This is a genomic window from Solitalea canadensis DSM 3403, from assembly GCF_000242635.2.
GTDB classification, from domain to species: domain Bacteria; phylum Bacteroidota; class Bacteroidia; order Sphingobacteriales; family Sphingobacteriaceae; genus Solitalea; species Solitalea canadensis.
Window position 1 is genome coordinate 1,153,430 of the sequence record NC_017770.1, and the last position, 115,343, is coordinate 1,268,772.

91 protein-coding genes (2 of these 91 running past the window's edge) are annotated in these 115,343 nt (G+C 37.7%); 63 read left to right on the forward strand and 28 right to left on the reverse strand.

Going from position 1 to position 115,343, the window contains the following annotated elements:
- Nucleotides 1-78 carry the final stretch of a glycoside hydrolase family 20 protein gene (locus tag SOLCA_RS04785; protein ID WP_014679317.1) on the forward strand. The gene continues 2,223 nt to the left of window position 1, outside the view, so 78 of the gene's 2,301 nt are visible here — the last part of the coding sequence; its start codon lies off the left edge, out of view; the stop codon is at nucleotides 76-78.
- A gap of 106 nt (nucleotides 79-184) precedes the next feature.
- On the opposite strand, the gene SOLCA_RS04790 is transcribed toward SOLCA_RS04785, so the two are convergent.
- Nucleotides 185-1,087 carry a LysR family transcriptional regulator gene (locus SOLCA_RS04790; protein ID WP_014679318.1) on the reverse strand — a complete coding sequence of 301 codons (903 nt, stop codon included), beginning with the start codon at nucleotides 1,085-1,087 and terminating at the stop codon, nucleotides 185-187.
- Nucleotides 1,088-1,158: 71 nt separating this feature from the next.
- Here SOLCA_RS04790 and SOLCA_RS04795 point away from each other — a divergent pair, with 71 nt between their 5' ends.
- From SOLCA_RS04795 to SOLCA_RS04810, 4 genes are all read left to right on the forward strand, one after another.
- Nucleotides 1,159-2,220 (forward strand): saccharopine dehydrogenase family protein, encoded by a 1,062-nt coding sequence (locus tag SOLCA_RS04795; protein WP_157604511.1) that lies wholly within the window; start codon nucleotides 1,159-1,161, stop codon nucleotides 2,218-2,220.
- 6 nt (nucleotides 2,221-2,226) lie between these two features.
- On the forward strand, nucleotides 2,227-3,132 hold the full coding sequence (locus tag SOLCA_RS04800; RefSeq protein WP_014679320.1) for a DUF1338 domain-containing protein: 906 nt from the start codon (nucleotides 2,227-2,229) through the stop codon (nucleotides 3,130-3,132).
- Nucleotides 3,133-3,143: 11 nt separating this feature from the next.
- Entirely contained in the window at nucleotides 3,144-4,670 is a 1,527-nt protein-coding gene (gene amaB / locus SOLCA_RS04805; protein WP_014679321.1) for an L-piperidine-6-carboxylate dehydrogenase, read from the forward strand.
- A 129-nt stretch (nucleotides 4,671-4,799) separates the two neighbouring features.
- A complete protein-coding gene (locus SOLCA_RS04810) occupies nucleotides 4,800-7,721 on the forward strand; it encodes an FAD-binding and (Fe-S)-binding domain-containing protein (protein ID WP_014679322.1) in 2,922 nt (973 codons plus the stop codon).
- 335 nt (nucleotides 7,722-8,056) lie between these two features.
- On the opposite strand, the gene SOLCA_RS04815 is transcribed toward SOLCA_RS04810, so the two are convergent.
- Nucleotides 8,057-8,650 carry an RNA polymerase sigma factor gene (locus SOLCA_RS04815; protein WP_014679323.1) on the reverse strand — a complete coding sequence of 198 codons (594 nt, stop codon included), beginning with the start codon at nucleotides 8,648-8,650 and terminating at the stop codon, nucleotides 8,057-8,059.
- 167 nt (nucleotides 8,651-8,817) lie between these two features.
- Here SOLCA_RS04815 and SOLCA_RS04820 point away from each other — a divergent pair, with 167 nt between their 5' ends.
- The 8 genes from SOLCA_RS04820 to SOLCA_RS04850 all read left to right on the forward strand — a co-directional run bounded on the left by SOLCA_RS04820 (nucleotide 8,818) and on the right by SOLCA_RS04850 (nucleotide 20,474).
- A complete protein-coding gene (locus tag SOLCA_RS04820) occupies nucleotides 8,818-9,966 on the forward strand; it encodes a FecR family protein (RefSeq protein ID WP_014679324.1) in 1,149 nt (382 codons plus the stop codon).
- Between the two features lie 234 nt (nucleotides 9,967-10,200).
- Nucleotides 10,201-12,336, forward strand: a complete 2,136-nt coding sequence (locus SOLCA_RS04825) for a carboxypeptidase-like regulatory domain-containing protein (protein WP_052308548.1) — start codon at nucleotides 10,201-10,203, stop codon at nucleotides 12,334-12,336.
- Nucleotides 12,288-13,433: a TonB-dependent receptor domain-containing protein gene (locus tag SOLCA_RS22135; protein WP_081479971.1), complete on the forward strand. Its 1,146-nt coding sequence runs from the start codon at nucleotides 12,288-12,290 to the stop codon at nucleotides 13,431-13,433. Before SOLCA_RS04825 ends, SOLCA_RS22135 begins: the two co-directional genes overlap by 49 nt.
- Before the next feature lie 9 nt (nucleotides 13,434-13,442).
- Nucleotides 13,443-14,957, forward strand: coding sequence for a RagB/SusD family nutrient uptake outer membrane protein (locus SOLCA_RS04830; protein WP_014679325.1), 1,515 nt, complete (start codon nucleotides 13,443-13,445; stop codon nucleotides 14,955-14,957).
- Between the two features lie 13 nt (nucleotides 14,958-14,970).
- Nucleotides 14,971-15,741 carry a DUF4843 domain-containing protein gene (locus tag SOLCA_RS04835; protein WP_157604512.1) on the forward strand — a complete coding sequence of 257 codons (771 nt, stop codon included), beginning with the start codon at nucleotides 14,971-14,973 and terminating at the stop codon, nucleotides 15,739-15,741.
- A 22-nt stretch (nucleotides 15,742-15,763) separates the two neighbouring features.
- Nucleotides 15,764-17,164: a PKD-like family lipoprotein gene (locus SOLCA_RS04840; protein ID WP_014679327.1), complete on the forward strand. Its 1,401-nt coding sequence runs from the start codon at nucleotides 15,764-15,766 to the stop codon at nucleotides 17,162-17,164.
- A 2-nt stretch (nucleotides 17,165-17,166) separates the two neighbouring features.
- Nucleotides 17,167-18,594 carry a TlpA family protein disulfide reductase gene (locus SOLCA_RS22140; RefSeq protein ID WP_014679328.1) on the forward strand — a complete coding sequence of 476 codons (1,428 nt, stop codon included), beginning with the start codon at nucleotides 17,167-17,169 and terminating at the stop codon, nucleotides 18,592-18,594.
- A 194-nt stretch (nucleotides 18,595-18,788) separates the two neighbouring features.
- On the forward strand, nucleotides 18,789-20,474 hold the full coding sequence (locus tag SOLCA_RS04850; RefSeq protein ID WP_042479330.1) for a trypsin-like peptidase domain-containing protein: 1,686 nt from the start codon (nucleotides 18,789-18,791) through the stop codon (nucleotides 20,472-20,474).
- 450 nt (nucleotides 20,475-20,924) lie between these two features.
- On the opposite strand, the gene SOLCA_RS04855 is transcribed toward SOLCA_RS04850, so the two are convergent.
- A complete protein-coding gene (locus tag SOLCA_RS04855; RefSeq protein ID WP_014679330.1) occupies nucleotides 20,925-22,559 on the reverse strand; it encodes an ABC-F family ATP-binding cassette domain-containing protein in 1,635 nt (544 codons plus the stop codon).
- A gap of 84 nt (nucleotides 22,560-22,643) precedes the next feature.
- Here SOLCA_RS04855 and SOLCA_RS23035 point away from each other — a divergent pair, with 84 nt between their 5' ends.
- The 3 genes from SOLCA_RS23035 to SOLCA_RS04865 all read left to right on the forward strand — a co-directional run bounded on the left by SOLCA_RS23035 (nucleotide 22,644) and on the right by SOLCA_RS04865 (nucleotide 24,662).
- Nucleotides 22,644-22,784, forward strand: a complete 141-nt coding sequence (locus SOLCA_RS23035; RefSeq protein ID WP_014679331.1) for a hypothetical protein — start codon at nucleotides 22,644-22,646, stop codon at nucleotides 22,782-22,784.
- Nucleotides 22,785-23,041: 257 nt separating this feature from the next.
- A complete protein-coding gene (locus SOLCA_RS04860) occupies nucleotides 23,042-23,782 on the forward strand; it encodes a hypothetical protein (RefSeq protein ID WP_014679332.1) in 741 nt (246 codons plus the stop codon).
- On the forward strand, nucleotides 23,769-24,662 hold the full coding sequence (locus SOLCA_RS04865; RefSeq protein WP_014679333.1) for a c-type cytochrome: 894 nt from the start codon (nucleotides 23,769-23,771) through the stop codon (nucleotides 24,660-24,662). The genes SOLCA_RS04860 and SOLCA_RS04865 overlap by 14 nt, the downstream gene beginning before the upstream one ends.
- Before the next feature lie 5 nt (nucleotides 24,663-24,667).
- Here SOLCA_RS04865 and SOLCA_RS04870 read toward each other — a convergent pair whose 3' ends face one another.
- A complete protein-coding gene (locus SOLCA_RS04870; protein WP_014679334.1) occupies nucleotides 24,668-25,690 on the reverse strand; it encodes an AraC family transcriptional regulator in 1,023 nt (340 codons plus the stop codon).
- A gap of 122 nt (nucleotides 25,691-25,812) precedes the next feature.
- Between SOLCA_RS04870 and SOLCA_RS23905 the strand changes: the two genes are divergently transcribed.
- Both SOLCA_RS23905 and SOLCA_RS23040 read left to right on the forward strand, forming a co-directional pair.
- Nucleotides 25,813-25,959 carry a HupE/UreJ family protein gene (locus SOLCA_RS23905; protein ID WP_081480024.1) on the forward strand — a complete coding sequence of 49 codons (147 nt, stop codon included), beginning with the start codon at nucleotides 25,813-25,815 and terminating at the stop codon, nucleotides 25,957-25,959.
- Between the two features lie 2 nt (nucleotides 25,960-25,961).
- Nucleotides 25,962-26,117, forward strand: a complete 156-nt coding sequence (locus SOLCA_RS23040; protein WP_157604513.1) for a hypothetical protein — start codon at nucleotides 25,962-25,964, stop codon at nucleotides 26,115-26,117.
- Between the two features lie 71 nt (nucleotides 26,118-26,188).
- On the opposite strand, the gene SOLCA_RS04875 is transcribed toward SOLCA_RS23040, so the two are convergent.
- The 5 genes from SOLCA_RS04875 to SOLCA_RS04895 all read right to left on the reverse strand — a co-directional run bounded on the left by SOLCA_RS04875 (nucleotide 26,189) and on the right by SOLCA_RS04895 (nucleotide 29,998).
- Nucleotides 26,189-26,767: a hypothetical protein gene (locus SOLCA_RS04875; protein ID WP_014679335.1), complete on the reverse strand. Its 579-nt coding sequence runs from the start codon at nucleotides 26,765-26,767 to the stop codon at nucleotides 26,189-26,191.
- On the reverse strand, nucleotides 26,764-27,312 hold the full coding sequence (locus tag SOLCA_RS04880) for an RNA polymerase sigma factor (RefSeq protein ID WP_014679336.1): 549 nt from the start codon (nucleotides 27,310-27,312) through the stop codon (nucleotides 26,764-26,766). The genes SOLCA_RS04875 and SOLCA_RS04880 overlap by 4 nt, the downstream gene beginning before the upstream one ends.
- A gap of 24 nt (nucleotides 27,313-27,336) precedes the next feature.
- Nucleotides 27,337-28,185: a hypothetical protein gene (locus tag SOLCA_RS04885; RefSeq protein WP_014679337.1), complete on the reverse strand. Its 849-nt coding sequence runs from the start codon at nucleotides 28,183-28,185 to the stop codon at nucleotides 27,337-27,339.
- 15 nt (nucleotides 28,186-28,200) lie between these two features.
- Nucleotides 28,201-28,941, reverse strand: a complete 741-nt coding sequence (locus SOLCA_RS04890; protein ID WP_042479332.1) for a hypothetical protein — start codon at nucleotides 28,939-28,941, stop codon at nucleotides 28,201-28,203.
- A gap of 148 nt (nucleotides 28,942-29,089) precedes the next feature.
- Nucleotides 29,090-29,998, reverse strand: coding sequence for a hypothetical protein (locus tag SOLCA_RS04895; protein ID WP_014679339.1), 909 nt, complete (start codon nucleotides 29,996-29,998; stop codon nucleotides 29,090-29,092).
- A 689-nt stretch (nucleotides 29,999-30,687) separates the two neighbouring features.
- Here SOLCA_RS04895 and SOLCA_RS04900 point away from each other — a divergent pair.
- Complete coding sequence (locus SOLCA_RS04900) at nucleotides 30,688-31,050, forward strand: JAB domain-containing protein (RefSeq protein ID WP_281048061.1); 363 nt, start codon at nucleotides 30,688-30,690, stop codon at nucleotides 31,048-31,050.
- Nucleotides 31,051-32,162: 1,112 nt separating this feature from the next.
- On the opposite strand, the gene SOLCA_RS04910 is transcribed toward SOLCA_RS04900, so the two are convergent.
- Nucleotides 32,163-32,696 (reverse strand): hypothetical protein, encoded by a 534-nt coding sequence (locus tag SOLCA_RS04910; protein ID WP_014679341.1) that lies wholly within the window; start codon nucleotides 32,694-32,696, stop codon nucleotides 32,163-32,165.
- 276 nt (nucleotides 32,697-32,972) lie between these two features.
- On the opposite strand from SOLCA_RS04910, the gene SOLCA_RS04915 reads away from it, so the two are divergent.
- The gene (locus tag SOLCA_RS04915; RefSeq protein WP_014679342.1) at nucleotides 32,973-33,752 is read left to right on the forward strand and encodes a nucleotidyl transferase AbiEii/AbiGii toxin family protein; all 780 of its coding nucleotides are present in this window, start codon (nucleotides 32,973-32,975) and stop codon (nucleotides 33,750-33,752) included.
- 81 nt (nucleotides 33,753-33,833) lie between these two features.
- Here SOLCA_RS04915 and SOLCA_RS04920 read toward each other — a convergent pair whose 3' ends face one another.
- The 3 genes from SOLCA_RS04920 to SOLCA_RS04930 all read right to left on the reverse strand — a co-directional run bounded on the left by SOLCA_RS04920 (nucleotide 33,834) and on the right by SOLCA_RS04930 (nucleotide 35,877).
- On the reverse strand, nucleotides 33,834-34,259 hold the full coding sequence (locus SOLCA_RS04920; RefSeq protein ID WP_014679343.1) for an SRPBCC family protein: 426 nt from the start codon (nucleotides 34,257-34,259) through the stop codon (nucleotides 33,834-33,836).
- A 121-nt stretch (nucleotides 34,260-34,380) separates the two neighbouring features.
- Nucleotides 34,381-34,971 carry a hypothetical protein gene (locus tag SOLCA_RS04925; RefSeq protein ID WP_014679344.1) on the reverse strand — a complete coding sequence of 197 codons (591 nt, stop codon included), beginning with the start codon at nucleotides 34,969-34,971 and terminating at the stop codon, nucleotides 34,381-34,383.
- Nucleotides 34,972-35,004: 33 nt separating this feature from the next.
- Entirely contained in the window at nucleotides 35,005-35,877 is an 873-nt protein-coding gene (locus SOLCA_RS04930) for a sugar phosphate isomerase/epimerase family protein (RefSeq protein ID WP_014679345.1), read from the reverse strand.
- 483 nt (nucleotides 35,878-36,360) lie between these two features.
- Here SOLCA_RS04930 and SOLCA_RS04935 point away from each other — a divergent pair, with 483 nt between their 5' ends.
- The 5 genes from SOLCA_RS04935 to SOLCA_RS04955 all read left to right on the forward strand — a co-directional run bounded on the left by SOLCA_RS04935 (nucleotide 36,361) and on the right by SOLCA_RS04955 (nucleotide 43,551).
- The gene (locus SOLCA_RS04935; protein WP_014679346.1) at nucleotides 36,361-36,924 is read left to right on the forward strand and encodes a hypothetical protein; all 564 of its coding nucleotides are present in this window, start codon (nucleotides 36,361-36,363) and stop codon (nucleotides 36,922-36,924) included.
- Between the two features lie 147 nt (nucleotides 36,925-37,071).
- Entirely contained in the window at nucleotides 37,072-37,347 is a 276-nt protein-coding gene (locus SOLCA_RS04940; RefSeq protein ID WP_014679347.1) for an ArsR/SmtB family transcription factor, read from the forward strand.
- A 204-nt stretch (nucleotides 37,348-37,551) separates the two neighbouring features.
- Complete coding sequence (locus SOLCA_RS04945) at nucleotides 37,552-38,628, forward strand: efflux RND transporter periplasmic adaptor subunit (RefSeq protein WP_014679348.1); 1,077 nt, start codon at nucleotides 37,552-37,554, stop codon at nucleotides 38,626-38,628.
- A 25-nt stretch (nucleotides 38,629-38,653) separates the two neighbouring features.
- Nucleotides 38,654-41,770, forward strand: a complete 3,117-nt coding sequence (locus SOLCA_RS04950) for an efflux RND transporter permease subunit (protein WP_014679349.1) — start codon at nucleotides 38,654-38,656, stop codon at nucleotides 41,768-41,770.
- A gap of 419 nt (nucleotides 41,771-42,189) precedes the next feature.
- Nucleotides 42,190-43,551 (forward strand): TolC family protein, encoded by a 1,362-nt coding sequence (locus tag SOLCA_RS04955; RefSeq protein ID WP_014679350.1) that lies wholly within the window; start codon nucleotides 42,190-42,192, stop codon nucleotides 43,549-43,551.
- A 147-nt stretch (nucleotides 43,552-43,698) separates the two neighbouring features.
- Here the strand turns inward: SOLCA_RS04955 and SOLCA_RS04960 are convergent, their stop codons facing one another.
- The gene (locus SOLCA_RS04960) at nucleotides 43,699-44,310 is read right to left on the reverse strand and encodes a MarR family winged helix-turn-helix transcriptional regulator (protein WP_014679351.1); all 612 of its coding nucleotides are present in this window, start codon (nucleotides 44,308-44,310) and stop codon (nucleotides 43,699-43,701) included.
- Nucleotides 44,311-44,406: 96 nt separating this feature from the next.
- Nucleotides 44,407-44,640: a hypothetical protein gene (locus tag SOLCA_RS04965; protein ID WP_014679352.1), complete on the reverse strand. Its 234-nt coding sequence runs from the start codon at nucleotides 44,638-44,640 to the stop codon at nucleotides 44,407-44,409.
- Between the two features lie 62 nt (nucleotides 44,641-44,702).
- Between SOLCA_RS04965 and SOLCA_RS04970 the strand changes: the two genes are divergently transcribed.
- The 19 genes from SOLCA_RS04970 (at nucleotide 44,703) to SOLCA_RS23910 (ending at nucleotide 63,720) form a co-directional block, all read left to right on the forward strand.
- Complete coding sequence (locus tag SOLCA_RS04970) at nucleotides 44,703-47,378, forward strand: RHS repeat domain-containing protein (protein ID WP_014679353.1); 2,676 nt, start codon at nucleotides 44,703-44,705, stop codon at nucleotides 47,376-47,378.
- Nucleotide 47,379: 1 nt separating this feature from the next.
- A complete protein-coding gene (locus SOLCA_RS04975; RefSeq protein WP_014679354.1) occupies nucleotides 47,380-47,904 on the forward strand; it encodes a hypothetical protein in 525 nt (174 codons plus the stop codon).
- Between the two features lie 539 nt (nucleotides 47,905-48,443).
- Nucleotides 48,444-49,058, forward strand: a complete 615-nt coding sequence (locus tag SOLCA_RS04980) for a hypothetical protein (RefSeq protein WP_014679355.1) — start codon at nucleotides 48,444-48,446, stop codon at nucleotides 49,056-49,058.
- Between the two features lie 63 nt (nucleotides 49,059-49,121).
- The gene (locus SOLCA_RS04985) at nucleotides 49,122-49,334 is read left to right on the forward strand and encodes a hypothetical protein (protein ID WP_014679356.1); all 213 of its coding nucleotides are present in this window, start codon (nucleotides 49,122-49,124) and stop codon (nucleotides 49,332-49,334) included.
- Between the two features lie 98 nt (nucleotides 49,335-49,432).
- A complete protein-coding gene (locus SOLCA_RS04990; RefSeq protein ID WP_014679357.1) occupies nucleotides 49,433-50,539 on the forward strand; it encodes an RHS repeat-associated core domain-containing protein in 1,107 nt (368 codons plus the stop codon).
- Between the two features lie 6 nt (nucleotides 50,540-50,545).
- Complete coding sequence (locus SOLCA_RS04995) at nucleotides 50,546-51,025, forward strand: hypothetical protein (RefSeq protein ID WP_014679358.1); 480 nt, start codon at nucleotides 50,546-50,548, stop codon at nucleotides 51,023-51,025.
- Between the two features lie 759 nt (nucleotides 51,026-51,784).
- Complete coding sequence (locus SOLCA_RS05000; protein ID WP_014679360.1) at nucleotides 51,785-52,414, forward strand: hypothetical protein; 630 nt, start codon at nucleotides 51,785-51,787, stop codon at nucleotides 52,412-52,414.
- 63 nt (nucleotides 52,415-52,477) lie between these two features.
- On the forward strand, nucleotides 52,478-52,690 hold the full coding sequence (locus tag SOLCA_RS05005; protein WP_014679361.1) for a hypothetical protein: 213 nt from the start codon (nucleotides 52,478-52,480) through the stop codon (nucleotides 52,688-52,690).
- A 98-nt stretch (nucleotides 52,691-52,788) separates the two neighbouring features.
- Nucleotides 52,789-53,787, forward strand: a complete 999-nt coding sequence (locus SOLCA_RS05010) for an RHS repeat domain-containing protein (protein ID WP_014679362.1) — start codon at nucleotides 52,789-52,791, stop codon at nucleotides 53,785-53,787.
- Nucleotides 53,788-53,796: 9 nt separating this feature from the next.
- The gene (locus tag SOLCA_RS05015; protein ID WP_157604514.1) at nucleotides 53,797-54,522 is read left to right on the forward strand and encodes a toxin-antitoxin system YwqK family antitoxin; all 726 of its coding nucleotides are present in this window, start codon (nucleotides 53,797-53,799) and stop codon (nucleotides 54,520-54,522) included.
- Between the two features lie 301 nt (nucleotides 54,523-54,823).
- Nucleotides 54,824-55,450 (forward strand): hypothetical protein, encoded by a 627-nt coding sequence (locus SOLCA_RS05020; protein ID WP_014679364.1) that lies wholly within the window; start codon nucleotides 54,824-54,826, stop codon nucleotides 55,448-55,450.
- 63 nt (nucleotides 55,451-55,513) lie between these two features.
- Entirely contained in the window at nucleotides 55,514-55,726 is a 213-nt protein-coding gene (locus SOLCA_RS05025) for a hypothetical protein (RefSeq protein ID WP_014679361.1), read from the forward strand.
- A gap of 98 nt (nucleotides 55,727-55,824) precedes the next feature.
- Nucleotides 55,825-56,901, forward strand: coding sequence for an RHS repeat-associated core domain-containing protein (locus tag SOLCA_RS05030; RefSeq protein ID WP_014679365.1), 1,077 nt, complete (start codon nucleotides 55,825-55,827; stop codon nucleotides 56,899-56,901).
- Nucleotides 56,902-56,906: 5 nt separating this feature from the next.
- Nucleotides 56,907-57,299, forward strand: a complete 393-nt coding sequence (locus SOLCA_RS05035) for a hypothetical protein (RefSeq protein WP_014679366.1) — start codon at nucleotides 56,907-56,909, stop codon at nucleotides 57,297-57,299.
- A 339-nt stretch (nucleotides 57,300-57,638) separates the two neighbouring features.
- Entirely contained in the window at nucleotides 57,639-58,268 is a 630-nt protein-coding gene (locus SOLCA_RS05040; RefSeq protein ID WP_014679367.1) for a hypothetical protein, read from the forward strand.
- 63 nt (nucleotides 58,269-58,331) lie between these two features.
- On the forward strand, nucleotides 58,332-59,309 hold the full coding sequence (locus tag SOLCA_RS23585) for a hypothetical protein (protein WP_014679368.1): 978 nt from the start codon (nucleotides 58,332-58,334) through the stop codon (nucleotides 59,307-59,309).
- Nucleotides 59,310-59,724: 415 nt separating this feature from the next.
- Nucleotides 59,725-60,222 carry a hypothetical protein gene (locus SOLCA_RS05050; RefSeq protein WP_014679369.1) on the forward strand — a complete coding sequence of 166 codons (498 nt, stop codon included), beginning with the start codon at nucleotides 59,725-59,727 and terminating at the stop codon, nucleotides 60,220-60,222.
- 177 nt (nucleotides 60,223-60,399) lie between these two features.
- Nucleotides 60,400-61,095, forward strand: a complete 696-nt coding sequence (locus SOLCA_RS05055; RefSeq protein WP_014679370.1) for a hypothetical protein — start codon at nucleotides 60,400-60,402, stop codon at nucleotides 61,093-61,095.
- 1,572 nt (nucleotides 61,096-62,667) lie between these two features.
- Complete coding sequence (locus SOLCA_RS23910; protein WP_407635814.1) at nucleotides 62,668-63,720, forward strand: OmpA family protein; 1,053 nt, start codon at nucleotides 62,668-62,670, stop codon at nucleotides 63,718-63,720.
- A gap of 95 nt (nucleotides 63,721-63,815) precedes the next feature.
- Here the strand turns inward: SOLCA_RS23910 and SOLCA_RS05065 are convergent, their stop codons facing one another.
- On the reverse strand, nucleotides 63,816-64,127 hold the full coding sequence (locus tag SOLCA_RS05065; protein WP_014679372.1) for an EthD family reductase: 312 nt from the start codon (nucleotides 64,125-64,127) through the stop codon (nucleotides 63,816-63,818).
- A gap of 1,161 nt (nucleotides 64,128-65,288) precedes the next feature.
- Between SOLCA_RS05065 and SOLCA_RS05070 the strand changes: the two genes are divergently transcribed.
- From SOLCA_RS05070 to SOLCA_RS05145, 17 genes are all read left to right on the forward strand, one after another.
- Nucleotides 65,289-68,384, forward strand: coding sequence for a SusC/RagA family TonB-linked outer membrane protein (locus SOLCA_RS05070; protein ID WP_014679373.1), 3,096 nt, complete (start codon nucleotides 65,289-65,291; stop codon nucleotides 68,382-68,384).
- Nucleotides 68,385-68,402: 18 nt separating this feature from the next.
- Nucleotides 68,403-69,932, forward strand: a complete 1,530-nt coding sequence (locus SOLCA_RS05075) for a SusD/RagB family nutrient-binding outer membrane lipoprotein (RefSeq protein WP_014679374.1) — start codon at nucleotides 68,403-68,405, stop codon at nucleotides 69,930-69,932.
- A gap of 400 nt (nucleotides 69,933-70,332) precedes the next feature.
- Nucleotides 70,333-71,538: an exo-beta-N-acetylmuramidase NamZ family protein gene (locus SOLCA_RS05080; RefSeq protein WP_042480733.1), complete on the forward strand. Its 1,206-nt coding sequence runs from the start codon at nucleotides 70,333-70,335 to the stop codon at nucleotides 71,536-71,538.
- A 121-nt stretch (nucleotides 71,539-71,659) separates the two neighbouring features.
- Nucleotides 71,660-74,704, forward strand: a complete 3,045-nt coding sequence (locus tag SOLCA_RS05085) for a SusC/RagA family TonB-linked outer membrane protein (RefSeq protein WP_014679376.1) — start codon at nucleotides 71,660-71,662, stop codon at nucleotides 74,702-74,704.
- A gap of 13 nt (nucleotides 74,705-74,717) precedes the next feature.
- On the forward strand, nucleotides 74,718-76,187 hold the full coding sequence (locus SOLCA_RS05090; RefSeq protein WP_014679377.1) for a SusD/RagB family nutrient-binding outer membrane lipoprotein: 1,470 nt from the start codon (nucleotides 74,718-74,720) through the stop codon (nucleotides 76,185-76,187).
- 10 nt (nucleotides 76,188-76,197) lie between these two features.
- Nucleotides 76,198-76,638 (forward strand): hypothetical protein, encoded by a 441-nt coding sequence (locus SOLCA_RS05095; protein WP_014679378.1) that lies wholly within the window; start codon nucleotides 76,198-76,200, stop codon nucleotides 76,636-76,638.
- Nucleotides 76,639-76,945: 307 nt separating this feature from the next.
- On the forward strand, nucleotides 76,946-77,860 hold the full coding sequence (locus SOLCA_RS05100; RefSeq protein WP_042480735.1) for a hypothetical protein: 915 nt from the start codon (nucleotides 76,946-76,948) through the stop codon (nucleotides 77,858-77,860).
- 470 nt (nucleotides 77,861-78,330) lie between these two features.
- Nucleotides 78,331-79,524, forward strand: a complete 1,194-nt coding sequence (locus tag SOLCA_RS05105; RefSeq protein ID WP_014679380.1) for an exo-beta-N-acetylmuramidase NamZ family protein — start codon at nucleotides 78,331-78,333, stop codon at nucleotides 79,522-79,524.
- Between the two features lie 122 nt (nucleotides 79,525-79,646).
- Complete coding sequence (locus tag SOLCA_RS05110) at nucleotides 79,647-82,946, forward strand: SusC/RagA family TonB-linked outer membrane protein (protein ID WP_014679381.1); 3,300 nt, start codon at nucleotides 79,647-79,649, stop codon at nucleotides 82,944-82,946.
- A gap of 13 nt (nucleotides 82,947-82,959) precedes the next feature.
- A complete protein-coding gene (locus SOLCA_RS05115; RefSeq protein ID WP_014679382.1) occupies nucleotides 82,960-84,675 on the forward strand; it encodes a RagB/SusD family nutrient uptake outer membrane protein in 1,716 nt (571 codons plus the stop codon).
- Nucleotides 84,676-84,856: 181 nt separating this feature from the next.
- The gene (locus tag SOLCA_RS05120) at nucleotides 84,857-86,662 is read left to right on the forward strand and encodes a glycoside hydrolase family 9 protein (protein ID WP_081479973.1); all 1,806 of its coding nucleotides are present in this window, start codon (nucleotides 84,857-84,859) and stop codon (nucleotides 86,660-86,662) included.
- 98 nt (nucleotides 86,663-86,760) lie between these two features.
- Nucleotides 86,761-87,357: a polysaccharide deacetylase family protein gene (locus SOLCA_RS23420; RefSeq protein WP_245536779.1), complete on the forward strand. Its 597-nt coding sequence runs from the start codon at nucleotides 86,761-86,763 to the stop codon at nucleotides 87,355-87,357.
- Nucleotides 87,358-87,563: 206 nt separating this feature from the next.
- The gene (locus SOLCA_RS05125; protein ID WP_014679383.1) at nucleotides 87,564-89,426 is read left to right on the forward strand and encodes an outer membrane protein assembly factor BamB family protein; all 1,863 of its coding nucleotides are present in this window, start codon (nucleotides 87,564-87,566) and stop codon (nucleotides 89,424-89,426) included.
- A gap of 21 nt (nucleotides 89,427-89,447) precedes the next feature.
- Entirely contained in the window at nucleotides 89,448-92,417 is a 2,970-nt protein-coding gene (locus tag SOLCA_RS05130; protein WP_014679384.1) for a glycoside hydrolase family 3 N-terminal domain-containing protein, read from the forward strand.
- Between the two features lie 65 nt (nucleotides 92,418-92,482).
- Nucleotides 92,483-93,286: an N-acetylmuramic acid 6-phosphate etherase gene (gene murQ / locus SOLCA_RS05135; protein WP_042479342.1), complete on the forward strand. Its 804-nt coding sequence runs from the start codon at nucleotides 92,483-92,485 to the stop codon at nucleotides 93,284-93,286.
- A gap of 36 nt (nucleotides 93,287-93,322) precedes the next feature.
- On the forward strand, nucleotides 93,323-94,837 hold the full coding sequence (locus SOLCA_RS05140) for a sodium:solute symporter (protein WP_014679386.1): 1,515 nt from the start codon (nucleotides 93,323-93,325) through the stop codon (nucleotides 94,835-94,837).
- 31 nt (nucleotides 94,838-94,868) lie between these two features.
- Nucleotides 94,869-97,724 (forward strand): FAD-binding and (Fe-S)-binding domain-containing protein, encoded by a 2,856-nt coding sequence (locus SOLCA_RS05145; protein ID WP_245536751.1) that lies wholly within the window; start codon nucleotides 94,869-94,871, stop codon nucleotides 97,722-97,724.
- A gap of 75 nt (nucleotides 97,725-97,799) precedes the next feature.
- Here SOLCA_RS05145 and SOLCA_RS05150 read toward each other — a convergent pair whose 3' ends face one another.
- Nucleotides 97,800-98,546, reverse strand: a complete 747-nt coding sequence (locus tag SOLCA_RS05150) for a DNA alkylation repair protein (RefSeq protein WP_217166172.1) — start codon at nucleotides 98,544-98,546, stop codon at nucleotides 97,800-97,802.
- A 231-nt stretch (nucleotides 98,547-98,777) separates the two neighbouring features.
- Nucleotides 98,778-99,521 (reverse strand): DeoR/GlpR family DNA-binding transcription regulator, encoded by a 744-nt coding sequence (locus SOLCA_RS05155; protein WP_014679389.1) that lies wholly within the window; start codon nucleotides 99,519-99,521, stop codon nucleotides 98,778-98,780.
- 224 nt (nucleotides 99,522-99,745) lie between these two features.
- Between SOLCA_RS05155 and aspA the strand changes: the two genes are divergently transcribed.
- On the forward strand, nucleotides 99,746-101,158 hold the full coding sequence (gene aspA / locus SOLCA_RS05160; RefSeq protein WP_014679390.1) for an aspartate ammonia-lyase: 1,413 nt from the start codon (nucleotides 99,746-99,748) through the stop codon (nucleotides 101,156-101,158).
- Between the two features lie 67 nt (nucleotides 101,159-101,225).
- On the forward strand, nucleotides 101,226-102,080 hold the full coding sequence (locus SOLCA_RS05165; RefSeq protein ID WP_042479345.1) for an OmpA family protein: 855 nt from the start codon (nucleotides 101,226-101,228) through the stop codon (nucleotides 102,078-102,080).
- A gap of 81 nt (nucleotides 102,081-102,161) precedes the next feature.
- On the opposite strand, the gene SOLCA_RS05170 is transcribed toward SOLCA_RS05165, so the two are convergent.
- From SOLCA_RS05170 to SOLCA_RS23725, 10 genes are all read right to left on the reverse strand, one after another.
- Nucleotides 102,162-103,514: an anaerobic C4-dicarboxylate transporter family protein gene (locus tag SOLCA_RS05170; RefSeq protein WP_014679392.1), complete on the reverse strand. Its 1,353-nt coding sequence runs from the start codon at nucleotides 103,512-103,514 to the stop codon at nucleotides 102,162-102,164.
- 28 nt (nucleotides 103,515-103,542) lie between these two features.
- A complete protein-coding gene (locus SOLCA_RS05175; protein ID WP_014679393.1) occupies nucleotides 103,543-104,601 on the reverse strand; it encodes a cyclic nucleotide-binding domain-containing protein in 1,059 nt (352 codons plus the stop codon).
- Nucleotides 104,602-104,960: 359 nt separating this feature from the next.
- A complete protein-coding gene (locus SOLCA_RS05180; protein WP_014679394.1) occupies nucleotides 104,961-107,048 on the reverse strand; it encodes an LTA synthase family protein in 2,088 nt (695 codons plus the stop codon).
- A 372-nt stretch (nucleotides 107,049-107,420) separates the two neighbouring features.
- Nucleotides 107,421-108,218 (reverse strand): phosphatase PAP2 family protein, encoded by a 798-nt coding sequence (locus SOLCA_RS05185; protein ID WP_014679395.1) that lies wholly within the window; start codon nucleotides 108,216-108,218, stop codon nucleotides 107,421-107,423.
- 19 nt (nucleotides 108,219-108,237) lie between these two features.
- Nucleotides 108,238-110,406 carry a TonB-dependent receptor plug domain-containing protein gene (locus SOLCA_RS05190; RefSeq protein ID WP_014679396.1) on the reverse strand — a complete coding sequence of 723 codons (2,169 nt, stop codon included), beginning with the start codon at nucleotides 110,404-110,406 and terminating at the stop codon, nucleotides 108,238-108,240.
- 80 nt (nucleotides 110,407-110,486) lie between these two features.
- Nucleotides 110,487-111,746, reverse strand: coding sequence for a sensor histidine kinase (locus SOLCA_RS05195; RefSeq protein WP_014679397.1), 1,260 nt, complete (start codon nucleotides 111,744-111,746; stop codon nucleotides 110,487-110,489).
- Nucleotides 111,746-112,420 carry a response regulator transcription factor gene (locus SOLCA_RS05200; protein ID WP_014679398.1) on the reverse strand — a complete coding sequence of 225 codons (675 nt, stop codon included), beginning with the start codon at nucleotides 112,418-112,420 and terminating at the stop codon, nucleotides 111,746-111,748. The genes SOLCA_RS05195 and SOLCA_RS05200 overlap by 1 nt, the downstream gene beginning before the upstream one ends.
- A gap of 257 nt (nucleotides 112,421-112,677) precedes the next feature.
- Complete coding sequence (locus tag SOLCA_RS05205) at nucleotides 112,678-113,730, reverse strand: ferredoxin--NADP reductase (RefSeq protein ID WP_014679399.1); 1,053 nt, start codon at nucleotides 113,728-113,730, stop codon at nucleotides 112,678-112,680.
- A 238-nt stretch (nucleotides 113,731-113,968) separates the two neighbouring features.
- On the reverse strand, nucleotides 113,969-115,201 hold the full coding sequence (locus tag SOLCA_RS05210) for a metallophosphoesterase (protein ID WP_014679400.1): 1,233 nt from the start codon (nucleotides 115,199-115,201) through the stop codon (nucleotides 113,969-113,971).
- Nucleotides 115,202-115,296: 95 nt separating this feature from the next.
- Nucleotides 115,297-115,343 carry the end of a hypothetical protein gene (locus tag SOLCA_RS23725; RefSeq protein ID WP_014679401.1) on the reverse strand. 88 nt of this gene lie beyond the right edge of the window, so the window shows 47 of its 135 coding nt (coding positions 89-135); its start codon lies off the right edge, out of view; it ends in the stop codon at nucleotides 115,297-115,299.

Genomic DNA, 115,343 nt, shown 5'->3' on the forward strand with positions numbered 1-115,343 from the left:
AATGGAGTATGTCCGCCAAATCATCCCGGAGCAGGCAAGCCTGCCTGGATTTTTGCCGATGAGCTGGTGGTGGAATAACCACTTAATGATTTTACTGCCGTTGGTTTAGCCAACGGCAGTAAATCCTTTCCTTCCTCTTCTTTCAGTTGCTAATTTCTCAAATTATCATATTCTATAGCTCCTGCTACTTTAGCTTATCATCCAACATTTCCAATAAGTAAGGCAATGCCGGATTGTTATTTCCCTTTTTCCAAACAGCATACAATTCCGTTTGTTGAGGCACATTGGTTAATTCGATAAATTTAATGTTTGGATTACCTCCTGTAGCAAGTGAGGTTGGAATGATCGAGAGTCCCATGCCATTTTCTACCAACCTGAAAATGGTTGGAGCGTGAATTGAACGATGCGCTATTTTGGGAGTAAAGCCCTGATCGGCACAAATGTTAATGATTTGCTGATAGTAAAGGTGGCTCTGATCATTCGGGAAAAGTATAAACGGTTCGTCTTTCAACTGTCCTACATGTTTAAACGTCTCCTTAGTTAAAGGATGACTATTAGGCAAAACCAATGAAAAGGTTTCTTTAAAAACACATTTAATCTGCAATTCAGGGGCAACATAATTAGAACGCATAAAGCCCAGGTCAATCGATTCATTTTGCAATGCAATTATCTGCTCACGGTTATTCAGTTCATCCAATTGAAATTTAATATTCGGACAATCTTTGTGAAATCGTTTTATAAGACCAGGCAGGATAGATTCCATGGCTGATGCAACGAAGCCAATGCCGATCTGCCCTGTATTACCGTCCTTCCATAACTTAAGTCGGGTAACCGCCGCATCAACTTTATTTATCACCTGAACCACATCGCTGTAAAATAAAACACCGGCATCTGTTAATGCCACCCTCTTATTTGTCCTGTCAAATAAGGACGTTTTTAAGATTTGCTCTAATTGTTTGATCTGCTGGCTTAGGGCTGATTGTGAAATAAACAGGATCTCTGATGCTTTCCTATAGTGTAACTCTTCGGCCAATACCTTAAAATAATTAAGATGACGCAGTTCTATTTGATTAGCTATACTTATCATTTATTAATAAATATGAATTGTTGCTAATGGCAAATCTAAAGATATTTGAGTTGTTATACTTAAAAAATACGATGATTAATAAAGTTCTCACCCTTGGTTTAGGGAAAGTAGGTACGTTAGTAGGTTCACTACTCAGCAAGCAGTTTGAGGTAACCGGCATGGATAAACAAGCTCCTCATTATCAGTACGATCTTCCCTTCAATGTTGTTTTGGGCGATGTTGCAGATATTCCTTTTATGGAAAAAACGATAAAAGAATATGATGCAGTTGTTTCGGCCCTTCCTTATTTTCTAAACAAGCCAATTGCAAAGATCGCCCATGATCTGGGAAAGCATTATTTTGATTTAACTGAAGATGTTGAAACCACTGAATATATCATGAGTCTGAGTGAAACCTCAACTGCTGTTCTGGCACCTCAATGCGGACTGGCACCGGGCATTATTGGTATTATCGGGGCACATCTTTCCAAAGACTTTGATAAACTCAGATCGATTGAAATGCGTGTAGGGGCATTGCCGCAATATCCAAACGGGGAGTTGGGGTATTCATTTACATGGTCAGCGGCAGGAGTAGTTAACGAATATATTAATGATGCAGAAGCCATTCATCATGGAAAGCGTAAGAAAGTGACTTCATTACAAGGTAAAGAATTGATCACCATCAACGGATCAACCTATGAAGCTTTTTATACTTCAGGCGGTTTGGGTACCATGTGCGAAACCTATGAAGGCCGGGTAGATAAGCTGGATTATAAGACCATCCGCTATCCCGGACATTGCGACCTGATGAACTTTCTGATCAATGAGCTGCATTTAAAAAATGACAAACAACATCTGGAAGATATGTTAAAGAGTGCCAAGCCACCGGTTAAGGAGGATGTTGTATTAGTATATGCAGTTGCAGAAGGATGGAAAAATAACGAGATGCACAGAAATGAATTCTGTAAGTCGTATACACCCATCGAGATTGATGGAAATGACTGGAGGGCTATTTCATGGACAACTGCAGCCAGTTTAGTGGCCGTGGTAGAAATGGTGGCAGCAGGTAAACTCCCGTCAAAAGGATTTATCAAACAGGAAGAAATTGCTTTTGATGCATTATTGAATACACAAACCGGTAGTTTATTTAATTAATCCGAAATGAAATTTAACAAAGACACAACTTTGGATATTTTTTTAAATATTCTCTTTGAACGCTATCGCGATAAAGTTCCGGCTGTAAATCAAATAACTAATGCTTTAACAGAACGTGGTGTTGTTAATTCACAGCAAGAAATTATCAACGATCATATTGCATTCCGCACTTTAGGTGTACCGCATTTGGGAATCAATTCATTTGAAAAGATTTTTCTATATCATGGTTATCAGAAAAGAGATAATTACTTTTTTGAAGGGAAGAAGCTGAATGCTTATTGGTATGCCCCTCCTTCAGCAGAATATCCAAGAATTTTTATGAGCGAACTGACTGTGGATAAACTTTCGGAAAATGCTCAAAATATTATTAAGAAATATACCCAGCATATTACTGCTGATCCGGTTGACTCACTTGATTTAGACAATGGACAGCAAATTGGTGAGTTTCTTCACCAGTCGTTATGGCAAGTTCCGACAAAAGAAGAATACTTAGCCCTGCTGGAAGAAAACGAATATGCAGCCTGGGTGATTTATAACCGTTATTACCTGAACCATTATACCATCAGTGTTCATGCTTTGAAAGAAGGTTATAATACGCTCGAGGATTTCAACTCGTTTATTGAAAGTTTGGGCATCAGGCTAAATGACGAGGGTGGAAAAATTAAGGTGAGTAAGGATGGTCTTTTGCGCCAAAGCAGTTCTGTGGCCGAAATGCATGAAGCTGTCTTTGCAGGCGGTGAAACCTTAAGCATTGCCAGCAGTTATGTAGAGTTTGCTGAGCGATTAGTATTGCCTGAGTTCAGGCATCTTACCGCGGAAGAGATTATGACCCAACACAGGAGAGAAGGGTTTGAGACCAGCAATGCAGATAAAATTTTTGAAAGTACTTACACCAGTCAAACACAATCTTGATTTTTTACTTCATGGACATTAATAACATATTAACTCAATTAGGGATTACCGAAAATAATCCGGGAACTTCTACCGGAACAGCATGGTTTGGATCAGGCTCGACAATTTGTTCTTCCTCACCAGTGGATGGAAAGCACATTGCATCTGTACAAACTACTTCAACTGAAGAATACGAAAAAGTACTGCAGACAGCTGAACAAGCATTTCAGTTCTGGCGCAATGTACCGGCTCCTAAAAGGGGCGAAGTCGTTCGTCAGCTAGGAGAGGCTTTAAGAGAAAAAAAAGAATGCCTTGGAGCCCTGGTCTCTTATGAAATGGGCAAAAGTCTGCAGGAAGGCTTGGGAGAGGTTCAGGAAATGATTGATATCTGCGACTTTGCCGTGGGATTGTCGCGACAATTATATGGTTTAACCATGCATTCAGAAAGACCGGGCCATCGAATGTATGAACAATGGCATCCGCTTGGTATTGTAGGGATCATCTCTGCCTTTAACTTTCCGGTTGCAGTATGGAGCTGGAATGCGGCTTTAGCATTGATTTGTGGTAATGTATGTCTTTGGAAGCCTTCTTCGAAAACGCCGCTTTGTGCGGTTGCCTGTCAGCATATTATTGCAGAAGTGTTAAAAGCAAATAATTTACCTGAAGGTATTAGTAGCCTTATCTCAGGAAATCCGGTTGGCAACCTGATCAATAACGATAAACGTATTCCACTGGTTTCCTTCACCGGTTCAACACGTATCGGTCGCGAAGTTTCCTCGGTTGTTGCCCGACGCTTTGGGAAAACCATCCTTGAACTGGGCGGCAATAATGCGATCATTATTTCCAAAGAAGCCGACCTTGACATGTCCATTATTGGTGCAGTGTTCGGTGCGGTAGGTACTGCCGGACAGCGTTGTACTTCAACTCGTCGTTTGATTATCCACGAGGATGTGTACGATAATTTTAAAGATAAGCTGGTAAAGGCTTATGCTCAGCTTCGGATTGGCAATCCATTGGATCAGCGCAATCATGTGGGTCCGTTGATTGACACGATGGCTGTTGATATGTATTTAAGCGCCATTGAAAAAGGAAAAACAGAAGGTGCGCGTTTTATTGTGGATGGCAGCGTCTTAAATGGTTCGGAGCATGCATCAGGTTGCTATGTGAAACCATGCATTGCCGAGGTAGAAAATCATTTTGAAATAGTACAGGAAGAAACCTTTGCACCAATCCTGTACCTGATTAAATATAAAACCTTAGATGAGGCTGTTCAATTGCAGAATGCTGTACCGCAAGGACTGTCATCGGCAATTATGACCTTGAATATGCGTGAAGCAGAACAATTCTTATCGGCCAACGGGTCAGATTGTGGCATAGCGAATGTGAACATCGGTACTTCCGGGGCTGAAATTGGTGGCGCTTTTGGTGGGGAGAAAGAAACCGGAGGTGGCAGGGAAAGCGGTTCTGATGCCTGGAAGGCTTATATGCGCAGACAAACTAATACCATCAATTACGGAACAACCCTTCCTTTAGCACAGGGAATAAAGTTTGACTTTTAACATTGCTGGAATAGCTTGTTAGATGCCAAAAATAAAGTAGAAAATTAGTTTTTTTGTACCAACCTTTTTCAGGTTTTGTCTTAGGGAGTCCTGACGACAAAACCTGAAATATTTTTGACTCACTGGTAAATGAAAGAAAGAATCAGACAATTAGCCGGACAATTGGATGGAGAATGCCATACTGATGAAGCGATGCGCATTATATACGCAACAGATGCTTCGGCTTATGCTGAAATGCCATTGGCGGTAACCACTCCCAGGTCTGTTGCAGATATTAAAAAACTGATTGCTTTCGCAACCGAAGAAGGTACTTCACTTATTCCGAGAACTGCCGGAACTTCTCTTGCAGGGCAGGTGGTTGGAAATGGAATTATTGTAGACGTATCTAAACACTTTAATCAAATTCTGGAACTGAATATTGAAGAGCAATGGGTGCGTGTGCAACCCGGAGTGGTAAGAGATGAGTTAAATCAATTCTTAAAACCGTACGGCCTTTTTTTCGGTCCTGAAACTTCTACAGCCAACCGGGCAATGATTGGGGGTATGGTGGGTAACAATTCCTGTGGATCAAATTCGGTAGTTTATGGTAGTACACGCGAACACACGCTGGAAATAAAAGCCATACTCAGTGATGAATCTGAAGTGGAGTTTAAAACATTGAATTTTGACGAGTTTATAGAAAAGTGCTCCGGATCAACTTTGGAGGCCAATATTTATAAATCCATTAGAAGCCAGTTAAGCAATTACGAAAATCAGGCTGAGATTCGGAAAGAGTTTCCGAAGAAAACTGTCGAAAGAAGAAATACAGGCTATGCGATTGATCTTTTACTGGAAACAGCACCTTTTACGATGGGAGCAGAAGATTTCAATTTCTGCAAACTGATTGCAGGCTCTGAAGGAACATTAGCCTTTATCACTGAAATAAAACTGAATCTGGTACCACTTCCTCCTAAAGAATCAGGATTGCTTTGCGTACATTTTCATTCTATTGACGAAGCACTACGGGCAAACCTGATTGCATTGAAGTATAAGCCCAGTGCCAGTGAACTGATCGATCATTATATTTTAGAATGTACTAAAGATAATAGAGAGCAAAAGCAAAACCGGTTTTTTGTTGAAGGTGACCCGGCAGCTATTTTGGTAATTGAATTTGCAAGAAGTACCAGGGAGGAAGTTGTCGCTATTACTGAACTGGTAAAGGCAGAAATGCTGGCAGAAGGATTGGGTTATCATTTCCCTGTATTGTTTGGTAAGGATACCCCTAAAATATGGTCGCTTCGAAAAGCAGGTTTGGGATTATTAAGTAATCTGCCTGGTGATGAAAAGGCGGTTCCGGTCATTGAAGACACTGCCGTTGATGTTAATGATCTGCCGGCATATATCCGTGACTTTAACGATATTCTTAAAAAACATGGATTGTATTCGGTGCATTATGCACATGCCGGGTCAGGTGAAATCCATTTGCGCCCGATCATTAATTTAAAAACCGTTGAAGGTAATCGTCTGTTCAGAGTAATTGCTGAAGAAATAGCCGCACTTGTTAAAAAGTACAATGGCTCATTAAGTGGAGAGCACGGTGATGGAAGATTGCGCGGTGAGTTTATTGAGCAAATGATAGGAAAGAAGAATTACCAATTGCTCAAAGAAGTTAAATATATATGGGATCCACGGAACATTTTTAATCCAGGCAAAATTGTGGATACACCACCAATGGATACTATGCTCAGGTATAAGCCAGGGCAACAGACGCCGGCATTTCAAACCTTTTTCCGCTATTATAACCAGGATGTATTGCAACATGTGGAGCAGTGTAACGGCTCTGGCGACTGTCGCAAGTCGCATCTGGCGGGAGGTACCATGTGTCCCTCGTACATGGCAACCCGCAATGAAAAGGATACCACCAGGGCGAGAGCTAATGTTTTAAGGACATTTCTTACCAATTCTGAACAACTCAACCGATTCGATCATAAGGAAATCAAGGAAGTGATGGATTTATGCTTGAGCTGTAAAGGTTGCAAATCTGAATGTCCATCAAATGTGGATATGGCTAAATTAAAAGCCGAATTTTTGCAGCATTATTATGATGCGAATGGCGTTCCTTTCAGGTCGCGACTAATTGCCAATTTTAGTAAAATAGCAAAATTAGGCGCATTAGTTCCCGCAGCTTACAATTTTTTTATGACTAATAAGGTGGTAAGCAAAGTTGTTAAAAAAGCGACCGGCTTCGCAATAGAACGATCGATGCCAACGCTCTATCATACTACCTTAAGAAGTTGGTTTAATAATCGATCTCATTCTGTTAGTGATCAAAATGCGGACAAGAAAAAGGTTTATTTTTTCTGCGATGAGTTTACCAATTATCAGGATACCGAAATAGGTATTAAAGCGATACTGTTGCTAGAGCGCTTAGGATTTGAGGTGATCATACCTAAACACGAAGAGAGTGGTAGGGCTCAGCTCTCCAAAGGTTTGTTGCGTGATGCCAGAAAAAACGCCCAACAAAATGTTAACCTGTTAAAGAATTTAATAACAGCTGATACACCTTTAGTCGGTGTTGAACCTTCAGCTATTCTCACTTTTCGTGATGAATATGTAGACTTGGTTGATGATGAGCAATTGGCAGACGCTAAAAAATTGGCGGCTAATGCTTATCTAATTGACGAATTCTTGGCTCAGCAAATTAAGAAAGGGAATATTCACAAAGAGCAGTTCACCAAAGAGAGCAAGCAGATTAAACTTCACGGTCATTGTCAGCAAAAGGCATGGTCGGCACTGTCAGCCACTCAGGAATTATTGTCTTTTCCGGAGCATTATCAGGTCGAAACCATCCCTTCGGGTTGTTGTGGTATGGCTGGGTCCTTTGGTTATGAAAAAGAACATTATGAAATTTCAATGCAGATTGGTGAACTGGTTTTATTGCCAACTATCAGAAATCAGCCTGATCATGTAATTATTGCTGCTCCCGGAACAAGTTGCAGGCATCAGATTAAAGACGGAACGGGTCGTAAAGCCTTACACCCGGTTGAAGTGTTGTATGATGCGCTTGTCTGATGGAATTGCTTTTTTGCTTTTTCTCTTAATAGGGTATGCTTAGCTATTGACAGTAGTTAGGAAAGGCAAAATCATACTCATAATTCATATCGCTCTAACAGACCCCTAACCCCTAAAGGAGGATTCATATCGCTTTTATATGCTAAGAGTAAGAACTTTATTTCAACAGTATGTTTCCCCTTTAGGGGTTAGGGTTATTTTTCTCTATGCTCTGTTTTTTTCTAAGCCTTTACTCTTAATAGTGGTGGCTTAGGCTCTGGTTCATGAAGCTCATAAGCGTATATAGATGACTTTATTCATTCAACCTGTTAAAAGGGTAGTAATACTAACGGATATTAATTATTGTTTAACAACCCTATTAAAAGAATTCCTGCAGAACCATATCTGTCGAGTCTGACTTTTAGTATCTTCAGAACATTACTGATTTGCTTCTTTACTGTTTTCTCAGATATACCTAGCTCATCTGCAATTTCTTTATGGCTGAGATGTTTTTTTCGGCTAAGTTCAAATACTTCTTTCATTCGGGGAGGTAATTGATCAATTTCATACTCAAGAGCGGCTTGCAAGTCTTTTTCATTCAGGTCCTCCTGGGTTCTGTTGCTGATTTCAGTAGCATATTTGACAATTGAGCTGTAATACTCATATCTGATCTTATCTTTTTCTATCAAGTTAAAAACCCTGTTTCTTACTCCTGTATATAAATACCCGGCTAAGTTGGCCTCTGGTTTTAAAGTCGATCTATTGTTCCACACAGAAATAAAAAGGTCTTGAATCAAATCTTTAGATTTTTCCTTATCTCTCAAAAGATGGTTTGCCTGATTGAATAATGGGAGAGAATAAAGGGTATAGATATTATTAAAAGCTTCTTCGTCACCTTCGTTTAAACGGCTGACAAGCTGATAATCTGTACAAGTTTTACTCTCTGACATGTTATGACCTTAATTATCGACGGCCTAATGTTAATAATTTTTTTTATTTAACTAAACTACTAATGATTGACTATTACAATAGTCATCATAGTTTATAAAAAAAATACATATAACAATACTCCCTTAGCCTCACTCAGCTGTATTGTTATTATATACGGCATTTTATTATGGATGTTAAACAAGTAGAAGAGATTGTCAATAGATATAACAGAGGTGAAGCATCGGCTGAAGAGGCCAGACTTTTGGAGCTTTGGTATGCACAAGCCTTGAAAACCCCATTGCAAGAGGAGGAAGAAATTGATTATGCAGAACTGAATCAGGAGATGTGGCGCAATATTCAGATGGCAACTAAACGAGATAAAATTCGATGGCTTTGGAAGAAAATTGCAATTGCTGCAACAATTGTCTGTTGTTTGGGTCTGGGTTGGCACTTTTTTAGAAATTCAGATTCTTCTTTAGGTCCGGAGAAGTCCGTTGAAGTGATTAATGCAGGTCAGAACAATGCTACATTGCTACTGACAAATGGAAAACGACTCGTGTTAAGGGATCTGAAAAACGAATCTGAGGTTCGGCTATCCGGAGCATCAATCACCAAAACTGCCGATGGAAAATTGATTTACAAATCAACTGGTCTGAACTCAGCTGAAACAGTGTCAATGAATACATTGATAACAGTTTATGGCGAACAATACCAGATTATTCTTCCTGACGGAACAAAGGTTTGGCTAAATGCTGCGTCTTCACTACACTTTCCATCGTATTTTTCGGGACCGAACCGTGAAGTTGTACTTGAAGGAGAGGCTTATTTCGAAGTACAAAAGGAAAAAGGAAAACCATTTATTGTACGTACGAAAAATCAGGAAATAAAAGTATTGGGTACACATTTTAATGTGAACTGTTATGAAGATGAATTATCAACAACCACTACCTTGTTAGAGGGCAAGGTCAGCATTTCTGCAAAGCTGGGTAGCCGGGAGGGTGGAAAGAGCATTGTTTTAGTTCCCGGTCAACAAAGTAAACTACAAAATGGAGATAATAGAATTGTAGTAGCAGCAACTGATCCCTCAGCTGCAATTGCCTGGAAAGAAGGTTTTTTTCAATTTGAAAACGATGATATAAAGACAGTAATGCGTCAACTCTCACGCTGGTACAATATCAGTGTAGCTTACACCGGAGAAATACCAGATGAAAGATTCAGCGGAAAGGTGTATCGCAACATGAGTCTGGATAAAGCTTTGGAAGTATTGAGTTTCTCTGCAATTCATTTTCAAATTGAGGGACGTAAAATAACTATCAACTATAATCAACCTAAATAGTAACCTAATCCAATTTATTATGACTGAAGAAATACCCTGAGACTTTTATTCTTATTGATAAGAACAACAGCAGTGCGGCAACACTGCTGTATAATCTGTGTGTTCAAACTTGAATGTTGAAACTATTTCCAAGTAAAATTTAAAACCCAGACAAATCAAATGTATGAAATAAAATTTAATAGAGGGGAAACTCATCTATTAGGGATTCTCTTGCCCTTTAAGTTTCTGAAAATAATGAAATTAACTGTTTTGATCATGCTTTGTTCGCTGTTGGTCAGCGCACGTGGCCTGAGCCAGATTACCATTAAACAAAAAAACGCATCCTTTCAAACTATTGTCCGTGAAATTGAGGCACAAACTGATTATGTTTTCTTCTACAAGAATGTATTTAGTGATGTTTCTATTACGGTAGATTTCAAGAATGTGTCAATTGAATATGCTCTGAAGACTTGTTTTGGGAATAAGCCGATTGAGTATAAAATTATTGACAAAACAGTGGTGATTACTGAACCAAAGGCATATAAAGGATCGAAAATAAACTCTTCCTTAATATCGCAGCTTAATGAAGTACGCGGAAAAGTGTCTGATGTGAAGGGAGAACCGTTGCCGGGTGTAAGTGTGAGTATTAAGGGGACTAAGAGGGGAACGGTTACGGATGAAAATGGGAACTATTCATTAAAGCTTCAAAGTGATGACAAAACACTAGTTTTTACCTTCATTGGTATGATGCCCAAAGAAGTAAATATTGGGCAGTCGGAGACAATTAATGTCACTATGGAAGAATCGGCTATTTCTACGAAAGAGGTGGTAGTGACGGGATTCCATACTAAGCGCCAATCTAGTTTTACTGGTTCAGCCATTACTATCACCGGTGAGCAGCTAAAAGCAATTTCGCCAACAAACCTGGTTCAGGCCTTGAGTATGTCAACCCCTGGATTGGCTATGGTGGAGGAGAAGACTGCTGGTTCAAATCCTAATCGCCTTCCTGAAATCCTCGTCAGAGGTGTAACCTCTTTCAGTAATGATAACCAAACAGTTAATCAGCCATTAATTGTTAGAGACGGTACTATTATTAGTATGCAAGATCTGTACGACATGAACATCAATGAGATTGCAACGGTTACCGTACTTAAAGATGCATCTGCAGCTGCACTTTATGGAGCAAGGGCAGCAAATGGAGTAATCATCATTGAACGAAATAAGATTACGGATGGTAAAATGAAAATTAACTATAACGTAACGAGTAGCATACAGTCTCCTGATTTTAGTGATTACAATATTCTTAATTCGGCTGATAAACTGGAATATGAACGATTAGCCGGTTTATATACCGGTACTGAAAATTCTTTACAGTATCAACTGGATTCGCTATACAACATTCGGTTTAAAGAGGTTAGCAGAGGGGTTAATACAGACTGGATGTCTAAACCAGCCAGGATTGGTTACTCATTAGATCAGTCTTTACGTCTTTCTGGGGGAGCGGGCAGTACCCGGTATGAATTAAATGGTCGTTATGGCTCGGTAGAAGGTGTAATGAAAGGTGATTTCAGGAAACGTTACGGATTAGGTTTTGTTTTGGAATATTACATGCCAAATGGATTAACTTTTTCCAATCGGGCAAGCTTCTCACAAGTAAACGCTAAGGCCTCTCCGTATGGAAGTTTCTCTACCTATACAGAAGTTAATCCTTATGACAGAGCTTATGACCAGTTTGGTGAATTAATCAAAACGCTTTCATGGGATCAGGAAAATCCACTTTATGAGGCGCAGCTGGGTTCTTTTAATAAAGATATGACCCAAGCTTTCAGTAATGATTTTGATGCGCGCTGGGCTTTGTCAAATCAATGGAGAGTTACGTCTCACTGGAATCTGACCCTTAACAATGGTAGCACTGAATTGTATAATTCACCGCTTTCGGGCGCTTTTAAAGATGAAATAGATCCGGCTAAAAGAGGGTTGATGTCCATCACTAATAATAAGGGTATTAATTATTCGGGAAACCTGGTGGTATCATATAATAAGTTATTTGGAAATGGAAGCTTAGTATCTGCGAATGTAGGAGCAAATTTGAATCATACAGATCTGAAGGGAGGATCCTTTAGAGGTATGGGCTTTTATTCGGATGCGCTGAGGTCTATCAACTTCGCATCCTCTTACCCAAGCGGAGAGAGACCCGGTGGTTATCAGGATTTGAGTGCTGATGTTGGAGGTTTCCTGAATTTGAACTATATGTATAAAAACCGCTTGACGGTGTTTACCAGGTTTCAGGTTCTTCAAAGTTTGGTGCCAATAACCGATATGGACATTTTTGGTCTACTGGCTTGGGATGGAATCTGCATAATGAAGAAATGTTCAAAAACAAACGGATAGATATTCTTAAACTTCGTGGAGGTATGGGGTATACCGGAAAGGTAAACTTCGCTTCTTATCAGGCTTTAACTACCTATCGCTACAGTAACGATTTGGATTATCTAAATGGAATTGGTGCAGTGCCCATCACTATCGGTAATCCGGATTTAAAGTGGGAGCGAACCATGAACTATAATGTGGGCCTCGATGTGAGTTTATTTAATCGCTGGTTTAATCTTACAGTAGATGTTTACAAGCGCAAAACAACAGACTTACTGATCGACAAAACCATTGCTCCTTCGGCAGGTGTAACTTCCGGAAAAGATAACCTTGGGGAAATGGAGAATAAGGGGATCGAGCTACACATGGATTCTTACCTGATCAGGAATAACAAATTTACCTGGCAGGGGGGATTGAATATTGCTCATAATAGCAATAAAATCCTGAAAATCAGTAGCGCTTTGCAAAGGCAGAATGATATAAATAATGCAGTATTATCTGTTGAGCCGTTGCCTCAGTTTCAGGAAGGTGAATCAACCACAGCACTGAAAGTTGTGCCTTCTGCAGGTATCGATCCTGCTACCGGAAAAGAGGTCTTTATTAAATTAAATGGCGATAGAACATTTGTATATGATCCGAATGATAAAATCGTAGTAGGTGATTTATTGCCAAAGGCATCAGGTACTTTTTATACAATTGCCAGTTATAAGAGAATTACAGCAGGCGCTTATTTCAACTTTAGCTTTGGTCAGTACATTTACAATACCACGCGCGCAACCAAGGTAGAAGGCTCTGATCCAAGGTTTAATGCAGATTATAGGGTCTTTAATGATCGCTGGAAAACCCCGGGTGATATAGTGCTTTATAGAAACATTGCTGACCAGTCTGTTCCTTATCAAACTTCACGTTTCGTTGAAAAAGAAAATACTGTTACACTTTCGAGGTTGAATATTTCCTATGAGTTGGACAGAAACTTTGTTAAAAGATTGGGCATGAGCAAAGTATCGCTTGGCCTAAGTGTTAACGACCTGTTCAGGGCCTCTACCGTAAGAATTGAGCGGGGAACATCCTACCTGTACAGCCGCGGAATGGATCTTAATCTTAATGTAATGTTTTAACCATTCACCATGAAACTATTATCAAAATATACCAACAGCTATAACTTTAAAAAGGGAAATGCTGAATTAAAAAGAAGCAGGAATTTGTTTGGGAAATGGAGTGCAATAGGTTTATTTCTATTGATTTTCACTACTTCATGCGAAAAGTTTCTGGATATACAACCCGAGGGCGAATTAACCAATGACCAGTTGCTAAAAGATGCAGGAGGTTTTGAAACGGCAATGTACGGTGTATATGCCTCTATGGGTAAAAATACATTGTACGGTCAAAATGTTTCACACAATATGCTGGAAGTACTGGGTCAGTATTTTGTATCTCCGGGTAACAGCTATGCTGAAAATTTGCTGAAATACAATTACAAGTTTGCAGCAGTGGAAAGTACTTTGTCAGGTGTTTGGTCGAACACATATAGTAACATCGCCAATGTTAACAATGTGCTCAAAAATCTGGAACGATTAGGTCCGAATAAGCTACAGTATTATAAGCTGTACAAAGGAGAAGCCTTGGGATTAAGAGCTTTCCTGCATTTCGACCTACTGAGGATGTACACGGAGAATATCCAGTTAAATGCCGCAGCTTCTGGTATCCCTTATTCTACAGATTTTAACTTAAAGGCTCCTGCTTTTATTCCTCTGGCAGACGTTTATACCAAGCTTATTAGCGATTTAACTACTGCAGAACAATTGCTAAGTGCTGATCAGCAATACATCACATTTCCTAAAACTAAAAACAATTATAATTACTTAAACGATAGGGAAATTCATTTTAACCTGTATGCTGTGCAAGCTACACTTGCCCGTGTTTACCTAACCAAAGGAGATATGGCTAATGCACTATTGTATGCAGAAAAAGTGATTAAATCCAATAAGTTTCAATTGCTTGATAAAACAGCTATTGCTAACGGAGTAATGAAGGGTGTTCTTTATCCCAAGGAAGTCATTTTTGGTTTGTACTCCACTAATTATTTTGCAACTGTAAGAGATCGGTTTTACCTGCAAACTACGTTTTCCGCATATGATAACAGATCAGATATCAGTACTATCTACAACAATGTACAAGGTGGGCATGATTTCCGTTGGGATGCTTTTTTTAAGACTCCCTCCACACAGTTAGAAAAATTAAGGTTTGTTAAGTTGATTGATCAGTATCAATTAATTGATCAAGAATATTTGCGCCCTGCCGGTCGGATTAAGGGAATCAATCTTATTCGTTTGCCAGAAATGTACTACATCGCGGCAGAAGCATTACTTACTACTGATCCTGAAAAAGCACGTGATTATTTCGATTTAATCTTAAAATCAAGAGGACTAATTGGACTAAAAGAACAGGTTCCGGCTGTTCCGTTAACTCTTGATTTGATTACTGCGGATCGTTTTAAAGAGTTTATCGGCGAGGGACAAACCTTCTTTAACATGAAGCGTCTGAATAGTCCTGTTTATACTACCGATAAGCAAACGATTCAAGCAAGTAATGCAATTTATGTTTTCCCAATACCTGTAGCAGAATATGATTATAGAAACTAAAATTAAGATGATCATGAAAAAGACTTTATTGCTTAAAATAACTTTGGCTGCATTAGCAGGAGGAATCTTGTTTAACTCTTGTGAAAAGGAAGAACAAGAGCTGTTTGATAAGGACTTCGTCGGAATTTACTTCCACATGGATAGTATTTATTATTCATTTGGTGTAACCCCACTTGATATACAATCTTACGATTTGAAAGTACCTGTTAGCATCATGGGCAAGCCTCAGCATGTCGATCGTATCTTTTCTGCAGAGGTAATTGCTGATAAAACTACGGCAGCAGCAGGTGAACATTACAGCCTGACCAATGAGTTTGTAGTTAAAAAGGATTCAATCTACGGCTACATCACTATGCGAATCAATAGAGTCAGGTTAGGGACGAATGATTATAAAGTTTGTTTTAAACTTCTTGAAAAGAACGGTTTTGTACCGGTTAATGAGCCTTATAAAACGGCAGTGGTGCATTTTAATAACAGGGTAGAAAAACCCAACTGGAAAGATTGGAATAACAAACCTACCTGGCCTACTAATCAACTTGGTAACTGGAACCCGCTTACCTACATTAAGTTTATTGAGCTGTTCAGAGCCATGGAGCAAAAAGCACCTGAAACATATGCAGTAATGGTTAAACTATATGGTAAAGATCTGGAACATGTTACGTATGGCTGGCCTTGGGATTATAACCAAACCATGATCAAATATACGTTGATTCCACTTTATCAGTATTTCGTAGAGCAGCACCCTGAGTTGGGCGTTGTTATTCCAAGGCCTTCTGGTTATTAACTGTTACCATAAACTAAAAGAAATGAAATATTTATCAAGATATTTACTAATAGCCCTCGTTGTTTTATCACAAATCTCCTGCGATAAAGACGATACCTTACAAGACACCAGAGCAATTTCTGAAATTGGAGTAGTGTTTAATGAAATTAAGGATCCGATTGTGAATATGGATAAAAACCAGGTTTTAACAATCGATCCGGTAATTACTCAAACCGAAAAGGATAAGGAGCTCACCTACGAATGGGAGGTTAATTACAAGGTTTTTTCTACAGAAAAGAAACTGGTTTACCCTTGTTCAAAAATAGGAACTTATACAATAAGGTTAAATGTGAGTAATGCAGATGGCAGTACTTTTAAAAGCTTTAAGTTAAATGTGAATTCGGCTTATGAAGAAGGTTTACTGGTTTTAACAGAAGATGAAAATGGAGAGGGGGATCTGGCGTTTATGCGTAAGTTTTCCCAAGCGGAAATAGCTGATGGAAAGGTGGAGAGCTTTGTAAACAATTGTTTTACCTTAAACAATCCCGGATTAAAATTGGGTAAAGCCCCTACCGATATTGCAAAACGATTACAGCAAGTTTATATTACAAGTAAGGGTGAAAAAAAAGTATACCTGATTAATAATAAAACTTTTGAGCTGGAAGCAACAGTTGCGGCACCTGATATACCTGAATTTAAACCTTTAAAAATAAATGTACCGGATAACTTAGGTCGTAGTGCTGTGGTATTATGTGAACAGGGTAAAATATACAATCTCGCTGTTTTGGAATTTCTCGTGTCTCCAGATACTAAGTATCCTACAAATGTAATAGAGAAAACAACCTTTGGATTTGACCTGAATGACACCTACCACTATTTCTGGGATAATACAACCTCTAAAATACACCAGGTGTCTGCTTACAGCAAAAGCGACTCTAAAACTGAGTTTCAAGGAAGAAACATGGTTCAATTCTTTTATGCCGATGCGCCTGTTTATGCTGATGCTGCATTCTATGTAATCAGTCACTCTTCTGAAAATCCTTCAATTTATAGCAAAACAGTATACAGCAAAAACTTATCGACTATTAAGGAAAAGACGGATTTAACTGGCGGTATTGCATCCGCATTAAACAGCAATTCTATTTTGGAGGTAAATACAGCCTATAAAAAGCTATTATACACTAATGGTAATAAAATATATAGCTGGTTTTATACAGGAACTGATTCACCTGTTACAGCTTTTATTACAGTTGATGAAGGAGTAATTACCGGAATGACCCAAAGTACAGATGGCAAGTTACTGTATGTTGGGCTTTACAATGCATCGGCATCAGGGTTAAAAGGCAGCATATATGTTTATAATATGGATACGGGAGCACTTATTGCCAAACATGTTGGGGTAATGGATAAACCGGTTAAGTTGTTTTACAAGAAAAAGGATTAGAAATGAAACTTTTATTAAAAATAGTTTTTGGAGTACTTATAGCAGGGATCATATTGGCCCCTGCTGCTTTCGCACAGCGTAAAGTATCTCCAACAGCCGTAACTATCTCTGGTAAAATTAACCTCGATGATAATTACGTAGCAATAATCAGCGATTTAAGAGGCAAAAATAAAGAAGCTATTGAGATTCCAATTAGTAAATCAGGTGTTTTTAGCTGGAAATCAACTATTAATTCCACCGGATTTGTCAGGGTCTCTTTTATCCCCAAATCAAAAAATCGGCAGTTGGCGGCGTTTTTTCCACTCTATGTAGCACAAGGAACTAAGTTGCAATTAAACCTGTCATATTCGGATTCTACTTATCTGTCATTACTACCTGGTAATCTGAGTGGTGAAAACACAGCATTAATCCAATACAGTAATTTCACTTCTCTGAAATTACGGGATATGTTTAAAAACAAACCATCATCTGTAAATGATATTAAAAGCAGCATTCTTCCTTATCTGGAGACTGCAGATAATTATATCGGGAAATTTGGGGTTAAAAACGAAATCGTTAAACAGTACTTGAATGCATGGGCATTGAATAATTATTTGAGCGGTCTGTACAGTTTACCTCATGGACTAAAGGTAAAAGACTTACCCGCAGATTACTATACTATTCCAAAATCTCCAGAAGTTGTTTACAACAATGATGTGGCAATGCTTTTAAACGAAACGTACATGAATGTTAACCAGTACATAAATACGGTGAAAAAGGATGCCCAAAGCAAAGATGCATTCGAGCAATTAAAGTTGAAGTTTAAAACTTTGAATGATTTGTTTACCAACAAGCAGCTTATGGCAAGGATTGTTACAGGTAATATAGAGGAGTTGGTACGAAAGTATACGGTTAGGGCAAATGGAAATTTCGAAGACGATCTGATTAAATACAAAGAGTTGGTTGCTTATGTTAACGATGAGGGTAAGCGTGCTGAATTGATCAAAGACTTTGAAAATTTAAAGTATACCATGAAAGGTGCAAAGTTACCTGATGTAGCATTTAAAACGGCAACGGGAAATACGGTAAAATTGCAAAGCTTTGAGGGAAAATACATTTATATCGATTTATGGGCCTCGTGGTGTAAACCTTGTGTAGCTGAGATTCCTGCCTTGCACCAGTTGGAAACGGATTATAAGGATAAAAATATTGTGTTTGTTAGTATTTCTTTAGATGCTGATAAGGATGATTGGAAAAGCAAGATGGCTGAACTAAAGTTGGAAGGCAATCAATTGGAACTTGGCGATTCGGCATATGATAAACTAATGAATGTAGCCGGAATTCCTCATTTTCTTCTTTATGATCCTACAGGTAAACTAATCATGTATAAGGCACCACGTCCTGGTACAAAAGAGATCAGGACAATGTTTGATCAGCTGTTGCAATTGTAATATACTGTGTGATAACCACGCATATCTTGATTACAAAAGATCAAACGGAGTTCCTGTATTGCTTTGTTCTAAGCAGATTTTAAAACTGCTTAGAACAAAGCTAATTGAAGCTTATGCTGAGTTGTTATTTATACTTACTAAGTGGTGTCAGGTTTTCTTCGTTAAATCAATTTTTAGTGAATTATCCTTTGAAAATGTTCTTCAAAAAAATATTCTCCTTTTGTTGTTGTCTGCTAATATATCTTCAGGGGTTTGGACAGGAAATTCGAAATGCTGAGCAAATTGAAAAACTGACCTCCCGTGTTGTAGAATCAACTCTTTCATCATGTGTACAAATTGCAGCTTATGATACAGTTAGAAAGAGAGCTTCAACCGCAGTGTTTAGCGGAGTGGTGGTTTCTGCTGAAGGGCATATTCTTACGGTTGCCCATACCACCAAGCCTAATCAGATTTATCAGATTCATTTCCCCAACGGAAAGAAGCATCTTGCTATAGGATTGGGCCGTATTTCCATAAGGAATGACAGTACTGACCTTGATTTGGCTATGATAAAACTAAATGGATTCGAATCCTGGAGCTTTACAAAAATGGGACAAAGTGCTGGCTTGAAGGCTAATCAACCTTGTGTAGGCATTTCATATCCTGGAACCTTTGAGAAAAACATGCCTAATATCCGCTTTGGAAGATTGACAAATCCTAAGAGTAAGGCTGGATACATAGAATCTACTTGTAAGATGGAGCCAGGAGATTCGGGTGGACCTCTTTTTAACCTAAATGGGGAAGTGATCGCAATTCATAGTTGGATTGCTAACGGAATAGATGAAAACTTTGAGATACCGGTAGATCTTTATAAGAAATATTGGTCTGCTTTAAATTCTGCCATTGACTATAAAGAGGTTCCTAAAGCGGATAATGCCACCGTTAGTCATTTGAGTAGTACGGTGAATACCCTATTGATTCCGATAACTGATGAACTAGCAAGCTTTCCTTATCACTTGAAAGGTAGTTCCGTTTTGGTTACTAGTAACATGGAAGGACATCCTCAAATGATACAAGGAACTGTTATCAGTTATAAATCAGACCAGAAACGCAGTATTTTTATAATCAGCAAGAACTCAATGGTAGCTGAAAATCCCGTTGTTCAGCAAAATGGAAAAATGTTCCCTGTCGATGTGATATGGAAGGATAGGGACAATGATTTGGTTTTGCTAAGACCATCAATTCGTTTAAAAAATGGCATTGAGCTTCAGAAACAATCATCATCAGTTGAATTAACACAAAAAGATCTTGGCAAAATTCTGGTTTCCTCCACTAGTCACGATAATAAGCGGGTAGGAGTATTAAGTTCCACATATATTGAAATGCCATTGCGTTTTAGCAGAGGCTATTTTGGAGCTAATGCAACTTTTATCAACAAAAAAATCGTAATTACTCAGCTAGCAAGCGGAAGTCCGGCAGCATCTGTGCTAAAACTTGATGACCAAGTGACTGATATCAACGGGGTGTCAATCGACCAGCCTATAGATTATGGATCTGAATTAATGAAATACTGTGCAGGAGACTCTATTACAGTTGATATAGTAAGGAGTGGGATACCTGCCCGATTTAAAATTTTCCTTCCGCCTTATCCGAGGCAAATTAAAGAAGCAAAACAGTTTGGAGAAGTACGTAGTTTCCGATCAGATGCCTTTAAAAAGGTTCTGGTATGGGATGCTGATGAGAAGGTTGAGGAATGTGGAGCTCCCGTGTTTGACACCAAAGGGGAATTTTATGGCATTAACATAGCCCGCCATAGCAGAACTTCAAGCATTATAATGCCCGTTAATTTTATCATCAAATTGCTTGAAAATGGTATACAAAACATAGAAAAACAAAACTGAGGAATTCTTGAAAGTCTGGTAGGTGGGAATGTGCTGTGTCAGAATAGTTTTTTTGAATCAACAAAATTGTTGTTTAGTTGGAGTAATGGCATAAACTGGGAATATGCCATCTCCTTGTTGAATTCAAGTAAGCAGAATAAGATCTTTTCTTTCATAACTTAAATCGGTAAGTGGCTGTCTCAAAAGAGGCAGCCCTTATTCTATTGCAGAACCCAATTAATTCATAAAATTTCTAATACTTTCCCGTAGTCGACCGCTCTAATATGGCTGCTGAAACAGGAAAAATAATACCACTGGTGTGAAATTCAAAGCAAGATGATGATAGCTTTTGGATTAGAAGAAGGGAATGTGCAGGGCAGGGTTGTGATTTTGGCCGGTCATTGACCACCATTTTTTGAAGTCCGAAGAGATGCAAGGCATAACTCTTCGGACAACTATTAAATATCTCTTTTAGTTTTGTTCGATTTCTTTTAAGCTATCCATTTTCTTGTAGGCTAAGAATCCTTTGATGTCTTCAAAGTGCTCGCGGACGCGTTTATTGCCAAATTCGAATACTTTGTTTACCAGCCCATCCAGGAAATCCCGGTCATGGGATACCAAAATCAGCGTTCCATCAAAATCCTTCAAAGCATCCTTGATAATGTCCTTAGTCTTCATGTCCAAATGGTTCGTCGGCTCATCCAGAATTAACACATTTACGGGTTCCAACAACAATTTAATCATGGCTAAACGCGTTCTCTCACCACCGGAAAGCACCTTAACTTTTTTTGTAGTATCATCACCACTAAACATAAAGGCACCCAAAAGGTCTTTGATCTTTATCGTCCCATCGGTTAACGGAATCTGGTCAATGGTTTCGAATACGGTTAAGTTTTCATCCAGCAAAGCAGCCTGATTTTGGGCGAAATACCCAATCTTGGCATTGTGTCCTACTTTTAATCCGCCTTCAACATCAATCTCACCCATAATGGCTTTGATCATTGTCGACTTACCCTCACCATTTTTGCCTACAAAAGCTACTTTTTCACCTCGTTCAATCACCATCGATGCTTTTTCAAACACGACATGATTATCATAGGCTTTGGTCAACTCTTCCACCATTACCGGATACTGACCAGAGCGAGGCGATGGAGGGAATTTCAATCGCAATGCCGAAGTGTCTACTTCATCGATCTCAATAATTTCTAGCTTTTCGAGCATCTTTACGCGCGATTGCACTTGTAAAGTTTTAGAATAAGTTCCCCTGAATCGGTCTATAAATTCCTGGTTATCTGCAATAAAACGTTGTTGTTCCTCATAAGCTTTCAATTGATGTACCCGACGTTCTGCACGCAACTGGAGGTAATGGCTGTATTTGGCTTTGTAATCATATATTCTGCCCATGGTAACCTCAATGGTACGATTGGTAATGTTATCTACAAAAGCACGATCGTGTGAGATCACCATAACGGCCTTTGCCGAGTTGATCAAAAAATCTTCTAACCATTGTATACTTTCTATATCCATGTGGTTAGTAGGCTCATCAAGCAAGATAAGATCAGGTTTCTTTAACAGAATTTTTGCTAATTCAATACGCATGCGCCATCCACCTGAAAACTCTGAGGTTTGGCGGGTAAAGTCCTTACGTTCGAAGCCTAAGCCTTTTAGCACCTTTTCTACCTCTGCATCATAATTAGTCTCTTCGATCGAATAAAATTTCTCGCTCACTTCCGACATGCGCTCGATCAGCTTCATATAATCATCACTATCGTAATCGGTACGAATAGTAAGCTGCTCATTCAACTCATCCAGTTCTTTTTTCATTTGGTTTACCTCTTCGAAAGCCTTCATCGTTTCTTCAAAAACGGTAACTTTATCCTGAGTAAGCAAATGCTGTGGCAAATAGGCTATTACCGCGTCTTTGGGACCGCTTACATTACCAGTTGTGGGTTTCGCCACATCTGCAATAATCTTTAGGATGGTCGACTTGCCTGCACCATTTTTACCCATAAGGGCAATCTTATCGTTCTCGTTTATCGAAAAGGTTACATCACTAAATAGGGTGGTTCCACCAAATGAAACGGATATGTTATTTACATTAATCACGCAATGAGGATTTTAAAATGAGCGGCAAAGATAAAAGAAAGACATGAAATTATGGAGAGAGAAATAAAAGGCTAACGAAAATATATGACTGAATCAGAGCTCGTTTTAGGAATTGGTATTCAAGCTGCACTGCCTCAACCCGATCAGAATTCTAAAGGGAAAGACATGGTGAAAAACCAAATTGTGAGAAGAAAGATATCCCAAATACAGTTCTCGATCATGTAGCCTTAAGTTATCATTTTCGTTCATTAAGCAAGTCATTAAAACCACTTTTTAAGTACCGCTAAAGGCTTCAGAACTAGATGCACACGGGTAGTTGGTGAGTTACATACGCTGTCAGGTGTTTCGCATGCATTACAAACGCAGGGGCGAAGCAAATCGCCTCTACTCATTCGGCTGCATGGCGCAAAATATCAGCTTTTTGTCGTCATCTGTTAACCGATTAAAACGCCGCTTTCTCCATTTTTGCTTAAAAAAAGACCATGAAAAATTTCTTTGAGTACCGCTTTGCAATTGGCGCAATTAGCATTGTAGCCGGGTTGCTTTCACTAGCCTGCCTGCTAGTTGGGGTGATGGCAGTAAACTATCATTTTGAAGCATTTTCCGATCCTGCGCTCACCATTATGTATGCAAACAATATGCAATTGGTAAAATGGTTCAATTTGCTTGATATGCTGGGTTATTACCTTTTGCTGCTGCCCTTGATATTCTATTTCCATCAGCAATACAGGTATAGAACACCGTGGTCTCCGCTAATCACCTTTTCGGGTTCAGCATATGTACTAACAGGCGCAATCGGAGCAGCTATTCTTGCAGCTGTTTGGCCCGGTTTATTAACTGATTACGCATCGGCTAACCCTGAAAACAAAATGATTATCAGCAACCTGTTCAAAGCTATTACAACCATGGTTACTATGGGCATGTGGAACATTCTAGAAGTTCTATTTGCAGCTGTATGGTGGATGGGTTTAGGTAAACTGATCTACAGCGAAAACAAGAGCTTGGGTGTACTAACGTTTATTGCCGGAATCAGTACTTTATCAGATGCATTGGGTAATATGTTTAACCTAACTATTCTATCCGAAGCAGGCATGAACCTATACCTGATACTTGGAATTATATGGCCAATCATCATTGGTATATTCCTCCTAAAAAAATCGATGAAACAACCTTCTGATTCTCTTCACCATTCTTTACAATATATTACTAATGAAACTGCTTAAGAAATTATTGAAGTGGTCAAAAATCACTGTTATCACTCTATTGCTAGTGCTTGCATTCGCCTATCTTGTCATCCATATACTGAGTCAACAACGGATTCAAAAGAAATATTCCTATACAGATGTAGCGATCAACATTCCCTCCGATTCTTTATCGATAGCAAAAGGAAAACATCTATATAAAATTAGAAGCTGCCAGGATTGTCATGGCGAAAAAGGAGAAGGCAGGCTGTTTATGGACAATAAAATGCTAATGCAACTTACGGCACCCAACTTAACCAAAGGCAATGGTGGAATTGTAGATTTTAAAACGGCCGACTGGCTGCGTGTGCTTAGGCATGGTGTAGACAAAAACGGCAGGTCATTATATATGATGCCATCTCATGAGGTCACCAACCTTACCAATGAGGATCTGGCTAACCTGATTGCTTATTGCAACCAACTGGAGCCTGTTGCCACTTCGCAGGAAAAACTTCATTCGATAGGTCCAATAGGACGGCTGTTAATGGTCATGAACCAGGTTACCGTACTACCTGCAGAAAAGATTGATCATAGTGCCACCCATACAGAAAAGCTGGAAGAAAAAACAGGTGTAGCTTATGGACAATATTTGTCTTCGGGCTGCCAGGGTTGTCATCGGCCCGACATGAAAGGAGGCGGCCCTTTGGCTCCGGGTTATCCACCTGTACCCGATATTACCGGTGATGGAAATGTAGGAAACTGGAACGAGCAGGCATTCATCGCTACCATTAGAAATGGGAAAACACCTGAGGGAAAAGAATTGAATAATAATTATATGCCCTGGAAATCAATTGGTCATTTTACCGACGAAGAGCTTAAATCTATTTTCATGTACTTGCAACAACTTTCGGATAAGCATTAATGCCATTAATTTAATGCTTTTCGATAAGCGTTAGGCGATGTGCCCGTCCATTCGCGAAAAGCCCTTTGAAAGGTGCTTGGTTCTGCATAACCCAGCTTATAGGAAATTTGAGCAATCGTAAGTTTTTCGCTGCGCAACAAGCTACACGCCAGCTCATGCTTAATGGTATCGCTCAATATCCTGAAGCTGGTGTTTTCTATTTTTAGTTTACGCTGCAATGTTCGGGGTGTTAAGCGCAGATGTGCTGCTATCTCTTCCAACTGTGGAAACGTATAATTAAAATGCTTAAGAATGCTTTGTCTCACCACGCCACTAAAGTCGCCCACACACCTTTCCTTATCCATCTCTTTTTCCAACAATGCTTTGAAAACCTCATTCAGCTCTTTGTTATAACCAATAACAGTTGTTTTCATATCCACCATGGAAAATACAATGCAATTGCATGATTCATTGAAGGTGGGCCGGCACTTGAAGAGCTGCTCATGTAAACTTGTATCACTGACCCTGGAATATCGGTACATCACCTTTTTCAATGAAAACAGCTTACCTGTTAAGAGATATAACACATGCAATGTTCCGGCATAGGCCATATCTACACTATGTCTTGCGGTTTCGGGCGATATATCGTTCCATACTTGCAAAGGCTCACAATAATAATACAGATCTTGGTCCTTCACTTCAATATAGAAGTTGTACAAGCGGGTAAAAGCAGCGGTGAACTGCTGCAGGCTTTCAAGAGCCATTAAAACATCTTTACTTGTCTGCATTAAATGACCCGTAATGCCCAGTACTACTGAAGTTGTTTTTCTTCCGATTTCTAGTCCCAGGTTCCTTTTTCCTGAAATGGTCAATGCCGCCTCCATAATAGCACAGTTTTGTTCCAGGGATAGCCTGTAGCCGGCATCCTCCAGTTCTTGGGGAGAAATTCCACCGGCCTGGCAAATGCTTTCGATCTGCGCATTGCTACAGTTGGTTCCTAAAACAATATTTCTGATAATGGGCATACTTACCCAAAAGTCTGTTGACATATAAAAAATAGTTGCACTGGAAACAATTTCCTCGTTGCCTTAACAAGAAGCCAGGTTCTAAGATAATCACTGCCTATGCAAATAACAACAAAGCCACCTTTTGCTATCGCTATTAGTCCGGTATAGGGCTACCGCAACAATCTATTCCGTTTGCTTTATTTCTTTTTAATGTTGGAGTTGAGATAGGCCAGCTGATTTTTGTCTTTGTCGTTTTATTGGTGATCCGTCAGCTAGTTAGAGTTGGCTATGATTTTTACTCATTCGTATGAAAATGAATCTCATAACAAGTGGAATGGTAGCAGGTATGAACGCTGCAATAATAGGCGACCTTCAGTACGAAATACATCACTTCATTAGTTCACTTTCAACTGGTCTTGTAAGAGTTCACAGAACCTGGAATACTGAAAGCCGGACGAATATTCTTTAATGTATTCTTCCCAAAGCAGTAAAGGGGTTACTCCGGTTCGACGGAGTTCCTGGTTAAAATATTCAATAACCTCAATTTTTCCGCTTTATACTGTCTTTTACAGAAGGAACCAGCTGATAATCCCCATCACTAATGCCTTTTACTCCCCTGGATTTCTTTTTTGTTGGAATGGTATCCGTTTGTGGTGCCGGTACTGCAGGAGCCTCCACTGCTTTTTGTGCTGGAGGTATTGTTTCAGTTTCTTTGGTTGAACTTTGTTCAGTCTCTTTCCGTTCATTTGTTTCAGAAACAACTACCGGCTTATGCTTTCTTATTTCGATTGGAGGCATAGTATGGTTTAACGTATCCTTGTTATTTTTTGCAGGTTGGTGATATTGAACTGGTACTGGTTTGTCTTTTAAGTTTCTTTCGCTCTCGAAGTTTTGTTTTGTGATAAATAAATAAGTAATAACAGCTACGGTAAATGTAAACAGGCTGCCTCCACCTATCCACCAGTTGGAATGATTTGTCCCCCCTGAACCAGAGTCAGTAGGCATCTCAATACTCAGCTGCTGCTCAATAGTAGCCCAGATGGAATTGGCCTGGTCGGGCACATCCATTTCCTGCAGCTTTTGAGCGATCAGTTGTTCATATGTGGTTGGGTGGTTCATGCAGTATTTACGTATGCTATGTTCTTTTGCAATGTTTTTCGGGCTTCGCTCAGGTGCCATTTACTCGTTCCTTCGCTTATGCCTAGGGCTTCGGCAATCTCTTTGTGCTTATAGCCTTCTACCGCATACAACACAAAAACGGCATGGGTGGCAGGGGGAAGCTTCTGGATCATAGTCATAATTTCATCCGCGTTTAGGCGGTCCAGTGCGGCATTATCAATAGCAGGTTCGGCTACGGTTTCGATCTCCACGTTATCCATGAACCTGTTTCTTGACTTAATATGATCCAGACCTTCGTTAATGACAATGCGCTTTACCCAGGAAAAGATCGTTCCTTTGCTTTCGTCGAACATGTGGATATATTTGAATATCCGTACAAAAGCATGACTGAGGATATCCGCAGCATCCATCTCATCCCTTGAATAGCGCATCGCCGTTGACATGGTAAATTTGTAGAGCATTCGGTAAAGCACTTCCTGGGCTCTCCGGTCGTTTTTCCGGCAGCCTTCCAAAATGAGCTTTATTTCTGCTTCCTGTTTTTGCACTATTGCGGTACTTAATCTTTTTGTTTAGTCAACATCTTCTGTAGATTCCAGTTTACGAAGAAGAATTGCTGAAGATACAGACGCAAGGATAAATTTGGTTTTTTTATCCATCTCATTATAAATCCATACGTTATTGTCGTACGTGTCAATAATGCCAACCACACCGTCATCTATCCGCAACTCATAACCCGCAGGCATCTTAACCGGCATGTTCACAGGTCTGCCTTTTTGAGTAGTCGCCTTTTGAGTACGAATGGTTCTAATGGCAATGGTTTCCTTTCCATTGGTGGCATAGCCATCTTCCTCTATATAAGGCAGGTCGAACAAATGCTTTGCGGTGTCTTTTTTTGCTTCGTAGTTGTTGTAAAGCACCACCTGCCATGGCTCATCATAATTCGGGATAAGAGGCAGGATGGCTGCGGAAAATGAGTACTGATAATTTTTCGTTGAAGAGATATCGGTTAACCATTTGATCTGCGTTTTGATATCCTGTTCTTCCGCACTTTTCCTTTCGATACAGAAGACCTGAGCTTCAAGTCCATCGACGTCATATAAGCTGTATTGATATTTGATAGTAGAGGTTGTGGTTTTATTGATATTGTCGATGTTGAAGACCTTTAACAGGCGATCTTCGGTACTAACATCTGACACACGGTCGTTTTTTTCCTGGGTTCTTACCCAGCCGTTTTTGATATTTGAAGTGGTATAATCCCCGAAGGCAAGCTTCTGATTAATGGTAAAGCCGTTTAATCCCTTTACATGCATTTCGGTGGCCTGACTGCTGAATTGCTCCGGAACACCCAGTTTAACCGTAGAACATGCAGTAAAGGCAAGAACCGGGATCAGAAGGATAGTATATAGTTTTATTTTCATTGTGTTTAATCTAATTTATTGATAAATGTCTTTTCTGATGGTAAGCAGGGATGCTGCTGCGGCAATTACATCTTTTATCTGATCGTCTAAATCTTCGTTGATCCAGAAGCGACGGTCTGCTTCTTTGAAACTTACCGCTGCCACTACCTGACTGTTATAGGTAAAGGCATAAACCATGTTGATACTGGCAAGTAAGCTGATGGGACTTTTATCACTTACAGGTTTATCGCGTAGCAATAATGTGGTTTTTACAAACGTGATCTCGTAGTTCCCTTGACGGATAATTCCTCTCTGATCCTCATCCTTGCTGCCGTTAAGGTTAGATGCCGCCATGCTCCATATATGAGTGGTGTCTGATGCCAGTTGGATGCGGGCATCCAGAAAATCTTTGTTCCGGGCGCCGAAGAATGTTGAATCTTGCCGGAGCAGCAATCGAAAGGTTTCATTTTTGCGGAGGATGGCACGACATTCGGTACTTGAAACAAGTTCGCCATTCTTTTCCATATCAAAGCGGAACACATCTTTCGCCCCCAGGTTGTCTTTTTTAACCAAGGGAATGTCGCCCACCATTAGAATATTCACCAGGGAAGGCGCTTTGTAATAGAAGAACGAACCCAGCGTACGGCGAATATGCTGCGATTTGTACTCGGCAAAGGTAAGGTTTCTTTTCAATGAATTGTCCTGACCAGTCATCCGGTAAGGCTGTAGCCGCATGTCGGCCGGCGGGATCTTATTCTGACCCAATGCTGCAGACACACAGCACATCCAGCATATTATAAAAATTCCATGTCTCATCTTACAATAAAGATGTCGTTTTTTTTTAATGTTTGTTATCACTTTTTCTGGTCTATTTGCTGCAATACCCTTTGATCCTTAAGAAAGGTTGGGTATTGCAGTGAAAAATTTAATATTCAAATGCTGCTTCCATCGCAGGTAGCTGTTTATCATAGGTGTACGATGTCCGTTTGCTGGTAGGATAACCGTGAACATCATATGTATAGCTATAGTGTTCAATCGGGTTGTAGCTGCTTAAGATTTCTTTTTTGCCAGGGTTATTTACAAAGAAGGTTAACGGCTGCAAAACGTAGTCGAAGCTCGCTGCATTCTTCGGAGATTTCTTCGTGTCAAAGTTAGAGAACTGCAATTCGGTAGAACGCACAAATGATTGGCTGCTTTCCACGTACCAGAAAAGGGTATAATGGGTTAAATTACCAGTGGCATCATATGTAAAGCTGGTTTTAGACCGTGGCATAACTGTGCCATTCAAAGCAACATTGTATTCGGCATATCCAGTCAACTGCTTTTTTGCGTTAAACTGAAATTGGTATTTCTTCAGTGGCCTGTTCAGCTTGTCAAAGCTTAACGCTTCGCTCCATACGTCGCCACTATAGGTATATTCAGTGCGGAAACCGTCTTTGCTGGTTACGCTGATCAATCTGCCACTGGCATCATACGCATAGGTGTATTCATCCCGTTTCACGATATCGGTTCCCTGTACGCTGTTGTATTGCCGGTTATACTTTACCAAATCACCTTGTGTATTGTATTCAAATTCCTTATAATCCATTGGCGCCCATTTTATTTTCCGGAGTTGTCCGGGAACGGAGGGTACTGAAGGATCTGGCGGTGGGGTAGTCGTACCGGGAGCAGAAGGCGTCTGTCCGGCAGGTGGAGTAGTAGTACCAGGAGCAGGCTGTTGTGTGATCGGGTCTTTCTCTAGAGCCACAGGAAGCTCGGTTTTTTCACATCCGGTTACGGAAAGAAACACTGTTGAAATGGCGAGAACGCCTAAAGTTTTAAAGGAGTTGTTCATTGTTCTTAATCTATTTTTACAGCAATACCCCATGTCGCGGAAGAAGGGTTGGGTAGAAATGAAAAAAAATTATAGACTAAATGTGAAAATGGAAAGAAAGAGAGGTTCAGGCTTGTATTGTACTTTGTTTTATATGCACGTACCCATTGATCGGAACTAAATAAGCACTCAAAATGTTGAAAGAAATTTAAGTTGTTTATTGAAATTACCCGGAATTCAAATTCCATCCGAATAGGATTGTCCGTTAAACAAAAAAAAACACCCTTGTAAATATTTGATTTACAAGGGTGTTTTTTTAATCCGTGGAGCTGGAGGGATTCGAACCCTCGTCCAAACATGGGACCTGATGCGCCTTCTACATGCTTAGTTGGTGTTTAATTTTCGATCGTAATCTGCCCGCCTACAGGCTAATTACAACTGCAAATAAAGCAAAGGTCTCTGACCGGGATTAAAGCATTAGCATTGAATCATGCATTTGAGATAACGATTTATATTTTTTACCCAGTCAGAAATCTTTTTTTACCGTATTTAATCCTAAATAACGTTTAACTGAATACCTAAAATAGCTGAGTCAGTCTGAAAAGCTCCACTTTATCCCAACAATTTTTCATTCAATAAAAATTCAATTCCCTTCAAATTGATATCTTTATCGCTATGAACATCAGACTTACCGAAGAACAGAAATCAGAATCCTTGAGCTATCGGATTCGGATTATAGTGTCACAGAGCAAATGATGGCGATAGGTAAGTTCTTAAAAATTCCGGTGATCGATCACCTTATTATTTCCGAAACCGACTATATGAGCTTTAAAGACAAAGGCTATTTAGATAAAATTGATGTGGATAACCGTTATGATCTTTCTTTTACCCAGGTTAAATTGTTACTAAGCCAGTTGAAGGAATCGGAAGATAAGAAAAAGGAAATGGCTGAAGAATCGGAGATAAAATTGAAAAATATTGCTCAAAACTTAATCAATCAAGGTTTAACGATTGACGCAATCATACAAGCCACAGGGCTATCAAAAGAACAGATAGAGAAGTTACAGAGATAAGCCAAGTTAAAGCACTAACCTTTATTTTCTTCAACAGACAATTATCGCCATAAAATACTGTTTTTACTTTCCTTTGCTGTAATCCAGTGAGATTGGTTGACCCTGCAGGAATGCTTGATAGCGATCCTCCTGTTCAAAGCGCAACTGAGGTAGAAAAAGAAGTTCCAAGGAATTCAATATGGCAAAACATGGTCTCAGTTTTATAGCTCGATATATGAAATGCAGAATTTCAATACTCCAACAACAAGTAATGTAGTTGAGGCACAATGGAGTCAGAAGATGAATGATATAGGAGTTACCAACGAGGGAGATCTATATAGTGGCAACTAATAACAGAATTATATTTACAATAAAAAGATAAACTTAATGTTGGGATTGTATTACAGAATTTGGGTAGATCTTATAAAGGGGGCAAAGTCAAGACCAGAGAATAGGAACAGTTGGGCTTTACAAAGCTTCGCTTTCATGTCAACAGCAATGGCATATAACTTTTCGTTAATCATGACAGTTATTCAGAAGCACATTGTTGGATATTATTTCTATGATGTTGAGTTTAACTTTCTCCCTGAATATATGGCAAACATTTTAACGTTCGTAGTGTCGTATGCTCTACCTTGTGTTTTATTGAATTACTTTCTAATATTTTATAATTACAGGTACAAGGAGTTACTGAAAAGATATCCTTCCAAAGAAGGCAAGCTTTTTCTTACCTACTTTTTGATATCAATGCTTCTACCTCTTGTTTTATTAATAGGGGGTATTATTCTTAATCGATTAGGACTAATTAGTTAATTCAAATGAACCCTGTTGCCAGGGCATATCTTATGTCTTGGCGCGGCGAGACTTAAGACTGCAAATAAAACCAAGGTCTTTCAGACCGACATAAAACATAACTACAAGCAAAATCATCCAGTTTTGCTGTATAACCTTAGAAGAAAAGTTTACTGCCAGTATTGACTTGATAAGGAATACTTATTATTTGATATGCCCTGATTAGCTTTAAGCCGTTATAGTTTTTTACTTTTATAAAGTTTAAAAAAGTCAGAAAGCGTAAAAACAGATATGTTTTTAATGGATTAAGACTTAACTAATTTTCAGATATAAAAATCAAACTATTTCCTCCATTTGATTTTATCCAACTCAAACATCTCATTCATCTCCTTGTAAAGCTCATCAACAAGATTCAGGTAATTATCTCCAAGCTCCTTCATTTTGGCTTCGTTCGTTTCATTAGCAAATTGAAGTGCGATTTGTGATTGTTCCCAGAAAATACGGTGAAACTTATCGGTGATGAGGTATTTGTTAACAGCTAAACTTTCAAAAACCTCTGTAAGCGGTACAATATCATTATTTACAATAAAGCCTTCCAGCTTGGTGCCATTCTTAACACGTTTAAGATTAGTTAGCACAATACCAATCTTTGTCTGTAGCTCACGGATCATGAGATAACGATCCATCAATATTTTTTCTTCAAAATTCGACCGTTTTTCAAGGTCAAGTTCGAACACTTTTTTATGCTTATCAAACTCATTTGAAATCGTTTTCTCCGTAATCAATTTAACCAGATAAATAAATATAGCTCCAATTACCAACAGAAAAACAATAGGCGGAGAGTACTTTGTTAACCAGGTAATGATGTCGTCCATAATGACCAGAAAAAACACTACACAATATAAGTTACTTCTATCAATTTTAGTAATAATTTAGTAAATTAAATTATTGAAAATGAGTTGATTGAGTTCTTTTGCATCCACCCTTTGCCATGAAATAAACTCATGAAAAATAGACTTCTTGTTTTTCTTCTGATTGCTTTTAATGTTATTGATTTTGGTGATGATAGCTGCATCCTTGGTACCTAATCATCATGTGATTCATACCAGGTTAAGAATAAGGAGGAAGCATTTCATGCACTTAGAGAGATTATGCAGGAAGTTGCGCTTGCTGGATTAAATAGGGCGGGCTTTTTCGAAAAAGCAGCATTTTACGGAGGCACTGCTCTGCGTATATTTTATGGTTTGAACAGGTTTTCTGAAGATCTGGATTTTTCATTATTAAAAGCTGAAGCTGATTTTTCATTGGATAAATACCTGGATGCAATAGTTACTGAGTTTGATGCATTAGGTATGCAGGTGTCAATTCGTGAAAAGGAGAAATCGGTGGTTACTAATATAGAGTCTGCTTTCTTAAAGTCGGAAACCCTGTGGAAAGAACTAATATTAGAGGGTATTACCCCTCAAAATAAAGTGAATGAAAGGGTTGCTATTAAAATTAAACTGGAAGTAGATACCAATCCGCCATCTGGCTTTGAGACTGAAGAAAGATTACTCTTAAAACCGTTTTCTTTTTATGTTAAGTGTTTTACTGCAGCTGATTTATTTGCCGGAAAAATGCATGCCTTACTGTTTCGTAAATGGAAGAATAGGGTAAAGGGAAGAGATTGGTATGATTTGGAATGGTATATAAGAAAAGGAATTCCGTTAAACCTTGATCACTTCTTGAAGAGAGCTATGGATAGTGGAGATTGGTCAAAGGATACAATAAGCGAGCAGGAGATCATGAATTTGCTTCAAGAAAAAATTAAAAGCGTTTCAGTAGAGCAGATAAAAGACGATATCGTTAGGTTTATACCCGATCCTTCAGTAGTAGCTATTTGGTCTACTCAGTATTTTATGGATTTAACTCGATTGATAAGATTCAAATAAGTTCCTATTCTGTAAAAAAAATAAGCAGATAATCGGAAATTATCCGATTATCTGCTTAAAAAATTACATTTTATTAAATTATTACTTCGATTCTGCGTATTTTTTGAAGTTATTCATAATTGCCTGCCAGCCCTGCTGCTGCAATTCTGCTGGGTTTTCCGACTCCGCTTCAAATGTTTCAATAACTTCTGTAGTGTTGCCTTGGCTTTCAAATTTAATGTCAACTTTCCGACCATCATCAATGGTATAAACAATGTGCTTATTCGTATCTAGCACATCATAAGTTCCGCCGAAATCGAAACCAAAACTGCCGTCTTTAGCTTCCATTCGTGCCGAAAATTTACCCCCTACATGTAAGTCGGCTTTGGCCCATGGCGACTGCCAGTCGTCTGACGCAAAATTCCATTTTGTAATGTGATCAGGTTGAGTCCAAAATTCCCAAACTTTTTCAACAGGAGCGTTTACAGTTGCTTTAACAGTGATCAATGTTTTTTCTGAGGTATTCATATTGTTTAGCTTTTTACGTTTACTTTTTTTGTTTGATTGATATAGTACAAACATACATCGGAAGCCTCATTTCAGGAATGGCTGAAACCGACAAATCAAAGGGCTATTTACGACAATCGTTTCAGGGGATCTTGATTTTGGGTACTTCAGCGGTTGCCAGCTGGTTAATGTAGGTAGTTCTGGCCGACTTTAGGCTGGTAAGGAACTCGGTGCTATTGCCATAACTTCTTTTACTCATGCCAAAAAGTTGAATCGCTTTCCCGTCGACCAATTTGTATCGATAAGCATTCCATTCAACAATATCATCCTGACTCATTAAGAAATCGAGAATCACCTCATTTTTCTCTATATTTTCAATAACGCTGTAATTGGCTACCGGATCAGTCCCTTTTCGTTGTTGAATTAATTCAATTTGCGAACTCACAGCTTGTTTAACTGTGATGTTTCCTTTAACGACTTCCAGCAAAAGCATTTCGGTATATTTTTCAGCTTTTTGCCCTTTCGGTAAATACTCCTGCTTGTAATAGCTATTGTTGGGATTGCTGCTCCACGACAATTGATAATTGATGCCTCCAATGGAAATGGTTTCTGCTGAAGAAAGATAGTTTTGTACAGTCGCTGGTTTAGCTGTTTGTTGTGCCATTAATTGCGTTGGATTAACTGCCAACACAAAGCCAAGAGGAATGGACAAGAGCGTTTTCAGATAGTTCATTTTCTTAGATTAGATCGTAAAGTAAATATAATCCTATTTTAGCAAAGTCGATTGAACATAATCAGCACTTTGCTTTATACTTTGAAAAGGATCAATTTTAAAATTCTCCTGCTCTACAAAGAAATGCTGCACGCCCGACCTGATTGCCTGATTAATAATCAGTTTAAAATCAATAGAACCACTTCCGATTTCAGTATTTAGGTTTGGAGTTACCTTATCCATGTCTTTCACATGTACCATTACAAAACGTTTCGGGTAGTCTTTAAATAATTGAACAGGGTCATGTCCTGCCCGGACAGCCCAATACAAGTCCAATTCAAAATAAACGTTGGAAGATGTGCTGGTTAAAAGTTCTTTATAGAGGTAAGTGCCATCAATGGTTGTGAATTCAAAATCATGGTTATGATAGGCAAGTTTCAACCCCGCGGACTCGCAAATCACCGCTGCTTTATTTATTTTATCTACAATTCGTTTAAAATCGTCAACTGTTTTTCTTTCCTTTTCTTGCAGGAAAGGAACTGTTACATACATTTGACCAACAATTGCAGCCGCTTCTGCCGCCCTTTTTAGTTCATCATAATTAGCTGCAGCAAACAAATGATCCATTCCGTAATGGCCGCTGGGTGATGTTAAGCCATTTGCCTTTAACAAAGTTTTAAACTCCTTAGGAGTTAATCCCCAAAAACCTTTTTCAGGGTCATAGCCATACGTTTCAACTTCTTTATAGCCCGAAATGGCCACTTTTTCAATAACACCCTTTACATCAGATGGTAAATAGTCCCTCAAACTGTAAAGTTGTAAGCCTGCATTTTTAGTTGTTTTGGCAAACAATGCGTTGGGCATCAGAGCAATTCCGGCGGCAGTAATGCCCGATTGAATTAGAAAGGTTTTTCTGGAAATTTTCACAGTGCTTTTTCTTATGGCTGCCAATATAAGGGTTATAAATAATTTCCAGAATTCTATGAAATGTAATTACAATAATCGCCTGGTTTAAATTTTGAATCGATAAAGCATAGCGAACGAATTTTGCAGAACCATTGAAATTAGGATATCAATAAAGAAAACAGGAATGAAAGTAGGGGAAGAAGGTGAAGATTTATATCGTAGTAGTTGCGAATTGTTAGGTAGTTAAATTATCAATGTAACATGTTTTAAGTGCTCTGAGAAGTGATTTTTAACTTCAAATCCTAAGTAGAAAAATACCAAGAAGTGGGTATTGTATACATTATTTTCAGCAATTATATTTAGTAATCTTAATAGCCCCTCTCTATTTTTCCCTGAATTGATTTTTGGTTGCACCATTAAAGATCCTGAATCCTTAAGCTATGGAGCACCGTTAGTATTAAATAGTTGAAATGCTATTAAATAACCTTTTATACTTTTTTAGATATGTCGCTTAATACGAAGAATTACCAGATCGGTTATATCAATGGCTATTTGCAAAGCCTGAATAATCTATATGATCTACGGTTTGGTTTTGATGGAGATTTTGGGGCAACAGAAGCTAGTTTTGCTCATCGTAAGGCTTCGACGAATCTATATAATGATGTGCTACGGATTTTAATAGAGAACCACACCCTTTCTTCCGCAAATAATACACTTATGGCACGAGCATGTGAGCGACTGCATCTTGTTCCGCTTAATAAAAGATATAATGAATTAATACCTTATGTTGAACCGTGGGTTCCCGGAGATGATTTTCTGACGATAGCACAACACCGAAAGGTAAATGACAACTGGAAACCTAGATTGCAAACTGTAGCGGAAGAGTTGTTCTTCACCATTTATCAATATGTATTGGGCGATACTGAAAAATATAATTATTGGTTGGTAGAAGCAGATGATCTGCTAAAACTCTATACTCCTTATTATTTATCGTCATTGTTGCTTGTTTTTGAAAGCAAAGAAGATGTTTTTGTATTAACATTTATCCAGCGAAATATTTATCCATGATGTAGAGACAAGGCATGCCTTGTCCCTACACCATGAATAAATTATCATGTTTAAACATCTAATTGTAAAGAATACGTCACATTCTGCTCATAAATTCTTAACCTAAGTATTTATCAATACATTTGCATTTATAAATATGTTAATGCTATGGACATAAAAAGAGTTGAAAGAATATCGAAGGCACTTAGTGATCCAAGTCGTATTAAAATTTTGCAATCGGTAAGCAAGAAGAAAACCTGTCTGTATTGTACCGAGATCGGTGACATTATTGACCTGGCTCAGCCTTCCATCTCACACCACCTTAAACAATTGGTTGATGCTGATTTGATTATTTCTGAAAAAGAGGGGAGAAGTGTAAAGTACCGCTTAAACAATGAAGTAATAGATGATTATACTAAATTTTTGACCGACCTGAAGGTCTAAAATTTTTTGCCCAAACGTATCGATAATTATAAATATATAAATATTTAAAAATATCTAACATTTCTTAAAACAATATCCATTTCCCAAAGTTATGTTGATTATAATTAGTTGAATAAGGCCTTTCGCTAATTATAAAAACAAAGCACAGTTAACAAAAAACGAACAATTACGCAATATTATATCGATACATTTAAATATATTAATATGAAAAACCAACGCTTTAACCCATACAGATCTATTGCAGCGATTGCATTAGTATCATTAGCCCTTGCATTGGTGGCTTCTGGATGCACATCAAAAGGAAACGCAAACACCATTAATAAAGCGGCTGTCAGTCAGCCGGGTACACCTGTAGATGCTCAGGTGTTAAGATCCGAAACATTAAATGATGAAATGGAAGTTTCGGGAACATTAATAGCCAAACAAAGTGTAAGCATAATGAGTGAGCTAAGCAGAAAGGTTACGGATGTTTACGCAAAGGAAGGTCAGTTCGTAAACGCAGGAACTATCTTATTCAAATTAGACGATGCCGATTTACGAGCTCAACTGGAGCAACTACAACAACAAGAGAAACTAGCTAAACTTAACGAACAACGCTTAAAAGATCTGATCAACCATCAGGCGGTAATGCAGCAAGATTACGATCAGGTGTTTACCAATTTAAAAGTACTGGAAGCGCAGATCAAGCAAATCAAAGTAACTATTGATAAAACAGCCATCAGAGCACCATTTAACGGCCGTATTGGTATTGTAAATATTTATCGTGGTGCATTGGTTTCGCCAGGAACAGCTTTAACAACCATTGAAGACAATAGTCAGGTTAAGGTCGATTTCTCCATTCCGGAAAAATACACCAGTACGGTAAACATTGGTGATGCAATTGGTTTCACCGTTGAATCAACAGCTAAACCTTACCAAGCAAAGGTTATTGCACGCGAGGCAAGTGTTGATAACACTACCCGAAGTTTATTGGTGAGAGCTGTAAGTGATAATCCCAATAAAGAATTATTACCCGGACAAAGTGCACGATTAAAAGTTCGTTTGAATTCTTCGGCCAATGCCATCATGATTCCTAATCAGGCACTTATTCCGTCATCGCAAGGCTATAGTGTATTTGTTTCGCAAGGCGGAAAAGCAATTATAAAACCGGTGGAAATCGGACAGCGTGATGCTTATTCGGTGCATATTACTAAAGGTTTGAAAGCCGGCGATACACTTATTGTAAGTAACATGTTGCGGTTAGCTCCAGGTTCACAAGTGCAATTAGTTTCTATTAAATGATCCCTAATTTATCTATCAAACTAACATGAGTTCAATATCAACACTGAGCATTTCCCGTCCGGTAATGGCGGGAGTAATGTCAGTTCTACTAATATTATTCGGTATTGTTGGGTACTCCTTTTTAGGAACCCGTGAATACCCTGTTACCGATTCGCCTATCGTTACGGTAACCACTGTTTATCCGGGAGCGAGTGCAGATATTATTGCTTCGCAGGTAACCAAACCATTGGAAGAAGCAATTGCTGAAGCAAATGGAATCCGAGCTATTTCATCGACTTCGCGTGAGCAGGTGAGTGTGATTACGGTGGAATTTAACCTGAATGCAGATTTAGAAGCTGCTGCGAATGATGTTCGCGATAAAGTTTCAAAATCGCGCCAGCAACTACCAACCGACATAGAGCCAACCATTGTTGAAAAAGCTGGTCCGGCCGACTTCCTGGTATTCCTAACGGTGCAGAGTAAAACGAAAAGTCTGGAAGATGTAACCGATTTTGTAAACATCAATATTAAAGAACGTTTACAATCGATTCCCGGCGTGCGTTTGGTCGATTCTTATGCAGGACGTAAACGTTCAATGCGTTTACGGATGGACCCGGTGAAAATGGCTGCTTATGGATTAACACCTTCAGATATTCAGAAAGCATTACAACGTGAGAATGTTGACTTACCAAGCGGTAGGATCGAAGGTCAAAATACCGAAGTTTCTTTACGTACCGAAGGTCGTTTGGTTAATGAAGATGATTTCAACAACATGATTCTGAGCCAAAAGGATGGTGCAATAGTTCGATTCAAAGACATTGGAACCGCTGTAATGTCGTCACAAAATGAGCGTACAGCAATGATCATCTACAATGGTAAAACTGCCGAATATGGGGTAGGTACCGGAGTAATGCCACAACGCGGTGCTAACTCTCTGGCCATTGTTGAAGAGTTTAAAAAACGATTTGAGGAAATTAAGAAAACCGCTCCTAAGGAATACGAAATTGCTCTAGGGAAGGACTTTACCGTTCCAGTTCGAAATTCACTTTCGGAAGTGGAAGAAACCCTGATACTTGCTTTTGTACTGGTATCAATCATCATCTTTATTTTCTTGCGCGACTGGAGAAGTACGATAATACCATTGGTGGCCATTCCGGTGTCTATTATTTCCGCGTTCTTCATTATGTACATCGCCGATTTTTCCATTAATGTGCTTACACTCCTGGGATTGGTGCTGGCTATTGGTTTGGTAGTGGACGATGCGATTGTGGTCCTTGAAAATATCTACAGTAAGGTAGAGAAGGGAATGCATCCGGTTGAAGCTGCAAAAAAAGGATCTACCGAAATTTACTTTGCAGTTATCTCTACTACCGTAACACTGGCCGCAGTTTTTCTACCGATTCTGTTCTTAGGGGGCATTACGGGAAGATTGTTTAAAGAGTTTGCCATTGTGGTAGCCGGCTCGGTATTGATTTCCGCATTTGTGGCCTTAACCTTATCGCCAATGATGAGCGCTTATTTATTGAAAGCGGGAACGGCTCATGGGTGGTTGTATCGTAAAACCGAACCTTGGTTTGAAGCGTTGAATAATGCTTATGCCCGCTCTTTAAATGCGTTCTTTAAAGTACGCTGGTTAGGTTTTGTGATCTTATTACTTTCTTTCGGTGTGGCTTACTGGTTGGCCCCAAAGCTTCCTTCAGAATTAGCTCCGCTTGAAGATCGTTCAATGATCGGATTAGCAGTTATTGCTCCGGAAGGAACTTCCTTTGAGAGTATGCAAGCCAGTATGAAGGAGATCGGAAATTACGTTAGTGATTCTGTTCCTGACTTAAATCGCGATCGCACTTATGCAGCTATTGCCGCAGGTAGTGGAAATCTGACTTTACCGGTTAATAGTAGTTTTCAATGGATTTTCCTGGAAGATCCTAAAGACCGAAAAAGTGGGTTAACCCAGGCGCAGATTTATCAAAAATTAGCTGCTGCTGCACCTCGATTCCGTAATGTGTTAGTAATCCCAATTCAGTTGCCAACGATCGGAGGTTATGGAAATAGCCAACCTGTACAATACGTAATTCAGGCACCTGGCTTAAAAGAATTAGTAGATGTGATGCCTAAACTGATGAACTCAGTTTACTCGAGCAACAAACTGATGTTCCCTGATCCCGACTTTAAAATTAACCGTCCGGAGATTAGTATTTCCATTGACAGACGTCGTGCCGCTCAGTTGGGTATATCGACTGAAGAAATCGGAAGAACATTACAACTGGCTTTAAGTGGTCGTCGTTATGGATATTTTATCTACAATGACCGTCAGTATGAGGTAATCGGACAATTGGACCGGAAAGAGCGTTCAGCGCCTTATGATTTGCGTTCGCTTAATTTAAAAGCACAATCGGGTGAGATGGTTTCGTTGGATAACCTGGTTACCTTGAAAGATGGAATCAGTCCACCTGCCATTTATCGTTTCAACCAAAATTATAGCGCGACTATTTCGGCAACACCTGCACCAGGTGTAAGCTTGGGAGAAGCAATTAAGGAGCTGGATAATATTACGGCCAAAGAATTACCGAAAGGTTTCAGTACAGCACTTGCCGGACAAAGCCGCGATTATGCCGAAAGCAGTTCAAGTTTGGTTTATGCATTCTTATTTGCCATTGTGCTAATCTATTTGGTGTTGGCTGCTCAATTTGAAAGTCTGATAGATCCATTTATCATTCTGCTGACAGTTCCAATGGCATTAACCGGAGCGTTGTTGAGTTTATATTTTACCGATCAGTCGATCAATATTTTCAGTCAGATTGGTATCATCATGCTCATTGGGTTGATCACCAAAAACGGTATCCTGATCGTTGAGTTTGCGAACCAAAGCAAGGAAGAAGGGGAGTCGGTTTTAGAAGCAGTAAAGACAGCAGCCGTGTCGAGGTTCAGACCAATTTTGATGACCACTTTGGCCATGATATTTGGTACCCTACCAATCGCCATGTCATTAGGAACCGCTTCAGGAAGCCGCCAGTCATTAGGTATTGTGGTAGTAGGAGGTTTGATCTTCGCCGGAGTTTTAACGCTTTATGTTATTCCTGCTATTTATTCCTATTTCTCAAGGGCACATAAAAAATCAATAATAACTGAACATGAACCTGCTGAATTGAAAGAGGCAGTGTGATGAGTTGAAAGAGTTTTTTCGAAAGGAACACACCCCTAACCCCTCTCAAGAGGGGAATTTTTCAACTACGTTGATAAGGGTTCCCCTCTTGAGACTATATAGGCTTAGAATTATGACAGTGTTTTGAATTCACGGATAAAAAATGTGCAAACTCCGCCTTGTACAGTTCGGCAAAGTTGAGTTAAGTTCTAGCATTAACAATGGAAGAACTGTACGCAGCGGCGGCGTTTTTTGCTTACTTTTTTTCGCTGCAGAAAAAAAGTAAGTCTCGCGGAAAGCGACTAAGCAAAATAGAGCATTGGCTAATGCTCAAAACGTAATATTTTGACGCTACTGTCAATAAAGTTATTATCCTGAGAGGGGCTAGGGGGTAAATTAATACAACAGCTAAAACTCCTTCAACATAAAAAATAAACAAAATGAACAAGATAAATACGGCGCATATAGTCGCCTGGATTATATTAATATTACTGGGACTCGCAACTACATTGGTAGAAGCACAGTCCTTGCCTAATCAATCACTAACTTTAAAAGACGTGATTGAATTGGCCAGAAGTCATAACCGAGATCTAAAAGTTGATTCACTATCCATCAGCAGATCGGAACAGCAAACGCGTATTGCTAAAAGTCAGTTTTTACCTACGATTGGCCTTGCCGGACAGTACCAACATTATTTTCAAAAACCGGTTTTCTTTGGCTTTGACGCTATATCACCCGATAAAATTAATTATGGACGAGTAGGAGGTGAGGATCAGATTGGTGCCCAGGCATTTTTATCACAGCCAATTTTTAACCCGAATGCATCGCCAGAGCTGAAACGCTCGAAATTGGTTGAAAAGCAAACCCAATTGCAGTATCGTGATCGGGAGGTAGATGTAGTTTCGGATGTTAAACAAGTGTATTTGAGGATTTTGGTGCTGGAAAAACGTTTACGCCTGCAAAACGAAAGTGTAGAACGTAATAAAAAAGCGCTGGAAGATTCGCGTTCATTATTGACACAGGGGAAAGCATTGTTGGTAGATACATTAAGGGCCTATACATCCATGAAAAACCTGGAACCGGATGTGTTACGTTTAACCTATGCCATTGAAGTTAGTAAACAACAATTAGGCGTTCTTACCGGACTTGATTCGTTAACGAGCAGTAACATCAACCTGAAAGATTCTTTAGTATACAGTCCGGCAGATGTAATCCCTACAGAAGTGGAATTATACAAAGCATCATTGACACAACGCGCTGACCTGCAGATTTTGGCATTGAATCGGGATGTTAGTCAGCAGCAAATTGATGTTGCAAAAGGAGCAAAATTGCCTTCACTTAATTTGGTGAGCCAGTATCAGTTACAATCCCAAGCAAATGACTTTAAATTCGGAAGTGCAAGCTGGCCTCCGGTATTCTTTGTTGGCGCGCAGGTTTCAATTCCATTATTTACCGGTTTTGCCAATACTTCCAGGGTAAAGCAAGCGCAGATCGAACAACGCCAGTCGCACGTGATTTACACCAACGCTCAGGCTCAACTTAAAACCGAAGTGAAAAGTGTACTGGCTTCATTGCTGGAGACATCCAAAAGGATCCAAACCCAGTTGAATGTTGAAAATACAGCAGAAACCAGTTATTCGATCACCAAATACCGCTATGAACGAGGCGTGGCATCTCGCTTAGAATTAGTGGATGCCGAATTGGCGCTGCGAACAGCCCAAATCAACTACCTGGAAGCGGTCTTTGAATATCAAACCGCCAAAATTGAACTCGACCGCACGCTCGGAAAAGTTGTGTATTAATATAAAATGTGTTGCAATTGTTTAAGGCTATTTCGGTTTTAATATCGGAATGGCCTTATTAGTTTTTTACTGCTGAAGTTTCGATGACAATGTGCACAGGTATTTCCATGCTGCATTTGATATGTGAAATATTTTCAATTAGTAGGTTCATTTTACTAGTTCATGCTCCGGACAATCCACCCGTAATTCTGAGGTTTCCAGCTTCGTATTTAGCAATGCACAAAAATGAGCCTCACCATTATAGTTGGTTTTATAATGACGACAACTCATACACATTCGTTGAATAGTAATAACACCAGTTTTATTAAGATGACTGATAATGTTCAGTAAGCTTAACAGCAGATTCTCCTTATCGTCGGGTAAAAGTTTGTTAACGGGAGTTTGTATTTCATTGGTAAACAAAGCCGTTTGTTCGGCAAGTTCTTTTCCCTTCGGAGTAAGGTGTATGATATAACTACGGGTATCATGTTGTTCATACTCTTTGCTGATCAATTCTTTCTGTTCCAGTGATTTGATGGAATCACTGATAGTCGCCTTAGTCATGTTAAACTCATGAGCCATGTAACTCACCTTTCTTTTTTCGTCACTGTGGTACAACAAAAATATCAGTACCTGTATTTGAATCGGACTCAGTGATAACTCCTTGCTTTCATTCCAAAGCAATACCCTGAAAGCTTGCGAAATTCTCTCAAGGGCAGCAACAATTTTGCTGTCGACCGTTAAGTTTTGGTGCGAAAGATCGAAGGGTGACTTATTCATTTTTACTATAGTTTTTCATTTCATAAATACAGTTTTTGTTTAATAAGTTCAACATAAAAAGCAACCGGCTTTAGCAACCGGTTGCAGCTAATTACTTCAGCTTTTTACATCAGCCATCGAAGCCCCAAAATTTATATGAAGCACATGGCCATTAGGAGTAAGCAGGGCAGGCACCGATTTTACACCCGCAAGCTCTGCTTCGGCAATTCTGCCTTTGTCTTCTCCTAAATGCACAATTTCTACATTGTTGGCACCAATCAGGTTAATAATGTCGTGCTCTGCACTAATACAAACCGGACATCCCGCATGATAAAAGACTGACTTGTTCATTTTTTAACTCATTAAGTAGTGAGCATTATCGCTGGAGTAAATATAGTTAGGAATCCTAATTAATGCAAAGAGATTTAATATTCTGCTATAACTTTTACAACCAACAGGGACAATTAGTAGCTACAATCGCTCCCGAAGGTGTGAAGCAACTCGTTGCTAATATGAATGCTTTTACTAGAAAGGAAGACATTCCTTTTAGTACATTTTATAATTATGATGCTCAGGGAAGGTTGATAAAAGTAAAAGTATGGGAAGGTGGAACGACAGAATATGCCTATCGTAAGGACGGCAGTATTCGCTTTTCGCAAAACTCTTTGCAGGTCGGAAAGAAAAGTCTCTCATATACCAATTATGATCAGTATGGCAGAGCGGTTGAATCAGGTGAATATGTATATGGCACTACGGGAACTAATTTTACTTCCGCTAAGACGTCATCTTCCATCTTAGAAAATATCGCAAATGATGGCGGTCTTGCTAATTTTTCAACCTTAAAAACGGATTGGGTCAGAACGGAATATGATGTCGCTTCAAAAAATGTAAATACAGTAGCTTCCGGATATGCTCAGGACTTCACTTATTGCGGAATTGTCTATACGCAAAATGCGAACAGTGAAACTTGGTACAGTTATGATGATCAGGGACAACTTATCTGGAAAGTACAGAATATTACAGGCTTGGGGGCAAAAACCATCGACTATACCTATGATTTTAATGGCAATGTGCTTCAGGTAGTTTATCAAAAGAATACACCTGCCGAACGCTTCTATCATCATTATGAATACGATTTGGATAAGCGTTTAAGTGCCGTGTATACGAGTAAAGATGGAATTAGCAAGACACTGGAAGCCAAATACTACTATTACTTACATGGCCCATTAAAACGAGTGGAACTAGCAGACAATTTACAAGGAATTGATTATACCTACACGCCACAAGGCTGGCTCAAAACAATCAATCACCCAAGTGGAGTTGATAGTTATGACCCGGGAAAAGATGGAATAGCAAATGGTTTTGCAAAAGATGTATTCGGGATGAGTATGGAATACTTCAGTGGAGATTATATCCGGTCAGGTAGTAATATAGCCAATGTAAGCCCGGGAGCTGGGTATACACCGTATTACAATGGAAATATTCAAGCTTTGACCTGGAGCAACAAGCAGACCACAGGTGGAACGGCAAGTGCGAGGATGTCCGCTTTTAAGTATGATGCTAAGTATCAACTAAATGAATCGGTACACGGAGTTCCAAATTATACTGTTGGTATTTTTGCAGGAACCAATGCCTATAAAGAAACGTTTACTTATCGGGATGCTCACGGAAATATCGGTTCACTTACACGAAACGATGGTTCAGGGAATGTATTGGATAACTTTAGTTACACCTATGGAATTAATAGCAACAGGTTAACAGCTGTACCAGGATATGCCAGTTATGAATACGATGCATTAGGCCAATTAACCCGACAAAATAAAAGTACGGCAAATGATATAAAAGTTAAGTATAATGTAACCGGAAAGGTAATTGGATTATATGATCAAAGTGATAATCTTAAAGTAAGTTATACTTATGATGAAAATGATCAACGGATACAAAAGATTGATAAAACAGGAACGACTGAGGTTATTAACTGGTATGTAAGTGATCCTGCTGGCGAAGCATTGGCTATTTATGAAAAGCAGGGTACAAGTGCAATAAACTTAACGGAACAGTCAATTTATGGGGTAGATCGGTTGGGAATCTACTTTGCTATGGGTAATGTAAAAAGGTATGAACTGAAAGATCATTTGGGAAATGTACGAGGTATATTGCTACGTAATAAGAATGGAAATAATGCCGATATTTACAGTTTCAAGGATTATTATGCCTTTGGTAGTAAAGCTCAAAGTGGAGGAACTGATGATTATCGTTATGATTACCAGGGACAGTATTCAGAAAAGGATAAAGAAACTGACTGGAATGCGTTTGATCTTCGAATGTATGATGCAAAAATTGGTCGTTGGTTAAGCTTTGATCCTAAAAATCAGTATTGGTCTCCATATGTGGGGATGGGGAATAATCCTATTAAAACTGCTGACCCAACTGGAGGTGAAGGTGAAAATGATTTCTATTTTAACCTACAAGGTGATTATCTTCGCATGAAAGAGAGATCATGGTTACACAATATGCTTTTTGGAGATAAAGGGTTTATTATTGATAATGAGAATAATGTAAAATCTTCATTTTCTTTTAATGATGCAATTGATCCGGCTAGATTCCTTAAAAAAGAGGGAGATTTTTTGAAAGGTGTTGATTTGTATTTTAGTAACAAAATGGAATCCAAACTTACGAAGATAATGTCAAGCAAGGGGGATCTTAAGATGAAGAATGCTAATATATATGATAAATATATGTTTGTCTATAACGAAAGCATGCAAGGTGGCCAATTTGATTTTGCAGGTAGTTTTGCTCCAGATAGATTAACTATTTTGGATGGCATAGCTTATAATAATTTTGATGCAGGTAACTATTTGTGGGGCTTTGCCATGGCTAAGATGAATGTGAGCGCTATATTAACTCATTGGGGATCAGAATATAATGGTTTTTGGAATGGTAAAATCCAAAATGTAAAAATGGGACAGTCTCCTCCAACAGGGTGGAAGAGAATCACGTGGAAAGGAGATTCAGCTGAAGATCAAAGGGCGATATTCAATGGTTATTTTGGTCGAAAAACGATGATGGATTTACGCTTAAATTATTAAAATGAGATTTTCTTTCAACCTGATTATATTAGTTTTTTTTCAGTATAGCTGTCAACAACCTAATTATGAGCGTAAATCTGAGATCGAGAAGATTATAAGTCAAAAAAATGATTATAAGTTGTTTTTTGGATATAGAATTAGTCAACGTGGGCCGAACTGTTATTGGTTGAGACCTAATGACTCTAATTATACTTATATAATTAATGAAAAAAATGGAGTTTATAGCTTCATTAAAGAAGACTATTATATACATGAGTCATATCCTATTAAACAGCCTTCTCCTAAATATTTAAGGATTGTTGATGCTTATAAGAAAAATCCTGCCTTATCATTATATGGCTATAATGATAATGGCGTTGAGATTTTGGAGCTAAACTTGGGAGAACTAAATTATGTTTATTATATTCCAGATATTTCAAAACTAAGCATAAAAAAAAGAATTTGGTTGAAGGATAAAACAAAGAAAATTAATGAGGATTTTTTTTACTATAAAAAGAAATCTGAATATAATGGTATTTGGCAATAATATCATCTAAGTTGTTTGAAGTCTATGGTGAAACCTTGAAATTCAAAATAAAACAGCAATCTCTAACAGGCAATAAGGCATTAAACTTAGTTTAGTGCTTCTTGTTTGTTAGAGACTTTTTACTATTTGCAATCCCTACCATGAAGCGTAATTCAAATAATCATTTACCTATTTTCCATCCAATAAAAATCCATTCCTCCAAATTTATATCTTTATTGCTATGAACGTCAGACTTATCGAAGAACAGAAAATCAAAATCCTCAATTCAGCCGATATTTTTAAAGTAATGCAACAGGCGTTGTTTGCGTGAACAAAAGAATGACCGGAACAAAGAACATGTCTTGCTTCATTATTGTTAATAGAGCTCATTTCACTGGGAACCATTAACCAAACATAGGTTGAACCTATTGAAGTGTTCAGTTTTGCAAAGTAGAAAGGAGCTGTTAATAATTATAATGGTACATAAGGGCTGTAAGAAAAGTTAATGGATAAGGAGAATAGTTAGGTAGCCTCAATTATAATAAAACAATTAAACATCTATGCGAAAACCAAATTACATCTATCTTCTAATTACACTCTTTTTTCTATTTACTAACTACAAAAACTCATTTGCTCAAAACGGAGAGTGGGTAAAAGGGCATTATTATACATGGAGCGGAGAGCGGGTTGCAGGCTTCCTTAAACATCGTTTTCAAGCACAGTTTGGCTCCGGTCCTGATAATAGCCTCCGTTTTATGGTCGATAGAGACGCTAAAAGAATAACCCTCACAACTAAAGACATAAAAAGCTTTGTTCTGCAAATCGAAAGAGGTAAAGTAGATAGTTTCATTGTCATAAAGAATTTCACTATAAATGTATTTGCGACCTATCGTGAGGATTTTGTCAAGGTAGTTGCAACGGGTCCTTTAAATTTATATATGCATTACAGCACAGTTTCGACAGGCTCCAAGTATGGGGCGACTACATCTCCTGTCAAAAAAGGGGAGTTGTTGACACTAATTAAAAATCAGTCAAACTTCAAAGAGGTAATGCCACCATTAGTTTCAGATGATACTGATCTTGTTGAAAAGATCACAAGTAAAGAGTTTAAATACAGAGACATAGAAGAAGTAATAAAGCTATATAACCAAAAACACTTTACATCTCTCAACTGATAATTATCACCGTAGAATATTATTTTTTTAATTTCTTTGCCGACATATTTTTTTGATTTACCAATGAAAAAAGGATTACTACTACACATTGCTTGCATGCTAATTGCAAGTGCAGGTTTTGCTCAGACAGCTACATCACTAACGGTTCAGGATACCAGAAACACTAATCCTCTTCCTGAAACTTTTCAGAAAACAGTCAGATATGACTTTAAAAGGACCGACGATATTGGAGTGCCAGGGGCACTGTCATATTCAGGATTAATGACATTAGCATAGTGGAGTGACGCGAGTGGTGGTAAAGTGCACCAAATGAATTTTAATGATAGAGGAGTTTACTATCGAGGAGGATATATGGGAGCTTCTACCTGGGAAGGATGGAACAGCCAATTTATGGGGCAGATCGATTGGGGACCTTCTTCGCTCAGGGTAGTGTAAGACGATATGAACTGAAAGATCACTTAGGAAATGTGCGAGGGCTCTTGTTACGTAGCAAAAATGGAATTAATGCTGATATTTACAGTTTCAAAGATTATTATGCCTTTGGTAGTAAAGCTCAAAGTGGCGGAACGGATGATTATCGCTATGATTATCAGGGGCAATATGCTGAAAAGGATAAGGAAACCGACTGGAATGCGTTTGATCTCCGTATGTACGATGCCAAAATAGGACGTTGGCTAAGTGTGGACCCTAAGGCTCAATATTGGTCACCGTATGTGGGGATGGGAAATAATCCTATTAGTGGGGTTGATCCTGATGGTGCATTTAAGTATTGGTTTGGTGCGTTTGTAAATTGGGTTGCAGGAGGATTTGAAGGGAGAATTGAAAAAAGTAATGAGGCGCGAAAAGGAGAGTGGTATATAGGCATTGATTACCCTATTGACGATAATGGAAACTATGGAGTACGGACTGTTCGTACTTTCGATTGGAATTTACCTAAAGTAACTATTCCAAATAAATATGGAGGGCTCAATGACTATCGGGCTTATCAGGCTTATCCATTTTATATTCCAGGTGAAACACGATTTGATAGGAGTTGTAGGTTATTTGCAGCTGCTCATAGAGAGGAGATGTTAGATTTTGGGGGCGGAGGTTATAATATGTTTGGGGGGTATGGAAAAGGTACGCAAATTGCGGAGGAACTTGTTGTTGCTTCTGGGGCTGGAGGGGAAACTCTTCCAATGGTAGTTGAAAGGATGATTATGAAAGGTGAAAAAATTGCTGATATTATCAATGAGGCAAAAGGATTAACTTGGACAACAGGAAATGAGTATGCTTTAGTAACTTTGCAGAATGGAGAAAGGGCATTAGTTAGTGGAGGGCCTGGTGGAATTAGTTTTAAAACGAATCAGATTATTAGATTATTCGGTCATACACATCCCACATCAGCAGGACCAAGTTCAGCTGATTTTGTGGCAGTTAAGTTATTAAATCAAAGCAAGCAATATGTGTTTCATGGAGGAAATATTACTCGAATTCCTTAAATAATTATGGCAATAAGTTTTATAGAACAATCTATATGTCCACTGTGTAGGGAAAAAATTTTGAGTTTGGAGGAGATGTATTCATTTCCTTCTTTCACACAAAATGCGAAAGATCCTCTATACATATTTAGCGATTCTTCAGTTCATTATAAATGTTTGTATAAACATGTTCATGGTAAAGAAGCATTACAGTTCGCAGAGGTTTTTTTTGTAAGAACAAAAATAGAAAATAGAAAATGTGTAGTAGATAATAAATTGATAACACGTTATGATGACTATCTTTTTATTGATCTATTGACTTCCGATAGTGATGAGGAGCTGTTTAACTTCAATTTTATTACTATTAATAAAAGAAATATTTCTAAATGGATAGATAGGAGTCGTTTTATTAAAGTAGCCAAGGAATTTAAGACAAACAATAAATGGCAAGACATTTCTTCCTTTAAGTTCTTAGACTTCTTAATTATTTTAATGACAGATATATAATCTCTATTTGTTGATTAAAGTCTTTTCTCTAGTCTTTGGTTGAGATCACTCTTTAGTTTGAAGTCTTCATAAGGAAGATTTCGGTGGCTAAATTATGTTTAATAGAAACATCTGGCATTTAGCCCCTTGTTATTGAAAATCTTAGCCTAGGTGAGACTTTCAACTGCAAGGGCGACAGAAGACTACCAATGAACCGATCATTAAAAAGTAAATCATCGGTTCATTTACTATTATTTTGGGATAGCTCTCATCGTTGGCTTTGTCTGGTTAATGGCATAATTCAATGATTTTACCAGAAGTTGTTGAAAGAGTTAAACATAGTTTCACTTTCAACTGCAATAAACACAGATCTCTAGCCGACAAAAAGCATTAAGCTTAGTTTAGTGCTTTTTGTCGGCTAGAGACTTTTTACTATTTGTCCTAACCTTGTAAGCGTAATTCAAATAACCATTTCACCTAATTTCATCCAATAAAAAATCCATTCCTCCAAATTGATATCTTTATCGCTATGAATGTCAGACTTACCGAAGAACAGAAAATCAAAATTCTCAATTCAGCCGATATTCTTAAAGTAATGCAACAGGTGTTGTTCGCGTGAACAAAAGAATGATCGGAACAAAGAACATTGGATAATATGTCATGCTTCAAATAACCAGCTATTGTTAATAGAGCTCATTTCTCTGGGAACCGTTAACCAAACATAGGTTGAACCAATGGAAATATTCAGTTTTGCATCCATATTAAAACAATTAAGCATCTATGCAAAAAACAAATTACATCTATCTTCTAATTACACTCTTTTTTCTATTTACTAACTACAAAAACTCATTTGGACAAAACGGAGAGTGGGTAAAAGGGCATTATTATACCTGGAGCGGAGAGCGGGTTGAAGGCTTCCTTAAACATCGTTTTCAGGCACAGTTTGGCTCCGGTCCTGATAATAGCCTGCGTTTTATGGCCGATAGAGATGCTAAAAGAATAACCCTCACAACTAAAGAAGTAAAAAGCTTTGTTTTGCAAATCGAAAGAGATAAAGTAGATAGTTTCATTGTCATCAAGAATTTTACTATAAATGTATTTGCGACCTATCGAGAGGATTTTGTGAAGGTAGTTGCCACGGGTCCTTTAAATTTATATATGCATTATAGCACCGTTTCGACAGGCTCCAAGTATGGGGCGACTACATCTCCTGTCAGCAATTGGTTGGTTCAAAAAGGGGAGTCGTTGACACTAATTAAAAATCAGTCAAACTTCAAAGAGGTAATGCCACAATTAGTTTCAGATGATACTGAACTTGTTGAAAAGATCACAAATAAAGAGTTTAAGTACAGAGACATAGAAGAAGTAATAAGGCTATATAACCAAAAACGCTTTACATCCCTCAACTGATAATTATCACCGTAGAATATTATTTTTTTAATTTCTTTGCCAACATATTTTTTTGATTTACCAATGAAAAAAGGATTACTATTACACTTTGTTTGCATGCTAATTGCAAGCACAGGTTTTGCTCAGACAGCTACATCATTAACAGTTCAGGATACCAGAAACACTAATCCTCTTCCTGAAACTTTTCAGAACACAGTCAGATATGACTTTAAAAGGACCGACGATATTGGAGTGCCAGGGGCATTGTCTTATTCAGGATTAATGACATTAGCATAGTGGAGTGACGCGAGTGGTGGTAAAGTGCACCAAATGAATTTTAATGATAGAGGAGTTTACTATCGAGGAGGATATATGGGAGCTTCTATCTGGGAAGGATGGAACAGCCAATTTATGGAGCTGATCGTTTGGGGACATTCTTCGTACAAGGTAGTGTAAGGCGGTACGAATTAAAAGACCATTTAGGCAATGTAAGAGCTGTATTGTTACGTAGCAAAAATGGAATTAATGCTGATATTTACAGTTTCAAAGATTATTATGCCTTTGGTAGTAAAGCTCAAAGTGGAGGAGCGGATGATTATCGTTATGACTATCAGGGCCAATTTGCTGAAAAGGATAAGGAAACCGACTGGAATGCCTTTGATCTTAGAATGTATGATGCCAAGATTGGCCGTTGGTTAAGCGTAGATCCTAAAAATCAATACTGGTCACCATATGTTGGTATGGGAAATAATCCTGTAAGTGGGATTGACCCTGATGGTGCATTTAAAACTTGGTTTGGAGCATTTAGGGCTTGGATTGGGGGAGGTTTTAAGGGGGAAATTCATAAAGCAAATGACGGAGAGCGAAAAGGAGAATATTATATTGGTACAGAGAATACTTCTGCAAGTCTTGGAGATTTTGGCAAAGGATATAGTATAGATTTCTCTTTTAAAAAGGATTATGGGGGTAACGTTTTTTCGATGACAGGAGCTAAAGGTGAAGAGAAAGAAAAATGGAATCCAAACTGTGATCCAAGAATAACTAATCTTGATGACGTAATGTTCGGAGTAAGTATGGTTAATTCCTTAGCTACAATGAAAAGGCCAATTCCATTTAAGCCTTTGGATTGGCAACGAACATCATTGTCATTGTTGCAATATATTAAGGTAAATAATGATTATTTAGGAGTTGTTAATAAAGGATTAAGTTATATTGATTTAGTAAAACCAAAGCTGAAACCAGATACTATTATTAAAACAAGAACAGTTCATAGGGATTATAAAACTTATATGATAAATATGTTTGGAGACACAATTAGTACATCAACTGGCTCTCAAATAATTGGCACAGTCCAAGATACAATTGTAAATGGAGTTAAAATTAATAAGAATTAAATGGTTAATATGAAGTTAAAATTGTTTTATTTCACTTTTGTAATTACCTTATTTGCTTGCAAGAACGAGAAGAATAAATCCAATAAAATGCTTTGTGAATACTATCCAAACGGAAATATAAAAGCACTTATGAAATACGATGAAGATAAAAAAGTTGGTTATGTTAATGATTACTATGAAGATGGACAAATAGAAGATAGTATTTCAATAGTAAACAATTTACCCAATGGATATTCATATAGATATAGAAGAGATGGGAAAATCGAAACTATACGTTTTATCCGTAATGATAGAAAGTACGCTTCTGTATTTCATTTTGACAAAAATCAAAAGGTTGATTATTATGGTTTTCATGGTTTGAAAGGCCAATTATTGTATGGAGTGGAATACGATAGCAGTATGAACGTTAAAAGTGAAATGGGTAAATTAGCTCCTGATTGTAATACGGTTGATACTGTATTTGCAAAAGGAACAAGTTTTTTGTTTCATATACTTATTCCAACCCCTCCTCACATGGCGATAAAACTTGAAGTGAAGAAAGTTGATATGCTGAATAATCAATTAACACTTGAATCACATACAGTGAAGGAAGGCAGTGGAGACATAATGCTAAAATTAGATAGTTTGGGATATTATAAATGGATTTTTGTTACTTACTTTAATGATACAGTTGGATATAAAAAGAATGATACTACATTTAGAACAACGATGACTTTTAATCCTAAAATCAGATAGTATATTTCACGTAGTTGTTTCTTTAGAACCATATGTTGTTTGAAGTCTTCAATTTAGACTTCAAACTCAAAATAAAACAGAGGTCCCTGATTGACAAAAAGCATACTCTTAGTTTAGTGCTTCTTGTTAGTCAGAGACTTTTTATCTATTTGTAATCTATGTAACATTTCGTAAAACACTTAAGACAACCTGTGGGATGAAAACATTCGATTATAAAAGCTACCAGCCTCACAATAGAGCAGATTGAAAAGTTCAAGAAAAAAGATAGTTAGCATTACTCATTTAAAGCAATTAAACATCTATGCAAAAATCAAATTACATCTATCTTCTAATTACACTCTTTTTTCTATTTACTAACTGTAAAAATGCATCTGCCCAAAATGGAGAGTGGGTTAAAGGGCATTATACTTGGAGCGGAGAGCGGGTTGAAGGCTTCCTTAAACATCGTTTTCAGGCACAGTTTGGCTCCGGTCCTGATAATAGCCTACGTTTTATGGTCGATAGAGACGCTAAAAGAATAACCCTCACAACTAAAGAAGTAAAAAGCTTTGTTCTGCAAATCGAAAGAGGTAAAGTAGATAGTTTCATTGTCATAAAGAATTTCACTATAAATGTATTTGCGACCTATCGTGAGGATTTTGTGAAGGTAGTTGCCACGGGTCCTTTAAATTTATATATGCATTACAGCACAGTTTCGACAGGCTCCAAGTATGGGGCGACTACATCTCCTGTCAGCAATTGGTTGGTTCAAAAAGGGGAGTCGTTGACACTAATTAAAAATCAGTCAAACTTCAAAGAGGTAATGCCACAATTAGTTTCAGATGATACTGAACTTGTTGAAAAGATCACAAATAAAGAGTTTAAGTACAGAGACATAGAAGAAGTAATAAGGCTATATAACCAAAAACGCTTTACATCCCTCAACTGATAATTATCACCGTAGAATATTATTTTTTTAATTTCTTTGCCAACATATTTTTTTGATTTACCAATGAAAAAAGGATTACTATTACACTTTGTTTGCATGCTAATTGCAAGCACAGGTTTTGCTCAGACAGCTACATCATTAACAGTTCAGGATACCAGAAACACTAATCCTCTTCCTGAAACTTTTCAGAACACAGTCAGATATGACTTTAAAAGGACCGACGATATTGGAGTGCCAGGGGCATTGTCTTATTCAGGATTAATGACATTAGCATAGTGGAGTGACGCGAGTGGTGGTAAAGTGCACCAAATGAATTTTAATGATAGAGGAGTTTACTATCGAGGAGGATATATGGGAGCTTCTACCTGGGAAGGATGGAACAGCCAATTTATGGAGCTGATCGTCTGGGGACATTCTTCGTACAAGGTAGTGTTAGAAGATATGAACTGAAAGATCATTTAGGGAATGTGCGAGGTCTCTTGTTACGTAACAAAAATGGAATTAATGCAGATATTTACAGTTTCAAAGATTATTATGCCTTTGGTAGTAAAGCTCAAAGTGGAGGAACTGATGATTATCGTTATGATTATCAGGGGCAGTATAGTGAGAAAGAAAAAGAGAATGGATTAGACTGGAACGCCTTTGATTTGCGTATGTATGATGCTAAGATTGGTCGGTGGTTAAGTGTGGATCCTAAAGGGCAATACTGGTCTCCTTATGTAGGAATGGGGAATAACCCCATGAATGGGGTTGATCCAGATGGAGGTTTCTGGCAAGAGCTTGGAAATTGGCTGTTTTCATCAGAACATTTATGGGTGTCCAACACAGGGTTGGAATATTATAGAAATAATCCTGGTTCTAGTTATGAGTGGGAAGGAGACCGATTAACGGGAATGGCTAGGTTATCAAGTATGGATTATACATTTCAAGATTATAAAACTTCTACTCTTCCAGGTGTCAATGTGGCTCTTTTTAAAGCGGTTCAAGATTATACATTTGCTGGGGTAGATGTATATTTTGATCTGGAATGGAAAGTGACTGGAGGCTTTAGATCTTCTATGCTTCTGAAAAATTTTGAAGGATTTGATGTCAACATGTTGTCAGTTGACTTAGCAAAATTCAGTTTTGTTGATAATAAGATGTCAGTAATTGGCATCGACGGATTTTTAGGTGGTTCAGTCGGATATGAGCTTGCTCATGCAGGTGCAACGGTGGGCATTGAAGCATCCTTTGTAGGTTCTAGAGACTTGGCAACAAATAAGGTTAAAATAGAAGAAGCGTTGATGAAAATAAATGGCGGGTATGCGGGCATTGGAATTGAAGGAGCAATTGATTTGGCGCAAAAAAGATTATCTGGAGCAATAGCTTACGGAGTAAAAGGGGGTACTGGCCTTGTTACAGAAATTACTCCTAAACTTGTAGTTAAACAACATACACCATTTCATTGGTAGATATTATGGAAAATTTAATTAAGCTAACAAAAGGGCCTTTGATTTTATGGAGTCGAGTGGCTCCTATTGTGTTAATATTCGTCGACTCATTTTTTTTACTACTTATTGGAATAGGTGCTGGCATAGGCTCATTTTTAATATTAATTCCAGTTGCGATTATAGTATATCATTTTTTTGTTCACAAGGGATTAAGACTATTTAAATTGGTTGATCTTTATATATCTAATGATAATAGCTTTTTCGTTACTAAAAATTTAAAAGAAGAATCTGTAACCATAACAAAAGATGAGATAGTTAAAGTAAAGATTAGAGCGGGAATTACTATTTTAGAGAAGTTAGATGGAACTAAAGTTTATTTTATGCTTACGTCCCAAGATGATGTATTTCTTTTTGAGTAATTTCTATAATGTGCAGATTATTTGAAATAGTTGTTGAAAGTGAAATGTAGTGTCATTTGCAATACAGCAAATAAAGACAGAGGTCTCTAACCGACAAAAAGCATTAGACTTAGTTTTAGTTCTTTTTGTCAGTCAGAGACTTTCTTGCTTCAATATTATTAATAGAGCTCATTTCACTAGGAACTGTTAACCAAACATAGGTTGAACCAGTGGAAGTGTTCAGTTTTGCATTGTAGAAAGGGGCTGTTAATAATTATAATGGTACATAAGGGCTGTAAGAAAAGTTAATGGATAAGGAGAATAAATAGCCTCATTCATAATAAAAACAATTAAACATTTATGCGAAAACCAAATTACATCTATCTTCTAATTACACTCTTTTTTCTATTTACTAACTGTAAAAATGCATCTGCCCAAAATGGAGAATGGGTAAAAGGGCATTATTATACTTGGAGCGGAGAGCGGGTTGAAGGCTTCCTTAAACATCGTTTTCAGGCACAGTTTGGCTCCGGTCCTGATAATAGCCTGCGTTTTATGGTCGATAGAGACGCTAAAAGAATAACCCTCACAACTAAAGATGTAAAAAGCTTTGTTCTGCAAATCGAAAGAGGTAAAGTAGATAGTTTCATTGTCATAAAGAATTTCACTATAAATGTATTTGCGACCTATCGTGAGGATTTTGTCAAGGTAGTTGCAACGGGTCCTTTAAATTTATATATGCATTACAGCACAGTTTCGACAGGCTCCAAGTATGGGGTGACTACATCTCCTGTCAGCAATTGGTTGGTTCAAAAAGGGGAGTCGTTGACACTAATTAAAAATCAGTCAAACTTCAAAGAGGTAATGCCACAATTAGTTTCAGATGATACTGAACTTGTTGAAAAGATCACAAATAAAGAGTTTAAGTACAGAGACATAGAAGAAGTAATAAGACTATATAACCAAAAACACCTTACATCCCTCAACTGATAATTATCACCATAGAATATTATTTTTTTATTTTCTTTGCCAACATATTTTTTTGATTTACCAATGAAAAAAGGATTACTATTACAGATTGCTTGCATGCTAATTGCAAGTGCAGGTTTTGCTCAGACAGCTACATCACTAACGGTTCAGGATACCAGAAACACTAATCCTCTTCCTGAAACTTTTCAGAAAACAGTCAGATATGACTTTAAAAGGACCGACGATATTGGAGTGCCAGGGGCATTGTCTTATTCAGGATTAATGACATTGTCACAGTGGGAGGACGCAAGTGGCGGTAAAGTACACCAAATGAATTTTAATGATAGAGGAGTCTATTATCGAGGTGGATACATGGGTGCTACATCATGGGAAGGGTGGAAAAGATTAGTTATGGAAGATGAAAATGGAAATGTTCTATTAAATAGTGCAACAGCAGGAAATGTTGGTATTGGTATAAGCAGCCCATTAACTAAGGTTCATATTGTTAATCAGGCACAATTATCCAACTCCATGGGTGCTCTTATGATTGGATTAAATACAACAACTGCCAATTTACGATTCGGCTATAATACTGGTTATACATGGATACAGTCACATAATGGAGCTCCATTATACATCAATGAGATAGGTAATAATACAATTTTTAATGTAACATCAGGAAGTGTTGGAATTGGCACAAGAACTCCTGATCCTAATTATAAGCTTTCGGTAAATGGAAATATTCGTGCAAAAGAAATTAAGGTTGAATCAGGATGGGCAGATTTTGTATTCGAGCCTGATTATAAACTACGTTCATTGTCAGAAGTAGAAATGTTTATTAAACTAAATAAACACCTTCCTGAAATTCCTTCAGCAAAAGAGGTTGAAAACAATGGAATTGCAGTAGGGGAAATGAATGCCAAATTGCTTCAAAAGATTGAGGAGTTAACACTTTATTTGATTGAAATGAAAAAAGAAAATGAAGAGTTAAAATCATTGAAGAATGAAGTGGAACAGTTGAAAATGCTTGTTAAAGAGTTGTCCGAATCAAAGCATAAATAAGGTAATAAAGTTCATTTCCACTCAAAGTTCTCTGACCAACAAAAAGCATTTGTCTTAGTTTAGTGTTTCTTGTCTGTCAGAGACTTTACTATTTGCTGTCTTAAGTGACGCTTCGATGAACAATTATGACAACTATAGGTCAAAAACTGGAAAATGATAGACACTATTTTTGAGTTTTTAATCAACGTTTTACTAAGTACCTGATGCTTTTATTCGTTCTTTCTTCACTAAGAAAAGTCTTAAAGAGCTTCTGAATGAATCTAAGGACTTTAATGCCGGAGTAACAATCATTGTGATTTTAATAGTATTTCTATTGTTGAAGTTTTTCTAAAAAAATTAAACTGTCTGAAGTTTTCATTTACTATTTAGTAAGTGAGTTTTTGTGAAATACTTAAGGTTACGGATAACTTACATTATGGAAAATATATCAGAGAATGGATCTAGCTTGATTCTGGATGCACAGAAATCATATTATGTTATAGATGCCCTATACTTAAGTAATATTAACGAACAAATCTCTTCTTTAAACTTATTAGATCTAGATAATGAAATAAGAATGAAGGTTTTTCCATTCACGGATAGCCCATACATGAAATTTAAGCCTTTGAGAAATGTATTGTCAGTTATTGAAATAAGGCAGAATAATGAAACTATTAAAGAAAAGAAAGAGTGTTTTGATGTAGATTCGGGTATGATCATGCTAATAGATGATAAAATATTCATCGAAATTGTAACGAAGTTTAATTTTGGTGATTTAGTAGATTCTCAAACTTCTTTGATTAATATGGTTTTTTGGAAAGGATTAACAAAACAATTTGAATTGAATCAAATCGGAATAATTTTATCCCCAGGTGTTGATTCTGGTTATGAGTTTGTGGGAAGTGGGGAATATAAAATTGTACAAGAACTATAAATTCGAATCTCTAAATTGGAAACAAATACGATTAGACGGTCTAATACTACTTAAAGAACTATTAAAATCAAATCATAAATAAGATAGTAGTGTTCCATTACTTATATAAATACCTTTTGAACAAAGTGAAACTATTTTCTGTATCTTCAATTATCATTCCTGTGGTTGAAAATAATTATGAACAAAATACTTCTATCAATTGTGATGTTATTATCGCTGCAAAAGGCGATAGCTCAAAATAAAACAATAGCTCAATTTGCTATCTGGAAACCCAACCCGGGTCAGGATCAAAGTTTTGAAAACGGATATAAAAAACATCTAACCTGGCATAAAGCCAATAACGATCCTTGGAGTTGGTATGGTTGGTTTATTAGTTCCGGTCCACGTTGTGGTCAATTTGTGGATGCAACTTTTGATCATTCATGGGGCGATTTTGATCATTCCGTAAAACCTGGCGAGGACATGGCCGACAATGAATTGCATGTGTTTCCTTTTGCAACTTTACAAACAGTTTTTAAGGCTTCTTACTTGAAAGATGTAAGTGTTTCTAATGAGAGTAGTTTAAAATCTAAGTTTCTGCGGCTTATTACATTAGAGGTAAATGACGTCTCCAACGGAATAAAAATGTTGGAAAAGCTAAAAACAACCAACACCGATATTAAAACACTTATGTGCTATAAAATAGTTGATGGGGGTAGTTTAAATCAACTACTGCTGTTATTGGGTTTTAATAGTTTTAGTGAATACGAAAAAGCTGAAAACCTACAGAATCAACTCTCAGCTATTGAAAGCTCTTTCAAAATGAGCATCATAAAATCAATTACATCCGAAACGCTGGTTTACAGTGCTGATATGAGTTTGTTTCCCAATTAAAGCCTATTTATTGTTAAGTATTAGTTCCAATGCATATCAGTTGTTGGAAGCCTTGAGGCTTGGCGGTTATAATTTCTTTAATGATTGCCTATTAAATGACGTTTTACTGAATGTTTAAGACATTTTGATGATCCCATTTTGCAACCCTTCACATCATTACTACTTTATCATTCCTTAACAATCTTTCTCGTTACGAAATAATTTTAATTAATATCTTCGCGGCCATTAACCAAAAATTATTGAATGAGAAAACTTTACCAATTCCTTATTTGTTCCTTTTTGTTGTCGGCCCTGTCTTTTACTTCTAAGGCACAGCTGTTAACTTCTTTAAGAGGAAGTAATTATGCAGGTATTTATAGCATTTACTACAATCCCGCGGAGATTGTTGATAGCCGTTACAGCTTTGATATGAACCTGATTAGTTTTTCCTCAAGTTTTACGAATGATTTCGGTACGCTTAATCGTAACTATTTGTTTGATAAAGGCTTTCTGAAGTTTAATGTGAAGGATGATATCAATCCGTATTTAACTTTTGCTCAGGATACTAAAATGCGTACTGGAGTAGCTAATACATCGGTTTACGGTCCGTCGTTTATGTTTACTTTCGGCAAAAAACGGCAGCAAAGCTTTGCACTTTTCACCAAGGCAAATGTTTATAGTAATGTAAACGGAGTGAGTGGGGAGTTTGCAACGCTTGTGAATGATGATTTTAAAAACGATGCACTAACCGGAAAGCCAATCAAATTAACGAATCTAACGACAACAGCAGTTGGATGGGGTGAAATCGGTGCGACTTACGGTCATGTGTTGTTAAACCGCAATAAGAACTTTCTTAAAGGAGCGATCTCTGTTAAATACGTAAGAGGGTATGCTTCAGCTTATATCAACAGTAAACAACTATCACTTCAATTAACAGACCCAATAAACGGGAAGGCAAATGTTATTGGCGATTTGAGTATCGGACACTCTACTAATTTTGATCCTGTTTCCGGAGATCTTCAAAAGGATAAAATCGGAGGTAAGGCAACAGGGGCAGTCGATTTAGGTTTGGTGTATGAATATCGCCCTAAATACAATAGTTTTTATTACGAAATGGATCAAGAGAAAGGCCGTGTGCGACATGATAAAAATAAGTATTTATTTAAGGCAGCTGTTTCCATCACTGATTTAGGTGGAGCATTGAAATTTGATAAAGGTAATTTCAGCAGAGAATATCTTGTTCAGAAAGAAAATTACGATATGACAGGATTGCCAAGTCCGGTTGATATTAAAGATTTTGTTGGCAAGTTAGATGCTGACTTCGTAAATAAAGGGGCATCTGATAAAGATTATGAGTTCGGTTTACCAACAACCATGAATGCCAATTTTGACTATCATATTTGGAGAGGTTTTTACGTAAATGCAAACGCTTATGTTCCATTGAGCAATAAAAATAAGCTGAACGCGCATTATGTAAATATTTACAGCTTAACACCACGTTTAGAGACGGGTAATTTCGGCGTTTATTTTCCGGTAACCTATTCGGGTCATAAGGATATGAATGTTGGCTTTACGCTTAGAGCTGGTTCGTTCATGATCGGAACCGGTACAGTTGCACCATTATTCGGAAAGCAAGATATCAAAGCGGCTGATGTGCACTTTGGTATTCGTATTCCTGTTTTGAAGAAACATCCGAAAGACCGTGATAATGATTTGATTTCTGATAAGAAAGATAAATGTAAAAAGGTTCCTGGTGATCCTCAGTTTTGGGGATGTCCTGATACGGATAAAGACGGGGTTCAGGATAGTGAAGACAAATGTCCGGAAGTTGCAGGAAAAGCAGAATTTGGTGGTTGTCCTGATACCGATAACGATGGAGTGCAGGATAGTGAAGATAAATGCCCGACCATTGCAGGAAAGTCAGAATTTGCAGGCTGCCCTGATACGGATAATGACGGAATTATTGACAGCTTGGATCAATGCCCTGAATTGGCCGGACCTAAAGAATTGAATGGTTGTCCGGATACCGATGGGGATGGAATTATCGATCCGAAAGATAAATGTCCAACAGAAAAAGGTTTACCGGAATTTGATGGTTGTCCGTTAAGAGATAAAGACGGCGATGGAGTAAAAGATGAAGTGGATGAATGTCCAACGGTAGCGGGACCGGTAGAAAACAAAGGTTGTCCTTACCCTGATACGGATGGAGACGGAGTATTAGATAAAGACGATTACTGTCCGTTAACACCAGGTGACCCAGCAAACAACGGTTGTCCGGTTATTAAGGAAGAAGTGAAGAAAATTCTTGAAAAAGCGTTTGATAAGCTTGAATTCACTACCGGAAAATCAGTCATTAAAAGTGTTTCATTTGCTTCACTAAATGATCTTGCAAAGATCATGAAAGAAAATGCAGCTTATAAGCTCCGTATAGAAGGTCATACTGATAATGTAGGCAAGCGTGCAAACAACATGACACTGTCTAAAAACAGGGCTAATGCTGTTAAAAACTACCTTGTGAAAAAAGGAGTGGAAGCAACCAGATTCGATGTTAAATGGTACGGTCCGGATAAGCCGGTAGCAGATAATGCAACCGCAGAAGGCCGCCAACAAAATCGTCGTGTAGAAATGACAATAGTATTTGAATAAACTCTTTTTAAAAATTGTTGAAAGCCTTCGGTAGAAATGCCGAAGGCTTTCCTTTTAATGGCTCAATTTTTTATAATTATAGGAACTTTTGTTAATTAAGTATCCATTGTATCATACAAATAAATCTGAACATCTTCATTGCTTGCTAAAATCTTTCTGTCAACAGCACATTTTTGTCCTATTTCTGACCGAAAAGCATTCATCATTGCTTCGAGGGAATCAAAATATAAATTAGCTATTCGATAAGGTTCAGAATGTCCCGTTAATGAGATAATAGTACCATCATTTATTTCATACTTTATTAGTCCTGGTAATTGCTTCGCCAAAGGAATGTGTACATCAAAATAATGTTGTTCGAAGAATTCTTTATCCTTTGGCGTTTTATAAATCACAGTCATTTTTGCCATAATAATTATTACTTGAGTTGTTATTGCTTCTCTTTCAAATGTATTGTCCAAAAGTTACTTGAAAAGGGCGTTAAATGGACTTTGTTGTAGGTTGATTTGGACAAAATGAAATTTCCTTTTTTATATATTGGAAATGTTTTTAGGGGGACTACGTTGTAGATCCTCAGTTTATTAATATAGCCCGTTGTGCGATTTGATTTCACATATGTGAATTTAAAGCATAAATTATCATATAAGCCAAAATCGCATTGTACAGTTCGGGAGAGATGATTTAAATACTTGCACTAACTGTCGGAGAACTGTACGCAGCGACGGCATTTTTTGCTTACTTTTTTTTGCTGAAGAAAAACATGCGAAGCATTCTTGAATACCATTAAAGTAAAACACTGCATGAAAAAAGTGAGTCCCGCTGAAAGCGGCGGAAGAAAATAATTCATCAAACTGTGTTTATTGCACTATTAGGCTTTTTTTGAGCTACTTTAAATCGCACAACGCGTTAAAACAATAATATCTTAAATTCATCATCCCGAAATAAGTCAATTAAAGGATCCTAAACTATGCGGAACTATTTCTGATATAACAGATGACAGGTACTCTTTTGGTCCCTTCATAAAAGCTTCTTTGCAAACAATTATTTACAAAAAAGCGTCTAGTTTCTTCCCTCCATTTTACTTCGATTAACATTTGCATGTTTTTGTTTTTTAACATGCTTGTTTATGCAATATTTTGCACTTTTCTTTCTGATGATAAAATATTCAGAAAGAAAAAATGTCAATTATCATCCTTGCTTAATTGTTCGTGCGTTATTATGCGTTTGTAATCATTTTGTTACATGCGGTTTTGTGCGTAGTTGCGAAATAAAATTTTATGTTTGGTGAAACTTCAAAAATTAAGTGGTGTATTCTAGTGATATAGGTTGTTGAGATGATTGTTGGTTGTTCTGCTGTTGCGTTTTGTTTTTGAATCGCTGATATGTTTTGTTACAACTATGTTGCATATATGCTTGAGTAAGTCAATCCTCCATGTGTTGCGGGATTTGAGTGTCCTTAATTGAAGAGTGTTAAGACAGTTTACGATTGGTAAATGACTCTTATTAGAAGTTTTTTGCTTTCTGATTAAATCGTTAATCAACTATCAACTATAAACTTAAATGATTCAATTATGAAAAAAAGACTACTCTTTTTTTTACTGAGTTTTGTCTTTCTGTCGATGCACAGCTATGCTCAACAGAAAACAGTAACTGGTAAAGTTTTGTCGCTTTCCGATGGCGCTGCGCTGCCAGGCGTTTCGGTACTGATCAAGGGAACGGTGAAAGGTTCTCAAACCAACTCTTCAGGTGAGTATTCAATCGTTGCTGAAGCGAAAGATGTTTTAGTGTTTCAGTTTGTTGGTTTTAAAACGGTTGAAAAATCAGTAGGTTCGAGTGCCACTATCAACGTACAGTTAGCCGAAGATTCTAAAGCATTGGGTGAGGTTGTAGTAACTGCATTGGGTATTAAACAGGAAAAACGTGCATTAGGAAGTACGGTAACAGAAGTAAAAGGAGATGTAATTGCAAACTCTCAGCGCGAAAACTTTGTAAACTCATTACAAGGTCGTGTTGCTGGTTTAACCGTAAATAGTACATCTGGTATGCCGGGTGCATCAGCATCTGTTGTTATTCGTGGTATTAACTCGTTAAGTGGAAGCAACCAGCCTCTGTTTATAGTTGACGGTTTGCCAATCGATAATAAATCGATGAATACCAATCGTATGGCTTCTGATAAGCCAGGTTCAACCACGGCAACTTTCAATCGTCAGCTAGATTATACCAACCGTGGAGCAGATATCAGCCCTAATGATATTGAGTCGATTACTGTATTAAAAGGTCCAGAGGCCTCTGCCCTTTATGGTATTGATGCGGCTTCAGGTGCTATTGTTATTACTACCAAGCGTGGTAAGGCAGGACAAACAAGAGTGAATTACTCCAATGATTTTCGTTTAGATCAAATTACAAAATATCCTGAAGTTCAGAAGGTGTATGCGCAAGGTATTGGGGGTGTAACTGATAATTCAGTGTTTACACAATTTGGTCAGCCATATGCGGCTGGAGCTCAGCTGTATGATAATATTAAGCCTTTCTTTAAAGATGCGTTTACACAGCGTCACAATCTTTCAGTAGACGGTGGATCAGATAAAGCAACTTACCGTGCTTCATTGGCCTACACCAATCAGGAAGGTTTTGTTCCTAATACAGCATTGAAACGTGTAAACTTAGGTTTGTCGGCCAAAGCTGAAGTCTCTAAGTATGTAGCAACTGATTTAAGTTTTAATTACATTAATGACGACAACGATCAGGTATTCAAAGGCGACGGTGGTCCGATGTTGGGTTTATTAATTTGGCCTTCAGTGGATGATGCCCAGGTTTATTTAAATGCTGACGGATCTCGTAAATTCATTAATCCTACCAATACCAAAGAATATGAAAACCCTTATTTTAACGTAAACGAAAACTATAATAAGGCTAAAACCAATCGTTTGTTATCGAATCTTGGATTAACTATTTCTCCGTTAAAATGGTTGAAGTTTGTAGGTAACTTTGGTTTCGATATTTATTCGACGGAAAACCAGGTGTTACGTAGCCCTCAATCTGGTTATGCACTTTCAAATAATGGTATTTTAGATGATGCAGTAAGTAATACCAAAAACTTTAACATCCAATATTATGCTTCTGCAGATAAAAAGTTTGGTAAGTTTTCGACCAGCTTGAAAGTTGGTAGTGCAGTAACCATGCAGAATAGTATTGTTACTTCGGTAGAAGGTCTCGATTTTCAGGCACCTGATTTTACTTCAATTAATAATACCAGACCATCATCAATGCGTGGACGTACCGATCAGGTTCAACGTCGTTTAGTGGGTGTGTTCGGAATGGCAACTATGAACTATGATGACATGGTGTATTTGAATGTTACTGGTCGTAATGACTGGACTTCAACTCTGCCATTGGCGAACAGATCATTCTTCTATCCTTCAGCTTCATTAAGCTTCATCTTTACTGAATTGAATGGGTTGAAAAATAACAGTGTTTTGTCATTTGGTAAGTTAAAAGCTTCTGTTGCTCAGGTAGGTAAGGATGCTGATCCGTATAGCATTTACCCTGCATTAGAGACTCAGCTAACTACTGGAGCAGGCTTTTCTTATGGTTTTACAGCACCAAGTCCATACCTGAAGCCAGAAAAAACAACTTCATATGAGATTGGTACTGAGCTAAAATTCTTCCAAAACAGATTAGGTGTTGACGTAGCTGTTTACAATAGCCAGTCAGTTAATCAGATTATTAAAGACCTGCGTATGAGTTATGGTACAGGATTTATCCTTGCTGTAAGAAACGGAGGTAAATTAAAGAACCAAGGTGTTGAAATCCAGCTGAATGGTACTCCAATTAAAAAGAACGGTTTTACCTGGGATATCCTTGCTAACTTCACTAAAACTAACAGCGAGTTACAAACCTTGCCTAACAATTTAGCAGAGTATTATGTATCTGATACATGGGTATATGCTAACGTTCGTAATGGTGCTGTACCTGGCCAGTCAATGACTACTTTAACCGGTTTTGACTTCCAACGAAATAAAAATGGTGAAGTTCTGGTTGATACTAAAACAGGCTTGCCTTTAAGAGATCAGTCTAAATGGGTGCCAGTCGGAGATCGTAACCCTGACTTCAATATTGGTTTAACTAACTCGTTTAACTATAAAAACTGGAACTTAAGTTTCTTGTTCGATATTCGCAAAGGTGGTGACATTTGGAATGCAACTGAATATTTCATGACTATTAATGGTTTAAGTAAGAATACCTTAAATCGTACAGAAAAAGTTGTGATCAATGGTGTGCTAAAAGATGGTAAAGAGAATTCTGATGCCCCTACAAAAAATACCATGGAGTTAGATCCGATGACCAGTGCTGCTTATTGGAATCAGGCTACTGGTGCTTTCCTTGAAAAAGATTTCATTGAAAAAGACATCAACTGGATCCGTATGAAGGAGTTAGCTTTAGGTTACACCTTCCCACAAACGATGGTAAGTCGCCTGAGAGGTGTTAAATCATTATCGTTGTTTGCTTCTGTTAACGATTTATTCATGATCACAAATTATAAAGGTTTAGATCCTGTAGTAAACGGTAACTCAGCTGCAGTAGGAGGTAGTGGCGCAACTGGTTTCGATTATGGAAACTTCCCATTGCCAAGAGGCTTCAACTTTGGTCTTAAATTAGGTCTTTAAAATTTAACGAAACTCAGAATGAAAAAGAAAATATATGCAGCTTTAGTAGTAGTAGGTTTAGCTGCAACGTACGGATGTAAAGATTTTCTGGATGTAAATACGAATCCGAATGGACCGGAGAAAGTATCACCAAATCTTTATTTAGCATCAATGGAATCGAACCTTGCCTTAGGGGTACAGTTTGATGCCAGATACATGGGGAAATATGTTCAGAACTTTGTAGCCGCCGGCGCAAGTGATGTATGGGATCAGCAGGGTTATATTCCTGCCAACGATGCAGGAGGTCAGTTGTGGCGTAACGTTTATTGGAAATTAGGTTACAATGCCGAAGATATGATCAATCTGTCGTTAAGTCAGCAGCGTTGGGATCTTGCGGGTATAGGTTATGTTTTAAAAGCATGGGGATGGCAAAACCTGACTGATATGCATGGTGAAATTATTATTAAAGAAGCTTATATGCCTAATAAGAGCACATTTAATTATGATTCACAAGAATTTGCTTATAGCGAAGTAAAACGCTTATGTGATTCAGCCGCTTTGTTATTCAGTCGTACTGATGGAGTGGTTAACACAGCATACACTGCAAAAGGTGATATCATGTATAAAGGTGATAAAACCAAATGGGTTAAATTCATGAACGGATTATTGGCAATGAATGCACACCATTTATCAAATAAAGCTTCATATAGTGCGAATAAAGTAATTGAATATGTTGATAAAGCTTTAGCAAGTAATGGTGATGATGCAATGATGCCTTTTGCTGCAACAGTTTCTGATGATGCGAACTTCTTTGGACCTATGAGAAATAACATAGGTACATTCATTCAGTCAGAGTTTGCGGTAAATTCAATGAACGGAACTGTTTTTGGAGGAGTTGTTGATCCTCGTTTGCCTTTATTGTTAGTAAAAGCAGATGATGGCCAATATCATGGATTAAAACCAACCGCAGGTAATAAATCTGTTCCTGCTGATCAGGTGCCATATACATTGTGGGGTACTAAAACATTAACAGCTGGACAAAAAGGTAAGTTTTTATTTGATAATGCAGTAGGTTTTCCACTGATGACTTATGCTCAATTACAGTTTATCAAGGCCGAAGCTGCATTGGAAAAAGGTGATAATATCATGGCTTTGGATGCTTATAAGAAAGGTATTTCAGCTCACTTTGATTTTGTAAATAAGTTTTTTGGGACTGCTGATCAGATCACAACAGATGCTAAAGCTGCATATATGGCTAATGCCAATATTGTTCCTAATGATGCAAATACACTGACCTTAAAGCAAATCATGATGCAGAAATATATTGCACAGTTTGGCTGGGGTTTCATCGAACAGTGGTGTGATATGCGAAGACATCATTATGATTCAACTATTTTCACAGGTTTTTCAGCGCCATCTACATTATATCCTGATAATGGGGGAAAATTAGTTTACAGATTGCGCCCGCGCTACAATTCAGAATATGTTTGGAACATTGAAGCACTAAAATCAATCGGTGCAACAAACGCCGATTATCATACAAAAGAAATGTGGTTCACGCAACCATAGAATTACAAAATAAGTTTAGCTAAGAAAGGCTGCCCATTAAAGGCAGCCTTTCTTTTTTATCTCACGTTCATTTTATTCATTTATTTCATGATCTTGGACTGGTTGCTTGTTTGTGCATGTTTATTAGGCGATAAAGTGCTTGTTCGTGCAGGAGTTAGTGCGGTTTTGTGTAACAAGCAGTGCCTGATTATGCAAATTTTTGCAGTATTTAACCTATGTTGAAAAAAATCATGTAGGAAAAAATGTTATAAATCATTTGATTTGGACGTATTTTGCTGGTTATTGCAATAGTAACCGTTTTGTTACATGCGTGTTTGTGCATTATTGTGAAATAAAATTTTATGTTTGAGAAAACATCCATATAAAAGATATGCGTTTTACCAATCAACCAAAAATAATTATGAAACGTACATTGTTACTTTTTGTAGTGATTGTACTTAGTTTAAGCTCTTGTTATGCACAAACAAAAAAATCTGCAGCGCAGATTGTAACAGGTGCAGACCAAACAGAACTTTACCTTCCTTACTTAAAAGGCAAGCGTATAGGAATGGTGGTAAATCAAACTTCTATCATTGGCAAAACCCCTAGTGTCGACAGTCTGCATAATTTAGGTGTAAACATTGTTAAGGTTTTTGGTCCTGAGCATGGCTTTAGAGGTAATGCGAGTGCAGGTGTACATGTAGATGATGAAGTTGATGCAAAAACAGGTATCAAAGTTCTTTCACTTTACGGAAAAACAAGCAAGCCTTCAAAGGAGAGTCTTTCAGATATCGATTTAATGATCTTTGATATTCAGGATGTAGGAGCGAGATTCTATACATACACGATCACGCTTCATCGCGTTATGGAAGCTTGCGCTGAAAATAATGTCGAATTGCTAATCCTTGATCGCCCGAATCCAAATGGCTATTTAATTGATGGTCCGATCCTGGATCCTAAATTTAAATCAGGTATTGGTATTCATCCGGTGCCTATTGCGCATGGCATGACAGTGGGAGAGTATGCCAAGATGATCAATGGTCAAGGATGGCTAGCTAATCAAGTTAAATGTAAGATCAAAATAATTCAGGTTAAAAATTATAAGCATGATATGGCTTATGAATTACCGGTGTTTCCATCTCCGAACCTTAATTCACAACAATCCATTCTATTATATCCTTCTGTTTGCTGGTTTGAAGGTACCATCATTAGTCAGGGTAGAGGAACTTATTTTCCATTCACCGTTTTAGGTAATCCGGATTTGAAAGGTAAATACGATTTTTCATTTACCCCAAAAAGTATCAAAGGAATGAGTGAAACACCATTGTTTATGGACACAGAATGTTTCGGTTTGGATTTAAGAAAATATGATACCTCTCTATTAAGAAAAAAGAAACAGATCAATATCCAATGGATGATCGAGTTTTATAAAGCTTACCCACATAAAGAAAAATTCTTTGATGCAAAACAAAGTAAAGAAATAGGCAATATCGACAGGCTTGCAGGAACGGATTTGTTTAAACAACAAATTGTTGAAGGAAAGTCAGAAGCAGAAATTCGTAAAAGCTGGGAGCCTGGCCTGAGTCAATACAAGAAGATGCGTAAACAATATTTACTGTACAATTAAGTAGAGTACTTTGCGATTGGAAACTGGGACCTTAAATAGGTTTTTGAGGTCCCTTTAGCATTCTTACGCCCTCACCAAACTGAAAATCAATTATCAACTATATAACTTAAATACCCAATTTATGAAAAAAAGACTACTCTTTTTTTTGCTGAGTTTCGTCTTTCTGGTGTCGCATGTTTTTGCACAACAGAAAGCAGTTACTGGTGTAGTAATTTCTGCAGAGGATCAATTGCCTATCCCTGGAGTAAGTATCCTAGTTAAGGGTTCTTCAAATTCAGCCCAATCAGACGCCAACGGTGCCTATAAAATTTTTGTGAGCCCTGGTCAGGTGTTGATTTTTAACTTTTTAGGGATGAAAAAAAAGGAAATCACTGTAGGGAATACGAATACAATAAACGTAAGTCTTGAAGGTGATTCCAGAGCGTTAGGAGAGGTTGTTGTTACTGCATTAGGTCAAAAGCAAAACAAAAAATCACTTGCCTATGCGGTACAAGAGATTAAAAGTTCTGATTTAACAGACGGTAATCAAAGCAATGCATTAAATGCATTAAAGGCTAAAGCTGTTGGTGTGCAAATTACAAGTTCAGGTGGTGCTGCAGGTTCTGGTTCTAGAATTCAGATTCGTGGTGTTAACTCTTTGAATCCAAACGCGAACAACCAGCCATTATTTATCATTGATGGTATTCCGGTTTCTAACAACACTGATAACTTTGGTGGTTCAGGAGGTGATAGCTACCAAAATACCAACCGTTTTTCTGATATCAACCCTGATGATATTGAAAGTATGACCATCCTTAAAGGTCCTTCAGCATCAGTATTATATGGTTTGAGAGCGGCGAACGGAGCAGTAGTTGTAACAACTAAATCAGGTAAAGCTGGTAAAGCAAATGTAAACTATAAGGTTTCTTACAGCTTTGATGATGTTACTAATACTCCTCCGATTCAAACTAGATACGGAAATGGTAACAACGGAGGCTTGACATCAACCGTTAATACTTGGGGACCTTTAGTAAATGGTGCTCCAACTTATAATCCATATGATTTATATTTTAAAACAGGGCATCAGCTACAAAACTCTTTGACTTTTAGTGGTGGTAATGAAAAAGCAACTTACTTTACTTCAATTGCTAATTCAGAGCAAAGTGGTGTAGCACAAGATTCTAAATACGGTAAAACATCAGTTCGTCTAGCAGGTACATTAAGAGCCTCAGATAAGTTTAAGTTTGATGGTTCTGCTAACTATATCCATTCCGGAGGTAAAAACCCAAGAACAGGGGTAGGTTCAGGTGCTATTTTCTACTTAATGAAACATACCAATACTGTTGATCCAAGTGATTATCTAAACCCTGATGGTTCTCAGAAAGTGTACAATAGTGCTATTGATAACCCATTCTATTTCTCGGAAAACTCATTCCTGAAAGATGATGTAAATCGTATCATTGGTAATCTTGGTGCTGATTATACTCCTACAAATTGGTTGTCATTTAACTATAAAGTAGGTATTGATAACTATACCGACTTCCGTAAGAGCTATAACGAAACCGGATTGATTATTTCGAGAACCGGTTCGATGAATGAGCAACGTATCGGTTATTCAGAGATCAACTCAAATTTTATTGCAAAAGCAACTAAGAAGTTAGGTTCAGATTGGAACAGTACGTTATTGTTAGGTCATGCATTCACACATATTGATCGTTCAAGTTTATCAACAACAGGTACACAGTCTGTAGTTCCTAATATGGAAAGTATTAAATACTACACTGTTTACACGTCAACCAGTGCTCCAAGCAAGAAAAACATTATTGGTGTTTTTGCTGATTTGAAATTTGACTATAAAAATCAGTTATACTTTAGTTTAACTGGTCGTAACGACTGGTCATCAACATTACCTGCTGAAAACAGATCATTCTTTTATCCTTCAGCAAGCGTTGCTTATGTATTTACAGAATTACCGTTCTTAAAAGATAATTCAGTATTAAGCTTCGGTAAGTTCAGAGCTTCATATGCAGAAGTAGGTAAAGATGCTGATCCATATCAAATTGGTGTTTATTACAATACCTTACAAGCATTTAACGGTGTGAGTGGTATCAATAGAAGCACAACAATTGGTTCTGAAAACCTTAAACCAGAGCGTACTAAAGGTATTGAGTTTGGTGGTGAATTCAGATTCTTTGCAGATCGTGTTACGTTAGATGCTAACTATGCAATTGCAAACAGTATTGATCAGATTGTACCAGTTCCTGTAAGTTATGCGTCTGGATATGATGTGTTTGTAACCAATGCCGGTGAAATCAGAAATAATTCTATTGAATTAATGCTGAATGCGAACATTATCAATACTTCTAATTTTAAATGGGATGTAAATGCTAACTGGTCACAGACTAAAGGTCGTGTGTTATCAATGCCTCCGGGAGTAAATGAGATCACATTCAATCCTGAGTCTCCATGGAACAAGCAAATTATTAAAGCAGGTGGAAGACCAGGTGATTGGTATGGATGGCCTTTAATGCGTGTTAATGATGCAAACAGCCCTTATAATGGCCAGTTATTAATTGGTGCTGATGGTTACCCAATTGTTCCTCAGCCACTTGCAACAAGCTATTTGATCGGTAATGCATTCCCTGATTGGACTGGCGGTTTAGGTAGCTCATTGTCATACAAAGGCTTAACCTTCTCATTCTTGTTTAACTTCAGAAAAGGTGGTTACGTAAATGATATTTCTAAATGGCAACGTTACACAACTGGTATAGGTGCAGAAACTGAAATGCGTAACACTATGGTTGTATTCACTGGTGCAAGAAATACTGGTACAGATGCAAATCCTGTTTACGTACAAAACGATATGCAAGTGCCAATTGATCAAAGTTTCTATAACAACGCATTCCGTTACCGTTTATCAGCTGAAAACAATGGTTTCCAAGATGGCTCATGGATTCGTTTACAAAATGTTTCATTGTCATATGACCTTCCTAAACAATGGATTGGTTCAGTGGTGAAATCGGCTTCATTCTCAGTTACCGCTAACAACTTATGGTTAACTACTCCATTTGTAGGTTTCGATCCTGAGTCAAGTACTTATGGTGCAAACTCAAATGCGGTAGGTTATGTTGGAACTGGTATTCCTGCTACAAGAAATGTGTATTTAGCTTTAAATGTTAATTTTTAATTAGGTATCAACAATGAAATTCAGAAATATTAAATATTTGGTACTATCAATGTCATTAACAGTTGTTGCAACCTCATGCAATAGTTTGTTAGACATTAATGATGATCCGGAAGGCTTGAAACCTAATCAGGTTGCTATCTCAGGGTTGTTGCCAGCGAACCTTCAGTATACAGCAAATTCCTATTGGAATGTTGGACAATATGGTAACTACTATACCCAATATTTTGCTGGTAATTCAGGTCAGGAAGCAAATATTGATTCATACAACCCTTACGGTTTTGACAATATTTGGGAATCGTCTTACTTGAAAGCAATGCCTAATATAAAAGAAATGATCACGCGTGGAGAGAAAGAGGGTGCTCCTCATTACGCAGGTATTGGTCGTTTATTAATGGCATTAAACTTAATGCAATGTACCGACATATGGGGTGATGTTCCATATAAAGAAGCGTTTCAAGGTTCGGCTAACTTGATGCCTAAGTATGATACACAACAAGAAGTTTATACAGTTCATCTGAAAGCCCTTTTAGATCAGGCGATTGTTGATCTTCTAAAGCCAAATCCAACGGCGGCAAGTCAGCAGGTTGGTACTACCGATTTAGTATATGGAGGTAAAACAGATAAATGGCTTAAAGCAGCTTATGCGGCAAGAGCAAGATATTATATTCACCTTTCTAAAAAAGACCCAGCCAACTTTGCTAATGCTTTAGCTGATGCAGCAAAAGCAATTGATAACAGAACAGGTGCAGATGATTTGCAGTTGAAGAACCCTGGTGACAGAACTATCTCGACTTCATGGTATATGTATCTGTCACAAACAGCAGCAGCCAGCCGTGCAGCACGTCCTTCAACTTACATCGTTAACTTGTTAAACGGAGATGCAGCTGGTGTTTATCCAGGTTTAGTTGACCCACGTATTTCCAAATTAGTTGATAAAGGTAATGCTGCAAGTTATGTAGGTCGTCCTGTTGGTTCATTAGGAAATCAAAATAATGCAAACCTTACTACATGTGATATTACTGCAAGTACTTATTATGGAGCACAAACTGCTGTAACTCCATTTGTTACTTATTCAGAAATCCAATTTATTAAGGCAGAAGCATTATTTGCGACTGATAAAACCTTAGCTTATGCGGCTTACTTAGAAGGTATCAGAAGTAACATGGTGAAATTAGGTGTTGAAACTAGCTCAATTGACGCATATGTAAACGATCCTAAGATCTCAAAAGGAGATGCAAATCTTACTTTATCTGATATTATGTTGCAAAAATACATTGCATTATTCCTTCAAATGGAATCATGGACAGATATGAGAAGATATCAGTACGATACTAACATTTACAAAGGGTTACAAAAACCAATTAAGAATTTGTTAGGTACTGAGTGGGTACAGCGTGGTAATTATCCTGATAACGAGCCTGGAAGAAATGTAAATGTTCCTAAAGTGGCTAATCAGGCTGTTAAAATTTGGTTATTTCAATAATTAATTGACAATGAAAACAACATTAGTAAAATTATATTCACTATCAATTATTGCATTAGCAGGTGTACTTTCTTCTTGTGAAAAAGATGCTGATCAGTGGTTGCAAGACAATGTTACTGTAATTGGTAAATACGCTAATATTTCAGGTTTCACTGCATCATCAACAAAACCAACTGCTGGTGCAACTGTTAAATTGGATTTAAGATATTGGTCAGAAGAACAGATTGATAAAATCAATTTAAACGTAAAAGTTGGTGCGGATGTAAAACAAACTGTTTCAACTACTCCGTATAAAGCGGCTTACTCAAAAATAAGCAAAACAGACTCATTGCTTCTTCAGTACAATGTTCCTGCAGGTTTAGCTGCAGGTACGGCTATCGTTGTGGAAGCGGAAGTTGTGAATAAGAACACCTTGAAAAATGCTTCAACGGTTACTCTCACAGTTCAATAGTAGTAATAATAGTAATACTTCAAAATGGGATCTTTATGATCCCATTTTTGTTTGTAACGGGTTTTATGAAAACTGAATGTTTCCTTTTACTTAGTAAAAGCCATATTTTCATACCTGTTCTTCCTCTCGTTTATGACACCCGTCATTTTATAATTGTTTGATATACTTGAAATTGAAGCCTGTGAAGGTGGTTAGAAAAAAATGAAAACCACTAGTAAAATAAGTGTTAAATGACCTTTTATACGCAGAATCCATGTTTCAAATCCTGAAAAAATTAAAGCAGTACATTCCAGCTTTGATAGTACTTATGTTGATCAGCTTTTCTTCAGCAGCACAATCTGCATTTTCAGACAAGCTTGCTTCCATGCATCAGATATCTCTTAAGAATGATGTAGTGCTTACCTTCGATGAACCTCAAAAGATTGATAAGAAAAAAGTAACCAAGGTAATTATTTATGCCTTGCCAAATGGCAATACCACCGCCTGGACTTTTGGGAAAAAGTTAAATGAAGGTGAAGACTGGCATTTCAATATTCAGCACATTGGTGCACAAACTGAGTTTATCAGAAGTACGGATACATTAAGCAATTACATTATTGTGTATGTGGAGAATGAGCTTAAAAGTTGGCCGGCATGGAGAAAGCAAAACGCTGAAGGTAACGCACAAATAAAAGAAATGGTGGAGTATGTTTTCAAAAAATATGAGATCTATAAGCCTCAGATTACATTAAGTGGCCATAGTGGTGGAGGTAGCTTTGTTTTTGGTTACATCAATTCAACTAATGAAATACCTTCTTACATTAATAGAATCGGTTTTCTGGATGCTACCTATGGTTATGAAACCGAGATGCATAGTTCAAAATTGAAAACATGGTTACGTAAAAAGAGTAACTTTTTACAGGTTATTTCTTACAATGACAGTGTTGTAGTTTACAATGGAAAGCCGTTGGTATCTCCAACAGGAGGCACATGGTACCGGAGTAAACTGATAGCAAAGGATTTAGGCTTGGTTGAATCAGAAAGTGATAGCACAATTTATTACAATCGGGAAAATGGAAAAAATGCAGAAGTCCTTTTATTAAAGAATCCATCTGCAGCTATATTCCATACAGTTTTGGTGGAGAAAAATGGATTTATACACATGGTGTTGAACGGAACTGGTTATGGAATAAAAAAGTATGAATTTTGGGCAAATAGAGCCTATGAAAAATACATTCTATGATTTATTAAACCGTACATCTTGTTGCTGGATAAACATAATACTCGCACTAACTGTCAAAGAACTGTACGCAGTCTCGGCTGAGCCGAGAGTAAAACACTGCATGAAAAAAAGTGAGTCCCGCTGAAAATGACGGAAGTAAAATAATTCATCAAACTGTGTTTATTGTACTATTAGGCTTTTTTGAGTTATTTTAAATCGCACAACGCGTTAGCTAATAACAGGAACCATTTTATGGTTCCTTTTTCTGTTTTATAAGAGGGTTATTTTGGGAGCTTTCCTAAGTTTGAGATTTTTAATTGATTGCGGTTTTGTGCGTTATTTATTGCATGTTTTTGCAGTTTAATGATATTTGTCATTTTTTAATGTACAAGCATTGTGAATATTGCATCAGAATATAACATTTCCGACATGCGTTTTTATGCGTTATTTCAAAGTGTGTTGGAATTGCTTGTAATAAACAACCAATTATTATGAAACGCCCGTTTATCCTATTGTTCATGTTGGTCATTGGTTTTTCGTTAAGCTATGGTCAGCAGAAAAAAATCATTACAGGAGCAGATCAAACCTCCCTTTACCTCTCTTATTTAAAAGATAAGCGAATTGGAATGGTGGTCAATAACACATCTGTTATTGGTAAAACTTCCAGTGTTGATAGTCTTCATTCGCTTGGTATTAACATCGTAAAAATCTTCGGCCCGGAACACGGCTTTAGAGGAAACGCAAGCGCAGGAATTCACGTTGATGACGAAGTTGATGCTAAAACAGGTATTAAAGTAATTTCTTTATACGGTAAAGAAAGTAAACCTTCTCCAGAGAGTCTTTCCGATATCGATTTAATGATCTTTGATATACAGGATGTAGGAGCTCGCTTTTATACCTATACCATCACGCTACACAAAATAATGGAGGCCTGTGCAGAGAATGATAAGGAGCTACTGATCCTTGACAGACCGAATCCTAATGGTTACTTAATTGACGGCCCGATCCTGGACTTAAATTATAAATCTGGTATAGGCATTCATCCGGTACCGATTGCTCACGGAATGACAGTAGGTGAGTATGCCCAAATGATTAACGGAGAAGGATGGCTGGCAAACGGAGTAAAATGTAAACTCAAAATTATTCCGGTGGCTAATTATAAGCATGATATGCAGTATACATTGCCTATTCCTCCATCCCCTAATCTTAATACTCAGCAATCCATATTACTATACCCTTCCACTTGTTTGTTTGAAGGAACTGTTATTAATCTGGGCAGAGGTACCAAATTCCCATTTACTGTTTTAGGAAACCCGTTGCTAAAAGATACTTACTTTTTTTCGTTTACTCCTAAAAGTATAAAAGGAATGGCTGAAACACCTTTGTTTCAGGATGTTGAATGCTATGGTCTCGATTTAAGGGAGTATGATATCGAGAAACTTATCAAAACTAAAAAGATCAACCTTCAGTGGATGATCGAGTTTTATAAGGCCTATCCCGACAAAGCGAAATTCTTTGATTACACCCAAAGTAAAGAAATGGGTGACATTAATAAGCTGGCTGGAACAGCCTTGTTTAAGCAGCAAATCATCGAAGGAAAATCAGAGGCCGAAATTCGTAAGAGTTGGGAACCAGGATTAAGTCAATACAAGAAAATGCATAAGCAGTACTTGCTGTATAAATAAAATGATGAATTGCGATTGTGAAGCGGGCCTGTTAGTTGTTGGTTTAGCAGGCCTCCACATCGCAATCTATTTCCTAAAAAGCACAATCAATTAATCAATTATACAATTAATCAGTTACGATTATGAATAAAAGACTACTCTTGTTCTTACTGAGTTTTGTCTTTTTCTCTGTGCAAGCCCTTGCCCAGAAGAAAACAATAACCGGTAAAGTAACTTCGGCTGAAGATGGCACATCTCTGACCGGGGTTTCCGTTGTCATTAAGAATACCAATGCGGGTATTTCAACAGATGTGGATGGAAATTATTCCATAAAGGCTGAAAAAGGTCAAATTTTGATCTTTTCCTACTATGGTGCCATTACTCAAGAAAAAATTATTGGTACTGAAAACGTTATTAATGTAAAAATGGTAAGCGATACTAAGGTATTGGATGAAGTGGTGGTAGTTGGCTACGGTACTCAAAAGAAAGCTAACCTAACCGGGGCAGTTGCAACTATTGACCCTAAAATGTTGGAGTCAAGACCAATTACTGATGTTGCCCGTGGTTTACAAGGAGCGGTTCCGGGCTTAACCATTACCACAGCAACAGGTGACTTGGGTACTAATCCAAGTATTAAATTACGTGGTCTTGTAGGTTCAGTAAATATGGGCACAACAGGTCCTCAGCCATTGATATTGGTGGATAACGTTGAAATTCCGAATCTTTCGCTGATAAACCCTGAAGATATTGCGACACTTTCGGTACTGAAAGATGCCGCATCGACATCAATTTATGGTGCCAGAGGTGCCTGGGGTGTAATTTTGATCACTACTAAATCAGGTAAGAAAGGTTCGCCAAGCAGAATTACTTATTCCAATAATGTAGCATGGGCCACACCAACTAAAACGCCTACAATGGCTTCTGCAGCAGATAATGCACAAGCTTCTTTTACCGCTTTTCAAAGAGTAAATCCTGATACGAAATCATTCGGTGTTATCGGTTACACAATCGATGAGGCTTCAATTGCCAAAATGAGAGAATGGGATGCACAATACAAAGGACAAAATTTAGGTGATGAAATGGTAATGGGTCGTGACTTTGATATCATAAATGAAAAATTGTTTTTCTATCGTTCCTGGGATGCCGGAAATATGTATATGCGTGATTGGACGCCTACTCAAAAACATGATCTTAATATTTCAGGAGGAAGTGAAAATACGAGTTACAATATTGGATTGGGCTACCTCGGTCAAGAGGGGGTTTTAAAAGTAAATCCTGACAGCTATAATAGGTATAACATGTCTGTTGGTGTTAATACAACAGTTAATAAATGGCTGGATGCCAGAGGAAAGATCATGTTTACCAATGCAAAAACTTCTACTCCTTTTTCATATAGCAGTACAGCGTATGGCCCTTGGTATTATTTATATAGATGGCCTGCCAATTATCCTTACGGTACATACGAAGGTAAGCCATTCAGAGGCACTATTGCTGAGGTATCTCAGGCCGACATGGATGTTACTAAAGACGTACTTAGCCGTATATCAATCGGTGGAACTTTAAAACCTGTAAAAGATCTTACCATTGATATGGATTACACCTATACCAATACTAATATGAATTTGCATCAGGTGGGTAAACCTACTTATGCTTATGATTTTTGGTCGTTTAACGGAAAAGCACTGGATTATAAAAACTATCAAAGCGTATCATATGATAAGGTTAGGGAATATGAATACCTAACTGAGAATAATACAGGTAAAATCTATGCTACCTATAATTATAAATTAACAAAGGATCATGTTTTCAAAGGAATGTTGGGTAGTGATATTGAGAAATTTGTAAGTAAGGATATGTCAGCAAACCGTAGAAACATGTTGCATCCTGATTATGGTTCAATTCCACTGACAACCGGAGACCAGTCAGTAGAGGAGTATTCATCATGGAGAAATTCAGAATGGACTACGATCGGATTCTTTGGGCGTATTAATTATGCGTATAAAGATAAATACCTGTTAGAAGTAAACGGCAGGTATGATGGGTCGTCTCGTTTTCCGGTAAATGATTTATGGGCCTTTTTCCCTTCAACCTCTGTTGGATATGTTATCTCGCAAGAACCATTTATGGAATCAGCCCAGTCGGTGGTTTCATTTCTAAAAGTAAGAGGATCATATGGTTCGGTAGGAAATCAATCAGTAGGTGCCTATAGATTCTTAAGGGCATTGCGTCCTAAAACGACTACCTGGATTACTAATGGTAATAATGTGCCAACCGTTTATGCTCCAAACAATGTATCTCCGACACTTAGCTGGGAAACTGTAACTACTTTGGATATAGGTGTGGACGCTAGGTTCCTTAATGATAAATTAGGTTTTACATTTGATTGGTACCAACGTACTACCTCGGATATGGTTACGATGGGTGCAACTTTGCCTGCTACATATGGAGCTGATGTAGCTTCAAGAAACTTTGGAGAACTACAAGGTCGAGGATGGGAGTTTGCTGTGGACTTTAATCATACGTTTGAGAACGGCTTGCGTTTAACTGCTCAAGCTACTTTGGCAGATGGTCAGGAGCGTATAACAAAATTTGCGAACTTAAATAAAACCCTTCCTAATGCAATGGGTTCGTATGCCATTAATGCGAATACAGGAACATCTTATTATGAAGGTATGAAAGTTGGTGAAATATGGGGCTACGAAACAGAAAGATATTTTACAGTGGATGACTTTAAAGGGCAAGATGCAGGTGGAAAATGGATTTATAAAGAAGGTGTACCTAAGCAGGATGTTTTGCAGTCAGGTAACTTTTATTATGGCCCTGGCGATATCAAGTACAAAGATTTGAACGGAGACGGAGTTATTAATTTCGGTGGAAATACGCTTGATGATCACGGTGATAAAAAAGTGATTGGCAACTCAACACCTCGCTACCAGTACGGGTTAAAATTAGGTGCAGCCTGGAAAGGCTTTGACCTTGATGTTTATTTTCAAGGAGTTGGCAAGCGTGATCTGTGGGCCAGCGGTAACATCGTAGTTCCTGGATTCAGAGCAGGAGAAGGCTGGTATGATTATCAAATGGACTATTGGACACCTGAAAATCAGGATGCTTATTATCCTCGTCCTATTGATTATGGATCGGCTGGTAACAAATGGAATTTTGAGCCTCAAACCAAGTATTTGCTGGATATGTCGTACCTCCGGATGAAAAACCTGACACTAGGTTATACACTCGATCAAAAATTCGCCGAAAGGGTAAAAGTCCAAAAGGTACGTTTTTATTTAACTGGTGAAAACCTGTTGACATTTGACAACCTTAATGTTCCAATAGATCCAGAAATTGATTTTAGCACAGGACAACTTGGAGATTCATCAGGTGCTGGTTTTGGTCGCTCATATCCTTACCGGAAAACAATTTCAGTTGGTTTACAAGTAACTTTTTAATTAAAGAAGATTCATGAAAACGCATATATATACATTACTCCTATCCATTTTATTAATAGGTGGGTGTAAAAAAGCAGATGATTTTTTAACAACTCAGCCAACTGACAGGATCCTTGATAAGGATTATTGGAAAAGTGAGGCTAATGTAAAGATATTCGCATGGGATTTTTATCCCACCTACTTTATTGGATACGCAAGTGGATATACTTTTGGTGATTATTTCTCTGGAGAAACGCTTAATGATGATTTTGCTCCAACAACGCCAGCTAAGTTTCCTTACACAACGGCACCCGCTGCACAGTCTTCATCAAATTGGGCTTTTACGAATATTACCAGAGCTAACATAATGCTTGAAAATGTTAGAAAAGTGCCAATGCCTCAGGAAGCAATTGGTCATTGGTCAGGTATTGCACGCTTTTTCAGAGCAATGGAATATGCAAAAAGGGTGAGACTAAACGGCGATTGTCCTTTTTATAATAAAGAACTTAAAGAAAATGATATTGCGCTGCTTTATAAACCTCGTGATCCAAGAACATTGGTGATGGATAGTGTGTTAGCAGATTTTAACTATGCGGCTGCTAATGTCAGAGTTAAAGATGAAACTACCGGACCTCAGCGATTAGTGGTTGACAGATGGGTGGTTTTAGCTTACATGTCAAGAATCTTCTTGTATGAAGGAACATGGCAGAAATACCAGGAGGGTAATATGACTAAAGCCACAGAATACTTGCAAGCTGCAAAATGGGCGGCTAATGAGGTAATGACAAAAGGCGGATTTAGTATTGCACCTGATTACCGTAAAATGTTTAACTCACTTGATCTTAACGGAAATACTGAAATGATCATGTATAGGAGTTATGTAGCTGGGAAAACTACCCATAGTTTAAATACTTATAATAATGCAGAAGCTCAAAGCGGTGCATCAAAAAATGCAATGGAATCATATTTGTGTTCAGATGGATTGCCGGTTTCGTTATCGCCTTTATATCAGGGAGATAAAACAATTACTAATGTGATGGCTAACAGAGACCCTCGTATGAGTGCTACCTTTGTTAATGAGATACGATTAAATAAAGTGGTTTTTAATTATTCTACTACGGGTTATGCATGTCATAAGTTCCTTAATGAAGAAATTAAAAATACTACAGAAGGTTTTACTAATTTAAATACAACAGATGCCCCTGTAATTCGCTTAGGTGAAATACTGTTAAATTATGCTGAAGCTTGTTCAGAATTAGATGTATTAACACAAGATGATCTGAATAAGTCTATCAATAAATTAAGAAAAAGATCCGGTGTTAATCTGCCTGACCTTCAAGTTGTAGGTACACAGGCTATGGTAAATGGTGTAGCCTATGATGATCCTAAAAGAGATCCTTCTGTATCTTCAATTCTTTGGGAAATCCGTCGTGAACGTCGTACAGAGCTGATGTTTGAAGGCTTCCGTAACAATGATTTGAAGAGATGGAAAAAGTATGAATACCTTGATACAAAAGCCAATATCGATATAAACAGGGGAGCTTGGGTACGGAAATCAGATTATCCTGCAGATAAACAACCATCTGTTACCCTTGATGGAGGAACTGAAGGTTATATAATTCCGGCTCCAAGTGCTACCAATCAACGCGTTTTTGATAATCAAAGGGTGTATTTATCACCGCTACCTCTTGACCAGATCACTTTATATAAAGCGAATGGTTATGAGTTAAAACAAAATCCCGGCTGGTAGCACTTTGATAAGATTTATCCCTTTTTTGCAGCACATTAAGGGAGTTTACAGGCAGAAGCGTTCGGGAGACGCTTCTGTACTGTAAATATTTTACCTAATTAAAAGTTCCAGGTGCAGCTAAGTAGCATTTTTTCATGAGCCATTGAATGGCAAAAAAGTGACAAGTTTTTATCTTAGGAAAATGAACTCAACAAAAACCGCACTATTATTGATGCTATTTCTGATCGCATCATCATTCAAATTTGAAAGCCCTTCCGCTTGGATAAGGATCAATCAATTAGGTTATACACCCTCAAGCGTTAAAGTGGCAGTGTGGGTTAGTCTATCTGATGAAAGTATCAGTAGTTTTGAACTGATCGATGCTGTGAGTAATCAAGTGGTTTTTACCAATAAGACTGGCAAAGCATTTGGCTCTTACGGACCGTTTAAGCAGTCTTACCGATTAAATTTTACTTCATTTAAACAATCGGGAAGCTATTATTTGAAATCGGGCTCAATTAAGTCTCCGGTTTTTAAAATCGATAATGATGTTTACAAAGGTACGGCCGATTTTGCTCTACGGTACATGCGACAACAGCGTAGTGGTTTTAATCCATATTTGAAAGATTCATGTCATGTGTATGATGGCTATACCATGTATGGTCCAATGCCCGATTCTACAAGAATTGATGTGTCTGGTGGATGGCATGATGCTTCCGACTATTTACAATATGCTACTACTTCTGCCAATGCCACTTATCATTTGTTGGCTGCTTACCGAGATTTTCCAACTGTTTTTTCTGATCAGCATGCAGCAAACGGACTTGAAGGAAAGAATGGTGTGGCAGATATTCTTGACGAAGCAAAGTGGGGTATTGATTGGTTGTTGAAATTGCATCCGCGCGAAGATTGGTTATTTAATCAATTAGCAGACGACAGAGATCATCAAGGGATGCGATTACCTACGGAAGATAATGTGGATTATGGGGTAGGCAAGGGTAAAGGGCGGCCGGTTTATTTTGCTACAGGAAACCCTCAGGGTTTAGGTAAATACAAAAACAGAGCAACCGGAGTAGCTTCTACTGCCGGCAAGTTTGCAAGTGCATTTGCATTAGCATCACAACTCTACAAAGAAAAAAATGACTCTTTGAGCCGACTGTTATTAAATAAATCACTTTCCGCTTATCAATTAGGTATTAAAAAACCAGGTGTTTGTCAAACCGCACCCAATCTGGCTCCTTATTTTTATGAAGAGGATAACTGGACGGATGACATGGAGCTTGGTGCTGCGGCTTTATACCAACTTACGGGCAACAATAAGTATTATAGTGATTCTTGGAATTACAGTTTGCAGGAAAAGGTTACACCGTGGATGGGTGCTGATACTGCTCGTCATTATCAATGGTATCCATTCCATAATTTCGGTCATTTTGAATTAACAAAGCTTGTAGCTGCAAAAAACAAGAAAACACTGATTGGTTATTATAAATTAGGTATTGAAAAAGTATTTGAAAAGGCTAAGAAGAATGCCTTTTACAGAGGGATTCCATTTATATGGTGCTCTAATAATCTAACCACCTCTTTTGCTATACAGTGTTCTTTGTATGAAAAGTTAAGCGGCGACAAATCCTTTAATGAATTGGAGCAGGCGAATTTCGACTGGCTGCTTGGTTGTAACCCGTGGGGCACAAGTATGGTGTTTGGATTGCCTGAACACGGCGATACACCTGTAGACCCACATTCTGCTTTTACACATTTACATCAATTTCCTATTGACGGAGGTTTGGTTGATGGTCCCGTTTACGGAGCTATTTATAAAAGTTTAAAAGGTATTAGGCTATTTCAACCTGATGAATACGAACTATTTCAGTCCGATTTGGTAGTTTATCATGATGATTATGGCGATTACAGTACCAATGAACCAACAATGGACGGAACGGCTTCATTAATTTATCTATTTGCATCAAAAGAATATGGATCACCGGAGGTATCCAAAAGAAAAAAGTAATTATTGATGCTCAGGGAGCTATTATTAAAGGCGACACTTCAGCAGCTAAAATTGCATTAGTATTTACCGGTGATGAATTTGCCGACGGAGGAACTGTTATTCAAACAGCTCTTCGCAGGCAAAAATGTAAAGCATCCTTCTTTTTTACCGGACGATTTTATCGCAATCCTGAGTTTGGCTCATTGGTTAAAAGGTTGAAAGCAAATGGGCATTATTTAGGTTCGCACTCTGATGCGCATTTATTGTATTGCGACTGGAAGAAAAGGGACAGCTTGCTGGTTAGCAAAGAGCAGTTTATTGCAGACCTTAATAAGAGTTTTGCAACGATGGACTCATTGGGGATTGATAAAAATAAGGCCCTTTATTATTTACCTCCCTATGAATGGTATAATAAAACTATAGCCAATTGGACACATGAACAGGGGTTAACGTTGATTAACTTTTCTCCCGGAACAAGGTCAGCAGCAGATTATACCTGGCCACAACTCGGCAAACAGTACCAAACTGCTGATAAAATTTATAAGTCAATAATGGATAAAGAAAAAGTGGATGGTTTAAATGGTTTTATCCTCTTGTTACATGTTGGAACTGATAGTAGAAGAACAGATAAGTTTTATGATCTGCTTGAAAAGCTGATTTTGGAGTTGAAAAACAAAAACTATCAATTCGTTTGCATTGATGAGTTACTCAATTAAGTGCGGTTTTGTGCATTTTTTAATTTGCAAGTAGGAGTGTTTTTTTACCATTTTTTCATAAAACTTCAAGCTAACTTGCGGTTTTGTGCATATTTATTCCAATAGTGTGCATGAAAACAAAATAAAGTTTTTATTTTAGGGAGCTCAAATGTTATAGAATCTGAAGCAAATGCAAGAGTTTGCGTTTTTTTAATAGTATAAGTATTATGAATTTCAGAAAGTGTATTTCCCTGTTATTGGTATTAACAGCATTAAATGTTGCATGTTTCGGTCAAAATGCGTTTAAGTTTGCATTTGTAACCGACACTCATGTTGGTAATGGAACAGGTGCAGATGACCTGCGTCGTACTGTACAAGATATTAATGCTAATCCTTCTTTAGCTTTTGTAGTCGTAACCGGTGATGTTACTGAGTTTGGTGCCGACCATGAATTAAAACTTGCTAAGCAAATACTAGATAGCCTTAATAAAAAATACTATGTGATTCCTGGTAATCATGATGCCAATTGGTCAGAGAGTGGAAGTAACACTTTTAAAACCGTTTTTGGTGCTGAAACATTTTCATTTATTCACGAAGGTTATTTATTCGCCGCAACAAGTTCAGGTCCAAATATGAGAATGAGCCCAGGACAAATTCCTCGCGAAAATGTTGTATGGCTTGATTCTGTACTTAAAAACATGAAAAATGCCGAAATGCCTGTAATCTATCTGAACCATTATCCACAAGACGATGGTCAGAATAACTGGTATGAGGCCATTAACCGTCTTAAGAAAAGAAATACGCAGTTAATCCTGTGTGGTCACGGACATAATAATCATAAATACAATTTTGAGAATATCCCGGGTGTAATGGGCCGTTCTAACCTCCGTGCAAAAGACAGTATTGGCGGTTATAATGTGGTAACCATTAAGGACGGAATTGCAACTTTCGAAGAAAGAAAACCAATAGTACAAACTCAAAAACAATGGCTGGAGGTTCCATTGGTTAATCATCACTTCAGCAAAGATACCACTCGATTTCCTCGTCCTTCTTTCGCTGTAAATTCAACCAATAGTGGATTGAAAGTAGTTTGGGAGTTCCAGGATAGGAGTGATGTCGGTGCAGGAATCGCAGTTACTAAAGATCTCTTGATCGCAGTAAATACCAGTGGCGACATTTATGCATTAAATAAGAAAACCGGTAAAGTAAAATGGACTTTTACCAGCAATGGTAAAATATACTCTACTCCAGCAGTTGAAGGCAATTATTTAGTGGTAGGTTCTTCAAATCATAAGATCTATGGACTGAATGTGACTACCGGAAAACTGATCTGGACAGTGCAGGCTGAAAAGGCTGTTGTGGCTTCGCCGGTTATAAAAGATCAGGTGGCTTATATCGGAGCTTCTGACGGACATTTCAGAGCCATTGATATCAAGACCGGAAATGTTGTTTGGGATTTTGACCAGGTTAAAGGATTTGTGGTTACAAAACCATTGATCTATGACGGTAAAATCTATTTTGGGTGTTGGGCTAACGATTTTTACGCCCTGGATCTAAAAACAGGTCAACAAGTGTGGAAATGGAACAATGGTGCTACTAACCGGATGTTTTCGCCTGCTGCATGTTATCCTGTAGCTACCGGCGGTAGAGTGTTTATTGTTGCTCCTGATCGATACATGACTTCATTAAATTCAACTACAGGTGAAGTTATCTGGAGAAAGCAAATGAAAGATGTACGCGCTCGTGAATCGATGGGCCTTTCAAAAGACAGCTCATTGGTTTACATCAAAACAATGGATGGTCAATTATATGGAGTTTCAACCAAAGCTGATTCAATGGAAATTAGTTGGAAATCGGCATTACAGTTACCTTATGAATTGGCACCATCTGCAATTGTTGAGAATAACAACATTGTTTATGTGCCAAGTCATTCCGGAACGGCTTATGCAGTTGACAGAAACTCTGGTGCTGTTTTATGGCAGTACAAAGTGTCTAATTCATTAGTCAATACTATTACCCCTATAGATGATAAAAAGGCCATTGTAAGTACAATGGACGGTAAAATTACCTGTCTTGAATATACACGATAGGATAAAAATCTTTAAAGTCAAATGAATAACAGGTTTGTGAAGCAGTTAATATTGGTTGTATTAATTTGTGTTTCAACTGCTGCCTCCGGGCAGCAGTTTCTTCAACCTTCTGCAGGTGCAAAACATTGGACAGACAGTATTTTCAAACGTCTTTCTAAAAAGGAAAAAATTGCACAATTGTTTGTATTGCGAGCTTCTGAACGAAAAGGTAATGAGGCAGTTTTTTATGAAGAAGACATTAACAAGTATATCCGCAAGTATAATGTAGGTTCTGTTTGCTTGTTTCAGGGAACTTCGGAGCAACAAGCTGAATTCCTGAACAGAATACAAGCAAAAGCGGCTACTCCATTGATGGTATGTGTTGATGGGGAAACCGGTGTAGGAATGCGTTTTTCGGATGTTAAACCCTTTCCAGACCAGCTTACCATTGGGGCGGTTTCAGATGCTGCCATTAGCTATAAAGTTGGTAAAGCAATCGGTGAACAGTGTAAGCGTGTAGGAATTCATGTCAATTATGCACCTGTTGTCGACATCAATAATAATCCAAAAAATCCGGTGATCAATTTCCGGTCATTTGGAGAAGATAAATATAAGGTAGCATTACTGGGCACCCAGTTAATGAAAGGGATGCAAGACGAGGGGGTAATGGCCTGTGCGAAACATTTTCCCGGACATGGTGATGTGGCGGTAGATTCACATTTTGACCTGCCTGTTATCAACAAATCAATCCAACAATTAGATTCTTTAGAACTGTATCCGTTTAAGCAACTTATTGCTCAGGGGGTAGGGAGTGTAATGGTTGCGCACCTTTTCATTCCTGCGATAGACACCACAACTAATCAGGCCACTTCATTATCAAAAAAGAATGTGACGGGCTTGTTGAGAAATGAACTTGGATTTAAAGGGTTAACTTTTACTGATGCCCTTGAAATGAAAGGTGTTGCCAAATTTTACCCTCAAGGACAAGCTTCGGTTCAGTCATTGATAGCCGGAAATGATATGTTGTGTTTGCCGGGTGATATTAAAAGAAGTATTAAAACCATTCGTAAATCAATTCGTCAGGGAAAATTAAGCTGGGTAGAGGTAAACGAAAAGGTTAACAAGGTTTTACTTGCAAAATATAATCTTGGATTAGATACACTGAAACCATTAAAAGTCGAAGGTATCTCTGCCGACTTAAACTCGCAGGTGAGTACTCTTAAAAAAGAAGTTTATTTAAATGCAATTACGTTATTAAGTCTTCAAAAGCCTTCCTTATTGCCACTTGCAAAAGACAAAAAAGTAGCATTTGTAGGAGTTGGAATCAATGCTGAAAACAACTTTGCAAAACAATTAAAGGCAGAGTACAATGCTGATTGCTTCTATTTTGATAATAAAGTAGAAGCTGATCAGGCCGCGAAAATCATTGCAAGTGTAAAAGCTGGTTATGATGTGGTAATTGTTGGTCTACATCAATATAAAAAGTATCCGGCAAATAATTTTGGAGTTAGTGCAGCCTCATTGGATCTGGTTCAACAGTTACAAAAGGAAGATAATACGATCAGTTTTGTATTCGGAAATCCTTACATGATTGCTAACATGAACGGTGCGGCAAACTTGGTAGCCTGTTACGAAGACGATAGCTTGATGCACCAGGTTGCTGTAGATTTGTTAAAAGGATCTATTGCGGCCAAAGGAAAATTGCCTGTAACGGTTTCTCCTAAATATCCTTATGGTAGCGGTATTACGGGTAACTATTATTTTCCAGTTACTACAGCTGAAGCAGCCGGTTTAAACGGAATCACTCTTCAAAAAATCGATTCAATTGCTGCTAATGCTATTCAACAAGGAGCTACTCCAGGATGTGTGGTATTGGTTGCCAGAAATGGTAAAGTAGGTTTTCTGAAAGCTTACGGGCATATGAATTATGATGGGAAAGAAAAAGTAACTACAGAAACAGTATATGATCTTGCTTCAGTAACTAAAATAACTGCTACTACAATGGCAGTTATGAAATTATATGAGGAAGGAAAATTAGATCTTGACAAACCTGTGGGTACTTATGTTCCATGGGTACGTGGTACGGATAAAGAAAACTTGAAAATCAGAGATATCTTGTTGCATCAGGCAGGACTTGTTGCATTTATCCCTTTTTATAAAGAAACAATTGATGCGAACGGTAAACCAAAACCGGGTTATTACAGTACAACACCTGACGATACTTACAGCGTGCGCGTTGCTGATAAAATGTACATGCGTAAAAGCTATATTGATACACTTTATAGCAGAATAGCCAAAAGTAAGTTAGGTCCGCATGGTAAATACATTTACAGTGATAATGATTTTATTTTCTTAGGAAAGATTGTTGAGCACGTTAGCGGTCAATCATTGAATGATTATGTACGTAATACATTCTATCTGCCGTTACACATGATGAGCACAACTTTTAAACCGCTGGAACACGGTGCAATTGAGAATATAGCACCAACAGAAAATGAAAAATATTTCCGCCTACAACAGATCCGGGGCGATGTTCACGATCCGGGTGCTGCAATGTTTGGTGGAGTAGCAGGGCATGCTGGTTTGTTTAGTAATGCATATGACCTGGCTCAGATCTACCAGTTATTATTGAATGGTGGTGAGTTAAATGGTATTCGTTTGTTTAAAAAATCTACTATCGATTACTTTACTGCTTATCATAGCGATATCAGTCGTCGGGGATTAGGTTTTGATAAACCTGAAAAAGAAAATGCAACAAGTAAGAGTCCTTATCCGTCATTAAGCGCATCGCCTTTAACCTATGGCCATACAGGTTTTACAGGTATCTGCGTATGGGTAGATCCTAAATTTGATTTAATATACATTTTCCTTTCAAATAGGGTTTGTCCGGATGGAGATAATAATAAGCTCGGAAAACTAAATGTTCGTCCGGATATTCAGGAGGTTATTTATAAGGCATTGACCAATAAGGTTGAAAATACAATTAATAAAGGAGAGAAGGTAAATCAGTAATCAATAACTGGTGTCACAATCAGTTAAATCAGCTGTTTATGGGTGTAATCACAAAAACTAGAGTAATGGAAATAACAACAGAGAAAGATTCGAACTATAATAATCTTGAAAAAATGACCATGAAAGAACTCATGGAAAACATTAACAAGGAAGATAAAACTGTTCCAAATGCTGTTGAATTAGCAATACCGCAAATAGAAAAACTGGCAACCGTCATTACAGAAAAAATGCTGAATGGTGGTCGTTTATTTTATATTGGAGCTGGTACAAGTGGTCGTTTAGGTGTTCTGGATGCATCAGAATGTCCTCCAACGTTTGGAGTACCCTTTGATTTGGTAATCGGAATTATTGCAGGAGGAGATGTGGCTATTCGGAAAGCAGTGGAATTTGCTGAAGATAATATTGAGCAAGCATGGATAGATTTGCAACAATATGACATTAATGACCAGGATGTGGTTGTTGGAATTGCTGCATCGGGTACTACACCTTATGTAATTGGTGGTTTAGAAAAAGCAAATGAAGCGGGTATTATTACCGGTTGTATCGTTTGCAATTCGGGAAGTCCGGTGGCTGCTGTAGCCCAATATCCGGTTGAAGTGGTTGTAGGTCCGGAGTTTGTTTCGGGTTCAACACGCATGAAATCAGGTACTGCCCAAAAGTTAGTACTAAACATGATCAGTACCTCTGTAATGATCAAATTAGGCAGGGTAAAAGGCAACAAAATGGTCGACATGCAGTTCACCAACCAAAAATTATATAACCGTGGTGTACTCATCATAATGAAAGAAACCGGAGTTGATAAACAAACTGCCTCTGAATTGTTGGAAAGATACGGTAGCGTTCGCCAGGCAGTAGAAGCAGCAAGTTAAGTTAGAAATTATTGATTAAGTCAGTACCAAACCATTATGTCGTCATTAGCTTTACTATCGTTTTTAATAGGCTACTTTGCCCTGTTAATAGTTATATCTTATGTAACCTCAAAAGGTTCATCAGATAATGAAACATTCTTTATTGCCAACAGAAATTCGAAGTGGTATTTTGTTGCCTTCGGAATGATAGGTACCGCATTGTCGGGTGTAACATTCATTTCCGTTCCAGGAGCCGTACAAAATAGCAGTTTTGGTTATTTTCAGTTTGTTTTAGGTAATGCGGTGGGTTTCATTCTTGTTGCAACTGTATTGCTTCCGCTTTACTATCGCCTTAATCTTATTTCAATTTATACCTACCTCGAAAAGCGATTTGGTTTTTGGAGTTATAAGTCGGGAGCAATGATTTTCCTGATTTCAAGGGTAATAGGTTCTGCATTTCGCTTGTACCTGGTGGTTATTGTACTACAAAAGTTCATTTTTGATGCATGGAATGTTCCTTTTGCCATAACCGTTATTATTTGTTTGCTCTTAATTTGGTCTTATACCTTTAAGGGAGGATTAAAAACGATTATTATTACGGATACTCTACAAACAGTTTTCATGCTATTGTCGGTAGTTTTATCCATTTACTTTATTGCAACGAGCCTCGATTTGAACATCGTTCAAACGTTCGAAACTGTCAAAAATAGTTCCTACTCAAAAATGTTCTTCTGGGAAGATTTCTTTGGAAGTAAGAACCATTTTATAAAGCAGTTTATGGGCGGTATGTTTGTTACCGTTGCAATGGTAGGTCTTGATCAGGATTTGATGCAGAAAAATTTAAGCTGTAAAAACATAGGAGAAGCACAAAAGAATATGCTCACTTTTACTAGTGTATTTGTAATCATGAATGTCTTTTTCTTAAGTGTTGGCGCATTATTGTATGCATTTGCTGGAGCTAATAATATCGATGTTAAATCTTTAGGAACACCTGATCATTTGTTCCCTGAAATCGCCCTTAATCATTTGGGTATATTTCCGGCAATCATATTTATGCTAGGATTAACAGCGGCAACATTTGCCACTACCGATTCAGCCTTAACTGCATTAACCACTTCTTTTTGTGTCGACTTCCTGAACTTTTCTAAAAAAGAAAACCAGGCAGACGCCAAACTTGTAAGAACTCGTCATGGAGTGCATATTGGTTTTTCTTTTGTGATGTTATTGGTTGTTATTGGCTTTAAAATAATTAATGATGATTCAGTAGTTAACGCTATTTTTAAAGCTGCCGGGTATACTTATGGCCCATTACTGGGATTGTTTGCTTTTGGAATGATCACTAAAATGCAGATCAAGGATAAGCTAGTTCCTTATATTTGTGTTGCATCTCCAATACTTTCATTTATAATTGATAAAAACTCATTATCATGGTTTGGATATACCATTGGATTTGAGTTAATTGTAGTTAATGCATTGATTACTTATCTGTTGTTGTTGATCTCTGCTAAACTTGTTAACCAACAAGATCATCAGACTGCTGCTGTTGCGAGCGAAAAGGTTGAAGTACAATAATCGGTGTTGCCTATCGCGATAGCTTTCGTGATTGAAATTAATCGATGTAATCAAAAAAGAAATTATGGATGTTGGAAAGCTTTTAGAAACTATTCTTCCACCTAAAAGAATAAAAAGCAGACTTATTGATCTGGTTGCTTACGCATCAGATGCGGGATTTTATCATTTACAACCAAAGGCGGTTGTGCTACCTGTTTCGGAGCAGGAGATACAGCAGTTGTTTGAGTTTTCTCATCGCAACAATATCCCCTTAACTTTTCGTACGGGAGGAACAAGTTTATCCGGACAAGCAATTACGGATGGTATTCTGGTAGATCTTAGTCAATACTGGGATCAGATAAAGATAGAGCAAGAGGGAGAAACCGTACGCGTTCAACCCGGTATTACTGGAGCGATCGTAAATGCGCACTTGAAAAAATATAAGAAGAAAATAGGACCCGACCCATCAAGTATAAATTCGGCAATGATGGGAGGGATCCTCTCTAATAATTCAAGTGGAATGTGTTGCGGAGTTATAAACAACTCTTACCACACCACAAAATACATCCGTTTTATTTTACCTAACGGAAAGACATTTTCAACTGAACACAAAGAAGATTATATAAGGTTTAAAGAAGAATGCGTTGATATTCATCAGAAACTGGCAGAGCTTCGTAACCGAATTATAAGTGATCCTCAGTTAACAGGACGCATCCGTAGTAAATATAAAACCAAGAATACAGTTGGTTATTCAGTAAACTCGTTTATCGATTATGAAGAACCTCTTGATATCCTTGCCCATTTGCTAATCGGAGCAGAAGGAACGCTTTGCTTTATAGCCGAAGCAATCATGAATACCATTCCTGATTATCCTTCAAAAGCAACGGCACTTATTTACTTCCCTGATATTTATAGCGCATGTAAAGCTATTGTTCCGTTAACAGTTTCGGGTGCAGAAGCAGTTGAGTTAATGGACAGAGCATCTCTGCGTTCTATTGAGCATATTAAAGGAGTTCCGGATCTACTAAAATCCTTACCTGAACCTGCAGCAGCATTGCTGGTAGAGTATCAGGGTAATACACAGGATGAGTTACAGCTTAAAATAGATAAATTCTTATCGCTATCGGCCGACCTTGTGCTGGTAAATCAACCTCACTTTACAACTGATCCGGCAGAGCAGGATTTCTTATGGAAACTTAGGAAAGGCATGTTCCCTGCAGTAGGTGCTGTGCGTGCAAGCGGTACAACGGTAATATTAGAAGATATTGCCTTTCCGGTAGATAAGCTGGGTGATGCGATTTTGGATCTGCAACAGTTATTCGCAAAATACAACTACACCAATGCTATCATCTTTGGTCATGCTAAAGACGGTAATATTCACTTTGTTGTAACACAAGCTTTCGATTCTCCCTCGGAAATTGAACGTTATGATCGTTTCTTAAATGAGGTGGTTACCTTGGTAGTTGATCGCTATGACGGAACGCTTAAGGCTGAGCATGGTACCGGTCGAAATATGGCTCCGTTTATTGAAACCGAATGGGGAGGAGATTTGTACCGTATCATGAAAGAACTGAAAGAGGTGATTGATCCTCGTCAGTTACTGAATCCTGGTGTAATTATTAATACCGACAAAAAAGCTCACATCAGAAATCTTAAGGATCTACCACAGGTAGAAGAAGAAGTTGATAAGTGTATTGAATGTGGTTATTGTGAGCATAAATGCCCGAGTCGTAATTTAACGCTTACACCTCGCCAGCGTATTGTTGTAAGAAGGAAATTGCAAGAGTTTAAAAAAGCAGGTGAGGGTAAAGCATATAAACAGTTATTGAAGCAATATCAGTATGATGGCATGGATACCTGTGCCGTTGATGGATTATGCGCAACTGCTTGTCCGGTAGATATTAATACGGGTATGCTGATCAAACGCCTTCGTCGCGAAAGTCATAGTGATACGGCTAACAGCATTGCTTTATTTACAGCACGAAACTTTAAAACCGTAAGCTCGGTTGTTAAAGTTGCATTAGAGGCGGGTAACGGGGTTAATCGTTTATTAGGACCTTCCACTCTTATCAATTTAACAAGAGGTGTTAAAAAGGTTATTCCGGCCATGCCGTTATGGTCGAACCAGATGCATACGGCGCACGAGGTTTCTTATAAATCACCTTTTGCTAATAAGACGGAAGCTCAGAAGGTTGTTTATTTCCCTACTTGTATTTCACGGGTAATGGGCGGTTCTGCCGATAATAAAAAGAGTATCGTCGAAACCTTTATCAGTGTTTCGGAGAAATCAGGGATTAATTTCTTTATTCCTGAAAAGCTTCAGAACTCTTGCTGCGGACAAATCTATTCTTCAAAAGGCTACGCTAAGGCATATGAGTATACATCCAACGAGATCATTGACTCAATCTGGAAATGGACCGATGGAGGTAAATGGCCGGTAGTATTGGATATTACTTCATGTACGCATACACTGCAAGGATGCAGGGCCGTACTTACTGAAGAGAACAAGCGTCGTTTTGATGCACTGACCATTATCGACAGTGTTGACTACATCGCTGATTACTTATTACCTAAAGCAACCATTTTGCAAAAGAAAAGCAAGATCGTTTTACATCCGGTTTGTTCATTGCAGAAAATGGGGATTGAAAGTAAGTTCAGAAAGATTGCCAACCAATTAGCTAACGAGGTTACAGTTCCAATGCAAGCAGGCTGTTGTGGCATGGCTGGCGACAGAGGGTTCTTGTTTCCAGAGTTAACACAGTCGGCAACCCACTTTGAGGCACTGGAAGTTAGAAGTTGCGAATATGAGGGTTATTATTCAAGCGGTAAAACATGTGAGATGGCCATGTCTGACGCTGTAGGCAAAAATTATGAATCAATCGTGTATTTGCTAGACGAATGCATTTAAAAATACTATACAATTAAATCAAACCAAGGGCCTCCCCGACTTTTTTATGAGGAAGGGGCTCCCTTTTAATGTAGACTACTTCGCCATAGCTATTGTTTTCAGCTCTTTAGGTATCTTTTCGATTGCATATCTTAAAGCAGTGCGTGGCATTGTGGTCTTTTTGCTTATAACATATTTAAACACTTCTTTTTCATGTGCCTGGCTGGCCGCTTTCAGCATCCACCCATAACCTTTTTGTACAAGGTCATCTTTGTCGTGTAACAACGTATCGGCAATTGAGAATATTTCATTTAGAAATAACCCTTTGCGGGCAGGAATAATGAGTGATACTGCTGCGGCACGTTTCATCCACCTGTTATCAGATACTGCCCAGCTTTTTAATTTATTGACAGATTCGGGGTACTGTTCAATAAAAGATCCAACGGTGTGATTGCAAAAGGTATCACACGAAGCCCAGTTACTAACATAAGAGTTGATCCATCTTTCAAATGTTAGCAGATCATCCGGTTCAAATTCTTTCTTTAGCTTATAAGACCATTCACATGCAATGAATGATTCTTCCATATATCCTGATTGCCATAAGGCTTCGCATAAAGTAAAAATCTCCGCTTTGGATTTCGCCTTCAGATAGCTGAAGAACTCTTTAGCTATTTTTTGTACCACAGGCACTTTTACACCATAGCTGTTTATTTTCTCTTTAAAGAAACGCTGACTGTTCTTTTGGGTGTTTTCATCAACACCATCTTTCAGTGCTTGGCGGATGTTTGAGATAAGATCTTCCATTGGTAAAATAACTTTGTCAGGAATGAAAATCCATTTCAAACAAAGCTAATTATTAAAAGTATTTGAGGGATGATTGAAATCAGTAGATAGGATGTTCTGGTTGGGGTGCTACAATGAAAGATGTACAACACACCCCTAGCCCCTCTCAAGAGGGGAATCTCTACTGATATTTAACACACTCGATAGGCATTCCCCTCTTGAGAGGGGTTAGGGGTGTGTTACTTGTTATATAATCTCAAAAAGAGATGGTAATATTACCATACTCCTGCACTAAATAGTTTCTACATAAGCAGAATAACCACTTAATGCACCGTGAGTAGGATCAAGATCGGTTATCAGGTAATGCACAGAGTTTAAGTCGCAAACTTTTAAGTTCTGTGTTGATTCTAATTTCTCAGCAATACTAACAATAACAGTTTTACGAGCCGATTTGATCATCGCTTTTTTAACCTGAACAGCTTCCCAGTCAGAATCAGTTACTCCGTTTTCAAGCGAAAGGCCGTTTGTACCTAAAAAACATAAATCTACACGTATTTCTGAAAGTTGATTGATTACTTGTGAACCGATACTAATATGAGCCGCAGGTGATAACTGACCACCAATTAAAATAACATCACTGTTTGACGTTTCAACCAGCTCAAGAGCAACTAGCGGACTAATCGTAAAGAAGGTACACTTTAAGTTTTTAGGCATTGCTCTCGCAATTTCTATCATGGTTGTTCCTCCACCTGCAAGTACCACCATGCCATCTTTAATAAGATTCACTGCTTTTTTAGCAATGATCTTTTTAGAGTCCTGAGCATACGTGTCATTATTAGCGAACGGGAAGTGGAATGACTTGGAAAGTGCGCCACCATAAACTTTGATGATCTGTCCGTTTTCGGCCAGCTCATTCAAATCTCTTCTTACGGTATCTTCAGAAACGTTTAATTGTCTGCTGAGATCAGCCGAGAGTACTTTGTTGTGCAGGTTAATTTGCTTTATGATAAAGGTCTGACGTTCTTCTTTGAGCATTTTATTGGTTATTCAGGTCTACGTTATTGTTAAACTTTTCTGTAAAATCTCTCAAATTTAATGGAAAACCTGAGATAATAAAGTTTGAAGAAAAATAATTCACTCAAGTTTTTAACTGACCACAATCATTTGACCCCTGACCGCCATCATTGAGCAGGTACAATATCGCCCGTACTTTTGCTGCTGTAATAATCAATTTATTAGATAGTTAAATAAATGACATTATGAAACAGGAGTTTAGAACAGAGCATGATTTTCTTGGAGAAAGAACTATTGCCAACCATTTATACTATGGAATCCAAACTTTACGGGCCATTGAGAACTTTAAGCTAACCGGGTTACCGATATCAAAGGAACCGGTTTTTATTAAATCGATGGCAATGGTTAAAAAAGCTGCGGCAATGGCCAATCTTGAATTGGGAGTATTAACACCAGAAGTAGCAAGTGCTATTGTTGCTGCATGTAACCGGTTAATTAAAGGTGAATTTGCAGACCAGTTTCCCTCTGATATGATTCAGGGTGGAGCAGGCACATCAGTTAATATGAATGCAAATGAGGTTATTGCTAATATTGGTTTGGAGTACATGGGCCATAAAAAAGGCGAGTATGAGTTTTTACATCCTAATAATCATGTAAACTGCTCTCAAAGTACCAATGACGCCTACCCAACAGCCTTTCGTATTGCTTTATATTTCAAAGTAAACGAACTATTGGAAGCCCTTGATCTACTGCAGAATTCTTTTGCAGAAAAAGGAGTTGAATTTGAGCGAGTGTTGAAAATGGGGAGAACTCAATTACAAGATGCCGTACCAATGAGTTTAGGTGCTGAGTTCAAGGCGTTTTCGGTAACCCTTAAAGAAGATATAAAACGTATTCGCGAAGTACAGGTACTATTGTTAGAAGTAAATATGGGGGCCACCGCCATTGGTACCGCTATTAATGCCCCGGCTAATTATCCAAAAGTAGTTACCGATTACCTTGGTAAAATCACACACCTGCCTATAACTCTTGCTGAAGATCTTATTGAAGCCACTTCCGATACCGGAGCATTTGTATTTCTTTCGGGAGTCCTTAAGCGTACTGCTGTTAAAATTTCTAAAATCTGTAACGACTTAAGGTTACTCTCATCTGGTCCGAGAGTTGGCTTGAATGAGATTAATTTGCCACAATTGCAACCAGGTTCATCTATAATGCCTGGAAAAGTAAATCCTGTAATTCCGGAAATGGTGAATCAAACAGCCTATTATGTAATTGGTGCCGATTTAACCATAACAATGGCTGCAGAAGCCGGTCAGTTGCAATTAAATGTGATGGAACCTGTAATAGCCTTCAGCTTGTTTAATATGTTGAGTTACCTTGCCAATGCATTTGTTTCCCTTAAAGAAAAATGTGTGGATGGTATCACTGCAAACGAGAAGGAGTGTTATGATATGGTGATGAATAGTGTAGGCATTGTAACCTCCCTGAATCCATTGTTAGGTTATGAAGAATGCTCGGCTATTGCAAAAGAAGCACTGAAATCAGGCAAATCTGTTCATCAGATTGTAGTTGATGAGAAAGGGTTACTATCTCAGGACAAATGGGACGAGATTTATTCGTTTGAGAATATGATCCATCCGCAATTTATCGCTAATTAACCCCGAGCATCGGTGTCGCCGGATTACCGCGGCACCGGTAACTACTCTTAGGTCAAAATTATTCACAATGAAAAAGCAATATTTAATCATAACATTAACCACCTTAATGGTGTGGCTGCTGGCATCATGTTCGGCACCTAAAAAATTAAAACTTTCGGAAGCAAGAAATGCCGAATTACAAAATACGCTATCACAAACACAAGATCAGCTGAGAGATTGTCAAAATAAATCAGCTTTGTATCAGTCTAATATCAAATCGTTAAATGATCAGTTAAACAACCAAAAGACGAGTAACTATCAAATGCTTAATCAGTTGAGAGACCTTTCGGTTATTTCTAACGCTCAGGCAGAGAGTATTAAAAAATCCTTGGATAACATTGGAGCGAAAGATGCCTATATCAATGATCTTCGATCAGCCTCGGCTCGAAAAGATTCCCTCAATATGGCACTGGTAATGAACCTAAAGGGTGTTATTGGTAACATGAATGATAAAGATATTGATATAAAGGTCGATAAAGGGGTAGTTTACATTGATATATCTGATAAACTATTGTTTAAAACCGGTAGCTACGAAGTAACTAACCAAGCGCGTGAAGTACTAGGTAAGGTGGCTAAAGTATTATTAAATCAACCTCATATAGAGTTTATGGTTGAAGGTCATACTGATGCAGTGCCTTACCATAGAGGTGTACTTTTGGATAACTGGGACTTAAGTGTAAAAAGAGCCACCTCAGTCGTGAGAACCTTACATAATGAATATGGAATTCCTGCAGCACGTATGACTGCAGCAGGCAGAAGTGAATACATTCCGGTAACAACTAATGCCACAGATGAAGGCAGACGCTTAAACCGCAGAACGAGGATTGTAATTCTTCCTGAATTGGATCAGTTTTTCAAATTATTGGAAAAACCAGCCATTTAAACTTTTTTCATTCGTTTCTATAAAAAGAACGGCAAGTGAGAATATTCTCGCCTGCCGTTTCTATTTTTTTAATAAAATAGGTTAAAGAAGTATGCGTGCTAACAAAAATCCAGCGGCGACTGTAACACCTACGGCTACTATTCCCGGTCGCATGAAACTATGATTCAGCAAATATTTACCAATTTTAGTAGACCCCGTTTTATCAAACTGAATAGCTGCCAGCAGTGTAGGGTAACCTGGTAAAAAGAAATCACCGTTAACAGCCGGATACATAGCAATTAAATGAGGAGTCGAAATGCCCAATGTTACGCCCAATGGCATTAATGCCCTGGTAGTAGCAGCCTGGCTAAATAACAGCATTGAAAGTACAAAAAGCGCAATGGCAAAGGTCCAAGGATAGTTGGTAACCATATTGCCTAAATTGCTTTCAATTAAGGCTGAATTAGCGGCCATAAAAGTGGCACTCATCCAAACAACCCCAAAAACAGAAATAGTTGCCTGAGCTCCGGCACTGAATAATGAAGCTTTCGCAACTTCAGCAGAAGATGTTTTAGTAAGCATAATAATTAATGCTGTTACAGAAAGCATAATGATCTGAATCATTGCCGCCATACGAATGCTGCCGTTCGCTCCAACCACCATATTCGGTTTAAAACCTTCTACATCAGCAAAATTTGGCATAATGGCAGGGAAAGCACCCACTATAATGATTAATAACACTCCCAATGCAAATAATAATACCGATAATTTTGCGCCAGGTTTTAAAGGTGCGGCAGAGGAGGTGTTGCTCTCTTCGAGTTGTTTTACAAATTCAGGATCTTTTAGTTTTTCCAGGAACTCAGGATCTTTATCAAGGTCTTTTCCCATCCGCAATACAGAAAGTATACCCGCAAAGATGCCTATGAGTGAGGCGGGAATAACAACCTTTAAGACATCGGTCATCTGAAAACCATTATCTCGCACAATAGCAACCATGGTAGCCGTTGCTGCAGATACCGGACTCGACGTAAGTCCTAAATGGGATGCAATTACGGATATACTAAGTGGCCTTTCAGGCCTGATCCTCTTTTTAGCTGCAACCTCTGCAATGATCGGAAGGATGGAGTAGTTAATATGTGCCGTTCCTGCGAATAGGGTAAACGCAAAAGTACAAAGTGGTCCCAGGAAGGTGATTTTTTCCGGATTTTTTCTCAGGATCTTTTCTGCGATGTTTACAAGATAATCCATCCCCCCAGCTGCTTGTAATGCTGCTGCAGTAGATACAACAGAAAGAATAATCAACATCACCTCAATCGGAGGCTCTGCCGGTTGCATGTGAAATAATAAAATAAAGATCAGCATGCCGATCATTCCCATCACGCCCAGTCCAATACCCTTAATGCGCGATCCTATTAAGATTGCTACGATTAGAATCGTAAATTGTATCCAAATCATATAGTTTAGTTTTAGATAAATATGGTTTCTATTTAGAGGCTATTGCCGAAAGTTTTTCGGTATTAGTAATTAAGATGTTTCCTTTTTTTATTGCGATCAATTTCTCAGTTTTAAAATCGCTTAATGTCCGGATCAAAGATTCAGTGGCCGTTCCGGCGATTGAAGCTAATTCGTCTCTGCTGATGGTAATTTCAAATGGTTTACTCTTATCCTGATGGTATTTGTTGTCAAGGTTAAGTAATGCTCTGGCCACTTTTTCACGTAAGGAGTCATAAGCAATTCCGACCATACGGTTTTCTTTCTCAGTGAGGTTTTTAGCCAGCATTCTCACAAATTTGTTGATAAGCAAAGGCGTGCGGTTAAATATATCCTCAGCTTCTTGTCGGGGGATCAAGGCCAGTTCAGCGTCTTCCATAACAACGGCCGTTGCCATGTAGCGTGTTTCCTGAAGCATAGCAACATACCCAAAGAAATCACCTGCATTATACAAGCCTAAAACAAGACTTTTGCCATCCTCATGCGTTTTAGTGGTTTTTATCTTTCCTGATAGAATGTAATAAAGGAACTTTGGTGTGTTTCCCTCTTCATACACAACTTCTTTTGCAACAAGCCTGATCGTTTTTCTGTTTTTGATCAGGTTGTTGATTTCCTCTGTCATATGATCATGAATGGCTACCAATGAATGCTCGCTTAACATCGATGCTTCTTTTTTATAGATCATATGTTTTTGAAGCCTATTTTCAACCACCATTATGAGCTCTTTGCTGTTAAATGGACGTAGTAAATAATCATCAGATCCCATAGTCATGGCCATTCTGAATTCCTTGGCATTGAATTTATCAGCAAGAAATACAAATGGGGTTGTTTGAAGCTTTACTTCTTTACGAATCATGTGAAGTATGCCAAATCCGTCGATCACTTTTGTTTTAACCTCACATAAAATAAGATCGGGATGTAAGGTAGTGGCAATTTCAATAGCATCTTTTCCATTTTTGGCAATTGTAACCTTGTAATTTTCAAGAAGCAGAATGGTAGTAATAGTTTCATCCGTATCCTTTTGATTGGTTACAATTAAAATTTTATGCATAATTAGAAAACTGCTAAATACAACAGAGAATTTTGCTACTGATTTTTTAAATTACAAATTTCTGGTCAATAGTTTTGGTAGAAATTAAAATTGTATTGAAGGATATCTGCAACAGGTATGGTCATTGGTTATGATCAGTCCTATTTTTAAATTGAGGCGCACAAAAACTCAATAATAAAATCGAATATGTTTAAATCGGTGTTGGTTATTTTAAGGAGTTATCGCAAACATTTGATAATAAAAAATAAGCTGATTATTGATGGCTTGTTGTGGTTATGGAATGGAAACTGACATTCATTTGAAATTCAAAAACAAAGGCCAAACGAAAGTTTGGCCTTTGTTTTTGAATTAGGATTGGTTTATAATGAATTGTATTTTCTGTTGGAAAGCATCCATGAAGCACATTGATAATAAGCAATTGTTTTCTTCAATGCTTCGTTATCAGTAATCTTTTTCCCTTTGCTGCCGTCATTATAGTTTGGAATATATTGCTCCGAATGTTTAACGGGCTCTAATACCGATAGCGTATCGGTACTCATATAACCTAAACTTTGATAAGTACTTACGAACGCGCGTGCTCTGCTCGGTGCCGTTTGGAAAATATCCTGACCAAAGAATTTGCTTCTGTAATCCATGTTCAGTAATCCTAAAATGGTAGGAGCAACATCAATCTGTGCCATTAAACGATTTTCTTTTCGTGGTTCAACAAACCCTGGTGAATAAATCAGGCATGGAATATGATATTTATTGATCGGTAAATCAGTTTTTCCTGCACTCGATGCACAATGGTCGGCAACAATTACAAAAATGGTGTTTTTAAACCACGAATGTTTTTGTGCTTGTTTAATAAACGACCCAATCGCATAATCGGTATACTTTACACCACCTTCACGACTTTGTGAACTGGAAGGAATATCAATACGTCCATCAGGGTAAGTGAATGGACGGTGATTACTAACCGTCATAATGTGTGTGAAGAAAGGTTTGCCCTTTTGTTCATTCTTATCCAGTACATTTAATGCAAGGGTAAACAGATCTTCGTCGGCAACGCCCCAGATGTTTTCATAATGAATTTTTTCTGGTGGAATAGCACTTCTGTCAATTACTTCATAACCGTTATTTCCGAAGAACTCTTTCATGTTATCGAAATAACTGTAACCGCCATACACATATTGAGTGGTGTAACCTTTACTTCTTAAAACAGACCCGATGGTAAACATATTACCATTATTAGGGCGTTTCACCATACTTTGTCCGGGAGTAGGGGTAATACCCATTGAAAGCGCTTCCAGACCTCTTACTGTACGAGTTCCACTTGCATACAGATTGGTAAATACCAAACTATGACTTGCTAATGAATCAAGATTAGGCGTAATGTTTTGCGTATTGCCGAATGTTTTTAAAAATTCGGCACTTAAGCTTTCAACGCTTATTAATACAATATTTTTCTTGTTTTCAGGAGTATTATAAGTTATGTCACGCTCAATATTGAACACATCATCACTTATAAATTTTGCATTCGGAGCAGCTAATTCACCTCTCAAAATTGCAAAAGCTTCTTTATCCGGAAGTTGTTTGTAGAATTTGTTATAATCCAGTTCATTGTTCTGAAATGCAACTCCAAATTGATACAAACCATTCCCAGCTAGCTCATTTGCAAATGTGTTTGAACTAAATGAACGCCAATCGCTGTTTACCAGAAAATAGGAAGCTAAAGGCCAAGCTAATAGGGCAACACCTATGAGGCTTCGTTTTAAAACAGTAGATGGAGCAGTAACGCTGCTTAATAATGGTTTGCGAATAAACCAGAAAATAGCCAAGCTGATAATGCTGATTCCTGTTACTAAGGCCGGTAGTGGGTATGATTCTTTTATATTTCCAACAACTTCGTTCGTATAGATCAAATAATCAACAGCAATAAAGTTGTAGCGAGTTCCGAATTCATTCCAGAAAAACCATTCACTTACTCCGTTGAAAACCAGTAGCCAGATAACAACAATAAAATCAATGGCTAAAACTGCTTTTCTCCACTTTATCCTAAAGCTTTCTCCTTTTTTCCATAGTAAAACAAAAATACCTAGTCGTACAACTACATACCCTACTACTATTTTGTAGAGTAATTTGTTGAAATCTGACGGAATCAAGTTGGTAAACAGCATAATTCCGATGAATAAAAGAATTGCTCCCAGCAGTACATAGATGTAAGGTTTTTTGTAAACACTGTCATTGTAAAGCCATGTGTACAAAACAAAAGGAACGATGGCAAATGAAGCCATACATAAATCATACAACAAACCCCAGCCAAAAACTCCGAAAATGGAGCCACCGGAAGAAGATAAATCTGTAGTTGGATGAAAAATCAGAACCGTTCGGGTAATCATTGATATGACAACGATCAGCGTAACTAACAATAGAACGGGAGTGAAACGCTTGGATGATTTTAACATTAGTGATTAATAGTTTTAAAGTGGTTATTGTATACCAACCTTTCAATTGGTAAAAGTGGTTTAAGATTATGAAGGAATACTGAAGTTGGTTAGTTATAATGTCACATAATTGTCACGTATACGCATTACAGGTAGGGATGTTACAAAAAGGTTAAATAATTGTATTCTTTTTATTAATTATTAAATAGCTGTATGGTAATAATTTAGGAAGGATTATTCGTAGAACGAATTGAATGTTTGACCATTTTGGTCAATTGTTATAACAATAACACTTAAAAATGATACTTCTATAAATGATAATTAGATAAAAGAACTTTTTTGAATGGAACACTAACTGATTTTTCTTTATTATAAATGAAAATCTTAATACGATTATTTTAAGTTAACAACAATGGTTGCTCCCAATGTATTGTTTTGATAAGTTGGTACAATAATAGTTTTGCCAGGTTTGTCTTTAAATAATGTGCGTTTTATACTTGGGTAAACCCAATAGGCCAATTTAGTAGAAAGTATGCCGATTCCGGCCCCGGCAACCACATCACTGAACCAGTGTTTGTTGTTATACATGCGAAACGTTCCTGTGGCTAACGCTACACTATAACCTGCGATACCATACCATGGCGATTGATCTTTATATTCCTGGCGCATAAACTCAGCTGCGGCAAATGCGGTTGCTGTATGTCCTGATGGAAACGAATGAAAGTTGGATCCGTCGGGACGTAATTCATGAGTTAATGATTTTACCGAATAAACCGTGGTGCTCATAAATGCAGTTGATAATAAATAGATCATTGTACGGTCCCTTAAAGTATTCTTGCCCTTTATATTCATGGCGTTTAAACCATAAACAGCAACAGCCGGAGCAAACTGCATGTAATTATCTACTGAAGTGGCAAAATAGGGATGATGTTCTCCAATTTCTTCTTTTGTTTCTAAATTGATGCCTATCAACTGTTTATTTTCCAACGCATAGAATCCGTATCCTACCATTAAACCAGGTAATGCTATTGACATGGTTTTAGCGAGATGTGATGACTGTTTGGGTAATGGATTATTATTTGCTTCCTCCATTATACTTCTTTTAAATGCAGTTGTATCTGAAAACTGTGCAAAAGCTGTATTTACTGCTGTCAGTATCAAAATCAGTTGAATGCTTAGGCTTTTTTTCATTGTTACTATTTTTTAAAGATTAAAAAGTTTTTAATCGTATGCTTAAATTGATAACCCGTCCATCTATCGGGGCCCATAAAGGCTTAAAAACTGGGCTAGTTATTGTTCCTGTGTATAATGATTCGTAATTATCCTGACGGTAATCCAATAAATTTTCTGCGTTTAATACAAGGCTTATCATGCTGCCAAGTTTTCGCTCAACCATTGCTGCCATGAACATATAACCAGGCGTCTTACTTTCATTATCCCGAAATTGAGAACCAGTATAAGAACCTTCAATTCCGAACCTCCACTTGTGTTCAAACTCTTTCATTACTGTAAAGGCTAAGCGATTTTTGGGAGTTAATGGCATAGATTGGTTTTCCTCTAAATATTTGCGTTCGGCTATGGTGTATGTATAACCGGCATACACCTCCCAATCGTGTAAATTAAGCTGTACATATGTATCAATTCCTTGAGTTAAGATCGGCTTATGCATATTATTGAAAACAACATCATTATTTGGTTGAACTGTTGCTACAACGGGAGTATTTATCTGAGTTAGAAAGAATGCCTGGTTAATGAAAATCGATGAATGAGCACCCAATTCTTTTTTAAAATTAAATTCAGCATTATATCCGATTGACTTTTCTGCTTTGATCTCAGTGGGTAATGGCTGGATATTTTGGATGGAATAATCAACGTTTTGAGGCGCGAGCGGATCCGGAGATTTGTAACTGAAACCCACACCTAATCGTGTGGCCCAAGCTTCATTAAATCGATAGAAGAGCGCCATTCGTGGCAAAACGAAATTGCCATAGTTGTTTTGATGGTCGGCTCTTAAACCCACTTCAACAGTTGTGTTATTGCTAATAAACGCTGTAAATTGAGCAAACCCACCAATGGTATTGTTTTGATAATCGTTTAATGCTATTTGGTCGGAAGGCAGCTTTTTGAATTGTTCGCTGGTAACATTAATACCTGTAACCAAACTGTTTTTTTGCCATGGAATGAGTAATGAAGCTTCTGTATAATAGCTTAATTGTCTGCCTTTAAAGTAAAAATCAGGTTCATGAATTCCTCGCGTAAACGAACTTAAACTGGCTTTTATGGTTAGTCGTTGATGATTGTTGAATAAATGTTCAAGTGAAAGCTCACCACTGTTCCGGCTGTTCTCATTCTGTTCATAGTATTGATGTAAAGCGTTTATGTTATTAGCGAGTACTTCCATATCGCCACCCATGCGATTTTCGATCGTTCCTGTATAGCCTGCAATTAAGGTTGTTTTATCATTAGGATAGATAAATATCCTTGGATGCAGAACAATAGAATTGAGCTTGGGGACATCTGAAAATCCATCTTTACTTACATCTTTTGCAGCCTGATGATTAAGTCCAACGAAAAAAGTATAGCCAAACTTTCCGAAACGTTTAGCCGCATACATGTTCACATTGCTTTCTTGTAAAGTAGTGTGATTTAGCGTAACTACAGCTTCCTGTTGTGTTAAAGGTTGTTTAGAGATAAGATTGATTAATCCTCCAATTGCGCCACTACCGTACAAGGTTGAAGCGCAGCCTTTAATCAGTTCAATCTGTTTAAGGTCGAGTGGGGGAATTTGCATTACACCAAATCCTCCTGAGAATCCGTCGTATAAAGGCATTCCATCTCTTAACAATTGGGTATAACGACCATCTAGTCCTTGTATTTTTACATTAGAATTGCCCGTTACGGCCGAAGATTGTTGAATCTGGATACCACTTACATCTCCTAAAATACTGGCAATATTCCCTGGTTTAATTGTGTTTTCCTCATTCATCTCTTCTGGTCCCAACACTTCTACTTTTAATGGAGAGTTTTCAATTCTCGAATTAGTACGGGTTGAAGCGATAACAACTACTTCTGCTAATTCTGTTTCTTTTACATTTAGTAAAATTTCATGTACGGTGGTGTCAGGTAAAGTAATTTGAAGGGTTGATGATTCATATCCTTCATTCGTGAAAACAATCCTTTGATTTCCGGTTTTAAGATCACTGATGTAAACTAAACCACTATCGGTACTTAAAGTGCTTTTACCACTATTGGTAGTTACCGATACATTTTCAATAGGCTGAAGCGTGCTTTTGCTCTTAATAATGGCTTTAAAAACGCACTGTGCTTTGCCACTTATGCTAAATGCTACTAACGAAAGAAAAATGATCAGCCTTTTCATTTATTGTTTTAATTATCAATAAAATAAAGGCTCAATTCTGAAGAAATATTGGAGATTAAGCGAAGATAAGGTTGAAGATATTAACTAAAAGAGATATGAAAGACATGCTGATTATCAATAAAAGCATAGTTGTATTTTAATCCGGCTAGTTCACAAATTTGTTTAACAATGGAAAGTCCCAGTCCATTTCCTTCTTTTACGGTGTTCTCATGCCTGTAGAATCGCTGAAATACCATCTGCTGGTTAAGTTTGCCAACTAATGAAGTATTGGAAATGATGAATGAAGCCTGATTCAATGTAATATTGATCTCACCCCCTTCATAATTATATCTTATGGCATTATTTAGCAGGTTGCTAATCAATACTTCCGCAAGCAAAACGTGAAATTTTATTTCTACCGGTTCAATGGTGGTGGTTATTCTTATTGCACTGGCTTCAATAATATCACTCAGTTCAATCAACTTTTGAATTAAAATTATATCGAATTGAACATTCTCATTTAATTTAAAGCTGTTGTTTTCAATTTTTGTTAACAATAAAAGAGATTGATTGAGTCGTGTTAGCTTATTAACAAATTGTTCTATTTCAATTACGGGTTGAATGTTTTCTTTTAAAACGGTTTCATTTTGCATTAACACTTCTAATTTGGAGCGAATTACGGCCAAAGGTGTTTGCATTTCATGAGCAGCATTTCCGGTAAATTCTTTTAAAATTGTGTAATCATGTTGAACCCGGTCAGTCATATTACTTACACTGTTGTTTAGCAATGAAAATTCGTCAATGTCGGTTGTTGCTAGAGTTAATTTAGTATTAGTTGATAAGTCGTACTTTTTTATCTCCTCAATGCTTTGATAAAAAGGCTGCCATAATCTTCTCAAAACGGTTCGGTTGATCAGATAGGCTGCAAGCAATATTAAGGCTATCATAACAAAAGTGACCAAAATGATAAGCCGAAGTAACTCTTCTGTTTCTACCTGGGACTTGCTAACAACCACCTGGTAATCCTTTTGAGCTATATTAATGCTAAAAATCAACTCTCGGCGGTGTTCGTGCTTGTCATTTTTGGGGTCATCAATTTTCACAGAACGAAATCCACTGAATGCTATCGGACCCTGTAATTCGGAATACACCACCGATTGATCATTTGCCTGTAAAACCTCCGGGAAATACTTATGTTCCCTGGCATACTGGATAATTTCTTGTTGCTCAGTAGTTAGTGTATTATCCAGCTGTTGAAGTAAAATGTAACTGAGTATAAAATAAAAAGATACACTGCCTGCAATGAAAATAAGAATCGTTACAGCAATGTTAATCCGGTTATATTTTTGTGCAAGTTTCACTATTCAATAAATTTGTAGCCCACACCATAAACACTGTGTATGTAATCATTTGCCCCAGCCAGAATAAGTTTTTTGCGTAGATTTTTGACATGAGTATAAATGAAATCAAAGTTGTCGGCAATATCCATATCGTCGCCCCATAAATGTTCGGCTATGGTTGTTTTAGATAAAACTCTGTTTTTGTTAATAATAAAATAAAGCAAGAGGTCATATTCTTTGCGTGTTAATATTAGCTCCTGGTTGTTAATGTAGACCATACAAGATTGTGTGTCTAAGGTAATTTCATTAAAAGTGAGATTATTGCTGCCATTCATGCTTTTACGGCGAATAATAGCTGCTATGCGCATGCTCAGTTCTGATAGATGAAATGGCTTGGTAAGATAGTCATCCGCTCCTAATTGAAATCCGGTTAGTTTATCATCCAGTTCATTACGGGCAGAAATGATGATAACACCGTCGGTTTTGTTTTGGGTTTTCAAGTGCTGCAATAATTGTAAACCGCTACCTCCCGGAAGATTAATATCCAGTACTATACAATCATATTCATAGAAATTTATTTTCTCCAGTGCATCATGGTAGTTAGTGACGGTTTCACATAAATAGAATTGTGATGTTAAGAACTCCTTGATGCTCTGATTCAGGGCCGGCTCATCTTCAATAATCAATAATTTCACTATGTGTCATTTTGTAGGAGATCAAATTAATAAAAACCACAGACTTGAAGGGCATATAAATTTAATGTAGGGTAAAAATTGAAAAAGCCATTTCCTGTGAAATGGCCTTTTCGTTCCAATTAATGAATGAGCGTTAAAATGTTATACAATAGTTTTTATTTAATCGGCAACAAATATCGAAAAATTGAGTTCCTTGCTTTATTCGAAAATACCAGATTATTAACCAATTAGTTCTTTTTTATTGTGTTGTAGCTTACTTAATAAACGATTGTTGTATTTTCTTGGGTCGGGTGTCCTACACAAACCAAAATTTTACCGTTTTTGATATCCTCATCAGTTAAAACCTCATTGTAATCAAATCGTACTCCGCCACTTGTACAAGTTGCCATGCATGTACTGCATACACCTCCACGACAACTGTAGGGTAATTCAATATTTTCTTCTAATGCAACATCCAAAATAGTTTTGTAGTAAGGTACTTCAATTTCATGGATGTTTCCGTGTAGATCAATCTTAACTTTATAGGTGTTGGTATCCTTTACCAATTTTTCGGTATCGTCATCTTCATCACCTTCATCTTCTTCAATAAAAAATGTTTCCCTTCTTACTTGCGCTTTATCAAATCCAATACCCAGTAAAGTCATACGACAAACATCCATATAATTCATTGGTCCACAAGTGTAAAATAAGGCATCTTCCTTATTAAAGGCTAAATGTTTGTGTACAATATCTTGAATAAGCATGGAATTTAATCGCGCCATCATCAGGTTTTGCGACTCACTGAATAGAAATAGGATCTTTAACCGTTCAGGATACCTGGTCTCCCAATCCTTTAATTCTTCATAAAACAAAGTGCTTGTTACAGAGCGGTTACTATAGGTCAAAATGATTGTTGAACTACTTTCACTAGTAAGTGCTGTTTTAAGAATAGAAAATAAAGGGGTGATTCCAACTCCGGCCGCAAATAAAAAAATGGTACGTTCTTTATCAGGAATAGGAGAGTAGGTAAATATTCCGTTCGGGTAAAGCGAAGTAACAATGTCGCCAACCCTTACTTTATGGTGCAAAAAGCTAGATAATTCACCATTGTCAACTCTTTTTATGGCTAATTGAATGGGTTCATCAATAGCAGGTGAACTTAAAATCGAATATGATCTTCGAACTTCCTTACCTCCGATAGTAAAGATCAGTGATAAAAATTGTCCTGTAAAATAAGGTGGTTTTATACCATCAACTGGCTCAAGTGTGAGTAATACGATGTCGTTTTTTTGTTTGGAGACTTCAGTAATTCTGAATTGTAGTTTATCCATTCGTTAAAAATAAGAAAACCTCACCCTAAATCCCTCTCCTAAAAGAGAGGGACTTTTGAGACAGTGCTTAATTGTTAATTTATAGCATTTAATTGATTCATGCACCTCACTAAATTAACTATTTCGAATACTTCTTCTACTATTCCGTGTTTCCTTTATGCTCCAACATATTCACCATGCAAACATTCAGAGCGCTCCCTTCTCCTTCAGGAGAAGGGCCGGGGATGAGGTCCTTTCCTCACCCTTTTTTCAACGTAATCACCGTAATTTCAGGCTTTATCCCAACTCTTCCGGGGAAGGCAAGGAATCCGAAGCCTCGGTTTACATATAAGTACTTTTCACTTTTTTCGTATAAGCCAGCCCATTGAGGGTAAATATATTTGATTATGCTCCATTTAAACCAGGGAAGCTCTATGCCAAACTGCATTCCGTGCGTATGTCCGGAGAGTGTTAATTGTATTGATTTAGGATGAACAAGTGTTTCAGCCTCCCAGTGAGACGGATCATGAGATAGCAATATTTTAAAGTTTTCTTCTTCCACATTGGATAAGGCTTTATTTAAATCGCCATACTGATGAAAGCCACGGTTACCCCAATTCTCTACGCCAATTAGCGAAATTGAGTGCCCGTCTTTTTTGATTTCAATGTGTTCATTTAGTAATAGCTTGAATCCAATTTTCCTTTGAATTTCCTTTAAGCGAATGAGATTGTTGATTTTATCGGTTTTATTTTCCCAATGAATATAATCGCCGTAATCATGGTTGCCAAGCACAGAATACTTTCCTAGTGGAGCGTTAAGCCTCGAAAAAGTACCTATCCACCTGTCGAGTTCTGAAGCCTGATTATTAACCAGGTCACCAGTAAAGAGGATGACATCGCTATTTTGTTGATTCACCAGGTCGATGCCTTTTTCAACAGCTTTTTCGTTGTCGAAACTTCCTGCATGTATATCAGAAAGCTGAGTGATCTTAAAGCCATCGAAGGCTTTTGGTAGATTCTTAAACGTTAGGGTAACCTTTCTTACGGTATAATCATATTTCCCTTTTATCATTCCGTAAACGATGCTAAAGAAAGGTATGGATGAAATTCCTAATACCATCAGGCTGATAATATTTCTTCTTCCGGTAAACAAATACCCAGCATCACCAGTCAATAAATTAATACCAGCACTAATCAGCCTTCCAACATCTTCCAATAACAATAGAGGCGATGCTATTAATTTAGGAATGAGTGACAGTACCATCAAACCAATAGCCCAATGAATGTTCTTGGAATTGCCGGCCTTTAATTTTCCGGTAAACGCTATAAGCAGTATAAAGGAAATAAGTGTAGCCTCAAACAGCCAATACGTAGCGTAAATAATGTAGCTTAATGTTGAATCAAGAGGCACAGCAGCTGTATGCACAGCCTGAAAAAAGTAAATATCTATAAGCAGCCAAAGAAAAACAATTGGCAACAGTCGGTTAATCATTTTGAACTATTTTTTAATCAATTTATTCAAGTTGTTAGTTTTTACATAAGATATCCCGGTTCATCAAATTCACAACTTAATCATTCAATAACGATTTAAGTACCATTAAGTTTTAAAAGAATCAGGTTATAAACAATTAAAT

Bases quoted from the DNA above. Each gene is read 5' to 3' on its own strand.
- SOLCA_RS04790 (WP_014679318.1), bottom strand. From the start codon at position 1,087: ATGATAAGTATAGCTAATCAAATAGAACTGCGTCATCTTAATTATTTT.
- SOLCA_RS04795 (WP_157604511.1), top strand. From the start codon at position 1,159: ATGATTAATAAAGTTCTCACCCTTGGTTTAGGGAAAGTAGGTACGTTA.
- SOLCA_RS04800 (WP_014679320.1), top strand. From the start codon at position 2,227: ATGAAATTTAACAAAGACACAACTTTGGATATTTTTTTAAATATTCTC.
- amaB (WP_014679321.1), top strand. From the start codon at position 3,144: ATGGACATTAATAACATATTAACTCAATTAGGGATTACCGAAAATAAT.
- SOLCA_RS04810 (WP_014679322.1), top strand. From the start codon at position 4,800: ATGAAAGAAAGAATCAGACAATTAGCCGGACAATTGGATGGAGAATGC.
- SOLCA_RS04815 (WP_014679323.1), bottom strand. From the start codon at position 8,650: ATGTCAGAGAGTAAAACTTGTACAGATTATCAGCTTGTCAGCCGTTTA.
- SOLCA_RS04820 (WP_014679324.1), top strand. From the start codon at position 8,818: ATGGATGTTAAACAAGTAGAAGAGATTGTCAATAGATATAACAGAGGT.
- SOLCA_RS04825 (WP_052308548.1), top strand. From the start codon at position 10,201: ATGAAATTAACTGTTTTGATCATGCTTTGTTCGCTGTTGGTCAGCGCA.
- SOLCA_RS04830 (WP_014679325.1), top strand. From the start codon at position 13,443: ATGAAACTATTATCAAAATATACCAACAGCTATAACTTTAAAAAGGGA.
- SOLCA_RS04835 (WP_157604512.1), top strand. From the start codon at position 14,971: ATGAAAAAGACTTTATTGCTTAAAATAACTTTGGCTGCATTAGCAGGA.
- SOLCA_RS04840 (WP_014679327.1), top strand. From the start codon at position 15,764: ATGAAATATTTATCAAGATATTTACTAATAGCCCTCGTTGTTTTATCA.
- SOLCA_RS22140 (WP_014679328.1), top strand. From the start codon at position 17,167: ATGAAACTTTTATTAAAAATAGTTTTTGGAGTACTTATAGCAGGGATC.
- SOLCA_RS04850 (WP_042479330.1), top strand. From the start codon at position 18,789: ATGTTCTTCAAAAAAATATTCTCCTTTTGTTGTTGTCTGCTAATATAT.
- SOLCA_RS23035 (WP_014679331.1), top strand. From the start codon at position 22,644: ATGACTGAATCAGAGCTCGTTTTAGGAATTGGTATTCAAGCTGCACTG.
- SOLCA_RS04860 (WP_014679332.1), top strand. From the start codon at position 23,042: ATGAAAAATTTCTTTGAGTACCGCTTTGCAATTGGCGCAATTAGCATT.
- SOLCA_RS04865 (WP_014679333.1), top strand. From the start codon at position 23,769: ATGAAACTGCTTAAGAAATTATTGAAGTGGTCAAAAATCACTGTTATC.
- SOLCA_RS04870 (WP_014679334.1), bottom strand. From the start codon at position 25,690: ATGTCAACAGACTTTTGGGTAAGTATGCCCATTATCAGAAATATTGTT.
- SOLCA_RS23040 (WP_157604513.1), top strand. From the start codon at position 25,962: ATGAATCTCATAACAAGTGGAATGGTAGCAGGTATGAACGCTGCAATA.
- SOLCA_RS04875 (WP_014679335.1), bottom strand. From the start codon at position 26,767: ATGAACCACCCAACCACATATGAACAACTGATCGCTCAAAAGCTGCAG.
- SOLCA_RS04885 (WP_014679337.1), bottom strand. From the start codon at position 28,185: ATGAAAATAAAACTATATACTATCCTTCTGATCCCGGTTCTTGCCTTT.
- SOLCA_RS04895 (WP_014679339.1), bottom strand. From the start codon at position 29,998: ATGAACAACTCCTTTAAAACTTTAGGCGTTCTCGCCATTTCAACAGTG.
- SOLCA_RS04910 (WP_014679341.1), bottom strand. From the start codon at position 32,696: ATGGACGACATCATTACCTGGTTAACAAAGTACTCTCCGCCTATTGTT.
- SOLCA_RS04915 (WP_014679342.1), top strand. From the start codon at position 32,973: ATGCAGGAAGTTGCGCTTGCTGGATTAAATAGGGCGGGCTTTTTCGAA.
- SOLCA_RS04920 (WP_014679343.1), bottom strand. From the start codon at position 34,259: ATGAATACCTCAGAAAAAACATTGATCACTGTTAAAGCAACTGTAAAC.
- SOLCA_RS04925 (WP_014679344.1), bottom strand. From the start codon at position 34,971: ATGAACTATCTGAAAACGCTCTTGTCCATTCCTCTTGGCTTTGTGTTG.
- SOLCA_RS04935 (WP_014679346.1), top strand. From the start codon at position 36,361: ATGTCGCTTAATACGAAGAATTACCAGATCGGTTATATCAATGGCTAT.
- SOLCA_RS04940 (WP_014679347.1), top strand. From the start codon at position 37,072: ATGGACATAAAAAGAGTTGAAAGAATATCGAAGGCACTTAGTGATCCA.
- SOLCA_RS04945 (WP_014679348.1), top strand. From the start codon at position 37,552: ATGAAAAACCAACGCTTTAACCCATACAGATCTATTGCAGCGATTGCA.
- SOLCA_RS04950 (WP_014679349.1), top strand. From the start codon at position 38,654: ATGAGTTCAATATCAACACTGAGCATTTCCCGTCCGGTAATGGCGGGA.
- SOLCA_RS04955 (WP_014679350.1), top strand. From the start codon at position 42,190: ATGAACAAGATAAATACGGCGCATATAGTCGCCTGGATTATATTAATA.
- SOLCA_RS04960 (WP_014679351.1), bottom strand. From the start codon at position 44,310: ATGAATAAGTCACCCTTCGATCTTTCGCACCAAAACTTAACGGTCGAC.
- SOLCA_RS04965 (WP_014679352.1), bottom strand. From the start codon at position 44,640: ATGAACAAGTCAGTCTTTTATCATGCGGGATGTCCGGTTTGTATTAGT.
- SOLCA_RS04970 (WP_014679353.1), top strand. From the start codon at position 44,703: ATGCAAAGAGATTTAATATTCTGCTATAACTTTTACAACCAACAGGGA.
- SOLCA_RS04975 (WP_014679354.1), top strand. From the start codon at position 47,380: ATGAGATTTTCTTTCAACCTGATTATATTAGTTTTTTTTCAGTATAGC.
- SOLCA_RS04980 (WP_014679355.1), top strand. From the start codon at position 48,444: ATGCGAAAACCAAATTACATCTATCTTCTAATTACACTCTTTTTTCTA.
- SOLCA_RS04985 (WP_014679356.1), top strand. From the start codon at position 49,122: ATGAAAAAAGGATTACTACTACACATTGCTTGCATGCTAATTGCAAGT.
- SOLCA_RS04990 (WP_014679357.1), top strand. From the start codon at position 49,433: ATGGAACAGCCAATTTATGGGGCAGATCGATTGGGGACCTTCTTCGCT.
- SOLCA_RS04995 (WP_014679358.1), top strand. From the start codon at position 50,546: ATGGCAATAAGTTTTATAGAACAATCTATATGTCCACTGTGTAGGGAA.
- SOLCA_RS05000 (WP_014679360.1), top strand. From the start codon at position 51,785: ATGCAAAAAACAAATTACATCTATCTTCTAATTACACTCTTTTTTCTA.
- SOLCA_RS05005 (WP_014679361.1), top strand. From the start codon at position 52,478: ATGAAAAAAGGATTACTATTACACTTTGTTTGCATGCTAATTGCAAGC.
- SOLCA_RS05010 (WP_014679362.1), top strand. From the start codon at position 52,789: ATGGAACAGCCAATTTATGGAGCTGATCGTTTGGGGACATTCTTCGTA.
- SOLCA_RS05015 (WP_157604514.1), top strand. From the start codon at position 53,797: ATGAAGTTAAAATTGTTTTATTTCACTTTTGTAATTACCTTATTTGCT.
- SOLCA_RS05020 (WP_014679364.1), top strand. From the start codon at position 54,824: ATGCAAAAATCAAATTACATCTATCTTCTAATTACACTCTTTTTTCTA.
- SOLCA_RS05025 (WP_014679361.1), top strand. From the start codon at position 55,514: ATGAAAAAAGGATTACTATTACACTTTGTTTGCATGCTAATTGCAAGC.
- SOLCA_RS05030 (WP_014679365.1), top strand. From the start codon at position 55,825: ATGGAACAGCCAATTTATGGAGCTGATCGTCTGGGGACATTCTTCGTA.
- SOLCA_RS05035 (WP_014679366.1), top strand. From the start codon at position 56,907: ATGGAAAATTTAATTAAGCTAACAAAAGGGCCTTTGATTTTATGGAGT.
- SOLCA_RS05040 (WP_014679367.1), top strand. From the start codon at position 57,639: ATGCGAAAACCAAATTACATCTATCTTCTAATTACACTCTTTTTTCTA.
- SOLCA_RS23585 (WP_014679368.1), top strand. From the start codon at position 58,332: ATGAAAAAAGGATTACTATTACAGATTGCTTGCATGCTAATTGCAAGT.
- SOLCA_RS05050 (WP_014679369.1), top strand. From the start codon at position 59,725: ATGGAAAATATATCAGAGAATGGATCTAGCTTGATTCTGGATGCACAG.
- SOLCA_RS05055 (WP_014679370.1), top strand. From the start codon at position 60,400: ATGAACAAAATACTTCTATCAATTGTGATGTTATTATCGCTGCAAAAG.
- SOLCA_RS23910 (WP_407635814.1), top strand. From the start codon at position 62,668: ATGATCGGAACCGGTACAGTTGCACCATTATTCGGAAAGCAAGATATC.
- SOLCA_RS05065 (WP_014679372.1), bottom strand. From the start codon at position 64,127: ATGGCAAAAATGACTGTGATTTATAAAACGCCAAAGGATAAAGAATTC.
- SOLCA_RS05070 (WP_014679373.1), top strand. From the start codon at position 65,289: ATGAAAAAAAGACTACTCTTTTTTTTACTGAGTTTTGTCTTTCTGTCG.
- SOLCA_RS05075 (WP_014679374.1), top strand. From the start codon at position 68,403: ATGAAAAAGAAAATATATGCAGCTTTAGTAGTAGTAGGTTTAGCTGCA.
- SOLCA_RS05080 (WP_042480733.1), top strand. From the start codon at position 70,333: ATGAAACGTACATTGTTACTTTTTGTAGTGATTGTACTTAGTTTAAGC.
- SOLCA_RS05085 (WP_014679376.1), top strand. From the start codon at position 71,660: ATGAAAAAAAGACTACTCTTTTTTTTGCTGAGTTTCGTCTTTCTGGTG.
- SOLCA_RS05090 (WP_014679377.1), top strand. From the start codon at position 74,718: ATGAAATTCAGAAATATTAAATATTTGGTACTATCAATGTCATTAACA.
- SOLCA_RS05095 (WP_014679378.1), top strand. From the start codon at position 76,198: ATGAAAACAACATTAGTAAAATTATATTCACTATCAATTATTGCATTA.
- SOLCA_RS05100 (WP_042480735.1), top strand. From the start codon at position 76,946: ATGTTGATCAGCTTTTCTTCAGCAGCACAATCTGCATTTTCAGACAAG.
- SOLCA_RS05105 (WP_014679380.1), top strand. From the start codon at position 78,331: ATGAAACGCCCGTTTATCCTATTGTTCATGTTGGTCATTGGTTTTTCG.
- SOLCA_RS05110 (WP_014679381.1), top strand. From the start codon at position 79,647: ATGAATAAAAGACTACTCTTGTTCTTACTGAGTTTTGTCTTTTTCTCT.
- SOLCA_RS05115 (WP_014679382.1), top strand. From the start codon at position 82,960: ATGAAAACGCATATATATACATTACTCCTATCCATTTTATTAATAGGT.
- SOLCA_RS05120 (WP_081479973.1), top strand. From the start codon at position 84,857: ATGAACTCAACAAAAACCGCACTATTATTGATGCTATTTCTGATCGCA.
- SOLCA_RS05125 (WP_014679383.1), top strand. From the start codon at position 87,564: ATGAATTTCAGAAAGTGTATTTCCCTGTTATTGGTATTAACAGCATTA.
- SOLCA_RS05130 (WP_014679384.1), top strand. From the start codon at position 89,448: ATGAATAACAGGTTTGTGAAGCAGTTAATATTGGTTGTATTAATTTGT.
- murQ (WP_042479342.1), top strand. From the start codon at position 92,483: ATGGAAATAACAACAGAGAAAGATTCGAACTATAATAATCTTGAAAAA.
- SOLCA_RS05140 (WP_014679386.1), top strand. From the start codon at position 93,323: ATGTCGTCATTAGCTTTACTATCGTTTTTAATAGGCTACTTTGCCCTG.
- SOLCA_RS05155 (WP_014679389.1), bottom strand. From the start codon at position 99,521: ATGCTCAAAGAAGAACGTCAGACCTTTATCATAAAGCAAATTAACCTG.
- aspA (WP_014679390.1), top strand. From the start codon at position 99,746: ATGAAACAGGAGTTTAGAACAGAGCATGATTTTCTTGGAGAAAGAACT.
- SOLCA_RS05165 (WP_042479345.1), top strand. From the start codon at position 101,226: ATGAAAAAGCAATATTTAATCATAACATTAACCACCTTAATGGTGTGG.
- SOLCA_RS05170 (WP_014679392.1), bottom strand. From the start codon at position 103,514: ATGATTTGGATACAATTTACGATTCTAATCGTAGCAATCTTAATAGGA.
- SOLCA_RS05175 (WP_014679393.1), bottom strand. From the start codon at position 104,601: ATGCATAAAATTTTAATTGTAACCAATCAAAAGGATACGGATGAAACT.
- SOLCA_RS05180 (WP_014679394.1), bottom strand. From the start codon at position 107,048: ATGTTAAAATCATCCAAGCGTTTCACTCCCGTTCTATTGTTAGTTACG.
- SOLCA_RS05185 (WP_014679395.1), bottom strand. From the start codon at position 108,218: ATGAAAAAAAGCCTAAGCATTCAACTGATTTTGATACTGACAGCAGTA.
- SOLCA_RS05190 (WP_014679396.1), bottom strand. From the start codon at position 110,406: ATGAAAAGGCTGATCATTTTTCTTTCGTTAGTAGCATTTAGCATAAGT.
- SOLCA_RS05205 (WP_014679399.1), bottom strand. From the start codon at position 113,730: ATGGATAAACTACAATTCAGAATTACTGAAGTCTCCAAACAAAAAAAC.
- SOLCA_RS05210 (WP_014679400.1), bottom strand. From the start codon at position 115,201: ATGATTAACCGACTGTTGCCAATTGTTTTTCTTTGGCTGCTTATAGAT.